Raw genomic sequence first — 115343 nt, 5'->3', positions numbered from 1 at the left:
AACATCACCCCAGCAGCCAGTAGAAATCGCCAGAACACCGCCACGGTGACAGCACTGCCGCCCGCAGCCTGTTGTGCGTAAATGGCAATCCAGGTGGTGCCCCAAATAATGACGACGGAAAGGTATAAAAACAGGTTCATTGCGATTCTCCACACCAGAATGGGCGCAGTGTATGCCGCCTCTGGCAGGCTGGCTTGCACCGGGCTGCGCTGAACTTGCAAATTCTTGCGCATTTTTCGCAGTCGTCCCGATGAGACCTGTTTTCTGTCCGCCTTCCGCCGTAAACTCACCGCATGTGTTTAAGGGACCGATGCGACGATGAGCACCTACCAGACGTTTGATATTCTGCAACGCGCCAATGCGCAGTTACGCGATACGGTGCATTTAAATAGCGGTGTTCAGCTGGCGGCGTGGTTTAACCGTGGCGTGCGGGTGACCAATCTCAGCGATCATCACACGCTCAGTCTCTACGTTGCCGACGGTTATGACACATGGCATAAAACGCCGCACGGCTGGCATAACGGCGGCGGCCCCGATCGCTTTTGTTTAATGCCCGCAGGAACCGAATCCACCTGGGATGTGCGAGCAAACTTGTCGTTTGTACACCTTTACTGTACCGAAACGCAGATGCGCCAGCTGGCGGAACAGACGTGGGATCGCAGTCCTGCGCGGCTCACGCTCGACCAAAAAGTGTTCGCCGATGACGATCGTATCACCCAACTCTATCGCCATTTTTTGCTGAGCTGCGACTGGCAACAGCCCGCTAACCAGCTCATGCTGAGCAGTGCCTCAACGCTGCTTCTGACACATCTGTTGCAGCAGTACAGTGACGTTCAATGGCAATTACCGCAGGTGCGTGGCGGGTTGGCGCCAGCGGTACAGCGTCGGGTGATGGAGTTTATTGACGCGAATCTCGAGCAACCTTTAACGCTCGCGGAGCTGGCGCAGGAAGCAGCCTTAAGTGAGTTTCACTTTGCCCGCATGTTCCGTCACGCCGTTGGCGAGGCACCTCATCAATTTATTATGCGTCGCCGCATGCAGCGCGCACAGCAATTGTTGGCACAGCCGCAGCTTTCACTTACTGATATTGCATTACGCTGTGGGTTCTACTCTTCCAGTCACTTCAGTAATCGCTTCCGCCAGGTTCACGGTGTTTCACCCTCTGTTTATCGCCAAGGGATGGGCTGAAGCTGATAAGAAATATCGGTGCACTTCAGGCGTTCTGCGCCGTGTCTATCGGACTCATATCTCTCACTGCGGGAAGAGATATGAGCGAGCCACATCGTCAACCTTTCTGATTTCCCCGGCGACTATCAATAAGCCTAACTTAAGAAAAAATAAAAACTATTGCTTCTTAGGTCACACGCTATCTTCCGTTTACCCGGTAACGGACGAGATCTCATTTTTAATAAAAAACTAAAAAATCAGCTCCCTCATGAGATTTGAGTTTTTTGTGCAATTTTTAGCCCTAAGTCAAATTGATCATTTGCTGCACACCCTTATTCCATGGGCCTTGCAGAGGTGTCGTAAGAAATTTCTTATAAATCAGAAAGATGATCTTTTTTTGCCACATGCATTATTTGAAATATTATGTTACATAATTTTACTTCCAATCACATAACCAACGTTTCTAAACTCCGTCCATAGGGGTTTATCCGAATTTTTCCTTTTCAGATAAATACCCAAAAAACACAGTGTCAGCATGCTGGTGAATGGAATGTGCTTGCTTTTGACGCCTGATTTTTGATTCACGTCGGATGACGTGAACAGGGGGGTTGTGCTGGGATGGTAAGCCGTTCTTATTAATTTCTCACTGGTATTGACCGTTTCTATTACTCCATAGAACAGGATCAGCCATGTCTAATTCCTATCAATCCGAGATCCCAAAGGCTCGCGTTAATATCCAACTGAGTGTGCATACCGGCGGTGCACAGAAGAAAGTCGAATTACCTCTCAAACTGATGGTGATGGGCGATTACAGCAACGGTGCCGAGCAACGTCCGGCGTCTGAGCGTGAAAAAGTCGACGTCAATAAAAACAACTTCGACAGCGTGCTCGCCGAATTCTCCCCCTCCGTCAATCTTTCTGTAGAAAACACCCTGGCCGGTGACGGCAGTGAGGAAAACGTCAGCCTCTCCTTCGCTCAGATGAAAGACTTCGAGCCGGAGCAGGTAGCCCGTCAAATCCCGCAGCTCAAGGCGATGCTTGCCATGCGTAATCTGCTGCGCGACCTGAAGGCTAACTTGCTGGACAACGCGACCTTCCGCAAAGAGCTGGAAAAAATCCTGCTTGACCCAACGCTTAGCGCAGAACTGCGCAGTGAGTTGTCTGCCCTGGCACCAAAACAAGCCTGACGGTCGTGATGTTTAACGGATTAACGAAGAGAAAATGCTGATGTTTGTGAAAAATGAAAATGCTGCCGGCGGGGAAAGTATCGTGCCGGATCGCCCGGAAGCAGGTGGTGTGTATGCCACCCTGTTTGAAAAAATCAACCTGAACCCGGTATCAACGCTGAGTGCGCTTGATATCTGGCAGGACAACCAGGCAATGTCGGATGCGACGGCCGATGAGCGTCTGACCGCCGGCATGCAGGTGTTTCTGGAGTGCCTGAACAAAGCGGGTTCAAAAGTTGAAAAGCTGGACAAAACCCTGATTGACCACCATATCGCCGAGCTGGATTTTCAGATTAGCCGCCAGTTGGATGCAGTCATGCATCATCAGGAATTTCAAAAGGTTGAGTCTTTGTGGCGCGGGGTGAAGTCCCTGGTCGACAAAACTGACTTCCGTCAGAACGTCAAAATCGAACTGCTGGACGTGTCGAAAGATGACCTCCGTCAGGATTTTGAAGACGCGCCGGAGATTATTCAGAGCGGATTATACCAGCACACATATACCGCAGAATACGATTCTCCGGGCGGAGAGCCGATTGCCGCGCTGATTTCTGCCTACGAGTTTGATGCCTCTGCGCAGGACATGGCGCTGCTGCGTAATATCTCCAAAGTGTCCGCTGCCGCCCATATGCCGTTCATCGGTTCTGCGGGTCCGAAATTTTTTCTTAAGGACAAAATGGAAGAGGTCGCGGCTATCAAGGACATTGGTAACTACTTCGACCGCGCCGAATACATCAAGTGGAAATCCTTCCGCGAGACGGACGATTCCCGCTACATCGGTCTGGTGATGCCGCGCGTGCTGGGCCGCCTGCCGTACGGCCCGGACACTGTGCCGGTGCGCAGCTTCAACTACGTTGAAGAGGTGAAAGGCCCTGACCACGACAAATACCTGTGGACCAACGCCTCCTTTGCCTTTGCAGCCAATATGGTGAAAAGCTTCATCAGCAACGGCTGGTGCGTGCAGATTCGCGGCCCGCAGGCCGGCGGTGCGGTGCAGGACCTGCCGATCCACCTGTATGACCTGGGCACCGGTAATCAGGTGAAGATCCCGTCTGAAGTTATGATCCCGGAAACCCGCGAATTTGAATTCGCCAACCTCGGCTTTATCCCGCTGTCGTACTACAAAAACCGCGACTACGCCTGCTTCTTCTCGGCTAACTCCGCGCAAAAGCCGACGCTGTATGACACGGCGGATGCGACGGCTAACAGCCGTATTAATTCCCGTTTGCCGTACATCTTCCTGCTGTCGCGTATTGCGCACTACCTGAAGCTTATTCAGCGTGAAAATATCGGCACGACGAAAGACCGTCGTCTGCTGGAGCTGGAACTAAACACCTGGGTACGCACGCTGGTGACTGAAATGACCGATCCGGGCGATTCACTTCAGGCGTCACACCCGCTGCGCGATGCGAAAGTGACCGTGGAGGATATTGACGATAATCCGGGCTTCTTCCGCGTGAAACTGTATGCGATCCCGCACTTCCAGGTTGAAGGCATGGACGTCAACCTGTCGCTGGTTTCCCAGATGCCGAAGGCTAAGGCATAGACAGAAAACGATGAAAATTTATCGTCCACTGTGGGAAGACGGGGCCTTTTTGGCCCCACAACAGTTTCAGCAGCAGGCGCTGTGGGATGCGCATGTGACCGACACGGTCGCACGTATGGGGCTGGCTCACCCCTGGGGCGTGGTGGCCGCTTCGTTTGATGATGCCGGACTGGCCTTGTCCCGCCTCAATGCCACCCATCTGGTGGTGCGATTTGCGGATGGCACGCTGGTGGATACCGACCTGTCGGACAATCTGCCGCCGGTCTGTGATCTGTCCGCCGCACAGGCGCAGGATACCGTAGAAGTGCTACTGGCGCTGCCGTTGCTGAGTGCCAACGGCGGCAATCTTGATGACGGGAGAGACAGTGAACGCCCCCGCAGGTGGAAAGCCGAGCGGGTGCCGGTGCAGGAACTGGCCGGAAACGAACGCGGCGAACTGGCCATCCTTCGCCATGCGATGACACTAAGGTTGTCTACACAGGAAAATGCCGCCTGGCTGACCTGTCCGGTAACACGCCTCGTGCGCAATGCTCAGGGGCAATGGAGTCGGGATCTGACCTTCATTCCTCCGTTGCTTTCTCTTTCCGCGAGCCCGCTGTTGATAGCGGAACTGGGTGACATTTATAAACGCCTTCAGGCACGACGCCAGCGCCTGATGGCTATGCGGCGTGAAAGCAACGAACGGATGGCCGACTTTGCCGTTGCGGATGTTTCTCTGTTCTGGTTGCTGAATGCCCTGAACAGCGCTGAGCCGGTACTGGCAGAACTGCTACAAAATCCCACCCGTCACCCCGAACTGCTGTATCGCGAACTGGCCCGTCTGGTGGGCAGTCTGCTGACGTTCTCACTGGAGCATGACGCCGCCGATATTCCGGTTTACCGGCATGAAGCGCCGGAGCAGGTATTCCCGCCGTTGCTGACGCTGCTCGATAACCTGCTCGAGGCGAGCCTGCCATCGCGGGTAGCGGGGATGTTTATGTCCCCTGACACCATGAATAACACCTGGCGGATGGTGCTCTCCCGCAATGAGCTTGACCCGGATAAGCCGCGCATCATCGAAGCGGGTGATAACCGCCTGACGCTCATACCCGTGAGGGATGACTGACATGCCGCGCCCGTCTTTGTACGAGATATTGTACGGTAACTTCATCGGTGAGCTCGATTTACATCAGGTCAGCGAAGAAAACCAAGTCATTTTGTCCGTTCTCGATAACATGCAGCGCATCCTCAACTGCCGTGCCGGTACGCTGGCCCATCTCCCCGATTATGGCCTGCCGGATATGACGAAAATCCTGCAGGGCATGCCGGGTACGGCCCACCAGTTGATGGGTACGCTTTCAGGCGTACTGTTGAAGTACGAGCCGCGCTTGAAAAACGTTGAGGTGGTGATACTGGAGCAGACTCAGCCCGGCGAATTACGTTACGCCATCGACGCAGAGCTGAAAGGCTTCGGGTTGGTGCGTTATGGCACGGAGTTTATGCCTGAGGGGAAAATACTGCTGCGGCACCTGAAACAACAGCAGCTTATTGACCAGCAGGCCTTTTAATCATAGTGCGCAATAGCGGCTAAACAGACACAAAAAATGCAAATGAAAATTAAGGGAATAACGCGTGGCACGAAGAAAAAAAGATGATAATGCGCTGGGCGTAATTCTGGTTATTCTTGGCTTTATCGCCTGGGGGATTTACGTCGCGGTAAGAGCACTGATTAACGTTAATGAGCGCTTTATTGATTCGGTATCAACGCCAGCCGGAATTATTGCTACCTTCTTTGGCGCCAGCTCTGGAGAAAACGCTGCACGACCATCTGGAACGTTACCGCATCAACAGGATTAACTTACGTAAAGAGTTTTTCCGCGTAGAGCTCAGCAAAATCATTAACGAGGTGGAACGTCACCACGGGCGGGTTGAATACATTGCTGACCCAATGGCACTGCAGTATCTGCAGAGTCTCGACTATGCAGAAAGCGAAGCCGCATAAACGATAACCTTCAATAGCTCCTGGTACGTCAAATGGACAACTGGTCATGAATGACATCCCCCCACGTAAAATAAAAACCGGTGGCGACCCACGCACGCTTCCGGATTATACCGCCCTGCGCGAAGAACTGAGCAAACTGACGCATCCGGCGCGCCCGGATGTGAACTGGCGTTATGCCGAAAAACTTTGTCTTTCGCTGTTTGAACAAAATGGTGTGGAGTTACAGACAGCGGCCTGGTACACGCTGGCCCGTACGCAACAAGCCGGTCTGCTCGGTCTGAGCGAGGGTCTGGCGATACTGGAGGCGCTGTTAAGCCATCAGTGGGGGACGCTGTGGCCGCAGCCAGTACATGCCCGCATGGAAATCCTCAGCAGTCTGAGTCAGCGTCTACAGCAACTGATGCGCTCGCTCCCGCTAAATTACAGCGACCTCAGCCAGTTGTATCGGGTGGAGCAACTGCTTACCAGTCTGGGGGAGGTACTGCAGCGCCTGGAGCTTAAGCACCTGAGCCAGCTCGACACGCTGCGTACTCTGATGCATAACAGTGCTGTCCGGCTGGAAAACAACAGTGTCGGTGCATCTGGTACTGGTGCACCCGGTGTTGTACTCCCCACAACGGGTATAAATAGCCCAGGAACATCCGTTGATACACTGCCAGGCATTCCAGATGCAGAGAAAAACGTGCCGAACAATGCGGTGAAGTGGGTGTATGTGGCGGAGCCGGAACAACAGCTAAATGTGGAAGTACTCTCGGCAATACCTGCACCGGTAAAAAAGTGGAAATCTTTCACTGCCGGGATGTGTTCCATGCTGGTGATAAGCATAGTCGCAGTGTGGAGCTGGCAGTATCTTCACCGGTCAGACCCGCTACAGACTCAGTTTGCTGCTTCACTGGCTCCGTTACCCGCAACACTCACGCCTGCACAGTTGGATGTGATACGTCATCAATCGCCGCTTCCACAAACAGTAATTGCACAAACACAGCAGAAGCTTGCCCTGCTGGACCAGCTTCCTCCTGACTGGAATATTGACTACAGTCGACAACTTGTAGAACAGGCTCAGACTCTGTGGCCGGAACAGGCTAAGCCCCTGATACAGCATTGGCAACAACAGCTTAGTGCTGTCGCATTGCCAACAGAGCAGCTGAATGGCTGGTATCAGGGAATGACAATGCTACAGAAACTGAGTGACAGGCTAAACGGGCTTGATGAGCAGAAGGGTAAATACATGACGGTCAGTGAACTGAAGTCAGTAGTATTTTCAACTATGCAGTCGTTTAATCAGGCCATACCGGCTGAGGAGCAACTGCGGGTATTGTCAGAAAACCCTGCTGGAGTACCTTTACCTGCTGCTGCCAAGGCTCAACTGGAGATGCATCTGAAACAATTGACTGCCCGTTATGCTGAGATAAAACAGAACTTATCGGAATAAAAACGGTGCTAAGAATTATCAGTGATTCAGTTCGTTATTTTTTTGCCTGATGCAGACACATAAAGGTACAGGCCATTACCGTCTGAAACCCTGTAGGGCTTATCTTTCGGCTTAGCCGCGTCTGTTTGTTTAATGGTGAGCATTGGGTAAAATTTCTTACCCAGAATTTGCCCAGGCAAAAGACAGGCTGTCAACGAACTATGGCGAACTGCTATTTATGAGGGAGTGCTTTGTGAGTAGGGTTTGGCAAACGACTTCGGAAGGTGGCGAACCGTGGTATGGCGTCCCCTGCAGGGATCGAACCTGCAACTAGCCCTTAGGAGGGGCTTGTTATATCCATTTAACTAAGGAGACGTCGGCGGGCAGTATAGCGCAGTTATGCGCCAAATTAACCACGCCGAGGTGCGTTTGCTCATTCCATCGACAATTAGCCTTCAGACTGCTGTTTCTGGCGACGCTTCTCCTCTTTTTTCTTTTCTGCTCGCATCTTAGCTTTGGCTGTTTCGCTCATATCATTACGAATCTGAGCATGACTGATCAGGGCGAAAATCAATGTGCCGCCGGTAATATTGCCCAGCAGGGTAGGTAAAGCAAAAGGCCAAAAGAACGCTTGCCACTCAATAGCGCCGCTAAACACTAAATAAAGCACTTCAACCGAACCTACCACAATGTGTGCCAGGTCGCCGAGCGCCACTAGCCACGTCATCATGACAATCACAAACAATTTAGCTCCACCTGCATAGGGAAACATCCATACCATGGTGGCGATGATCCAGCCGGAAATAACGGCATTAGCAAACATTTCACCCGGCGTATTTTCCATCACTTTTTGACTAATGACGGTAAATGCCTGACGCGTTGCATCATCAAAAATGGGCATTTCGGTAAAGGCTAACGCACCTAATGCTGTGCCAATCAGATTACCGAGCAACACGATGCCCCACAAACGCAGCAGCAGACCAACATTGCTCATCGTGGGTTTGTGCATCACAGGCAAAACAGCGGTAACGGTGTTTTCAGTAAAAAGCTGCTGCCGCGCCATAATGACAATCACAAAACCGAAGGTATAACCCAGATTCTCGAGCAGAAATGCACCCGGTACGCCGTCGAGATGGACCTGAAAAATCCCTTTGGCCATCAGTGATGCACCCATTGATAAACCGGCGGCAATCGCTGACCACAACAAGGCCATACCGTCGCGTTCTAGCTCTTTCTCGCCATCCTGACGTATCTCTTCGTGAATGGCGGCGGCGCGGGAAGGGAGTGCTTCTTCATCTACTTCAATATCGGTGCCTTCTTCTTTTTCATCGCTATCAACATCGTTATGGCCGTGATCTATACCTGATGAACCCTTCATATTTTCTCCTGGTGACAATGCCAACGCGTAATAAGCGTAGACGTTTTTTGCTAATCAAAAATGTAACTGCATTCGCGAATAAGGGTAACAAGGTTTTAACGTTGCTGGATTTTTGGGCAGTTATTGATCTGATGCGCACGAATACGCCCTTTGAGGTAGGACGCGGTGGCCGCTCAGACTTCGGCCCACAGCATCATTGTGGTATTATTCGCGCCTCATTTATCTGGTGCGATTCCCCCTTCATGTTGGAAGTCATTAATCTTTCTTGCGTCCGCGACGAGCGTGCTCTTTTTCATGGGCTGACGTTTTCCGTGGCGGCAGGCGATATCGTGCAAATTGAAGGGCCGAATGGCGCGGGTAAAACTTCTTTGTTGCGTCTGCTGGCGGGATTAAGCCGCGCTGAGCAGGGCGACGTAATGTGGCAATCTCAGCCTATTCGCCAACAGCGCGAAATATGGCATCAGGCGATGCTTTATCTCGGCCATCATCCTGGCGTAAAAGCGGTATTGTCGCCGCTGGAAAATCTGCGTTTTTACCATCGCGATTGCGATGACGAGCTAATTTTTGATGCACTGGAAAGCGTTGAATTGCTGGGTTACGAAGAGGTGCCGGTGGCGCAACTTTCCGCAGGACAACAGCGTCGTGTGGCCCTGGCCAGATTATGGTTAAGTCACGCTTCGCTGTGGATTTTAGATGAACCGTTAACCGCCATCGACAAAGCGGGTGTAGAAAAATTAATGGCGAAATTTGCTCAACATGCCGATAACGGAGGCGCGGTCATTCTGACCACGCATCAGGATCTGCCAGACAGCCTTGCACGCGTGCGTAAGATTCGCCTGAGCGGTGCGGAGTGACGTGATGCTAATCCGTGTTATCCAGCGCGAGCTGCGTATTGCCTTTCGCAGCGGCGCAGAAGTGATTAACCCGCTGTGGTTTTTCCTGATTGTGATTACGCTGTTCCCGCTGGGCATTGGGCCCGATCCGCAACAGTTAGCGCGCATCGCGCCGGGTGTCGCCTGGGTGGCTGCCTTGCTGGCCTCGCTGCTGGCGCTGGAGCGCTTGTTCCGCGATGACTTTATGGATGGTTCGCTGGAACAGTTATTGCTGTTGCCCACGCCGTTGCCGCTGACCGTGGTTGGCAAAGTCATTGCCCACTGGCTGGTCACTGGCTTGCCGCTGATTGTGTTATCACCGCTGGCGGCGCTGCTGTTATCGCTGGATTTTCGCGGCTGGAGCGCAATGGCGCTGACCCTGCTGCTGGGAACGCCAACCCTGAGTTTTTTGGGTGCGATTGGCGTCGGATTAACGGTAGGACTGCGTCGCGGCGGCGTGTTGCTTAGCCTGCTGGTATTACCGCTGGCGATTCCCGTTTTAATTTTTGCCAGCGCAGCGATTGATGCGGCAGGGCAGGGATTACCTATCAGCGGTTATCTGGCAATTCTTGGCGCAATGCTGGTGGCGAGCGCCACCCTGGCCCCTTTTGCTACCGCCGCAGCGCTGCGCATTACGCTGCATTAAATCGCGCACGCCTTAGACGTGTCGATAACGAATTTATCTTTACTGTGAGCAATTCATCATGTGGAAATGGTTACATCAACTGGCGAAGCCTGAGCGGCTTTATCAGTTCTGCGGTCGCTTAGTGCCGTGGTTCGCAGTGGCGGCAATCGCCACGCTGCTATTCGGTTGGGTGTGGGGATTCGGTTATGCGCCTGCGGATTATCAGCAGGGTGACAGTTTCCGCATCATGTACATTCACGTTCCCGCAGCCATGTGGTCGATGGGTGTTTATGCTTCCATGGCGATTGCCGCTTTTATCGGTTTGGTCTGGCAGATGAAAATGGCCGATTTAGTGTCGGCGGCAATGGCACCGGTGGGTGCGGTATTCACCTTTATTGCGCTGGTCACCGGTTCCGCCTGGGGCAAGCCAATGTGGGGAACCTGGTGGATTTGGGATGCACGCCTCACTTCCGAACTGGTTTTGCTTTTCCTTTATATGGGTGTGATTGCGCTCTATCACGCCTTTGACGATCGTCGTACTGCCGGACGTGCAGCTGGGATCCTGATTTTGGTAGGCGTGGTCAATCTTCCTGTTATTCATTTCTCTGTCCAGTGGTGGAATACCCTGCACCAAGGCTCATCGGGCATGATGCAGCAGGCAATCGCGCCTGAAATGCGCACACCGCTGCGCTGGTCAATCATTGGGTATCTGCTGGTGTTCGCCTCTTTAACGTTAATGCGTTTGCGTAACCTGATTCTGTTAACGGAACGTCATCGTCCTTGGGTCGCTGATATCGCTAAGGGAGGACGCAAAGCATGATGCCCGCATTCAATTCCTGGCAAGCGTTCTTTGCCATGGGCGGCTACGCCTTTTATGTCTGGCTGGCTGTGGTCTTCACCGTTATTCCTTTAACGGGCCTGGTGTTACACACGCTATTGCTTCGCCGCCGTTTGCTGACGGAAATTCGCCAGCGTGAATCCAGGGAGCGCCGTATCCGTGCGGCGAAAACGAAAAAAGCCGTCACTGAAGCGGCAGGAGAAAAAATGTGAATATCCGTCGTCGTAATCGCCTCTATGTTGTGGTGGCGATTTTGGTCGGACTTGGCCTCGCCACCACGCTGGTAATGTACGCGCTGCGTTCCAATATCGACCTGTTTTATACCCCAAGCGAAATCCTGTATGGCAAAGGCGAAGCTCGCCAAAAGCCAGAAACGGGCCAGCGTTTGCGCGTGGGTGGCATGGTTATGCCGGGCAGCGTGAAGCGTGATCCAAAATCACTTGCCGTTTCGTTTAAGCTTTACGATGCCAATGGCGTGGTCAGCGTCAGCTTTGAGGGTATTCTGCCTGACCTGTTCCGCGAAGGGCAGGGCGTGGTGGCCCAGGGTGTGCTGGAGGAGGGCAACCTCGTGAATGCCAAAGAGGTGTTGGCTAAGCATGATGAGAAATACACGCCGCCAGAAATCGAAGACGCAATGAAAAAGAATCACAACGGCCCGCAGTCAATGTATCAACAGCCGGGTAAACAGTCATGATGCCAGAGATTGGAAGTTTCCTGCTCTGTCTGGCTTTAGGCCTTTCTCTGCTGCTGAGCGTTTATCCTTTATGGGGTGCATTGCGTCAGGATGCCCGGCTGATGGCCATGGCGCGTCCGCTCTCTTACGGACTTTTTGCCGCTATCGCGGCGGCGTTTATGGTGCTGGTTTACGCCTTTATTGTTAACGACTTCACCGTCGGCTACGTGGCAACCAACTCCAATACGCTGCTGCCGGTCTACTACCGCATCGCCGCTACCTGGGGCGCACATGAAGGTTCGCTGCTGTTGTGGGTTTTACTGCTCAGCACCTGGACATTAGCAGTTGCGCTGTTCAGTCGAGGCATGCCACAGGACGCGCTGGCACGTGTACTGGCGGTGATGGGCATGATTAATCTTGGCTTCCTGCTGTTTATCATCCTGACTTCAAATCCGTTTACCCGCACGCTGCCAGACTTTCCGATTGATGGGCGCGATCTTAATCCAATGCTGCAGGATATCGGGCTGATCTTCCATCCGCCGCTGCTCTATATGGGGTATGTCGGTTTCTCGGTGGCCTTTGCTTTCGCCATTGCTTCACTGATGGCAGGCAGACTCGATACCGCATGGGCGCGCTGGTCACGTCCATGGACCACTGCTGCGTGGGTGTTTCTGACTATTGGTATCGTACTCGGTTCTGCGTGGGCCTATTACGAACTTGGCTGGGGCGGTTGGTGGTTCTGGGATCCGGTTGAAAATGCCTCGTTTATGCCATGGCTGGCGGGCACGGCATTGATGCACTCGCTGGCGGTGACGGAGAAGCGTGGCACCTTTAAAGCCTGGACGGTATTGCTGGCAATCACGGCTTTTTCTCTTAGCCTACTGGGCACGTTTTTGGTGCGTTCGGGCGTACTGGTATCGGTTCACTCGTTTGCGTCCGATCCCGCGCGTGGCATGTTTATTCTCGCATTTTTGGTGATCGTGATCGGCAGTTCACTGCTGCTCTACGCAATCAAAGGTGGCCAGGTGCGCAGCCGGGTACAAAACGAAGCCTGGTCCCGCGAATCCTTCTTGTTGGGGAACAACGTATTATTGATTGCAGCGATGCTGGTGGTATTGCTGGGCACGCTGTTACCGCTGGTTCACAAGCAGCTTGGCCTTGGCAGCATCTCAATCGGTGAACCCTTCTTCAACACAATGTTCACTTGGTTGATGGCACCTTTAGCGCTGATGCTGGGCATCGGGCCGCTGGTGCGCTGGCGTCGTGATGAGCCACAGAAACTGGCGAAGCGACTGGCACTGGCGCTGATCGTGACGCTGGCTTTTTCAATCTTCATGCCGTGGTTATTGCAAAATCGTATTGAAGCGATGACTGTTGTGGGTCTGCTGATGTCAGTATGGATTATTGTTCTGACGCTGATGGAACTGCATGAACGTGCTACGCATCGTCACCGCTTCTTTGCTGGGTTGCGCCATCTAACGCGCAGTCATTGGGGCATGGTGCTGGGCCATTTAGGCGTAGGCGTCACGGTCATCGGCATTGCCTTTAGCACCCAATACAGCGTCGAGCGCGACGTGCGTATGAATGCTGGCGACAGCGTGGACATCCACAGTTATCACTTTATCTTCCGTGGCGTACAGAATCTTGAAGGGCCAAACTACAGCGGCGGCGTCGGAACCATCGAGGTTACGCGCAATGGCAAGCCGGAAGCGATGCTGCAGGCAGAAAAACGTTTTTACACCGCTTCACGTAACATGATGACTGAAGCCGGCATTGACGGCGGCATGAGTCGCGATCTTTATGCCGCGTTAGGCGAACAGTTAGATGACGGTTCCTGGGCGCTGCGCATCTATTACAAACCCTTCGTGCGTTGGATTTGGTACGGCGGCGTGTTTATGGCGGTGGGCGGCCTGTTCTGCTTGTTTGATCCGCGCTATCGCTCGCGTAAAAAAGCCAAACGCGAGGAGCTGGCATGAACAAGAAAATCCTGTTTATTCCCTTAGTATTATTTCTGCTGCTGGCGGCTGCGCTGTTGTGGCAATTGTCGAAAAACGCAGAGGGCGACGATCCTACTCGGCTGGAATCAGCTTTGATTGGCAAGCCGGTGCCGCTGTTCAAACTCGAAGCGCTCGACCAGCCAGGCAAGATGTATGACCAGCGCGTGCTAACGGATGGCAAGCCGATTCTGCTCAACGTCTGGGCAACATGGTGCCCAACCTGTCGCGCTGAGCATCAATATTTGAATACGCTGGCGGAGCAGGGCATCCGCGTTGTTGGCCTGAACTACAAAGATGATCGCAACAAAGCGGTAACCTGGCTCAACACGTTGGGCAATCCCTACGCGCTGAGTTTGTATGATGGCAACGGTATGCTCGGTCTCGATCTTGGGGTGTATGGCGCGCCTGAAACCTTTCTTATTGACGGCAAAGGGATCATTCGCTATCGCCACGCGGGTGATATGAACGATCGCGTCTGGCTGCAAGAAGTGAAGCCGCTGTGGATCAAATACAGCAAGGAGGCGGGAGTATGAAACGTCTCGTATTACTGATCTGCGGAATGTTATTTAGCATCAGCTTGTGGGCGGCTATTGATACCTACAAATTTGATTCTGTGGCGCAGGAAGAGCAATACCGTGATTTAACCGCCTCGCTACGCTGCCCAAAATGTCAGAACAACAGCATTGGCGATTCAAACGCGATGATTGCTGCAGACATGCGTTTGAAGGTGTATGAGCTGATGAAGCAGGGACAAAGCCGTCAGCAGATTATTGATTACATGGTGGCGCGTTACGGTAACTTTGTGACCTATGAGCCGCCGGTCACGCCTTCAACCCTTATTCTGTGGGTGGGGCCCGCACTGTTTGTGGTGCTGGGTGGATTAATGATTATTCTGCGCAGTCGCCAGCGCAATTCGCGCAGCGAAAGCGAACTGGACGAAAGCGAACAGCAGCGTCTTGACGCGATTTTGAAGTCAGACAGGAAGCCGCAATGAATGCATTTTGGATCACCCTTTTACTGTTATTGCTGGCAGCGTGCGCGCTGTTTATCGGTGCCGGTTGGCGACAACGTCTGGCCAGTGATGGCGAACGCAATCAGCTGAACAAAGATTTTTACCAGCAGCGACTGGATGAGTTGGCGCAGGATGAAGCCCAAGGTGTGGTGGCCGAGCGGCCAGTAATGGAGCGCGAGCTGCAACAAACGCTGTTGACCGATATTCCAGATAACGATGCCGCACAGGCTCACAGCAGCAGCCGCTGGGTACTTTTACCGGGCGTGATAGTGCTGATTGCCGTGTCGCTGGGCACTTATCTGAAAACGGGTGGGCTGGCGCAGACAAGTGGATGGATGCAAGTAAAGCAAGCGTATCCCGCACTGCGCGCACGCGTCATGGATCCGCAAGCTCAGCCGCTTAGCATGGAGGAGCTGGCGCAACTGCAACTAGGGCTGCGCAGTGCGTTGCAATCTGAACCTAATAATATGAATGATTGGGCCATGCTGGGCCGTCTCGGCATGGTGCTGAATAATGCCACTACCGCCAGCCAGGCTTTTGAGCATGCTTTACAGCTCGCGCCTAATAATATCGATTTGAAACAAGACTATGCTGAGGTATTAACCCGCTCCAGCGATCCACAGGATAACCGTCAGGCGGGTTTAATTCTGCGCGATCTGCTTAAAGACGATCACAGTAATGTGCGTACGTTAAGCCTGCTGGCGTTTAATGCGTTTGAGCAACAGCAATATGTTCAGGCGATTGGTGCCTGGCAAACTATGCTGAAATTGATACCGGCTGACGATCATCGTCGTACCATGATCGAACGCAGCATTGAACAAGCAAAAACGGACGCAGGACAGCAAAATATCCAACTGGCACTGACAGTTACTCTCTCTCCGCAGGCAGAAAAAATGTTACCGCAGGGCGGAGTCATGTATATTTCTGTTTCTGACGGTGTTTCACCGGTGCCTGTGGCCGTTAAGCGTATGCCGCTAAGCCACTTCCCGTTATCGCTGACGCTGGATGACAGCAACGCTATGATGCCAGATCGCCTGCTTTCGGCGCAGCATCAGGTGCAAGTTCGAGTGCGTATTTCCCGCGATGGTAGTGCCAATCCGCAGTCAGGTGATTGGTTTGGTCTGAGCGAGAAAACACCTTGGGACGGTCATCAGAACATGGCTGTGGAGATTAATCAGCAGCAGCCCTGAAGCGATACATTTTTCATCCGCACAGGGAGATAAAAATGGTTTACCGCCTGACCAGTTTGGTTTTGGCCAGTGTACTTCTGGTGGGTTGTGCCAGTTCAAAGCCGGATAACAACGATGAGCCTGCGCAGCGCAGCGATCCGTTTGAAGGCTTTAACCGCACGATGTTTAACTTTAATTACAACGTGCTGGATCCTTACGTCTTACGCCCTGTTGCGGTTGCCTGGCGTGATTATGTGCCAGTGCCTGCGCGTACTGGACTAAGTAATTTCCTCGGTAACCTGGAAGAACCGGCTAGCATGGTCAACGCCATTTTGGTCGGCGAACCGCGCGATGCAGGCATTCACTTTACCCGCTTCTTTCTGAACAGCGTGTTAGGTTTGGGTGGATTCATTGACGTAGCGGGCAAGGCGAACCCGGCGTTGGCGCGTGAAGAGCCGCACCGTTTCGGGACGACATTGGGTCGTTACGGCGTAGGTTATGGCCCGTATGTTGAGTTACCCGCTTACGGCAGCTTCACTATCCGTCAGGATGGTGGTGACTATGTTGATACGCTTTATCCGCTGCTGGGTTGGCTAACCTGGCCAATGTCGATCGGTAAGTGGACGCTGGAAGGTATTGAGACGCGCGCGCAGTTACTGGATTCCGATGCGATTCTCAAGCAGCAAAACGATCCTTATGCCTTTATTCGTAACGCTTATTTCCAGCGCCACGATTTCCTGGCAAACGGTGGCAAGCTGAAACCGCAAGAGAACCCAAATGCAGCAGCGATTCAAGACGATTTAGGTGACATTGATTCGCAATAGGTTTATTCGCACGCGATGAATTGACCGAAAACGGTATTAAATAAAAAGGCGACTTCATTGAGTCGCCTTTTTTGATCGCTTCTTTTGGATGAAGAAAGGTATCAGAACTTATAGTTAAAGTTCGCACCATACAGCCAGGCTTTACCTGAAGAATTAAAGGTATACGGCCCTTCTTTAACCGTGACGTGTTGGCCGTGCATGTAGGAAATACCGACGTCAACCGAGGCATCTTCATTAAACGCGTAAGAAGTACCCGCGCTCAGCCACAGGCGATCTTGATCGGGAATGGAGATAGAACGCTTATCAGCCGGAACCGGGCTGTCATCAAAGGCGATACCGGTACGGAACGTCCAGTTCTCATCGTAGGTATAGGTTGTACCTAAAGCCAGGCGGTAGGCATCGCGGAAGCTCTCATCTTTATAAAAGAGGGTTTGACCGTTAGAGCCAGTGGCTTTCAACTCCTGGAATTGACTCCAGCTGGTATACGCCAGGCTGTAATGCACCGCCCACTGTGGCGCCACTTTATGCCAGCCCGAAAGCTCCCACATTTCAGGCAAATTCAAGGTTAACGCACCCGGAATCGTAGAGCCGCCTGTTGCGTAAGGCAGACCTAAATTACGCGCCTGATTCACAGCGTTGACGTAGGTTGGCAAGTCACTTTTGTAATCGCCATCAAAGTCGATTTTAACTTCTGAACGGTAGGTAAAGCCAAAGCGGTTATTTTGATCCACTTCATACAAAATACCGGCATTCCAGCCGTAACCCCATTCATCACCTTTCAGATGAGCAATTTGCGTATTTGCCGGCACGCCCAGCGCCGGGCCAGATTCACCGGCATAGCGTTCAATTTTCGCTTTGGCATAAACCGCATCAAAACCCACACCGAAGCTGAAGTGTTCATTTAAACGATACGCTGTACTGAGATTGAAATTGCCGGTCAACAAGTCCGTTTTACCGCCGTAAGCGCCTGCGGTGTAACCGTCATTGAATTCGGTCGCCAATCCATAATTGGAGGTTGCGGATGCGCCAATCCACCATTGATCGTTAATGGGTTGTACGTAATGAATATTCGGCACCCATTGATTAGGGGCGATATTATTCGCATCCAGGCTGCGTCCGCTTTGACTGGTACCGCTGATGTTTACATCAGGTGCTATATAGACTGCGCCAATTGAAAAAGCGGGGCGATCCATAAGTGCCATAGTGGCCGGATTACGGCTGGCTGATGCGGCGGTATCACCCATTGCGCCTTCGCCAGAATATGCGCGTCCTAAACCAATAGAAGAAAACTCATTTAATTGAAATCCAGCTGCGTAAACGTGTGAAGAGACGAGTGCTACTGCAGCCGCCACGGCTGACTTTGCAAACAGGTTTTTATGGTTCATGACCACAACCTCATGTGAATTATTATTTAACGCTGTAAATTCGCGTAACAAGGGTCGGCGGATTCCAGGGTCTGACATAAAACGCACTTATCAGACCAGTGCGGCAAGTATAGGTCTGACCTGTGTGTATGTTGCAATATTGTTTTTGAAATATTTCCAAATTGATCGATGGAATTTCGATCTACTTAACAAAACCAGAAATAACAGACGCAGCATAATCTCTCAAATTTGTTTTGGATCAAATTTTATTGTGATATTCGTCACTTAGCGAGAGTGTCATGGCGCAAAGTATACCGAAGGCGTAAAATTTTGGGCGTAAAATTACGCAACTCGACGAATTAATCGTCAGGAGAAAACGATGACTGATGCCATTAAAAAATGTAGCGCAACCGAAACCGCAGCCTGCTGTTGTGTCGATGTCGGCACCGTCATGGATAACAGTGATTGCACCGCAACCTGGTCAGAATGGTTTTCGCAACGGGCTGATGCTGACAAAAAATTACAATATCTCAGCGATAAAGCACGTCAAATTGAATCAGAACCTTGTGACATTAATGCCCGTTTCACAGAAGAAGCAGGCGGCATAAAACTTGATATTGATTTTACTTTCTCCTGCCAGGCCGAAACCATGATTTTTCAACTCGGTTTGCGCTAATCCTCTCCAACGCCGCAACCTGTGCGGCGTTTTTCATTTTCGTGTTTCCCTTCGCAAATTTATCCTTTCCGTATTGGCGGCAGAACCGCTTGTGGTTAACACTGATGAGCAGGTCAGACCTCTTTTGGCAATGATGCCTCGGTCCCGATTCACAGGTGAAAACAATGAGTAAAGCGCAGTCATTGCTGACGCGTGATGGTGAGCGCATCGCCATAACCCACGGATTACGCACGCCTTTCTTACGCCAGGCCAGCGGCTTTCATGGCATTCCCGCTGTAGAATTAGGCCGCATGCTGATAAGCGAACTGATGGCGCGTAGCGAATTGCCGGTTGAAGTGATTGAGCAACTGGTGTTTGGCCAAGTGGTACAGATGCCGGAAGCGCCTAACATCGCCCGTGAAATCGTTCTCAGCAGCGGCTTAAGTGTTCATACCGATGCTTACAGTGTCAGCCGTGCTTGCGCGACCAGTTTTCAGGCAGTCGCTAACGTTACGGAAAGTTTACTGGCGGGCACGATTTCGGCGGGCATTGCTGGCGGCGCAGATTCCTCGTCAGTGTTGCCAATTGGCGTGAGTAAAACCCTGGCGCGGGCGCTGGTGGATATGAACAAAGCGCGCAGCTTCTCGCAAAAATTGCAGATTCTGCGTCGCTTGCGTCCGCGTGATTTACTGCCAGTACCGCCTGCGGTAGCGGAATTTTCAACTGGGCTACGCATGGGTGACACAGCAGAGCAAATGGCAAAAAGCCATGGCATTACGCGTGAAGCACAAGATGCGCTAGCACTGAGATCGCATCAGCGCGCTGCAAAAGCCTGGCAATCAGGCGTGCTGAATCAAGAAGTGATGGCCGCTTTTGTGCCGCCGTGGAAAGCGCCGATTGATCAAGACAACACGGTGCGGATGGATGCCAAAGCAGAAGATTATGCACGTTTGCGTCCCGTCTTTGATCGTCAGCATGGCACAGTGACTGCGGCCAACAGTACGCCGCTTACCGATGGCGCTGCTGCGGTGGTTTTGATGCGAGAAGGGCGTGCGCGTGAGCTCTCGCTTAAACCGCTGGGCTATCTGCGCAGCTACGCGTTTACTGCCATTGATGTCTGGCAAGATATGTTACTCGGCCCAGCTTACGCTTCACCGCTGGCGCTGGATCGCGCCGGTATTACTCTGAATGATTTGACCCTGATAGATATGCACGAAGCCTTTGCCGCACAAACCTTAAGTAATTTGCAGATGTTCCGCGATGAGCGTTTCGCCCGTGACGTACTTAATCGTCCTCACGCCTTAGGCGAGGTCAATGAAGAACGTTTCAACGTGCTCGGGGGTTCTATCGCGTATGGGCATCCTTTCGCTGCCACCGGCGCACGCATGATCACTCAAACCTTGCAGGAATTGCGGCGACGCGGTGGCGGCTTAGGCTTAGTGACCGCCTGTGCTGCGGGCGGATTAGGTGCGGCTATGGTTTTGGAGGTCGAATAATGGAACAGAACGCTTTTCATTTGCAGATGCGCCTCGACCACGTTGGCATTATCACTATCGATGTGCCTGGCGAAAAGATGAATACCCTAAAGGCAGAATTCGCTGCGCAGATAGCGGCCATTATTGGTGAGGCACGCCGCAATAAACAATTGGCAGGCTTGGTGCTGATCTCGGGTAAGTCAGACAACTTTATTGCAGGTGCAGACATTAGCATGATTGATCGCTGCCAGACGGCGCAGGAAGCCGAAGCGCTGGCGCGACAAGGCCAGGAAGTGATGGCATCCATCGCGGCGCTGCCTTTTCCTGTGGTGGCGGCGATTCATGGCGCGTGCCTGGGCGGCGGTCTTGAACTGGCGCTGGCCTGTGATGCGCGCATCTGTTCACTGGATGATAAAACCCGGCTGGGGCTGCCAGAAGTGCAGCTGGGTTTACTTCCCGGCTCAGGCGGAACACAGCGTCTGCCGCGTTTGATCGGCGTGCAACAGGCGCTGCCGCTGATGCTGACCGGTAAAACGTTGCGCGCTAAGCAAGCGCGTAAGCTTGGCGTGGTTGATGATGTTGTGCCGCAGGCGATCCTGCTCGAAACCGCGATTGCACGTGTGAAGCAAGGCAAGAGCAATCACCGCATTTTGCCGATGCGCGATCGTTTGTTACAAGGGCCGCTTGCCCGCCAGGCGCTGTTTGCGCTAGCAAAACGCCAAACCGAAAGCAAAACGCACGGCAATTATCCTGCAGCAAAACGGATTATCGATGTCGTGCGAATCGGGCTGGAGCAGGGCAGCCGCGCCGGTCATGACGCTGAAGCGCAGGCTTTTGGCGAACTGGCAATGAGTCCCCAATCTGCGGCTCTGCGTAGCCTGTTTTTCGCGTCGACAGCGTTGAAAAAAGAGCGTGGCGGAGAGGCTGAAGCACGGGTCATTCAGCGTGTTGGCGTATTAGGTGGCGGCTTGATGGGCGGCGGCATTGCCAGCGTCAGCGCTATCAACGCGGGTTTGCCGGTGCGTATCAAAGATATCAATCTTGCTGGCGTTAATCATGCCCTGCAAACCAGTTGGGAGCTGTTGAGCAACAAGGTAAAACGCCGCCATCTCAGCGCAGCGCAGCGCGATCAGCATATGGCGCGTATTACCGGCGGCACCGATTATCAGGGCTTTTCTCAGCGTGATTTGGTGATCGAAGCGGTTTTCGAAGATCTGGCTTTAAAACAGCAAATGGTCAGCGAAGTTGAAGAGCATTGTCTGCCGCACACTATTTTTGCGTCAAACACCTCATCATTACCGATTGCTCATATTGCGGCAAACGCGCAGCGTCCCGAGAACGTTATCGGCCTGCACTATTTTAGCCCGGTGGACAAAATGCCGTTGGTTGAAGTGATTCCGCACGCAGCAACGTCTGAACACACGCTGGCCAGCACCGTGGCGCTGGCGCGCAAGCAAGGCAAAACTGCCATTGTGGTGGCCGATAAACCGGGTTTTTACGTTAACCGTATTTTAGCGCCCTATATAAATGAAGCGATGCGTTGCCTGCTTGAAGGTGAGCCGATTGATCATATTGATCGTGCGTTGGTGAAATTCGGTTTCCCCGTTGGGCCGATCCAGCTACTGGATGAAGTAGGCATCGATGTTGGCAGTAAAATCATCCCGATTTTGCAGCAGGCTTATGGCGAGCGTTTTGCGGCACCCGACGCTTTTGACGTTGTGTTAAAAGAGGGACGAAAAGGGCGCAAAAACGGCAAAGGTTTCTATTTATATGGCACGGATCGCAGACAGAAAAAGCCCGACACGTCGATCTATACCTTGTTGAAGGTAAAAGCGGCGGCAAAACTCGATGAAGCACAGATCGCTGAACGCTGCGTAATGATGATGCTGAACGAAGCGGTGCGTTGTCTGGATGAACAGGTGATTCGCCTGCCACGCGATGGCGATATTGGTGCGGTATTTGGGATTGGATTTCCGCCGTTTTTGGGAGGGCCGTTTCGCTATCTCGACCAGCTTGGCGCAGCACACGTCCTGAACACATTAAACCGCCTTAAGCAACAATATGGCGAGCGATTTACCCCGTGTGAGGCGCTGGAAAAGGCAGCGCAACAGCAGCAGAAATTTTACATTTCTCTATAAAATGGAATAACCGCACCGATTCAGCGGGTTAGACCGGTGCCGCAAAAGTCTGCGGCACCGCACGGTTCTGAGATGTGCTTATTTAATAAACAACCGGTTGACTATACTGAAGCCATTAAGGTACAACACAGCGTTCATTCGCAGAATGAAGAGTCAGACGCTCAGCGTCGGGCGATGTCGACAAACTACAGCGGTGCTTTATGCAAGTTTTTATCATGCGTCACGGCGATGCAGCTCTGGAAGCAGCAAGCGATTCAGTCAGGCCTTTAACGCTTTGTGGATGTAATGAATCACGCCAAATGGCGAGCTGGCTCAACAGTCAAGCGCCAGACATTGAACGTGTTTTAGTAAGCCCTTATTTGCGCGCGGGGCAAACGCTCTCAACAGTTCGTGAAGCGTTGTCTCTGCCTGTCGAAGAGGACGTGTTACCTGAGTTGACGCCTGGCGGCGATCCGGGTTTGGTGGCGTGCTACTTACAGACGCTGGCAAATGAAGGCGTGAAATCAGCATTGGTGATTTCGCACTTGCCGTTGGTGGGTTATCTGGTTTCTGAACTCTGCCCGCAGGAAGCGCCGCCGATGTTCGCCACTTCTGCTATTGCCTGTGTGGATTTTGATGCCAGCCAGAGCGAAGGCAAATTAAAGTGGCAGGTCAGTCCGTCAAAACTGGCGAAAGCTATTTAATGCCCATGGGCCGAATGATCGGCCCAATCCCTTCTCAAGGTAGCTCGGGCGGTTGCCACTCTTCAATTTCAATCAATACCAGCAGCGCAGCATCGCCGCCGAACATCTTGGGTGCCTGATGAAAAGCCATGACAAACGGATGCTGAGCCAGCCATAACGGCGTTTGCTGTTTCAAAATATGCTTACCGTGGCCGGTCATCACACTGGCGCAAAACAGATGTTCTCGTCGACAGGCTGCAATCAATGCGCCTAATTCCTGCTTAGCCTGCTGCTGCGTTAAACCATGCAGATCGAGAAATATCTCTGGCGTATAGTCGCCACGCCGCAATTTTTTCAGTTCAAAATGGCTGACATCGGCACGTACATAGCGCGTTGCGCCTTCTGTCGACAGCAGCGGCTGGAATTCATCAGAGAAATAATGACTATTATCAGCCTGCTCGGAAAGCAGGCGTTTCGTGGGCACTTGGCGGGTTTTCACCACCGGTTTGTGCACGATCGTGTCTTGTTTCAGCTTACGCGTGCCGGTCATCAATTGGCGAAACAGCGATTTATCGTCCTGGCTAAGGGGCGTTTTTTTACTCATGGCGGGTAAATTATGTCAGAAAAGGCTGTTTTCAGCGGATGGCGTTACCTTACCGTTAAGTGTCATTAAATGTCAGCTTTTTCACCTCACCGCGCTGAATTCTCTCCGGCTTCATGGCACACTATCGGCCGATTTAGCAAAAGGCCTGCGGAGGGCTACGTGGACAAAATTTTCGTCGATGAGGCAGTGAACGAACTGCACACCATTCAGGACATGCTGCGCTGGGCGGTTAGCCGCTTTTCCGCTGCCGGAATTTGGTACGGACATGGCACAGACAATCCTTGGGACGAAGCCGTTCAGTTAGTCCTGCCGTCCCTCTGGCTACCGCTCGACATCCCTGAAGATATGCGTAACGCGCGTCTGACCGCCAGCGAGCGTCACCGCATCGTTGAGCGTGTAATTCGTCGCGTTAACGAACGTATTCCGGTTGCTTATTTGACCAACAAAGCCTGGTTCTGTGGTCACGAATTTTACGTTGATGAGCGCGTCTTAGTGCCGCGTTCACCGATTGGTGAACTGATTGATAACCGTTTTGCCGGTTTAATCAGTGAAACGCCACATCACATTCTGGATATGTGTACTGGCAGCGGCTGTATCGCCATTGCCTGCGCTTATGCCTTCCCAGAAGCCGAAGTGGATGCGGTAGATATCTCTACCGATGCGCTGGCTGTCGCCGAACAAAACATTGAAGAGCATGGCTTAATTCATCACGTCACGCCGATCCGCGCTGACCTGTTTCGTGGCCTGCCTGAATTAAAATATGACCTGATCGTTACCAATCCGCCGTATGTGGATGCGGAAGATATGGACGATCTGCCAAACGAATATCGCCACGAACCGGAACTTGGTTTGGCTGCGGGCAGCGACGGTTTGAAACTGGTACGCCGCATTCTTGCCTGCGCGCCAAATTACCTGAGCGAGCAGGGCGTGTTGATTTGCGAAGTGGGCAACAGCATGGTGCACATGATCGAACAATATCCTGATGTGCCGTTCACCTGGCTGGAATTTGATAATGGCGGCGACGGCGTGTTCATGCTGACGCGCCAGCAGATTGTCGACGCACAACATCATTTTTCTTTTTTCAAAGACTGAAAGCGGGGCGAGTGCTCGCTCTGAGAACCGTAACAAGGAATCAAAATGGCCGGAAACAGCATCGGACAATTTTTTCGAGTAACCACCTTTGGTGAGTCCCACGGTATTGCGCTGGGCTGTATTGTTGATGGTGTGCCGCCGGGCATTCCGCTCACCGAAGCCGATATTCAGCACGATCTCGATCGTCGTCGTCCGGGTACGTCACGCTACACCACGCAGCGCCGTGAGCCCGATCAGGTGAAAATTTTGTCTGGTGTGTTCGAAGGCATCACCACCGGCGCTTCGATTGGCTTGTTAATTGAAAACACCGATCAGCGCTCGCAGGATTACAGTGCGATCAAAGACCTGTTCCGTCCCGGCCATGCTGATTACACCTATGAACAGAAATATGGCCAGCGCGATTACCGCGGCGGCGGACGATCTTCCGCTCGCGAAACCGCAATGCGCGTAGCGGCAGGCGCCATTGCCAAAAAATATCTGCACATGAAGCACGGCGTAGTGGTGCGCGGCTATCTGGCGCAGATTGGCGATGTTGCATGCGAGCTAAAAGATTGGAGCATCGTGGAAGAAAATCCGTTTTTCTGCCCGGATGCTGACAAGCTGGAAGCGCTGGACGAATTGATGCGCGGTCTGAAAAAAGAGGGCGACTCAATCGGTGCCAAAGTCACGGTGATGGCTGAAAACGTTCCACCAGGTCTTGGCGAGCCGGTGTTTGATCGTCTTGATGCTGATTTAGCCCATGCACTTATGAGCATTAATGCCGTAAAAGGTGTTGAAATTGGTGATGGTTTTGCCGTCGTTAATCAGCGTGGCAGTGAACATCGTGATGAGATTCGTGCCAACGGTTTCCAGAGCAATCATGCGGGCGGCATTCTTGGCGGCATCAGTAGCGGTCAGGTGATCAGCGCTAACCTGGCGATGAAACCGACGTCCAGCATTACCGTGCCCGGTAAAACCATTACCCGCGAGGGCGAAGAAGTGGAGATGATCACCAAAGGTCGCCACGATCCCTGCGTAGGGATTCGCGCGGTGCCGATCGCTGAAGCGATGATGGCGATCGTGTTGATGGATCATCTGCTGCGTCAGCGTGCGCAGTGCGCTGATGTCAATTCCACTGTTCCGCGCTGGTAATTCAATGAAACGTCTTCTGCTCACGCTTTCCGCGCTGGTGATTAGCGCATCCAGCCTGGCGGCAACGCCTTGGCAGCGCATTCAGCAGCCGATTGCGGGTGCGCCGCAGTCAGTCGGCGGCTTTGCTAATGGCTGTATTGTGGGTGCGCAGGCTTTGCCGCTTAATGCGCCAAATTATCAGGTGATGCGTCAGGATCAGCGTCGCTATTTTGGACATCCTGATTTGATTCAGTTCATTCAGCGCTTAAGTACTCAGACGCATAATTTGCAATTGGGCAATGTGCTGATCGGCGATATGGGCATGGCAGCGGGCGGACGTTTCAGCAGCGGACACGCCAGTCATCAATCAGGATTGGATGTGGATATTTGGTTGCAGCTCCCCAAAACGCGCTGGACATCGCAGCAGTTGTTGAAGCCGCAACCGCTGGATTTGGTTGCGCCCGGCGATAAAAACGTTGTCGCGCGCCATTGGCGTCCAGAAATTGACAGCTTGATCAAACTGGCGGCGAAAGATGAAGAAGTATCACGTATCTTCGTCAATCCAGCGATTAAAAAGCAGCTTTGTGCCGATGCAGGGAACGATCGTGAATGGCTGCATAAAGTTCGTCCCTGGTTTGCGCATCGCGCTCACATGCATGTGCGTCTGCGTTGTCCGCAAGGCAGCAGTGAATGTCTCGATCAAGCTCCGCCACCGCCGGGCGATGGTTGTGGCGCAGAGCTACAGAGCTGGTTCTTACCCAAACAACCCGGTTCAGCGCCTGTAAAACGCGAACCGCCGCCGCTGCCAGCGGCTTGTCAGGCATTACTGGATAAACATTTACTGTAAGGGATGTCATGGATTGGTTCGTCGTCAGCCCGCTGCTGGTTGGGCTGCTGTTCTTTGTTGCCATGCTGGCGGGCTTTATTGATTCTATTGCGGGTGGCGGTGGCTTGTTAACGGTGCCTTCATTGCTGGCGGCTGGCCTTTCTCCCGCGCAGGCGTTGGCGACCAACAAGCTGCAATCAGTGGGCGGTTCATTCTCTGCCAGTCTCTATTTTATTCGTCGCGGCGCGGTCAAATTAAACGAACAATGGCTCAACATCGCCATGACCTTTGTCGGGTCGGTGATCGGTGCCGTACTGATACAGCGGCTTCAGGCTGATATGTTACGTCAGGTTTTACCGATCTTGCTGATTGCGATTGGGTTGTGGTTCCTGTTAATGCCTCGCATTGGTGAAGAGGATCGCGCGCGTCGCCTGTACGGTTTGCCGTATGCGTTGATAGGTGGCGGAACTATCGGTTTTTACGACGGCTTCTTCGGCCCCGGTGCCGGTTCTTTTTACGCGCTGGCTTTCGTAACGCTGTGCGGCTACAACCTCGCTAAAGCCACCGCCCACGCCAAAATTCTTAACTTCACCTCCAACTTTGGCAGCCTGCTGTTTTTTATGTTTGGCGGCAAAGTGGTGTGGGGAACCGGCGTGATTATGATGCTCGGCGCATTCTGCGGCGCGCGTCTCGGCGCAAGATTGGTGCTGACGCGTGGTCAGAAGCTGATTCGTCCGATGGTGGTGATTGTCTCAGCGGTAATGAGTATCAAACTATTGTGGGACAGCCACGGTAGCAGCATTATGGCGTGGTTCGCCACGCTGCACTTGTAATGGATGATGCCAAATGGCGCCTATTTCCTCTCAAAATGACAGCATGAACACAACACATCACTATGAGCAGCTGGTTACGCTGTTTGATCGCTGCTTCAGCGACGACTTTCAGACCCGTCTAATTAAAGGCGATGACGAACCGATCTATCTTCCGGCAGATGCCGAATCGCCGTGGAACCGCGTGGTTTTTGCTCACGGTTTCTACGCCAGCGCGCTGCATGAAATTTCACATTGGTGTATTGCCGGTGAAGCACGCCGCAAACTGGTTGATTTTGGTTATTGGTATTGCCCGGATGGCCGCGACGCGTTGACGCAAAGTCAGTTTGAAGCGGTAGAAGTGAAGCCGCAGGCGCTGGAATGGATGTTTTGTGTTGCGGCAGGCTTTCCCTTCAACGTGAGTTGTGACAATCTCGAGGGAGATTGTGAGCCGGATCGCATTGCTTTCCAACGTAAGGTTCATGCTCAGGTCATGTCTTATTTGGAGCAGGGTATACCCGCACGACCCGCGCGTTTTATTGCAGCATTAGCTAAATTTTATGGCAGGCCTTCGTTGACGGCCTCACAGTTTCCCTGGCCGGAAGATCTGTGACCTGTGAAGGCACATCAAAAAGAGGAATTGAGATGATCGCAGAATTTGAAGCGCGTATTCTGGCCCTCATTGACGACATGGTTGAACACGCCAGCGACGATGAGCTGTTTGCCAGCGGTTATTTAAGCGGCCACCTCACGCTGGCTGTCGCCGAAATCGAACGACTGGATGAGCACACGCCTGAAGCATTACAGATTCACGTTACACGCAGTCTGCAGAATGCGATTGCCGCAGGCGAGTTATCACCGCGCGATCAAGCGCTGGTGGTAGGCATGTGGGACAATCTGTTTTTGCAGGCGCGCAAATCGGCCTGAATATGCAGGGCGGCATGCCGCCCTCAACCCACTTTTTTACCTTTCAGCAGTTTTCTCACCCAATAACGATTCGGATTAAGCGCTGCTAACGTAGCGGCATCTAACGGCTGCGGTTCACCTGCCAGTTGCGCCGCCAGCACTTCTGCGGCCAAAGGCGCGCTGCACAAACCGCGCGAACCCAGCGCACCAAACAGGTAAAGTTGTGGATAATGTGGCGCATCAGCGATATCGCCATTTTGCGCACGCTGTGCCGGTAAATCCTGATATTGCGCCAGCGTAGCGGCATAGTCTGGCGCGCTACCGACCATCGGTAAGTGATCGCGGGTTGCGCAACGCACGCCGATACGCGCTTCCCCTGCGCTGACATCAACCTGCTTAGCCCAAGGGCTTTCAGGCAGGCAATGAAGTAAACGCGTACGGTTTTCCTGCTGATCGGCTTCGCGATAATCAGATTCGGTTTCACCACGACGGTAGCTGGCACCGATGCAGTGCGTGCCAAATTGCGGGCTGATCGGCGTTAAATAGCCGTCGTAACAGAGTACTGTTTGCAGCGCATCCAGTCCCGGCGTAGAAGGCACATGACTCACCTGGCCCGCCACCGCGTAAACCGGAAGCTGCTCGGTTAACGAAAAGTCCGTTAAGGCGTGTCCACTCGCCAGCACCACAGCGTGATGCTGCACTGCAGCAGAATCAGCAAACTGTAACGTCCAGCTTTCTTCCTGATAAGTCATATTAGTCACACGATGCAGCCAGTGAATCCGCAAGCCTTGTTCTTCACCGCGAGCCAGCATCGCGGCAGTCAACTCTGCAGGGGAAAGCCAGCCGCCTTGCGGATAAAAAATCCCGCCGCAGCCCAACGGTAGATTGGCCAACGCTTCAGCCTGCTGTTGATCCACGCCATGCGCTAACGCATCGGGCAAGGCCATCTTCAGCATCTGGTCAATTTTCGCCGCGCTTTTTTCATCCCATCCCAGTTGCAACACGCCGCTCCAGCTGTGCTCATATTGAACCGGTAATTGATCGTATAAACGACGCGCGAAACTGAAAGCAGCAGGGAAAAAGGTCGCAAGTGCGGGGTCGTGTTGATTGAGCAACGGATAAAGCGCGCCCTGACGGTTGCCTGACGCGCCCAGCGCGGGCGCGTCATCGGCGCAGTAAAGCGTTACGCGCCAGCCTCGTCGCAGCAAAGCCAGCGCCAGCGTCGCGCTGGCTACGCCGCCACCGATTAAGGCGATCTCCCGCTGTCGCGCGGCGGGTCGAGAATACCAGGGTTGGCGCACAGGTAGCGCGGGTGCGGCCGCGAGTTGACCGCATAGCATTTCGCGTTTAGGTCCAAAACCTTTGCGTCGCGTGACGGCGAAACCGGCGTCTTGTAATCCACGACGGACAAAACCAGCGGCGGTAAACGTGGCAAACGTGCCGCCATGCCGTAGCAATGTTGCCATGGCGTTAAACAGTTCTGGCGTCCACATATCTGGGTTTTTCGAGGGGGCAAAGCCATCCAGAAACCACGCATCAACCTGACGATAAAGGCTGTCATCGAGGCTATGAATTAATGCATTAATATCGCCTAACCACAGGTCAAGGGTAATGCGTCCGCCATCAAAAAGCAGGCGCTGACAGCCGGGCAGAGCGATCGGCCATTGCTGTTGCAATTGTTCTGCCCACGGGGCGAGTTCAGGCCAATGCCGCAGTGCCGCGATTAAATCATTCTGCGTTAAAGGAAATTTCTCAAAGCTAATGAAATGCAGACGCTGCAATCTGGCATTGGGTTGCTCAATGCGAAATGCCTCAAAGGCTTGCCAAAGCGTAAGAAAATTGAGCCCGGTACCGAATCCACTCTCAGCAACGATCAATAAATCTCGCTCATGATGGGCGAAACGCTGTGGAAATTGGTTGCCGCCAAGGAAGACATAACGCGTCTCTTCAAGGCCGTTATCGTTAGAGAAATAGACATCTTCAAAGGCTCGGGAAACAGGTGTACCCTGTTCATTCCAGCTTAGTTCGGCGTGTTCGACCGGCGTTGATTTCACGGCAAAGGCTCATTTTTCAGGCAGTGGCGCGATTTTAGCGACCAGCGTGACATGACGCAAATTTACAAAAGGAAATGGCTGATCGGACTTGTTCGGCGTACAAGTGTAAGCTAGAGTGCACGTCAATCCAAAAGATGTGGAAGAGGACTATTGAATGAAACGTGCGGTGATTACTGGCTTGGGGATCGTTTCCAGTATTGGTAATAATCAGCAAGAGGTGCTGGCATCTCTGCGTGAAGGCCGTTCTGGCATCACATTTTCTCAAGAGATGAAAGATTCCGGCATGCGTAGTCACGTCTGGGGTAACGTTAAGTTAGATACCACCGGCCTCATCGATCGCAAAATCGTGCGTTTTATGAGTGATGCGTCCATCTATGCTTATCTTTCCATGGAAGAAGCGATTAAAGATTCTGGCCTGACCAACGAAGCCTATCAGAACAACCCACGTGTGGGTCTGATTGCCGGTTCAGGTGGCGGTTCTCCGCGTTATCAGGTGTTCGGCGCAGACGCAATGCGTAGCCCGCGTGGCCTGAAAGCAGTAGGTCCGTATGTCGTGACTAAAGCGATGGCGTCAGGCGTTTCAGCCTGTCTGGCTACACCTTTCAAAATTCACGGTGTGAACTACTCAATCAGCTCTGCCTGTGCGACCTCTTCACACTGTATCGGTAATGCGGTTGAGCAAATTCAGCTGGGCAAACAAGACATCGTGTTTGCTGGCGGCGGTGAAGAGTTGTGCTGGGAAATGTCCTGCGAATTCGACGCCATGGGCGCGCTTTCTACCAAATATAATGAAACGCCTGAAAAAGCTTCTCGTACCTATGACAACGACCGCGATGGCTTTGTTATCGCAGGCGGTGGCGGTATGGTTGTGGTCGAAGAGCTGGAGCACGCGCTGGCACGTGGCGCGCACATCTACGCTGAAATCGTAGGCTACGGCGCAACATCCGACGGCGCAGACATGGTTGCACCATCAGGCGAAGGCGCAGTGCGCTGCATGAAGATGGCGATGCAGGGCGTTGATACCCCTATCGATTATCTGAACAGCCACGGTACTTCAACGCCAGTGGGCGATGTGAAAGAGCTGGGTGCAATCCGTGAAGTGTTCGGTGATAACACGCCTTACATTTCTGCAACCAAAGCCATGACCGGTCACTCATTGGGTGCAGCTGGCGTGCAGGAAGCGATTTATACCCTGCTGATGCTGGAGCACGGCTTTATTGCGCCAAGCATTAACATCGACTCGCTGGATGCAGCGGCAGAAGGCATGAACATCGTGACTAAGCCGACTGAAAAAGCGCTGAAAACCGTTATGTCTAACAGCTTCGGTTTCGGTGGCACCAACGCGACTCTGACGATGCGTAAGTATCAGGCTTAAGGTTTCACCTCATCTTTACCTCAAGGGTCGGCTTGCCGGCCCTTTTCTTTGACATAATTCTAACCCCTTGCCAGAATTCCCTTTCGCTCGACTGTGGTGTAGTCCTGCCTTAACGACCATTCTCGTTACGTAAGCGTTCACGTTAACCAACGCGTAAATCTTCTGTTACGACAGAGGGTGCGCGCGTCGTTGGTTTTTGCCGTCATGGTACGTCTCAGAACAAGGAGTTACGTTAATGTCCTCTTCAGCCGCTGAATCGCAAGTTCAGTCGACCTTTCCTTTGGCTTGCACCTCGCTGGCCGTATTCCTGACTTATCTCACTGCGGGCCTGGCTTTGCCGGTTATCCCGCTCTATGTGCATCAAGAGTTAGGAATGAACAACGTGATGGTGGGCATCGCGGTTGGCATTCAGTTCTTTGCCACTTTACTCACGCGCGGTTTTGCCGGACGTCGAGCCGATCAGCATGGCGCAAAACTCACCACGCAACACGGCATGTTAGCGATAGCCTTAGTGGGGCTGGCTTACCTCGCTGCTGCGCTGCTGCCGGTGCCAATAGAGGCGAAGTTCGGCTTGCTGTCGATAGGTCGTTTGCTGCTCGGCTTTGGCGAAAGCTTGCTGCTGACCGGGAATCTGACATGGGGCATGGGTTTAGTTGGGCCAAAACGTTCTGGTTTGGTGATGTCATGGAACGGCATGGCGATTTATGGATCGCTGGCAGCGGGCGCGCCGCTCGGCTTGCTGCTGCATCAGCAGGGGGGTTTTGCGCTGTTGGGCGCGGTTGCCGTCGTGCTGCCGCTGATTGCGCTGGGGTTGAATAATTGGATCAAAGCCGTGCCGGTTGTCGGCGGCGAGCGGCCTTCGCTGTTCAGCGTGGTACGCAGCATTTTTCAGCCGGGGCTCGCGCTCGCGCTGCAAGGTGCCGGTTTTGCGGTGATCGGTACTTTTACCTCGCTCTATTTTGCTGCACAACACTGGGGCAATGCGGGCTTTACCCTTACCGCATTTGGCCTGGCGTTTGTGCTGGTGCGTCTCCTTTTTGGTGGCTTGCCGGATCGGTTGGGTGGCGTAAAAGTGGCGATGATTTCGCTGCTGGTGGAAGCCTGCGGATTGCTATTGCTGGGACTGGCAACGCAAAGTTGGATGGCATTAATGGGGGCTGCTTTGACCGGCTGCGGTTGCTCACTGATCTTCCCGGCGCTGGGCGTAGAAGTGATTAAACGCGTTTCTCCGCAGGTGCGCGGCACCGCGCTTGGGGGCTTTTCTGCATTCCAGGATGTCGCTTACGGAGCCAGCGGGCCGCTCACCGGATTGCTGGCGACCGCGCTGGGTTACGGTTCTGTCTATTTGGCAGGTGCGTGCTGCGCGGTACTCGGGATTTTAGTTACCTGGCGCTTTGCGCGTCAGCCGCAAACAGCTTAGCCAGCTTGTCACATCCGGCAACGATTTCGCCGGGTGTGAGAGCAGAAAAGCCCAGTAGCCAACCTGGCTGTCGAATATCACTGGTATATAACGGGCTTAGCCTCGGCAGTTGCAATCCTGCTTGCGCGGCGAGGTTGGTCAGCCTCGCTTCATCTCCCTGCTTCAGTGATACCGCCATTTGCAAGCCGCCTGTGCGGGCCATTGGCGTGATCCACGGCGCAAGGCGCTGCTCAATTTGCTCTATTAGCAGGTCGCGGCGACTGCGATAAAGCTGCCGCATTAAACGCAAATGGCTGGTGAAGTGACCTTGCTGCATAAACTCGGCGGTAATCGCTTGCGGCAACAGGGCGCTGTGTCCATCCATGACGCTGCGCGCCTGACCGAGAGGTATCACCAGTTCAGGGGGTACCACCATCCAGGCCAGCCTCAGTGAAGGAAACAGTGATTTTGAAAACGTCCCTAGCGTGATGACGCGACTATGCGAATCCAGTCCTTGCAGCGCTGGCGTCGGGCGTTCGTCATAGTGAAATTCACTGTCGTAATCATCCTCAATTAGCCAGCTGCGATGACGCCGCGCCCAATCAAGCCAGGCTAAACGGCGCGCTAAACTCATGGTGACACCCGTTGGATAATGATGCGCAGGCGTCAGATACATCAACTTTGCTGCCCCAGAGTGGGGTTTCGCGCCTTCCTGATCCAGCGCAATACCGCGACAGTTTGCACCTGCCGCGAGAAAAGCATTACGCGCGCCGGGATAGCCCGGTTCCTCCAGCCAGACTTCATCACCCGGATCGAGAAACATCAGCGCCAGAAGCTGTAGCGCCTGCTGTGAACTGGTGAGCATGATCACCTGTTCGGGTTGGCAATGTATGCCACGCGACAAGGCCAGATAATCTGCCACCGCATGGCGTAAAGGCTGATAACCCAGCGGATCGCCGTAACCCATCACCGCGCTGCCAAGCGAACGCTGCACAGTGGCGCTGATTCGCCGCCAGATTTGCTGAGGAAAGGCGCGAAGTTCTGGCGAACCGGCGGCAAAAGCCTGTGGAAAGAGCGGATCCTGGCAACCCCCGGTTGCTAATACACGGTTACCGCGCAGGGAGAAGTGAGGCAGTTGCGTTAACGCCGTGCTGCGCGCTTTATTGGGCATGGTGATAGCCACAAAACTGCCGCGCCCGATTTCACGTCGTAAATATCCTTCGCTTTCCAACTGCGCGTAAGCCGCTTCCACCGTCACACGCGACAGGTTTAAATCCGATGCCATTTGTCGCGTCGAGGGCAGCTTTTGATCCACGGACAAGTGGTGATTCGCTATCGCCAGACGCAGCGTGGCGCACAAACGTTCACGCAGTCCGCCCGACGCTTGATGATGGAAGAGTTGCAGCAGCGGTGTGCTCATATTGGTCTTATTGTGAGAGATAAATGGGTATCAATGAGCAGTCCACTTTGCCGTAAACTGGCTGCACTTCACAACAGGAGAATCACCATGTCATCTGTATTACGTTTTCCGCCCGTTTCTTCGCAGCAAAGTCTGGCGTACCTGGAAACCAAATTGGCTTATTACACGGATGCGTGGGATCTCGCCGAAGATTTGGCGCAGCAGGTGAGTGAAATTGTGGTGATCGATGCACGATCAGCGGAGATCTATCGCGCTGGGCACATTTGCGGCGCCATCAGCTTTCCGCATCGCATTATGGATGAAGCATCAACAGCACAGTTAGATCGCAGTAAACTCTATGTCACTTACTGCGATGGCATTGGCTGCAATGGCTCAACGAAAGCGGCGTATAAGCTCGCCACCTTGGGTTTTCAGGTGAAAGAGTTGATTGGCGGCCTGGATTTTTGGAAGCGCGATGGCCATCCGATGGCGTGGGGTAATGCGCCAGGCGAATGGCCAGGCGCAATTTCAACTACAGGCGATGCCGCATCATGCGGCTGCTAATGCAGCGTCTTTAAAGGACGATCCACAATAAAAATGCAATCACCAGCAAGGCGATGAAGATGACCAGCAACGGCCGCTGCGCCAGCGGTTGGAGTGACGGCGGCAAGGAGGCCGCAACGGGTGCCCAGATTGGCTGAGGTTTGATTTCACTGGCGGCCAAAGGCTGCTCAGACATTTTTTCAGCCCGACGTGAGAACAAAAAGTTCAGCAGATCCTGCGTTTGGGTAGGCGTAAGCACCGTTTGCGGTGTCGCCTGGAATCGCTGCTGGCTGTAATCCTCCATCATGCGCTGTTCGGTCTGCGCCAGCGGCTGCTTCAGCGAGGCTTCCAGCAGTTGCAGCGTTGGCGCGCTGTGCTGACTCAGGGTTTGACGCACCTGTAAATATTGCGTCAGCAGCGGGAAATGGCGTGATGGGATCGGATCGCCGCTGGTAAGGTTCACCAGTTTCAACGCTGAGGCCCACAATTTGCCGCTGGATTCGCCCGTTGCGGCGGCCAAACGAATGATCTGTTGGTTCAGGGTGTGATGCTCAGCCGGTAACAGGCTGCGATCGCTGGAGCGCGTTTGCTGCGGCTGCGGAATCGCCATTTGGCCATTTTGCAGCATGGTCAGCACCTGACGTAGCTGATCCTGACTCAAGGCACTTAAAACGGTTTGACCAAACTGCTGCCGAATAAAGTCGCTCACCGCCTGACGATTGTTGCCCTGCGGCAGTAAATCGGTTAGCTGGGTCATCAACTGGCGCGTCGCGTGGCCGGTTTGTGCTTGCGTCAGGCGCACCGTGAGGTATTGCTCGGCAGCAGGAAAATGACGTGACTGCAACTCGGCGTCACTCTTCACATTCACTTCACGGCGTATACCAGACCAAAGCTCAGGCGCTTTAAGATTGCTCAGCGACAAAATGCGCACAATCAGGCGTTCCAACGTTGTGCGTTGCGCAGGAGAGAGTGGCTGTTCTCCAGGCGCAGAACCGGGACGAGGTGCGCCCGTTTGCGGATTTACAGATGAACGATCGCCGACCGGCACACCGGGGCCGCTAACAGGTTGCATGGCGGATTCCTTGGGGAAAACAGAACAGCGTGGGGTGCGCCGGAATGAGAATGCGCCATGATAACAAAAGCCCCCGGGAAATCCCACGGGGGCGCTTGCGTTTCGGTGGAATTACTCAGGGATGAGCTTCAGGCGCATACGGCGCCAGCGCTTCCAGGCAAAAGGCACCACCAAGACGGCAACCGCTAAGATCAGCAGCACTTTGCAAATCAGACTTTCCCACAGGATCGGCAAATTACCGTTACTGATTGAGAGCGCGCGCCGCAGATTCTGTTCCAGCATTTCACCTAAGACAAAACCCAGGATCAGCGGAGACATGGGGAAATCCATTTTACGCAGAATATAACCAAAAACACCCAAGCCAACCATTAACAGCAGATCAAACGTGGTGCTGTGAACCGCATAGACGCCCACGGCGGAGATGGCCGCAATGGTGGGGACCAAAAACCACAGCGGAATCGTCAGCATGCGGGCAAACACGTTGATCATGGGAATGTTCATGATCAACAGCATGACGTTGCCAATCAACAGTGCGGCGATCAATCCCCACACGATGTCTGGCTGTTCAATAAACATCGCAGGGCCGGGCGTGATGTTGTAGAGCGTTAACGCACCCACCATGACTGCGGTGGTGCCTGAGCCGGGAATGCCCAGCGTAAGCATTGGAATAAAGGATCCGCAAGCCGATGCGTTGTTTGCCGCTTCTGGCGCCGCCACGCCACGAATATCACCTTTACCAAACTGGTCGCTGCCGCTGATTTTCTTTTCAGTCATGTAAGCAATGGCGCTGGCGATGGTGGCACCTGCGCCGGGTAACACACCGACGAAGAAACCGATAAACGACGATCGCAGCGTGGCACCGGCCGTCATCGCGGCCTCTTTCATGTTGAACATCATGCGACCGCTGGCGCGCACCGCTTTCTGCCCAGAATGGGTGGATTCCAGCATCAACAAGATTTCACTCACCGAGAACAGACCAATTACCACCACCACAAACTGAATGCCATCAGAAAGATGCACACTGTCGAAGGTAAAGCGGTAAACGCCGGTATTCGCATCAACGCCCACGGTCGCCATGCCGAGACCGATTAATGCGGCCAGAAAAGATTTCAACGGATTTTGACTCATCATGCTGCCGAGGCAGGCAATCGCGAAAACCATCAGCGCAAAATATTCAGCCGGACCAAATGCCAGTGACCAGTTTGCCAGGAGCGGGGCGAATAAAATAATGCCGAGAATGGCAATAGTAGAGCCGACAAAGGAACTCACCGCAGAAATCGACAACGCTACGCCCGCTTTGCCTTGCTGCGCCATCGGATAGCCATCCAGCGCCGTCATAATGGCACCGGCATCGCCTGGCACATTCAGCAAAATGGATGAGATGCGACCCCCATATTCACAACCGATATAGACCGTTGCCAGCAAGATCAGCGCCGATTCCGCCGGCAAATGCAGCGCGTAAGCCAGCGGCATTAAAATAGCGACGCCATTAATCGGGCCGAGACCCGGCAACAATCCCACAATGGTGCCAATAAAACAGCCGATCAAGGCGATTATCAGGTTTTCGGGCGTCATGGCGACGGCGAAACCCTGCATCAAAAAAGACCAGGTATCCATGATATTCTCCTTAACTCAGCCAGCTGCCCATGGGCAGCGTCACGTCCAGCAAGCGGTCAAAGGCGTAAAACAGCGTCAACCCCATGATCACGCCGGAAAGCGCTGCCGCCCACCAACGTGCACCAAACAGCATGCCGATGCCAAACGTCAACAACGTGGTGCAGAGCGCGAAACCCAGAGTTTCAAACAGCCAGCCATAAAGCATCAGCATCAGCGCCAGTGCGACTAAACGCTTTAATGTGCCCTGAGTAGGCCATTGAATAGTGTCTGGTTTACGAAACAGCATCAGCAGGGCGCAGATCGCCATCAAACCCAAAATCGTCAGGGGAAAAGGGCGCGGGCCAACCGGTTCGTAGCTGTATTCGCTCTGAATTTGCCAGGCTATCACCATGCCGCCGAGGCAAAGTGCAAGCCAAATAGCCGCAAAAATACGATCGCTCATCATGTGCTCCGGTTATTTAGCCAGGCCGAAAGATTTCGCCTGATCGCGATAAGAGGCGACCTGATTTTTGACATAGCTGTCGAGTTCTGCACCAAACAGGTTGAATTCAAACAGACCGCGCAGATCGCGCTGTTTTTGAAATTCCGGCGTATTCACCATCTTTTTAAAGGCGTCTTGCCACCATTGATACTCGGCATCGCTGACTTTTGGACCCAAATAGAAGCCGCGAATAATCGGCCATTCGATGTTAAAGCCCTGTTCTTTAGCGGTCGGCACATTCGCCAGCGGGCCAGGCAAACGTTTATCCGCCATCACAGCCAGCACGCGCATTTTTCCACCTTGCAGATGCGGCACCATTTCGCTCATGTCGCCAGAAACCACCTGAATATGATTACCCAACAGCGCAGTAACCGGCTCGCCGCCACCTTCAAACGCGACGTAACGCATCTTGCGCGGATCAATGCCTGCTTCACGCGCCAGCAGCGCGGTTTTCATCCAGTCCTGGCTGCCAATAGATGCGCCCGCGCCAACCACCACTTTGGTGGGATCTTTCTTCATCGCCTCCATCAGCTCACCAAGCGTTTTCCATGGGGCATCTTCACGCACTGCAATCATGCCGTAATCGGTGCCGACTGCTGCCAGCCACTTCACGTCGTCTACTGAATAGCGACCAAATTTGCCTTGAGAAAGGTTAAGCAGCGAGCCGCCGGAGAAGGCGACCACCGTGCCCGCTTCGGCGGGGCGCTGCGCAATAATGGCGTTGTAGGCAACCGCACCCACGCCGCCAGGCATATAAGTGACGCGCATCGGTGAATCGATCTGTTTTGTCTCCTGCAATGACACTTGCAGGAGTTTGCAGGTCAGGTCAAAGCCGCCGCCAGGCTTAGCAGGCGCAATACATTCAGTACGTTTGGGTGCATCGGCGGCAAAAGTAGCGGGAACCAGTAAGGCCAGTAGGGTTGAGGCTAAGGTGGTGCGGATTATTTTTTTCATCTTTCGCTCCCTTGTTCTTCCAGAGTGTGATTGCTGCCGAATATTCGGCGTTGCTGAATTGTTAAAACAGTTACCTTTCATTTACCTTTCACTGCCCAGAAATAATGACAGGATGTGATATGCGTCTCTTACTGGTTGAAGATACGGTTGAGCTGGCGCGCTGGTTGCAGAAAGCGCTAACGCAAAAAGGATTTGCCGTGGATTGGGTTGCGGATGGTGTAGCGGCGGATCACATGCTGCACAGCGAGGAATATGTTCTGGTGGTACTGGATGTTTCGCTGCCGCGTATGGATGGTATTGAGGTGCTAACGCGGCTGCGTCGGCGCGGAAAAAATGTGCCGGTTTTATTACTGACTGCGCGCAGCGCGCTCGACGATCGGGTGCGCGGGCTGAATCAGGGAGCCGATGATTACCTCACTAAACCCTTTGAGCTTGATGAACTGGAAGCGCGGTTACGGGCACTGTTGCGGCGTAGCCAAACGCTTTCTGCGCAAAACCAGGCGCTAGGGCAGTTGACACGCGATCCTGAAGGCTATTTTTTGCTGGCGGACAAGCCGCTGGCGTTGACCCCGCGCGAAGCCAGCATACTTACAACCTTGATGCAGCGAGGAGGGCGCCCGGTTTCACGCCAGCATCTTTATGAACAAACGTTTACCCTGGCTGATGATGTCAGCCTGGAAAGCATTGAGCTTTACGTACACCGGGTACGTAAAAAACTGGCCGGTAGCGATGTCGCGATTGTGACGCTACGCGGTCTGGGATACAGCCTGGAAACGGTGCCATGCGGCTAATCCGTTCACTGCGCGGCGAATTACTGGCGTGGTTGGGCTTGCCGCTCACGTTGTTGTGGGGTTTGTCGGTTTATACCCATTATCAAAGCGGGCTGGCTGCAGCCAATCAGGCTTATGATCGCTCATTGCTGGCCTCGGCGCGCACCGTTGCTGAACGCTTGGTGGTGCGTAATCGTCATCTTGAAGTGGATGTGCCTTGGGTCGTGCTCGACAGCTTTGAGCGCAACATGAACGATCAGCTGTTTTACCAAGTGATTTCGCCGCAAGGTAAAACGCTGTCAGGTTATGACGACCTGCCGCCGATTCCACCCCATCACGCACTTTCAAACGACTGGCCCGCGCTGGTGCATTTTTATGATGGCCGCTATCGACAGCAACCGATTCGCATTGCTGCACTTTGGCAACCCATCAGCGAGGCGGGGGCAGAAGGTATGGCGCTAATTATCGTGGCTGAAACACTGAATTCGCGTCAGGAGTTTGCCCAAGGATTAATGCGTACGGCGCTGCTGAGTCAAAGCGTGCTGGTGCTGATGACGCTGTTACTGGCGGGATTGATGCTGCGACGCGTACTGCGTCCATTACGACGTCTATCGCGCATTGTTTTACGCCGCGATGTTAGCGAGTTAACGCCGCTTCCATCGTTGCCTTGGTCAGAATTACAGCCGTTGATTATTGCTTTTAATCGCTATCTTGAGCGGTTGCGTGGAATGATGGCGCGTCAGGATCGTTTTAGCGCTGACGCAGCACATCAACTGCGTACGCCGCTAGCAATCCTCAAAACGCAGGTAGGTGTCGCGATGAGCAGCAATTGCCCCGAGCAGTGGCGAGAGAGTTTACAAGGAATGCGACACACGCTGGATGACACTATTTTGCTCACCGATCGATTACTGCAACTGGCGCAAATAAAAGCGCGTCACGGCGAAGAGAAACAGCTGCCGCGCGTCGATTTAGCGGAGATCCTGCGGGATGCCTGTTTCAGCGGTTACACGGCGGCCCGGAACAAGCAGATCGATTTAGGTTACGAAGGTGATGAGAACAGCGAAGTCAAAGGGGATCGCCTGCTGCTGGGCGAGTTATGCGCCAATCTGCTGGACAATGCCATCAAATACACGCCGCTGAACGGGGTAATTACGGCAAGGCTACAGGGGAAAACATTAGAAATAGAAGACAGCGGGCCGGGCATCGACAGTGCGGAACAGGAAAAAGCCTTACAGCCCTTTTCCCGACTTGATCATGGCAGCTTGCAGCCTGGCGCAGGAATAGGATTGGCGTTGGTGCAGGATATTTGTGCATGGCATGGAGCGTTGATTGTCATGGATCGCAGTCCGCTACTGGGCGGACTGCGCGTCACTATCGCGTTTAAATCCGAGTGATACGGCTCGGTTTACGACCTGACAGCGGTGTTTTCAAACGCTGTGCCAAAATCACGCCAAACAGTGTCAAACCTCCGCCAATCCAGTGATAACTGTGCAACTGCTCATGCAGGAACAGCACGGCAATCAGCGCAGTAAATATCGGAATCAGATTCATAAATATAGTGGTGGTGCTGGCACCTAAACGCTGTACGCCATGAATCCACAAGAAAGGCGCAATGATTGAAGCAAACAGGCCCGCGAACGCCACCAACGGAATGTTATGCAGATTCAGTGTTACGTCGGGTGCAAATAAAAAACCGGGTAACAGCAGCAGTACGCCAAACACGATCTGCATGTATAAGCTTTGCCAGATCGGCAGCGGTATTGCCCAGCGCTTGGTCAGCACACCATAAAGCGCATAAGAGGCGGAAGCCGACAGCATCATTAACTCACCTTTGCCTAATCCATGACTCAGCAACAGCGGTAAATTTCCCTCGCTGACCAGCCAAACTAAACCGGCAAATGAGATGATGCTGCCAAAAAGAATCCCCACCGTCGGGGCAATGCGCAGGATCGCTACGCTTAACAGCACGGTAAGCAGCGGAATTAATGCGCCGATGATCCCCATAAACAGTGCACTTACGCTGTGCGCGGCGTAATAAGCCAGGCTTTGATACAACACCATGCCCAGCAGCCCAAGCAGCAGCAATTGCCCCAAATGCGGTTTAATCTGTCGCCGCTGACGCCATACGCCAGGCAAAATAAACGGCGTTAACACCAGCAGCGCTAACAGCCAGCGATAAAAAGAAATGGCTGCTGGATCAATAGCATCCGCCGACAACTTACTTACGATCGAATTGATCGACCAGATCATCACCGCAATCAGCGGAAACAAGAAACTCATAACGCTCTCCCGATACAGAATGAGCGCAGTGTACGCTTGTCCGGTTTTATTCAGATAGTTAATATCGGACAAAAATCTTTAATGACCGGACATAATGACTTCACAAATCACTTACCAGGCGCCAGTTGATGCCAATGCGCTGCGCTACTTCTTTCGTTTTGAGCAAGCCAATGCGCAAACCGAATATTTGCCGCACGCGCACAGCTGGGGACAGGTGATCTTTGTGAAAAGTTATGTGCTGGAGATGCGGGTAGAAGGTGAACGGCTGCTCACGCCTGCCGACATCCCTATCTGGATCCCGCCGGGGCTGGTACACAGCAGCTATAATCATCGGCAGGCCCAATTTCGCACCTTTAACCTGGCCGCCGATCTGTGTGAAGGGTTGCCGATCAAAGCGTGTTTGCTGATTGTCGATCCGATCGTGCATGCCATTATGGATGAATTCGCCCGAGAGGAAATTGTGCTGCCTGTCAGCGACGAGCAGTTGCGGCTGTGTAATGTACTGCGCGACCGCTTGCGTCTCGCAGCCGTTCAGGAAAGCTATTTGCCTACGTCGGAAGATAAATTTTTGGCGCCAGTGCTGCACGCGCTGGAGGCCAACCCCGGTGATAACACGACGCTAGCAGCGTGGGCGGCCCGCGTTTTTACCACAGAACGCACGCTGGCGCGCCGCTGTCATCAGCAGCTCAATATGTCATTCAGCGAATGGCGTCAGCGGCTGCGTTTTTTGCGGGCAATTGCGCTGCTGGAGCAGGGCAACAGCGTGCAATCTATTGCTCACGATCTCGGATATAGCTCCGCTTCTGCGCTGATTGTCATGTTTCAACATCAAGCGGGCACCACGCCCGATCGCTACCGCACACGGTTAGGCTAACGCGTGGCTTTGTGCCAGAATAACGCCCTTAAAGACAACAGACAGGAAAGCCGTGGTGAAGATTCTCGTCGATGAAAATATGCCTTATGCCCGTGAACTGTTCAGCCGCACCGGAAACGTGCTGGCGGTGCCGGGTCGTCCTTTACCGGAAGCCGAACTGGCAGATGCCGATGGCTTGATGGTGCGTTCAGTTACCAAGGTGAATGAAGCCTTGCTGGCGGGTAAACCGGTGAAATTTGTTGGTACCGCTACGGCGGGCACCGATCACATCGACGAAGTGTGGCTGCAACAGGCGGGGATCGCTTTCTCTGCCGCGCCGGGTTGTAACGCCATTGCCGTGGTGGAATATGTCTTTTCGTCGCTGCTGTTACTGGCGGAACGCGATGGTTTTCAACTGCGCGATCGCACAGTCGGCATCGTCGGCGTTGGCAATGTCGGCGGACGTTTACAGAAACGTCTTGAAGCCTGGGGCGTGAAAACCGTGCTGTGCGATCCGCCGCGCGCCGATCGTGGCGACGACGGCGATTTTTTGTCGCTGGATGAGGTGGTTAAACAGGCTGATATCCTGACTTTCCACACGCCACTCTTTAAAGACGGACCGTATAAAAGCTGGCATCTGGCTGATTTAGCACTGTTGATGGCTCTTAAACCCAATACCATTCTCATTAATGCCTGCCGCGGCCCGGTGGTCGATAACGTCGCGCTGCTGGAAGTATTGAACATGCGATCGGATCTCAGCGTGATACTGGATGTATGGGAACCGGAACCGGATCTTTCACTGGCGCTGCTCGATAAAGTTGATATCGCCACCGCCCATATCGCGGGCTACACGCTGGAAGGTAAAGCGCGAGGTACCACGCAAGTGTTTGAAGCCTGGAGCGCGTTTATCGGGCAACCGCAGCAGGTGCCACTGAGCGAGTTATTACCGACACCGGAGTTCAGCAGCATTACGCTGCAGGGCGCGCTTGATCAGCCAACGCTGAAACGGCTGGTGCATCTGGTGTATGATGTGCGCCGCGACGACGCGCCCTTACGTAAAGTGGCGGCGCAACCCGGTGAATTTGATCGCCTGCGCAAGCAGTATGAAGAGCGCCGCGAATGGTCTTCGTTGCAGGTGATCTGCAACGATCGCGACGCTGCCGAGATGCTGGCGAAGCTGGGTTTTGATGCGCATTTGCAGGAGAGCTAATCTCATTTCCTTGTAATTTCCGTTGCAGAAAGGCGGCAAATGAGTGAACGCCAGGCACTTACCACAGTAAGTGGACAGGGTAAGCGCGAGTAGCCAACGTATCTGCAATACGAAATATGACCGGGAAAAATCCGAATCCTTGGGCGGTGAATATCACCGCCTTCTGTTTTTATGTCATTGTCTGGAGTAAACCAACATGTCTGACGGCTGGAATATTGCGCTATTAGGCGCAACAGGCGCAGTAGGGAACGCTTTACTGGAGCTGCTGGCTGAACGCCAGTTCCCGGTTGGAGAATTGTATTTGCTGGCGAGTGAAAACGGCGCAGGTGAAACTAAACGTTATGAAGGCCGTTCTGTTCTGGTTCAGGACGCGGCAGGTTTTGACTGGTCACAAGCGCAGTTGGCGTTTTTTGTAGCCGGTCGTGAAGCCTCTTCGCGCTATGCAGATGAAGCCGCTAACGCGGGTTGTTTGGTTATCGACAGCAGCGAACTGTTTGCGCTGTCACCAGACATTCCGCTGGTAGTGCCAGATGTGAATGCGCACGTTTTGGCGGATTATCGCAATCGCAACATTATCTGCGTGGCCGATAGCCTGGTCAGCCAGTTGCTTACCGCACTCAAACCGCTGACTGACGCCGCCGGTTTAGGCCGCTTGCAGGTAACAAATTTGATTTCGGTTTCCAACCACGGCAAAGCGGCAGTGGATGCATTAGCGGGTGAAAGCGCGCGTTTGCTGAATGGCGTCCCGGCAGATAACCATTTTTATGGCCGCCAGCTGGCCTTTAACTTGCTGCCACAACAGGCCGATGCCGAAGGCAGCGTGGAGAGCGAACGTCGTCTGATCGATCAGGTACGTAAAGTGCTGCAAGACGAAGGCTTACCGATTGCGGTCACCAGCATTCAGGCGCCGGTGTTTTATGGCAACGCGCAAATCGTTCATGTTGAGAATCTGCGTCCGCTCTCTGCGGAAGAAGCGCGTGCTGAACTGGCGCTCACCGCTGATATCATCCTGAGCGAAGAAGATCAGGTGCCAACGCCTGTCACCGATGCATCAGGCAACAATGAATTAAGCATTGGCGGCGTGCGTAACGATTACGGTATTCCTGAACTGCTGCAGTTTTGGTCAGTCGCCGATAACGTCCGTTTTGGCGGTGCGTTAATGGCAGTGAAAACGGCGGAAAAGCTGGTGCAGGAGTATATGTACTAATGTCCGACAGTCAGACGCAAAAACTGGCGCTCGGCATTGAGTATGACGGCAGCCGCTATTACGGCTGGCAGCGTCAGCAAGAAGTGCGCAGCGTGCAGGAAAAGTTAGAACGTGCGCTGTCAAAAGTGGCCGATCATCCGGTCACTGTTTTCTGCGCCGGACGCACCGATGCTGGCGTGCACGGAACGGGTCAGGTCGTGCATTTTGAAACCACATCGCAACGTGCTGACAGCGCATGGACGTTGGGCGTTAACGCCAATTTACCTGCAGACATCGCGGTGCGTTGGGTAAAATCGGTGCCGGATGAGTTTCATGCGCGGTTTAGTGCAACCGCCCGTCGCTATCGCTATCTGATATACAACCAGCGCTTGCGTCCGGCCGTGCTGAGCCGCGGCGTGACACATTTTTATCATCCGCTGGATGCTGAAAAAATGCAGCGTGCGGGGCAATGTTTGCTAGGGGAGAATGACTTCACCTCATTCCGCGCGGTGCAGTGTCAGTCTCGTACGCCATGGCGCAACATGTTGCACCTTAACGTGACGCGTCAAGGGCCGTACGTCATCGTGGATATCAAGGCCAACGCCTTTGTGCATCATATGGTGCGTAACATTGTTGGCAGCCTGATGGAAATTGGCTGCGGCAATCAGCCAGAATCGTGGATGGCTACGCTGCTGGCAGCCAAAGATCGCACGCTGGCGGCGGCGACAGCCAAAGCTGAAGGGCTTTATCTGGTGGCGGTGGATTATCCATCCCACTTTGCGTTACCACAGCCGTCGATGGGACCGTTGTTCCTCACGGATTAACCAAAAATTTAGGACAGGAAGAGAGCGTTATGGAGTTTATCCATTTTGTGGTCGATTTTATTTTGCACATTGATGTGCATTTGGCTGAATTGGTAGCGCAGTACGGCATTTGGATTTACGCCATTCTGTTTCTGATTTTGTTCTGCGAAACCGGTTTAGTGGTGACGCCTTTTTTACCAGGCGACTCACTGCTGTTTGTGGCCGGTGCGCTGGCGGCATTGCCGGGTAACGATCTCAATGTGCATCTGATGGTGACACTGCTGGTGATTGCGGCAATTCTCGGCGATGCGGTTAACTACACCATAGGTCGACTGTTTGGCGAGCGGTTGTTTAGCAACCCGAATTCCAAAATTTTCCGTCGCAGCTATCTGGATAAAACCCACGCGTTCTATGCACGTCACGGCGGTAAAACCATTATTCTGGCGCGCTTTGTGCCTATCGTGCGTACTTTTGCGCCATTTGTCGCCGGGATGGGGCATATGTCATATCGCCACTTCGCGTTGTTTAACATCAGCGGCGCGTTGTTATGGGTATTACTCTTTTCCTATGCGGGTTACCTGTTTGGCGATCTGCCGGTGGTACAGGAAAACCTCAAACTCTTGATCGTCGGGATTATCGTGGTCTCAATTTTGCCGGGCGTGATTGAAGTCTGGCGTCATCGTCGCCAGGCGAAGCAGCAAAAACAGCCGTAAGCGGCAAGGTTGCTCAGGGGTAAGACCAGATTTTTATCCACAGTCTGAACGGGTTGTGGTTTAATGAGCGAAATTTCCCGTCTGCTGAAGCCGTTTTCAGCAGCATCAAGACGACTGGACCAGGTCAGTTTCAACAGAAAGGTCATCAATGAGCTGGATTGAACGCATTCTTAACAAAAGCAATATTACGCCTGCTAGCCGCGCCAGTATCCCGGAAGGGGTTTGGACCAAATGCGATAGCTGTGGACAGGTACTTTATCGTGCCGAACTGGAGCGTAATCTTGAGGTCTGCCCGAAGTGTGACCACCATATGCGCATGCGCGCACGCGAACGTCTCACCACTTTTCTCGATCAGGGAACGCTGGTGGAGTTGGGCAGCGAGCTGGAACCGAAGGATCTCCTGAAGTTCCGTGACTCGAAAAAGTATAAAGATCGTTTGGTAGCCGCACAAAAAGCCACCGACGAGAAAGACGCACTTATCGTAATGAAAGGCCAGTTACACAGCATGCCAGTGGTTGCGGCAGCATTTGAATTCACCTTCATGGGTGGCTCAATGGGGTCTGTGGTTGGCGCACGCTTTGTGCGTGCAGTTGAGCAGGCGCTGGAAGATAACTGTCCGCTGATCTGCTTCTCTGCCAGTGGCGGTGCGCGTATGCAAGAAGCGCTGATGTCGCTGATGCAAATGGCGAAAACCAGTGCAGCGCTGGCAAAAATGCAGGAGCGTGGTCTTCCGTACATCTCTGTGCTGACCGACCCAACCATGGGTGGGGTTTCTGCCAGCTTCGCGATGTTGGGCGATCTCAACATCGCGGAACCGAAAGCGCTGATCGGCTTTGCCGGCCCTCGCGTTATCGAGCAAACCGTACGTGAAAAACTGCCGCCGGGTTTCCAGCGCAGTGAGTTCCTGATTGAAAAGGGTGCGATTGATATGATCATTCGCCGCCCGGAAATGCGTTACAAACTGGCAAGCCTGCTGGCCAAAATGATGAATCTGCCGGCACCGCTGCTCGATGGCGACCAGTCTGCATCAACGACTGAGCCAGAAAGCAACGACGCCTGACAGGAGATAGAAAGGCGCGCCTGTCGCGCCTTTCACCAATGCACCGCATACCTCAGCGCTGATTCAGCCAGGTATAATTGAGCAAAACGGGACATATGGACAATCTTCACCTTCCTCAAGCCACGTCGCCTTTGGCCACGTGGCTTTATTATCTTGAGCACCTTCATTCTCAAGCTATCGACATGGGGCTGGATCGTATTCGCCAAGTGGCGCAACGTCTGGACCTGTTGAAACCTGCCTCTTTTATTTTCACTGTCGCCGGCACCAACGGCAAAGGCACTACGTGTCGCACTCTTGAAACACTGCTGATGGCGGCGGGTTATCGGGTGGGCGTCTATAGCTCGCCGCATCTGGTGCGTTATACCGAGCGCGTACGCGTGCAAGGACAAGAGCTGACTGAGGCGCTGCACACCGCCAGCTTTGCTGAAATTGAAGCCGGGCGTGGCGATATTTCGCTGACGTATTTCGAATACGGCACGTTATCGGCGCTGAAGCTGTTCCAACAAGCGCAGCTCGATGTGGTGATCCTCGAAGTGGGCCTTGGCGGTCGTCTGGATGCTACCAATATTGTTGATGCTGATGTTTCGGTCATCACCAGCATTGCCCTCGATCACCTTGACTGGCTGGGGCCGGATCGTGAAAGCATTGGCCGTGAAAAAGCAGGTGTGTTTCGCGCAGGCAAGCCCGCTATTGTTGGTGAGCCGGATATGCCGCTTAGCATCGCTGCGGTCGCCAATGAGAAGGGCGCACAGCTGATTCAGCGCGATCGTGACTGGTCTTATCGTCAACAGGCAGAAAGCTGGTCGCTGCGAGATGCGTGGGGCGAGCTGAATGATTTACCGCTGCCGCAAGTGCCGTTGCCGAATGCCGCCAGCGCTATCGTGGCGCTGCGTGCTTCCGGTTTAAACGTCAGCGAAGACCAAATTCGCGCTAATTTACCGCTGGCTATTTTGCCTGGTCGCTTTCAAACAGTAAGCGAATCGCCGCGCGTTATCCTGGATGTGGCGCACAATCCTCATGCGGCAGCTTACCTTGCATCTCGCCTTGCGACGTTAGCGAATAAAGGTGCGGTGCATGCGGTGGTTGGCATGCTGCATGATAAAGATATTGCCGGCACGCTGGCCGCTTTAGCGCCTCAGGTTAATCACTGGTATTGCGCGCCACTGGATGGCCCACGTGGTGCAACGGCCCAACAGCTGATGTCACATTTACCGCAGCAGGCGCAGGCCTTTGCTGACGTAGAGCACGCCTGGCAGCACGCACGCGAGCAGGCGAAGCCACAGGACATCGTACTGGTGTGTGGATCGTTCCACACCGTGGCACAGGTCATGGAATCGATGGAAACGGAGAAAGGGCGTGGCGAGTAAGTTTCAAAACCGTCTGGTCGGTACCATTATTCTGGTCGCGGTTGGCGTGATTGTGCTGCCGGGGCTGCTGGATGGACAGAAGAAGCATTATAAAGAAGAGTTTGCCGCGATCCCGTTGGTGCCTAAGGCAGACGATCAGCAGGACAGCGAAATGGTACCGCCGGTAACGCAGTCACTGCCTGCACAACCGCCAGAAGGCGCGGGTGCCGCCGTTGATAACAACGGTGGTAAATCCAATAGCGTGGCTGAGCATGGCAGTATCAAACCTGGCGATGACAGCCAGCCGAGTGTGGTGACACCACCACCGGTGCATCAGACTGCGCCGTCCCAGCCGGTCAGCCAACCTAAACCGAAGCCGATTGAGCCGCCAAAACCTAAACCTGTGGAACAGCCGAAGCCAAAACCTGTGGAGCAGCCAAAACCGAAACCGGTTGAGCAACCCAAGGCGGCAGAGCAGCCTAAAACCACGGAAAGCAGTGCGCCAACGGGTCAGGCTTATGTGGTGCAGCTCGGTGCGTTGAAAAATGCCAGCAAGGTAAACGAAATTGTCGCACAGCTGCGTTTGTCGGGTTATCGCGCCTTTACCGTTCCGTCTTCGCCGGTGCAGGGACAAATTACCCGTATCTATGTCGGCCCGGATGCGTCAAAAGCCAAGATGCAAGAGGCGGTTTCTGAGCTCAAAAGTATCTCCGGTTTAGGCGGTGTGGTTAAGCCATACAGTGCACACTAAAAAGGGTTATTGATGCTGCTTATAACAACAATAGGCAGCATCTTTTTAGTGATAGCATTTACGGTTAAAGAGTGGAAATCAGGTGAAATGATTTGATTTTCAACGGGTTAATAAATTGTAAGTCCATTGGGCGAGTGAAGATTTTTTCATCGCCTTTTTTATGGAAACAGAACTGGAAAACCGCTACGCAAACGTTTTCTTTTTCTGTTAGAATGCGCCCCGAACTGGATGCAGGGGCGCAATTGCGCTGGAAGTATTCATGATCTGGATTGATTACGTCATTATTGCGGTAGTTGGTTTTTCGGCTCTGGTCAGCCTGGTTCGCGGGTTTGTCCGGGAGGCCTTATCTCTCGTTACCTGGGGATGTGCGTTTTTTGTCGCCAGTCATTATTACGCCTTTCTTGCAGTCTGGTTTACAGGTTTTGACGACGAACTGGTTCGTAACGGTATCGCCATCGGTGTGCTGTTCGTTGCTACCCTAATAGTGGGCGCGATCGTGAACTACGTTATCGGCACGCTGGTAGAAAAAACCGGCTTGTCGGGAACCGACCGAGTATTGGGCGTCTGTTTCGGGGCGTTGCGTGGTGTGCTGATCGTAGCCGCTATGCTTTTCTTTCTCGATACATTCACGGGGTTTTCAAAAAGCCCCGACTGGCAACAGTCTCAACTCGTTCCCCAGTTCAGTTATATAATCAGGTGGTTTTTTGATTACCTGAAAAGCACGTCGAGTTTTTTACCCCGGTGACGCCATCGGGAGTGCGGCTTAATGAGGAAATGACAACATGTGCGGTATTGTCGGTATCACCGGTTTCATGCCGGTAAACCAGTCGATCTATGACGCGTTAACGGTGCTCCAGCACCGCGGGCAGGATGCCGCAGGCATTTGTACTATCGATGCGCTGAATTGCTTCCGCCTGCGTAAGGCAAACGGTCTGGTCAGCGACGTTTTCGAAGCACGCCACATGCAGCGTTTGCAGGGCAATATGGGCATCGGTCACGCACGTTACCCAACGGCGGGCAGCTCCAGTGCCTCTGAAGCACAGCCATTCTACGTAAACTCGCCGTACGGCATTACTCTGGCACATAACGGTAACTTGACCAACGCGCATGAACTGCGCGCACGCCTGTTTGAAAAGGGCCGTCGTCACGTTAACACCACCTCAGATTCTGAAATTCTGCTGAACATTTTTGCGGCAGAACTGGATCGCTTCCCGCATGATCCGCTGGAAGCTGACAATATTTTTGCCGCTGTGGCTGCGGTGCACCAGCAGGTGCGCGGCGCCTATGCTGTGGTTTCGATGATTATCGGTCACGGCATGGTTGCCTTCCGCGATCCAAACGGCATTCGCCCGCTGGTATTGGGCAAACGCGTTATCGCAGATGGCCGCACCGAATACATGGTCGCTTCTGAAAGCGTCGCGCTTGATACGCTAGGCTTTGAATTTATCCGTGACGTTGCGCCGGGTGAAGCCGTCTACGTTACTGAGCAAGGGCAGCTTTCAACGCGTCAATGCGCTGAAAACCCAAAGAGCAATCCATGCTTGTTTGAGTATGTTTACTTCGCTCGCCCAGACTCTTTCCTCGACAAAATTTCTGTCTACAGCGCACGTGTTCGCATGGGCACCAAGCTGGGCGAAAAGATTGCACGTGAATGGGAAGATCTGGATATCGATGTGGTGATTCCGATCCCGGAAACGTCAACCGATATCGCGCTGGAAATTGCGCGTATTCTGGATAAACCGTATCGCCAGGGTTTTGTGAAAAACCGCTACGTTGGCCGTACCTTTATTATGCCAGGCCAGCAGTTACGTCGCAGCGCGGTTCGCCGCAAGCTGAACGCTAACCGCGCCGAGTTCCGTGATAAGAACGTCTTGTTGGTGGATGATTCCATTGTGCGTGGCACCACCTCAGAACAGATCATTGAGATGGCGCGTGAAGCGGGTGCAAAACGTGTTTATCTGGCTTCCGCCGCCCCGGAAATCCGTTTCCCGAACGTGTACGGCATTGATATGCCGAGCGCAACTGAGTTGATTGCTCACGGCCGTGAAGTGGATGAAATCTGCCAGTTGATCAAAGCGGATGCGCTGATTTTCCAGGATCTTGATGATTTGATCGAAGCGGTACGTGAAGAGAACCCAGACATCACGCAGTTTGAATGCTCGGTGTTCAACGGCATCTACGTGACGAAAGATGTTGATCAACAGTATCTGGAATATCTCCAGTCGCTGCGTAATGACGATGCAAAAGCAATTGCACGTCAAAACGAAGTGGAGAATCTGGAACTGCATAACGAAGGGTAATCTCTGGCGTTGATGCAAAAAGAGAAGGCGAGAGAAATCTCGCCTTTTTTATTTATTCCTTAAGCCGCGTTATGATGGCGCACTCAAAAATAGCAAGGCTGAACTATGAAACGACTCATCATTGGCATCTCGGGTGCAAGCGGCGTGATTTATGGCGTGCGCATGTTGCAGGTTTTGCAGCAGGTCGCTGAGGTGGAAACGCATTTAGTGATGAGCAATGCGGCGCGCCAAACGCTGGGTTTGGAAACCGATTACAACGTACGCGAAGTACAAGCGCTGGCTAATGTGGTGCATGACGTGCGCGATATTGCGGCAAACATCTCTTCAGGATCGTTTAAAACGCTTGGCATGGTCATTCTGCCATGCTCAATGAAAACCTTATCTGGCATTGTTCACAGCTACAGCGACTCCTTGCTAACGCGCGCTGCCGATGTCGTACTCAAAGAGCAGCGCAAGCTGGTGTTATGCGTACGCGAAACGCCGCTGCATGTCGGTCATTTACGCATGATGACCACCGCTGCTGAGCTCGGTGCGATCATCATGCCGCCGGTTCCCGCTTTTTATCATCGCCCCGTTACGATTGATCAGCTCGTAGATCAAACAGTTAACCGTGTTATTGACCAGTTTGACATCGAATTACCGCAAGATCTCTTCACGCGCTGGCAAGGTGCATAGCATTAATTAATTGCACCTTTATGGTGCGTAAGCGCGCCGAAGATCACTGTTCGTGCATTTGATGCACCAAAAGTTAACACCGTCTCTTTTTCTGGATGACATCACTGATATATTCCTCCTACACGCCTAGCGATTTCGCCTATGTAGCGTAACGTTTAGTGCGCGGATAACTTGCAGAACTGGCATGAAACATGCAGATTAATTTGCGCAAACACATCACGTAGCACATAACAAAAAGCACTTCACTTGAGGGTAATCTATGAAAAAGCGTGTTCTGGCTCTTTCTCTGATGCTGGGCTTGACCAGCGCCGCCAGCGTGTTCGCCGCGGTGCCGGGTTCAATCCGTATTGGAACTGATCCAACTTACCCGCCGTTTGAGTCGAAAAACGCGCAAGGACAGTTAGTCGGCTTTGATATCGATCTCGCCAACGAAATCTGTAAACGTATCAACACCAAGTGCACCTACGTTGAAAGCGATTTTGATGCGCTGATCCCATCGCTGAAAGCGAAAAAAATTGATGCCATTATCTCTTCACTTTCCATCACAGCTAAACGTCAGGAAGAAATCGCCTTTTCTGAAAAGTTGTATGCCGCTAACGCGCGTTTAGTCGCGCCGAAAGGGTCAACTATTCAGCCGACCATTGATTCGCTGAAAGGCAAAAACATTGGTCTGCTGCAAGGCACCACGCAGGAAACCTACGCCAATGAAAACTGGCGTGCGAAAGGCGTTACCGTAACGCCTTATGCTAATCAGGATCTGGTTTATCAGGATCTGAATGCAGGCCGCATCGATGCCGCTTTCCAGGACGAAGTGCAGGCGAGCGAAGGTTTCCTGAAACAACCGGTTGGTAAGAATTACACCTTTGCGGGTCCAGCAGTGAAAGATGACAAAATCTTTGGTGTAGGCACCGGTATGGGCTTGCGCAAAGATGATGCCGAGCTGAAAACCGCCATCGACAAAGCTGTCGATGAGATGCGCAAAGATGGGACTTACGACAAAATTGCTAAAAAGTACTTTGATTTCAATGTATACGGTGACTGAGTAAAACCTGTCTACTTTATCCCTGGTTCTTTGTGACACCGACGAGCTGGCTGTGCTCCATCCTCTCATGATCCACGAGGCTAAGCGCACCAACCGTCTGTGATACTGATTACCGGGATAAAGCTGCCCGCTGTGAATGGCGGGCAGCTATCCGTTTTCACCCCATGACAGGATCATTTTCATGCTGTATGGCTATTCTGACGTAATTCTTAGAGGCACCTTAGTCACGCTGGAGCTGGCGCTTAGTTCAGTGGTGCTCGCGGTTGTCCTTGGACTGCTAGGCGCAGGCGCTAAAGTCTCTCGCAATCGTCCATTAGCGATGATCGCTAATGGCTACACGACCTTGATTCGTGGTGTTCCAGACCTCGTTTTAATGCTGCTGATCTTCTACGGTTTGCAGATCGCTCTTAACCAACTCACCGATGCACTCGGACTAAGCCAGTTTGATATCGATCCGATGGTGGCCGGTATTATTACGCTCGGCTTTATCTACGGCGCTTACTTTACCGAAACCTTCCGTGGCGCATTTTTAGCGGTGCCAAAAGGGCAAATAGAAGCGGCAACGGCATTCGGTTTTACCGGTTCGCAGGTTTTCCGCCGTATTTTATTCCCGGCGATGATGCGTTATGCGCTGCCTGGCATTGGCAATAACTGGCAGGTGATTTTGAAAGCGACGGCGCTGGTGTCGCTGCTCGGACTGGAAGACGTGGTTAAGGCTACGCAGCTGGCGGGCAAAAGCACATGGCAACCGTTCTATTTTGCGATTGTCGCTGGGGTGATTTATTTAGTGTTTACCACACTGTCGAATGGTGTGTTGTGGTGGCTGAATCGCCGCTACACGGTGGGTGTTAAAAGGGCAGAGTTATGATTGATATTATTCAGGAATACTGGAAAGCGCTGCTCTGGACTGATGGTTATCGTTTCACCGGCGTGGCGATCACGCTGTGGCTGTTGATCCTTTCGGTCGTGATTGGCGGTTGCCTGGCCGTGTTGTTAGCCATTGCGCGCGTCTCGCCAAACCGTTGGGTAAGTACGCCGGTATGGCTGTTCACGTATATCTTCCGCGGCACACCGCTTTATGTGCAGCTGCTAGTATTTTATTCCGGCATGTATACGCTGGAGATTGTGAAAGGAACTGAGCTGCTAAACGCTTTTTTTCGTAGCGGTCTGAACTGTACGTTACTGGCTTTCACGCTGAATACCTGCGCTTACACCACTGAAATTTTTGCCGGGGCTATTCGTTCCGTGCCGCATGGTGAAATTGAGGCCGCGCGTGCTTACGGCTTTTCAAATTTCAAATTGTATCGCTGCATCATTCTGCCTTCTGCGCTGCGCACCGCTTTACCGGCCTACAGCAATGAAGTGATTTTGATGCTGCACTCCACGGCGCTGGCGTTTACCGCCACGGTTCCCGATTTGTTGAAAGTGGCGCGTGATATCAACTCCGCCACCTATCAACCCTTTACCGCATTTGGTATTGCCGCCGTGCTTTATCTGATTATCTCTTACGTGTTGATCAGCTTGTTCCGCCTCGCGGAGCGTCGCTGGCTGGCGCACGTGAAACCCTCTTCATCGCATTGAGTAAGACATATGGCTGAAAATAAATTAAGCGTCACCGAATTGCACAAACGTTACGGTGAACATGAAGTGCTGAAAGGGGTCTCATTGCAGGCCGATGCTGGCGACGTGATCAGCATCATTGGGTCATCCGGTTCAGGGAAAAGTACCTTTTTACGCTGCATCAACTTCCTCGAAAAGCCGAGTGAAGGCACCATTGTGGTTAACAATGAGCAGATCGCGCTGGTGCGCGACACCGATGGACAGCTAAAAGTCTCTAACAAAGAGCAGCTGCGTTCCCTGCGTACTCGCCTGACCATGGTGTTCCAGCACTTCAATCTCTGGAGCCACATGACAGTGCTGGAAAACGTGATGGAAGCGCCGATCCAGGTGTTGGGCCTGAGCAAAGCAGAGGCGCGCGAACGCGCCATTAAATATCTCGATAAAGTCGGCATTGATGCGCGAGCCTGCGCTAAATATCCGGTACACCTTTCTGGTGGACAGCAGCAACGTGTTTCGATTGCGCGCGCGTTGGCGATGGAGCCGGAAGTACTGCTGTTTGATGAACCTACCTCGGCACTCGATCCCGAATTAGTCGGTGAAGTGCTACGTATCATGCAAAAGCTGGCTGAAGAGGGCAAAACCATGGTGGTGGTGACGCATGAAATGGAATTTGCCCGTCACGTTTCCAGCCACGTTATCTTTCTGCATCAGGGCAAGATCGAAGAGCAAGGGCCGCCAGCCGAACTGTTTGGCAACCCAAAAAGCACACGCTTGCAGCAATTCCTCAAAGGTTCACTGAAATAAACGTTTTCCCGCGTCTTCGGGCGCGGAATCGTTACCTGGCAATGTATGCCGGACACAACTTTTGGATGGCGCTAATTTCAGCGGTTATGTTACCGTTTTTCGACATCGTTGGTGCGGTGTAGGCTTACACCAGGCTATGAGTGTTTGCTGGCTTATTGACGTTTATTCACCACGTACCGCAGCCGAATCACGGTAAATTGCGCGAGTCAGTAAATTCACCGCTGGCATTGCAGTAAAAATAACGGGAGCGTCAGGCTCCCGATGAGTTACGTTTTTACGACATCCTGCAGGGCTTCTTGCAGATCATACCAGCGGAAGCCGAAGCCCGACGACTCCAGCCTTTTCGGCAAAACATGTTGTCCACCTAATACCAATACCGATGATTCACCCATCATCAACTTGATGGCGCTGGCTGGCGTACGCATAAAAGCGGGGCGATGCATAACATGGCCAAGCGTGGCAGCAAACTGTTCATTCCGAACCGCGTAAGGAGCAACCATGTTAAACGGGCCGCTCAACGCCTCATTATCTAACAGCCAGAGAATGCCATTCACCATGTCGTCGATATGGATCCACGGCATATATTGTTTTCCGCTGCCGATAGGGCCGCCAATACCCAGTTTGAACGGCAACTTCATTTTACTTAATGCGCCACCTTCCTTGGCTAAAACGACGCCGGTTCGTAGCAGGCAAACACGGGTGCGATCGCTTTGTGCGCTAAGCGCCAACTGTTCCCAGCGGGCGCATAAAGTGTGCTGGAACTCTTCGTGGCCCGGATCCTCTTCCGTTAATACCAACTCACCGGTGTTACCGTAAAAACCGGTGGCTGAACCTGAAATCAATACCTTTGGTGGCGTGGTGCTGGCATTAATCAGTGAGGTAATTCGCTCGGTGATTTGCCAACGGCTTTCACACAATTGCTGTTTATGAATTTCTGTCCAGCGCTTATCGGCAATCGGTTCGCCAGCGAGATTGATCACGGCATCGACGCCATCAAGGTTTTGCTGTTGCGCCAATCCAGACCAAAACGCGACGTTATCCCCCAACTTTTCGCGTGCGCTGACGACGTCACGCGTGACAACGCTGATGTGATGACCCAGCAGTTGTAAACGAGGAATGAGGTGGCGACCAATCAATCCAGTACCACCCGTAATGAGAATATGCATGTTGCGACTCCTTATACTTTTTGTTTTCCGCTGTAATCAGCATAGAAGAGTGCGAGAGGAGTAGCGTGAGCCGCTTCGAGGTTTCATGCGGAACAGGCAAACATCGGACCAGCCGGGCGTTGCCTTTGTAAATAAAAATCGGTAAACATGATGCAACCCTGATAGCTATTTGAGGTAGCAGATGAATTACCCGTCCATCACCCTGTGGTCTGATTCATCGTTTTTTAGTCCTTACGCCATGTCGGTTTACGTTGCATTAACGGAAAAAGGCGTTCCCTTCAGCCTTAAGCGTGTCGATTTGTCTCAAGACCAACAATACTCAGCCGATTACCGTGCGCTGTCATTAACCTGTCGCGTGCCTGCATTACAAATCGATGATCTGGTGCTGAGCGAATCCTCCGCTATCAGCGAGTACCTTGAAGAGCGATTTCCTGCGCCCGAATTTGAACGTCTTTACCCAAAAAATCGTGAAAATCGTGCGCGAGCACGCGAAGTTCAGGCGTGGCTGCGCAGTGATTTTATGCCGATCCGTCAGGAGCGTCCCACTGAAGTGTTATTTGCTGGCGAACGCTTTGCGCCGTTGACGCCCGCAGCGCAACAGGCGGCTGAAAAACTGATTGCTGCTGGCGAACGCTTGTTACCGGAAGGGCAACAGAACATGTTTGGCGAATGGTCTATTGCAGATACCGATTTAGCGGTGATGTTGAACAGACTGGCGCTGCATGGCGATAACCTGCCGATAAAACTACAGCATTACGCTGAATTTCAGTGGCAACGCGCCTCTGTACAGTTGTGGTTGGCTGAAAGCGGCAAAAAACGGTAAAGATCGAGGCTTGCTCAAGCTAACGGAAGTGATTACCTTACGCCACACTATTATAAAGACGTGGCAATAACAGTGCGTGCAACAGGGCATGCCAAACAGGAAAGGGTTACGGATGGTGGATCAAAAGGGTGGCGACATTGAGTGGGTCGATATCGTTAGCGAAGAGAATGAGGTCGTAGCACAGGCAACGCGTGCGCAAATGCGTGCACAGTGCCTGCGCCACCGCGCCACCTACATCGTGGTACACGATGGCATGGGTAAGATTCTGGTACAGCGCCGTACCGAGACAAAAGATTTTATGCCTGGCATGCTGGATGCTACGGCAGGCGGCGTGGTGCAGAGCGGTGAAGACCTGTTGGAATCCGCACGCCGTGAAGCGGAAGAGGAGTTAGGTATTGCTGATGTCCCATTCGCGGAGCATGGCAAATTCTACTTCGAAGATCAGCACTGTCGCGTGTGGGGCGGGTTGTTCAGTTGCGTTTCTCACGGCCCTTTTGCCATGCAAGAAGCCGAAGTTGATGAGATTTACTGGATGACGCCTGATGAAATCACTGCGCGTTGTGACGAATTTACCGATGATTCGTTGAAGGCGCTTTCATTGTGGATGAGCCGCAACGGCGAAAAATAATTCGCTTACTCTTCTCGCAGTGAAAGGCATTTTCGCCAGTACGATATAAACCCAACTGCGTCCGCCGCTGTTCTGCGGTGGACGCTTCTTTCTCCTTAATCTCTCTCATCAAATGCGTGGCTCAGTATTAGTATTCATGCAGAATATTTTTAAGCAGCGTGAGGGCGGCGCGGAACTGAGTATCGGGAATGGTAAGCGGATAAAGAAAGCGGATCACGTTGCCGTGAACGCCGCACGTCAGCAACAATAAACCCTGCGACAATGCCTGTTGCTGGATTGCTCTTGCCGTCTCAGCACAGGGTTTCCCGTTGTCATTGTGGAATTCAGCTGCAATCATTGAGCCGCGTCCTCGTACCTCAACCAGCGCTTTACAGCCTGCACTATGCAACGTTTCAATCAGTTCACTGCCGAGTTGATTGGCCCGCTCGCACAAATTCTCTTCAGCAATGACATCCAGCACTGCCAGCGCAGCCGCGATTGCGGGTGGGCTACCGGCATAAGTCCCGCCCAAACCGCCCGGTGAGGGTGCGTCCATGACTTCAGCACGACCCGATACTGCAGAGAGCGGCATACCGCCGGCCAGACTCTTCGCCATCGTGATCAAATCGGGTTTTACGTCAGGGTAATATTCACTGGCGAACAGTTTACCGGTACGGGCGAAGCCACATTGGATTTCATCGGCAATTAACAGGATGTTGTGCTCATCGCATAGCTGACGCAACGCCGTAACAAAATCAGCGGGGGCAACATTGAAGCCGCCTTCGCCCTGAATCGGTTCATAAATAATGGCGGCGACGTGTTGCGGGCTGATATCGCAACGGAAAATAGCGTGCAAGCTTTCCAGTGCGTCTTCAACGCTGCAATCGTAAAGCGCGTTCGGATAGCGGGCATGAAATACAGAACCCGCGAAGGGACCAAAACCGGTTTTATAAGGTGTCACTTTGCCTGTCAGCGACATTGTCATGTAAGTGCGACCATGAAATGCGCCGGTGAAAGCGATAATGCCCGGCCGGCCGGTTGCTGCACGAGCAATCTTCACGGCGTTTTCAACCGCTTCAGCGCCGGTAGAAAAGAAGGTGGTTTTCGCCGGACCGGCAATCGGCACGCGCTGATTCAGTTGCTCTGCCAGCTTAATGTAGTTTTCGTAAGGCACGATCTGAAAAGCGGTATGGGTGAAGCAATCGAGCTGCTCTTTTACTGCGGCGATCACTTTTGGATGGCGATGCCCGGTGTTTAGAACTGCGATACCGGCACTGAAATCGGTATATTCTCGGCCTTGATGATCCCACAGCGTGGCATTTTCGGCCTTCACTGCATAGAAATCACACATGACGCCGACGCCGCGCGGTGTGGCTTTGAGACGACGTGCGTGCACTTCACTGTTGCTCATAAGTTGACCTCGTTGTGGTTGCAAAGCTTACTGGGCGATCTGCTGGCGCCAGGGTAAAAGAAGCCCTTGCCAACGGCACGCTGAACAAATTCTATATCGCCTACGGCAGATATACAGCCGCCTGCCTTGCTGATGCAAATCGTCAGCGACTCACGCGGTTCTGAATGAATAGCACATCACAGAAATGGGCTGCATTTGTTTTCTGGTATGCCGAAAAGGGGTGAGTAATGTTGCTTAAAGCGCGGAGCGGGAACGGTGTGAAATTCTGAAGTGCAAAGTGGGATGGGGATGATGTCTGCGTAAATTAATTATGCAGGGTGGAAGCGTTGGCGATCGTGGTTGAATGGCGTATCACTTACTTGCGTCATCTAAATAAAAAGAGCATGCATTGCTGCATGCTCTCATCACATTTTTAGCCTTCAGCTTGCTGAGACTGAATTGCGGTTAACGCGATGGTGTAGACAATATCATCCACCAGTGCGCCACGAGAAAGGTCGTTGACCGGCTTGCGCATACCTTGCAGCATTGGCCCGATGGAAATCAGGTCGGCTGAACGCTGTACCGCTTTGTAAGTGGTATTACCCGTGTTGAGATCCGGGAAGATAAACACGGTGGCGCGACCCGCAACCGCTGAGTTTGGTGCTTTAGATTTCGCCACATCTTCCATAATAGCCGCGTCATATTGCAGCGGGCCATCAATCACCAGATCAGGACGTTTTTCCTGCGCAATGCGCGTGGCTTCGCGTACTTTTTCTACATCGCTACCGGCACCAGAATTGCCGGTTGAGTAAGAGATCATCGCTACACGCGGATCGATACCAAAGGCTTTTGCTGAATCAGCTGATTGAATTGCAATCTCTGCCAGCTGTTCAGACGTTGGGTCTGGGTTGATGGCGCAGTCGCCATAAACCAGAACCTGCTCTGGCAGCAGCATGAAGAACACCGATGAAACCAGGGAGCTGTTTGGCGCAGTTTTAATCAGCTGCAGCGGTGGACGAATGGTGTTGGCAGTGGTGTGAACCGCGCCAGAAACTAAGCCGTCGACTTCGCCGCTTTCCAACATCATGGTGCCCAGCACCACGTTATCTTCTAACTGCTCCTGTGCAACAACTTCGGTCATGCCTTTGCTCTTACGCAGTTCCACCAAGCGCGGTACGTAGTTTTCACGTACCACTTCTGGATCGACAATGACAATGCCACTGCCTAATTCAACGCCTTGTGCAGCAGCAACACGCTGGATCTCGTCTGGATTTCCCAATAATACACAGGTTGCGATACCGCGTTCGGCACAAATCGAAGCAGCTTTAACGGTGCGCGGCTCATCGCCTTCTGGCAATACGATGCGTTTACCGGCTTTACGCGCCAGTTCGGTCAGTTGATAACGGAAGGCTGGCGGTGACAGGCGGCGGCTGCGCTCAGAAGTCGCCGTCAGTGACTCAATCCAGTCGGCATTAATGAAGTTGGCAACGTATTCCTGCACTTTTTCGATGCGTTGAGTATCGTCAGCGGGCACTTCCAGATTGAAGCTTTGCAAGCTAAGTGAGGTTTGCCAGGTGTTAGTTTTCACCATGAACATTGGCAATCCCGTCTGGAAAGCACGTTCGCACAATTTAGCGATACGCGGGTCAATTTCATAGTTACCTGTCAGCAGAATGGCACCAATTTCGACGCCATTCATAGCGGCCAGACAGGCAGCAACCAGCACGTCTGGGCGATCGGCTGAGGTCACCAGCAGTGAACCTGGGCGGAAATGTTCCAGCATGTGCGGCAGGCTTCGTGCACAGAACGTCACCGACTTAACGCGGCGAGTCTGGATGTCACCTTCGTTGATAACGCGCGCATTCAGATGGCGGCACATATCGATAGCGCGTGTCGCAATGAGCTCGAAGCTCCATGGTACGCAACCCAGCACCGGCAGCGGGCTGTCGGAAAACAGCTGCTTAGGATCAATATTCGCGATGCTGGCTTTAGAGGAGTCATCAAAAATTTCGGACAGATCAGGACGAGTGCGGCCTTGCTCATCAACCGGTGCGTTGAGTTTATTAATAATAACGCCGGTGATGTTTTTGTTCTTTTTGCCGCCAAAGCTGCTTTGGGTTAACTCAATACGCTCTTTTAACTGTTCGGTTGAGTCGTTACCCAAAGCCATAACAAAGACGATTTCTGCATTTAGCGTTTTAGCGATTTCATAGTTGAGCGCGGTAGCAAACTGATGTTTACGCGTCGGCACTAAACCTTCAACCAGCACCACCTCCGCATCCTGCGAATTAGCATGGTAGCGGGCGATGATCTCTTCCATCAACACATCTTGCTGGTTAGAACCGAGCAGCGATTCCACGCGCGACATCTGTAAAGGTTCAGCCGCTGGGATAGAGGAATTTTTGCGAATGATAGTGGTGGTTTGATCGGGTGTATCACCGCCGGTACGCGGCTGAGCAATAGGTTTGAAGACGCTGAGGCGAACGCCTTTGCGCTCCATCGCACGAATAACGCCAAGGCTGACGCTGGTCAGGCCGACACTGGTGCCGGTCGGAATGAGCATAATTGTACGTGACACGATTGAACCTCTCAGGTATTGCAGGGTGTCAAAAACAACTCCGCCAGCATGAGCTGACGGAGAAAAGCGTTAAGCGGTCAGACGCGCAGCGTCTTGGGCAATGACCAACTCTTCGTTGGTCGGAATCACCAGCGCGGGACGCGTACCTTCTTTATTAATGTAACCTGACTTACCAAACCGTGCCGCCAGGTTGCGTTCGTGATCAACCTCAAAACCGAGCAGACCCAGTTTTTTCAATGCCAGTTCACGCACCATGGCGGCGTTTTCACCAATTCCACCGGTGAATACCACTGCGTCCAAACGGCCTTCCATCAAGGCGGTGTAGCTGCCGATATATTTGGCAAGACGATGACAGAAAACGTCCATCGCACGCTTAGCATCTTCTTTGGTTTCGTAATTATCTTCAACATAACGGCAATCGCTGGTGACTTCGGTCAGGCCCAGCAGGCCAGATTCTTTGGTCAGCAATTTATTGATGGCATCTACGCTCATGCCCAGCGTGTCATGCAGGAAGAAGATGATAGCGGGATCGATGTCGCCGCTACGTGTTCCCATGACCAGACCTTCAAGCGGGGTCAAACCCATTGAGGTATCAACGCACACGCCATTGCGGATAGCTGACACAGAACCGCCGTTACCCAAATGGCAGGTGATAACGTTGAGTTCTTCCAGCGGTTTATTAAGCATTTTTGCTGCTTCATGGCTGACATAGAAGTGGCTAGTGCCGTGCGCACCATAGCGACGGACGCCATGTTCTTTATAAAGTTTGTAGGGAAGAGCATAAAGATATGACTCTTCCGGCATTGTCTGATGGAAAGCTGTATCAAATACCGCGACATTCTTATCGGACAGGTGCGGGAAGTTTTTCATCGCTTCATCAATACCGATAAGGTGCGCAGGGTTATGCAATGGAGCGAAAGAAGAAGCATCTTTGATGCCCTGAACCACATCTTCAGTAATAATGACGGATTGGGTCAGTTTCTCGCCGCCGTGAACTATGCGATGACCAATTGCAGCGATTTGTGCCGAAAGCTCTGGTTTTTGTGCCAGAATGGTTTTAACAATGTAATTGAGTGCTTCACTATGCGCCGCGCCAGCACCTAATGGTGCTTCCTGTTTTTGACCATCCAGTTTCCATTTAATACGTGCCTCAGGTAAATGGAAGCATTCTGCAAGGCCAGAAAGGAACTCGTCACCGCTGGCAGGATTTAGGATGGCAAACTTCAGAGAAGAACTGCCGCAGTTCAGGACCAGTACTAGCTTACTCGACATGGAAGTACCTATTTGTTAAAAGTGGCTAAAAAAAACGCAGTCAGACTATCAGCGTAGCCCATGAAAGCTGGTAGATTAATGATAAACATCATGCGCTAGTCAAACGATGACTTTACGCAAAAAATTTTCGGTAATTTTACGCAAAAATTTGAAGTCTATTTATCGAAACAGGACTCAGGCCATTTCCCGGTGGTGCTAGCCGCTTCCAAAACCGTATCGAAACGGCGTCAGAATAGCTGGAGTCCTGTTTAAAGACAAAAACATTTGAAGGATGTTACGTAAAGTTGTGTGGTTATAACTATCTTTTAAAGTTTGCAGTAATAGTTGAGGTCCGCTATGGCGAATGAATCTGGCAGTACCAGCTGGTTCCGTATTTTTCAACGCGGCCAGCACTATATGAAGACCTGGCCAAGTGACAAACGCCTTGCGCCAATATTTCCTGAAAATCGCGTGTCGACGGCAACCCGCTTCGCCATTCGTTTTATGCCGCCCCTTGCGGTGTTCACCTTGACCTGGCAAATTGCGTTAGGCGGCCAGCTTGGGCCCGCTGTTGCAACCGCGCTGTTTGCCTGCACGCTACCCATGCAAGGCTTGTGGTGGCTTGGTAAGCGCTCTGTTACACCTTTGCCGCCCACGCTACTGAACTGGTTTCATGAAGTTCGCGCCAGGCTGGAGGAGGCGGGGCAGGCAATTGCGCCGGTCGAGGGCAAGCCAACGTATCAGGCATTAGCTGATGTTTTAAAACGCGCCTTTAAACAGCTGGATCGCACCTTTCTCGACGATCTTTGATTGGACATGGGTTCTTCGCAGGTAAGAATTCGCCTGGAACCCGCGTCTAAATCAAAGAAAAGTGATGCGGTCATACCTGTATTGCTAACCCTGTGTAATCATTTCTCTATCGTATAAAACTTAAGCGCCTTTTAGGCCTCGGAGTAAATGATGGAAATGACCCATGCACAGCGATTAATCCTGACCAATCAATATAAAATTATGGCGATGCTGGAACCTGAAAACGCCGAACGCTTCCGTCGCTATCAAACTATCATCGAACGAGGTTACGGCTTACAGATGCGTGAGCTGGATAAAGAATTCGGTGAGCTCACTGAAGAAACCTGCCGCACCCTCATTGATATCATGGAGTTGCACCACGCGCTGCATGTTTCCTGGTCAAACCTCAAGGAAAAAGAGCAGCTTGAAGAGCGTCGCCTGGCCTTTCTCGGCTTTGATGCAGCCACCGAAGCACGTTATCTCGGTTATGTCCGTTTTATGGTCAATACCGAAGGGCGATACACCCAGTTTGATTCAGGCACGCACGGCTTCAATGCACAAACGCCAATGTGGGAAAAGTATCAACGCATGCTAGCTTTGTGGCAGACTTGTCCTCGTCAATACCATTTGAGCGCGAATGAAATTGCGCAAGTAATCAATGCCTGATGAGGAGTGACGTGTGACGTACAGCGGTTTTTTGTTTGATTTAGATGGCACTTTAGTGGACTCGTTGCCTGCAGTAGAGCGCGCGTGGAGCAACTGGGCAGCGCGGCAGGGTATCGCGGCAGACGACGTTCTGGCGTTCATTCATGGCAAACAGGCAATTACGTCGTTACGTCATTTTATGGCTGGTCAGTCTGAGGAGGCTATTCAGGCTGAGTTTTTGGCGTTAGAACAAACCGAAGCGAAAGACACGGATGGCGTACAGGCATTACCTGGCGCTAAGGCGCTACTGTCTACGCTGAATGAATTGCAAATTCCTTGGGCAATTGTGACGTCAGGTTCCGTTCCGGTCGCCCACGCACGCCATAAAGCGGCTGGTTTACCGCAGCCTGCCGTTTTCATCACCGCTGAACAAGTCGTGAAAGGCAAGCCAGAGCCCGATCCTTACCTTTTAGGTGCAAAGAAATTAGGCTTATCGCCTGATGTATGCGTCGTCGTTGAAGATGCACCAGCCGGCGTTTTATCAGGACTTAATGCGGGATGCGCCGTGATTGCAGCTAATGCACCAGCGGATACGCCACGTCTTAATGAAGTGATAATTCAGCTGACATCACTGGAATCATTAGTCGTGACGAAATTGGCTGACGGTCAATTTACATTGAGTACACAGAACTAAGGGGCGGCTAAGGGCGCCTTTATTACAGCGGCGTGTCCTGTGAAATTTCATCCAGCGACAGGCTGAAGCTAGGAATGAACACCTCTACAAAATAATCCATTTCTGGCGAACGGCGCTGCGCTAACGTTTTTTCCAGCCGTGCTTTCGCCAGTAAAAACTCATTGTTACCTGCAGATAACTCCTCCAGGCATTTTACATAGGCGCAAAGTGCGTCCGCCTGCTTTACTACCGCTTGTTCTTCAACGCCATGCAGATGTTCATCAATCAGCGGGCGGTAAATGTCCTGGAACTCTGCCGGCAGCATTTCAATCAGTTTTTGCTGTGCAATTTTCTCAATTTTTTTATATTCATGGGCAATCTGCGCATTGTAATACTTTACTGGCGTGGGCAAGTCGCCAGTTAATACTTCACTCGCATCGTGATAAAGCGCCAGCATTGCAATGCGATCTGCGTTGAGATTGCCATTAAATTTTTTATTTTTAATGACAGCCAAAGCATGCGCCACCATGGCTACCTGCAAGCTATGCTCGGAGACATTTTCCGTGCGCACATTGCGCATTAACGGCCAGCGATTGATGAGTTTGAGTCGGGAAAGATGAGCGAAAAAATGGCTTTGAGTCATGGATGATCCTGTTTGCAGGCAGGGGAAAGACCAGCTTTCCCCGAAATACAAACAGTATACGCGGGCGTGATTACTGACGGTAGCCTTGCAGGAATCGGCCAAATTTATTGATCGCCATCTCTAGATCGTCAACGCGTGGCAGCGTCACGATACGAAGATGATCCGGCCAAGGCCAGTTAAAGGCGGAGCCTTGTACTAACAACACCTTTTCTTGCAGTAAAAAATCCAAAACCATTTTTTGGTCGTCAAAAATATTGAATTTTTTTGCATCAATACGCGGGAACATGTAAAGCGCACCTTGCGGCTTCACACAGCTGACGCCGGGAATATCATTAATGAGTTCCCAGGCACGCTGGCGCTGCTCATATAAACGTCCGCCCGGCACAATAAACTCGCTGATGCTTTGATAACCGCCTAATGCAGTCTGAATGGCATGTTGTGCCGGAACGTTGGCACACAGGCGCATAGACGCAAGCATCTCCAGCCCTTCGATATAGCCTTTAGCATGCTTTTTCGGACCGTTTAATACCATCCAGCCTTGGCGGAAACCGGCAACGCGATAGGTTTTAGAGAGTCCGTTAAAAGTTACGGTCAGGAGATCGGGTGCCAGCGCAGCGATTGAGTGGTGTTGCGCGTCGTCGTAGAGAATCTTGTCGTAGATCTCATCAGCGAAAATAATCAGGTTATGCTGACGCGCGATTTCAACCACTTCCAGCAGCAACTCTTTGCTGTATACCGCACCGGTAGGGTTATTCGGGTTAATAATCACAATACCGCGAGTACGCGGCGTGATTTTGCTGCGAATATCGTCCAGATCAGGAAACCAGCCAGCTGACTCATCACAAAGATAATGCACTGCTTTTCCGCTGGATAGCGACACAGCCGCTGTCCATAACGGATAATCGGGTGCAGGCACCAGCATTTCATCGCCACTGTTTAGCAGCGCTTGCATGGCCTGAACAATCAGTTCAGAAACGCCATTGCCGATGTAAATATCCTCAACCGTAACGTCTCGCATATCACGCGCTTGATAATGCTGCATGATAGCTTTACGCGCTGAATAGAGACCTTTGGAATCACAATAGCCTTGTGAGCTAGGCAAGTTGCGGATGACATCGACCAGAATTTCGTCAGGTGCCTCAAAGCCGAACGGTGCTGGGTTACCAATGTTCAGCTTAAGGACTTTGTTACCTTCTTCTTCGAGACGCTTAGCTTCTTTTAAGACCGGACCGCGAATGTCATAGCAAACATTTTCCAGCTTTCCGGATTTATCAATTTGAAAAGTCATTATTACCGCCTTTATGGGCAGAATCCTTTTACCTGCCACTGAAATCAAACCAGCACAATGTACTCTCCTGCTGAACACAAAAGAAGGGTGCTAACCGGTTTTGGCGCGTTAAGCATCTTTTCATGCGAGCCGTGGCGCAAAAAATATTCTCAGTCGTTTAATTTAGTCAAATGAACTAATAATATTGTTTTATTTGGCATTTTTAACCAATCCATAAAAAAGGGCTGTAAAGTCATTAATCCAGATTTTTAATAGTGAAGTTGCCATTTTCAATTGTTAAAAAAGGCTTGGGTAAGATAGATGCTAATTGAAATAGTTAAGCGATATTGCATTGATGGTTGTTTTATGAGCAGTGGTGAATTGATGCACTTATGTAATGTGATTTACAGCTGATAATTATTGTCATTCATGCAGTGAATAACCAGAATTGTACGCTGTCGTAAGGTCCAGCGCGGGCGTAGCAAGGAAGACTTCAGGCATGTCTTCTCACTTTGTGTATTTTTTCAGAAATGAAAAGGTTAAAAAATAGCCAGTAGTGTGGCAGGATAGGTGAGAAAGGGGGTTACGACAAAATTTACAGCGCTTTTCACAAAAACATTTCCATTTTGACGTCAAAAATGATTAAGTATAATTTATTATTTGATGCCACTATTTACCGAGCATCATAAAAGTACGCCGTTCTTTTTTTGTCCCGCAATCGCTGTTTCGGCGGGATTTAGACAACTACGCAGCTTACTGCATTTGCGCACCCAGCGCCTTCGGCTCAGAAGTTGTATCTGTCTAAACGATACGGCTTTGCCCAATTATGCGGGTTTGAGCTTTCGTTAATATTCGTTCGACCACTTTTTGTGGCAGTCTTCACACAGGACTGCCATTAAGCACCATTACCGCTTATCACTTTGATGAGATGTGTAATAACACCAGGGTAGTAGTTCGTAAAAATCTAATAAGTGAAGAAAAAACATGACTAATGCAAATCGTCCGATACTCAATCTCGACCTCGATCTGCTGAGAACTTTTGTGGCTGTTGCAGATTTGAATACGTTTGCGGCTGCAGCTGCAGCGGTCTGCCGAACCCAGTCAGCGGTCAGTCAGCAGATGCAACGTCTGGAGCAATTGGTAGGTAAAGAGCTGTTTGCCAGACATGGACGTAACAAACTGTTAACAGAACACGGAATTCAGCTCTTAGGTTACGCCAGAAAGATTCTCCGCTTCAATGATGAAGCCTGTACTTCTTTGATGTATAGCAATATTCAAGGTGTCCTGACCATTGGCGCATCTGATGATACATCCGACACCATTCTGCCGTTTTTGTTGAACCGCGTGACATCGGTTTATCCAAAACTCGCTATTGATGTCCGCGTTAAACGCAATCCATTCATGATGGAAATGCTGAATCAGGGTGAAGTGGATTTGGTGGTGACCACCTCCAGTCCAGGTAACTTTACCTATCAGGTTCTGCGTACATCGCCAACGTTGTGGTATTGCGCAGCGGATTACATTTTCCAGCGAGGTGAAGCTATCCCATTGGTTCTGCTTGACGAGCCAAGTCCGTACCGTGATATGGCTATTGATCATCTCAACGAGGCGGGCATCCCATGGCGTATATCGTATGTGGCTTCCACATTGGCAGCAGTACGTGCGGCTGTTAAAGCGGGATTGGGTGTAACAGCGCGTCCGGTAGAAATGATGAGTCCAGAACTGCGTGTTATGGGTGCTGCCGAAGGCTTACCAGTGTTGCCAGATACACAATATCTGCTGTGTCGTAATCCTAATAGTGATAATGAACTCGCATTGGCTATCTTCAACGCAATGCAGTCAACCAATGATCCCTACAATCTCAGCGCTAATCCAGACGGTACTTTATTACTGGATGACGAAGAGTAAATTCGCTGCTAATACTGACTCTGGTTCCGTTTTGAGCAATTGTTAAAAGCGATCAAAATAAGCCTCTTGTTCTTTAATCAGAATGAGAGGCTTTTTTTATATTCCTTTCTCCTCATCGTATCCGTTATTTGTCCCCCTTTAACGTCCCGTAATAATCCTCAGATGAAATTATTTTCATTTTTACTGCTTGTTGAAACCTTCAATCCGAAAAAACGGAAAAAACATTCCAAAACGCAGTGCTGATTGTTGGTTTTTAGTGCGTAAAGGCCAGAAGTGTGTCCTGGATCAAGAAAATACCCCTGCTAAGGGGAAGGAAAACGACGCGAATCCTGTCAAAATATGTTTGTTAAATGCACGATCCATGCATGTGAATACCCGCTACACTAAAATTAACCCTACAGACTGAAGCGATTTAGCTGGCATGAGGGGCATCATTTGTTAATAATATGATGCAGCTGTAAAATAATGTTTGGATACTTTTGTCAAAGTTGACAAAAGGTTATAGAAAGGAGTAAAAAACCCCATAAAATTGCTGCTTATTTGATAATGACGGCAAAGTTTATAAGGTTTTTCATCCTTCCCTTGAATCGATGTGGTGAGTTTGCTGCCAGAACCCGTGCAGGATGCCAGCGCCACTTTTGATGAGTAAGCAAAGAGTATGTCAACAACCACCGAAATCATCGCTCAGCATTGGGCGTTTATCGTATTTATCGTCATTGCATTTGGCCTTTGCGCTTTTATGTTGACCGGAGGATGGCTGTTAGGTGGCAGAGCACGCGCCCGCTACAAAGACACGCCTTTTGAATCTGGTATCGAATCCGTTGGTGATACCCATCTCCGCCTTTCGGCGAAATTCTATCTGGTTGCGATGTTCTTCGTAATTTTCGACGTCGAAGCCCTCTTTTTATACGCATGGGCGACTTCAATCCGTGAAAGCGGCTGGGTCGGCTTTGTGGAAGCCGCAATTTTCATTTTGGTGCTCCTGGCGGGCTTGGTCTATCTGGTGCGCATTGGTGCGTTGGATTGGGCTCCTGCACGTCGCCGCATCGTGGTTAAGACCAACACGATCAGTCACACCAATCCTCACAAGCAGTAAAAGAGAGGCAATAAGATGGACTATACGCTCACCCGCATAGACCCGAACGGTGGTGACAACGACCGTTATCCTCTGCAAAAGCAGGAAATCGTCAGCGATCCGCTGGAGCAGCATGTTCATCGCAGCGTCTACATGGGCAAACTCGAAAATGCCCTGCACGATATGGTGAACTGGGGACGCAAAAACTCCCTTTGGCCGTACAACTTTGGTCTTTCCTGTTGCTACGTTGAAATGACCACCTCCTTTACCGCAGTGCATGACGTTGCGCGTTTTGGAGCAGAAGTTATGCGTGCATCTCCGCGCCAGGCTGACTTCATGGTGATCGCCGGTACGCCATTTACCAAAATGGCCCCGGTAATTCAGCGTTTGTATGACCAAATGCTGGAGCCGAAATGGGTGATCTCGATGGGGGCCTGTGCCAACTCTGGTGGCATGTACGATATCTATTCAGTGGTTCAGGGTGTGGATAAATTCCTGCCGGTAGATGTGTACATTCCAGGTTGTCCACCGCGTCCAGAAGCTTATATGCAGGCGTTGCTGCTGCTGCAAGAGTCGATTGGTAAAGAACGCCGTCCACTTTCATGGGTGGTAGGTGATCAGGGCGTGTATCGCGCCAATATGCAGCCAGAGCGCGAAAGAAAGCGTGGCGAGCGTATCGCGGTTACCAACCTGCGTACTCCAGACGAAGTTTAAGCTAACCGTACACGGATGGATTTAGCGCCCGCAGCATAATATTAAAATTTAATGCACGGCCCCATCCTGACGCCTTCATTTGAGCGCCTGATTACAGGCCGGAATGGTGAGTAACGTATGACAGATTTGACCACGCAAGATCTCGCTCAGCCAGCATGGCAAACCCGGGATCACCTGGATGATCCGGTGATCGGCGAGTTGCGTAACCGTTTTGGGCCGGATGCCTTTACCGTTCAGGCCACCCGCACCGGCATTCCGGTTGTTTGGGTGAAGCGTGAACAGTTACTGGAAATGTCTGAATTTCTTCGTAAATTAGCTAAGCCTTACGTCATGCTGTATGACCTGCATGGCATGGATGAGCGTTTACGTACCCACCGCGCAGGCTTACCTGCTGCGGATTTTTCCGTTTTCTATCATCTGCTGTCGATTGAGCGTAACCGCGACATCATGCTCAAAGTCGCTTTATCAGAAAACGACATGCACGTGCCAACCCTCACCAAACTTTTCCCGAACGCCAACTGGTATGAGCGCGAAACGTGGGAAATGTTTGGCATTACCTTTGATGGTCATCCGCACCTGACGCGCATCATGATGCCGCCAACGTGGGAAGGTCATCCGCTGCGCAAGGATTATCCTGCGCGTGCAACCGAATTCGATCCTTTCGAGCTGACTAAGCAGAAAGAAGATTTGGAAATGGAAGCACTGACCTTCAAGCCAGAAGAGTGGGGCATGAAGCGCAGTACCGCCAACGAAGACTTTATGTTCCTTAACCTCGGTCCAAACCATCCTTCAGCGCACGGTGCTTTCCGCATCATATTGCAGCTGGATGGTGAAGAGATCGTCGACTGCGTTCCCGATGTGGGTTATCACCATCGTGGCGCAGAGAAAATGGGTGAACGTCAGTCATGGCATAGCTACATTCCTTACACCGATCGCATTGAATATCTCGGTGGTTGCGTTAACGAAATGCCTTACGTGCTCGCAGTTGAGAAACTGGCTGGCATCGTCGTGCCGGATCGCGTGAATGTGATTCGCGTTATGCTTTCCGAGCTGTTCCGCATTAACAGTCATCTGCTTTACATCTCCACCTTCATTCAGGACGTCGGCGCAATGACGCCCGTGTTCTTCGCCTTTACCGATCGTCAAAAAATTTACGATGTGGTGGAAGCAATCACCGGTTTCCGTATGCATCCGGCGTGGTTCCGCATTGGTGGTGTTGCGCACGATCTGCCGAAAGGCTGGGAACGTTTGCTGCGTGATTTCCTCGACTGGATGCCGAAGCGTCTGAAAGAGTATGACAAAGCAGCGTTACGTAACTCCGTGTTGATGGGCCGCTCACAAGGTGTTGCCGCTTACAATATGGAAGAAGCGCTGGCATGGGGCACAACCGGTGCAGGTTTACGTGCCACCGGACTGGATTTTGACGTGCGTAAATGGCGCCCTTATTCAGGTTATGAAAATTTCGACTTCGAAATTCCTGTGGGCGCAGGCATCAGCGATGCTTACACGCGCGTGATGTTGAAAATGGAAGAGATGTGGCAGTCGCTGCGTATTCTGGAGCAATGCCTGAAAAACATGCCGGCAGGCCCGTTCAAAGCGGATCATCCGCTGACTACGCCGCCACCGAAAGAGCGCACGCTGCAGCACATTGAAACCCTGATCACCCACTTCCTGCAGGTTTCCTGGGGCCCGGTTATGCCAGCCAATGAATCCTTCCAGATGATTGAGGCGACCAAAGGAATCAACAGTTACTACCTGACCAGCGATGGCAGCACCATGAGCTACCGCACCCGCGTGCGTACGCCGAGCTTCCCGCATCTGCAGCAGATCCCTTCCGTGATCCGAGGCAGCCTGGTATCCGACTTGATCGTGTACCTCGGTAGTATCGATTTTGTTATGTCAGACGTGGACCGCTAATTATGCACGATCAACACATTGCCGTTAAAACGATCGACCCAAACGAGGTCTTCGTGCTGAGCGCGGAAGAGCATCACGCCATCGAGCACGAGAAACATCATTATGAAGATGCGCGCGCCGCGTCCATCGAAGCGCTGAAAATCGTGCAAAAGCAGCGCGGTTGGGTGCCGGATGGTGCGATTCACGCCATTGCTAAGGTGCTGGGAATTCCGGCCAGTGACGTGGAAGGCGTGGCGACTTTTTACAGCCAAATCTTTCGCCAGCCGGTGGGTCGCCATGTGATTCGTTATTGCGACAGCGTGGTCTGCCATATCACCGGTTATCAAAGTATTCAGGCTGCGCTGGAACAGAACCTGAGTATCAAACCGGGACAAACTACCGCAGATGGCCGCTTCACATTGCTGCCAACCTGTTGTCTCGGCAATTGCGATAAAGGGCCGACCATGATGGTGGATGAAGATACCCACGTTCACTTAACGCCGGAAGCTATCGCCTCATTACTGGAGCAGTATCAATGACAATCAAACAGATCATTCGTACTGCCGAAACGCATCCGCTGACCTGGCGCATGCGCGAGGATAAGCAGCCGGTATGGCTTGAAGAATATCGCAGCAAAAATGGCTACGCTGGCGCAGAGAAAGCGCTAAATAGCATGGCGCCTGACGAAATTGTGGCGCAAGTCAAAGATTCTGGTCTGAAAGGACGCGGCGGTGCAGGCTTCTCTACCGGCTTGAAATGGAGCTTGATGCCGAAAGATGAGTCCATGAACATCCGTTACCTGCTGTGCAACGCCGATGAAATGGAACCCGGCACGTACAAAGATCGCCTGTTGATGGAACAGATGCCACATCAGTTGGTGGAAGGCATGCTGATCAGTGCTTTCGCGCTTAAAGCCTACCGTGGCTACATCTTCCTGCGCGGTGAGTATATTGAAGCCGCAGTGAATCTGCGCCGTGCCATTGCGGAGGCCACCGAAGCTGGTTTCCTTGGTAAAAATATTCTCGGCACCGGTTTTGATTTTGAGTTGATTGTTCACACCGGCGCAGGACGTTACATCTGCGGCGAAGAAACGGCGCTGATCAACTCGCTGGAAGGTCGTCGTGCTAACCCGCGTTCTAAGCCACCTTTCCCTGCCAGCGCGGGTGCATGGGGCAAACCGACGTGTGTTAACAACGTTGAAACGCTGTCGAACGTGCCAGCCATCCTTGCCAACGGCGTAGAGTGGTACAAAGGCATTTCGAAAAGTGACGATGCTGGCACCAAGATGATGGGTTTCTCCGGTCGCGTGAAAAATCCAGGCGTTTGGGAACTGCCGTTTGGCATTACCGCTCGTGAAATTCTCGAAGATTATGCTGGCGGCATGCGCGATGGTTTGCGTTTCAAAGCCTGGCAGCCAGGCGGTGCGGGCACTGACTTCCTGACCGATGAGCATCTCGATCTGCCGATGGAGTTTGCCAGTATCGGTAAAGCGGGCAGTCGTTTAGGAACGGCGCTGGCGATGGCGGTCGATCACGAAATCAACATGGTTTCGCTGGTACGCAACCTGGAAGAGTTCTTTTCGCGTGAATCGTGCGGTTGGTGTACGCCTTGCCGCGACGGTCTGCCGTGGAGCGTGAAAATCCTGCGTGCGCTGGAGGAAAAGCAAGGCCAGCCGGGGGATATCGAAACCTTACTGCAGCTTTGCCGTCAGTTGGGCCCAGGCAAAACCTTCTGCGCACACGCGCCGGGTGCCGTTGAGCCGCTGCAAAGCGCGATTAAATATTTCCGTGAAGAGTTTGAAGCTGGCATTGCGCCGCAGGTGTTTGGCAATACCCGTTCAATCGGTGGTATCCAGCCAAACCTGCTGAAAGCACGCTGGTAATTCGCCGCAGCACACGGAACCAGGCCTTGCGCCGCTGTTCCTGACGCGTTCAGGAACAAGAATATGATTAACGCTCGTTTCTGACGAGCCTTACGGAAGCATGTTCACTATGGCTACAATCCATGTAGACGGTAAAGAGTATGATGTGAACGGAGCGGACAACCTGTTGCAGGCTTGTCTCTCTCTGGGCCTTGATATTCCTTATTTTTGCTGGCACCCGGCGCTGGGAAGCGTGGGCGCCTGCCGCCAATGTGCGGTGAAGCAATTCCAGAATGCCGAAGATACCCGCGGCCGCCTTGTCATGTCCTGCATGACACCGGCTTCTGACGGCACCTTTATTTCTATCGACGATGGCGAAGCCAAAGAATTCCGTGAAAGCGTGGTTGAGTGGTTGATGACCAACCACCCGCACGATTGTCCGGTATGTGAAGAGGGCGGTAACTGCCACCTTCAGGACATGACCGTGATGACCGGCCATAGCTTCCGTCGCTACCGCTTCACCAAACGTACCCATCGCAATCAGGATCTCGGCCCCTTCATTTCTCATGAGATGAACCGCTGTATTGCCTGTTATCGCTGCGTGCGTTACTACAAAGATTATGCGGATGGCACCGACCTCGGTGTTTACGGCGCACATGACAATGTCTATTTCGGTCGCCCGGAAGATGGCACGCTGGAAAGCGAATTCTCCGGTAACCTGGTCGAGATCTGTCCAACCGGCGTGTTCACTGATAAAACGCATTCAGAACGCTATAACCGTAAATGGGACATGCAGTTCGCGCCTAGCATCTGCCAGCAATGCAGCGTCGGCTGTAACACCAGCCCTGGCGAGCGTTACGGTGAATTACGTCGTATTGAAAACCGCTATAACGGTACGGTAAACCACTACTTCCTGTGTGACCGTGGCCGTTTTGGTTATGGCTACGTCAATCTCAAAGATCGCCCACGTCATCCTGTTCTGTTACGTGGCAATGATTGGGTCACGCTCAATGCGGAGCAAGCGGTCAACGCGGGTGCTGACGTATTACGCCAGGCGAAGAAAGTGATCGGTATCGGTTCACCACGCGCCAGCATTGAAAGCAACTTTGCGCTGCGCGAACTGGTGGGTGCTGAAAACTTCTCTACCGGCATGCCAGCAGGTGAGCAAGAGCGTCTTGAACTGATGCTGAAAGTATTGCGTGAAGGCGGAATCTACACGCCAGCGCTGCGCGAAATAGAAAGCTATGATGCCGTGCTGGTGTTGGGCGAAGATCTGACTCAAGTCGGTGCTCGCGTTGCGCTTTCTGTGCGTCAGGCGGTAAAAGGCAAAGCGCGTGATATGGCCGCGGCACAGAAAGTTGCTGATTGGCAAATCGCCGCCATTTTGAATATCGGTCAACACGCTAAGCATCCGCTGTTCGTGACTAACGTCGACGAAACTCGCCTTGATGATATTGCGGCGTGGAGTTATCGCGCGCCGGTTGAAGATCAGGCGCGTTTAGGCTTCGCAATTGCCAATGCGCTGGATGAAACCGCGCCAGTGGTCAGCGATTTTGACAAGAGCCTGAACGGTAAACTGGATGTTGTCGTGCAGGCATTGGCTGGCGCGAAAAAACCGCTGATTATTTCGGGCACCCATTCAGGCAGCACCGCAATGATTGAAGCCGCTGCCAACGTCGCTAAAGCGTTGAAAGCGCGCGGCGCCGATGTTGGCATTACCTTGCTGGCTGGACATGCGAACAGCATGGGATTGGGCTTGATGGGCGGTCAGACGCTGGACAGTGCGCTGGAACAGCTGCGTAATGGTGAAGCTGATACGCTGGTCGTGCTGGAAAACGATCTCTATCGCCATGCGCCTAAAGCGCTGGTGGATAATGCTTTGTCCAACGCAACCAACGTCATCGTGGTCGATCATCAACGTACAGCAACGCTGGAAAAAGCGGGTTTAGTTTTCTCTACCGCGAGCTTTGCTGAAAGTGATGGCACCTCAATCAACCATGAAGGTCGCGCTCAACGCTTCTTCCAGGTTTACGATCCGGCCTACTACGACAATAGCATCGTGATGCTGGAAAGCTGGCGCTGGCTGCACTCGCTGCATAGCACACTGGAAAGCCGCCGCGTTGACTGGACCCAATTAGATCACGTCATTGATGCAGTAGTGGCCAAGCTGCCACAGCTGAAAGGCATTAAAGATGCGGCACCTGATGCGAGCTTCCGTATTCGTGGTCAGAAACTGGCTCGTTCTCCGCACCGCTCAAGTGGACGTACTGCTGCACGCGCCAATATTAACGTGCATGAACCACGTCAGCCGCAAGACAAAGACTCTATGTTTGCCTTCTCTATGGAAGGGAATAACCAGCCATCAGCCGCACGCTCGCAGATTCCCTTTGCCTGGGCGCCGGGTTGGAACTCACCGCAGGCGTGGAACAAGTTCCAGGCTGAAGTGGGGGGCAAATTGCGTAATGGCGATCCAGGTGTACGTCTGTTTGAAGCCAGCGAAGCGCAATTGCCGTGGTTCAGTACGGTGCCTGCTTCCTTCGCAAGTAATGATGGATGGCGTGTTGCGCCTTACTATCAACTGTTCGGTAGCGAAGAGATGTCACAGCGTTCGCCAACCTTCCAGAAGCGGATGTCACAGCCGATGCTGGTGATTAACCCGGACGATGCAGCGAAACTGGGTGTGAACAATGGCGCAGCCGTTGAGTTCACCTGTTTCGGCGAAACACTGCGTCTGCCGGTACGTTTTTCAACCGCGCTGCAAGCAGGGCAGGTGGGTCTGCCGCTGGGTATGCCTGGCGTTCCGCCATTCCTGGCAAACGGCCAAATTGACAAACTGCAGGAGGCGGCGCAATGAGCTGGTTAACACCGGACGTTATCGACATTCTGCTGGCCATCGTGAAAGCCGTAGTGATTTTGCTGGTGGTGGTGGCCTGTGGCGCGTTTATGAGTTTTGCCGAGCGTCGTTTGCTCGGCTTGTTCCAGAACCGTTACGGACCTAACCGTGTCGGCTGGGGCGGCTCGCTCCAGCTGGTGGCGGACATGATCAAAATGTTCTTTAAAGAGGACTGGGTCCCGCCGTTTACCGATCGCTTCATCTTTACTCTGGCACCGGTTATCGCCTTCGTTTCGCTATTGTTAGCGTTTGCGATTGTGCCGGTTTCGCCGACCTGGATGGTGACAGACCTGAATATTGGTCTGCTGTTTTTCCTGATGATGGCGGGACTTGCGGTTTACGCCGTGCTGTTCGCAGGTTGGTCGAGTAACAACAAATACTCATTGCTTGGTGCCATGCGTGCCTCTGCGCAAACGCTGAGTTACGAAGTGTTCCTTGGCCTGTCGCTGATGGGCGTGGTTGCGCAAGCGGGTTCATTCAACATGAATGACATCGTTAATAGCCAAACCCATCTCTGGAACATCATTCCACAGTTCTTCGGCTTCCTGACCTTTTGTATTGCGGGCGTTGCGGTATGTCACCGTCATCCATTTGACCAACCCGAAGCAGAGCAAGAGCTGGCCGATGGTTATCACATTGAATACGCCGGGATGAAGTTTGGTCTGTTCTTCGTCGGCGAATACGTTGCGATTACCACGGTATCGGCGCTGATCGTTACGCTGTTCTTTGGTGGATGGCATGGACCTTTCCTGCCGCCGTTCATCTGGTTCGCCTTGAAAACGGCGTTCTTCATGATGATGTTCATCCTGATACGTGCTGCGCTTCCGCGTCCACGCTATGACCAGGTGCTGTCGTTCGGCTGGAAAGTGTGTCTGCCGTTGACGCTGTTGAACCTGCTGGCGACCGCCGCAGTGATTCTCTACACAGCGCAGTAAGGGGTTAACAAATGACTTTAAAAGATATTGTCGTTGGCTTCGGCACGACAGTTCGCAGTATCTGGATGATAGGCATGCATGCCTTCGCCAAACGCGAAACGCAAATGTACCCGGAAGAGCCGGTTTATCTGCCACCCCGTTATCGCGGTCGTATCGTGTTAACGCGCGATCCAGACGGTGAAGAGCGTTGCGTTGCCTGTAACCTGTGTGCAGTAGCCTGTCCGGTAGGCTGTATTTCATTACAGAAAGCGGAAACCAAAGACGGTCGTTGGTATCCAGAGTTTTTCCGCATCAACTTCTCACGCTGCATTTTTTGTGGCCTGTGTGAAGAAGCTTGTCCGACAACAGCGATTCAGCTGACGCCGGATTTCGAACTCGGCGAGTTTAAACGTCAGGATCTGGTGTACGAGAAAAACGATCTGCTGATCTCTGGTCCGGGTAAATATCCGGAGTACAACTTCTACCGCATGGCGGGTATGGCGATTGACGGTAAAGATAAAGGTGAAGCTGAAAATGAAGCTAAGCCTATCGACGTCAAAGGCTTATTACCTTAAGGAGCGAGGCATGGAATTTGCGTTTTATCTTTGCGGACTGGTGGCGGTGCTAACGACATTGCGCGTTATTACTCACACTAATCCGGTACATGCGTTGCTGTACCTGATCATTTCACTGTTGGCGATTGCGGGTGTGTTCTTCTCGATGGGCGCCTACTTTGCGGGTGCGCTGGAAATCATTGTCTACGCGGGTGCCATCATGGTGCTGTTCGTGTTCGTGGTGATGATGCTGAACTTGGGCAAAGCCACCGAGAGCCAGGAACGTGAATGGCTGAAGCCTTCGTTGTGGATTGGTCCCGGTATCGTGTCGCTACTGCTGTTAGCGGTAATGGTCTATGCCATTCTGACGGCAAACGATCAAGGCATTGACGGCAAAATTATCGATGCGAAAGCGGTCGGCATTAGCCTGTTCGGTCCTTACGTTTTAGCCGTTGAGTTGGCATCAATGCTGCTGTTGGCTGGTCTGGTCGTCGCGTTCCATATTGGTCGCGAAGAGCGTCAGGGCGAAGTGCTGAGTAATCGCTCAGTAGATGCACAGCAAGCGAATAAGGAGCAAGCATGATCCCTCTACAACACGGATTGATTCTCGCCGCCGTGCTGTTTGTCCTCGGACTGACTTCACTGGTACTACGTCGCAACCTGCTGTTCATGCTGATTGGTCTTGAGATCATGATCAATGCTGCAGCGCTGGCGTTAGTGGTGGCGGGCAGTTACTGGGGACAAGCCGACGGTCAGGTAATGTATATCCTGGCAATCAGCCTTGCTGCAGCCGAAGCCAGTATTGGCCTGGCGCTGCTGCTCCAGCTTTATCGTCGTCGTCAGACGCTGAACATTGATACTGTGAGCGAGATGCGCGGATGAATCTTCTCTATTTAACTGTACTGTTTCCGTTAATTGGCTTTTTGCTGTTAGCGTTTTCTCGCGGTCGCTGGTCAGAGAACTTGTCGGCAGCGGTTGGCATGGGATCGGTTGGACTGGCAGCGCTGGTAACGGTGTATGCGGGCTTTGATTTCTTTGCCAACGGCCAGCAGATTTTCACCCAGCCACTGTGGACATGGATGCAGGTCGGCAACTTTGATATCAAAGTGAATTTAACGCTGGATGGCCTGTCGCTGACCATGCTGTCGGTAGTAACCGGCGTGGGTTTCTTCATCCATATGTTTGCATCCTGGTATATGCGCGGAGAAGAGGGTTATTCTCGCTTCTTCGCTTATACCAACCTGTTTATCGCCAGCATGGTTGTTTTGGTACTGGCCGATAACCTGATGCTGATGTATCTCGGTTGGGAAGGCGTAGGTCTCTGCTCTTACTTGCTGATTGGTTTCTATTACAGCAATCCAGAAAACGGCAAAGCGGCGATGAAAGCTTTTATCATCACGCGCGTCGGTGACGTCTTTCTCGCGTTTGCGCTGTTCATTCTCTACAACGAGTTGGGCACGCTGAACTTCCGCGAGATGGTGGAGTTAGCGCCGGCACACTTCGCCGCCGATAATCATATGCTGCAATGGGCAACCTTGATGCTGTTAGGTGGCGCGGTGGGTAAATCTGCTCAGCTGCCATTGCAGACATGGTTAGCCGATGCGATGGCAGGTCCAACACCGGTTTCGGCACTGATCCACGCCGCTACCATGGTCACGGCCGGTGTTTACCTGATTGCCCGTAGCCACGGCTTGTTCCTGTTAACGCCGGAAGTTCTGCATCTGGTTGGCATTATTGGTGCTATCACGCTGGTGCTGGCAGGTTTTGCTGCTCTGGTGCAAACCGACATCAAACGCGTTCTCGCCTACTCCACCATGAGCCAGATTGGTTACATGTTCCTGGCGTTGGGCGTGCAGGCGTGGGATGCAGCTATTTTCCATCTGATGACGCATGCTTTCTTTAAAGCGTTGCTGTTCCTCTCTTCAGGCTCCGTTATTTTGGCCTGTCACCATGAACAGAACATCTTCAAAATGGGCGGTCTGCGTAAAAGTATTCCGCTGGTATATACCTGCTTCCTCGTTGGCGGTGCCGCTTTGGCTGCGCTGCCGCTGATTACCGCAGGCTTCTACAGTAAAGATGAGATCTTGTTTGGTGCATTAGCCAACGGCCATATCAACCTCATGGTTGCCGGTTTGGTCGGCGCGTTCCTGACCTCTATTTATACCTTCCGCATGATCTTCATCGTTTTCCACGGCGAAGAGAAAATCCATGCGCATGCCGGCAAAGGCATTACCCATCATCTGCCATTGATTGTGTTGCTGGTGCTGTCGACCTTTATTGGCGCGTTAATTACGCCGCCATTAGCGGGTGTGTTACCCGCCAATGAGTTTGGTGAAGAGGGCAAGGTAGGTCTGGAAATCGCCTCAGGCGTGGTTGCGGTTGTTGGTATTCTGATCGCCGCTGCGCTGTGGCTGGGCAAACGCCAGCTGGTGACCAGCATCGCCAACAGTGCGCCGGGTCGTTTCTTCGGCACATGGTGGTTTGCTGCCTGGGGCTTTGACTGGCTCTACGACAAAGTATTCGTTAAACCTTATCTGGGCATTGCGTGGCTGCTGAAGCGTGATCCGCTCAATGGTTTGATGAACTTGCCTGCGCTGCTTTCACGTATCGCCAATAAAGGATTGGTGGTGAGTGAAAATGGTTACCTGCGCTGGTATGTCGCATCAATGAGCGTGGGTGCCGTGGTGGTGCTGGCGCTGATGTTGGTGATTTAAAGGTTAATGCGTGGGATGAGGTCTCGATCTCATCCCAGAACGAGATTGTAAAATTACCTGAGATATTAGGGCGTCATCGGCGAAGCCAGTTTACTTAACGCCAGCGCACAGCAACCGGAGCGTACTAACGTACGTGAGGAATGTGGGCACTGCCGGGAACTAAAGTGGCGAGCAAGATAGCCCGCTTAGGATCATAAAAGGGAACAAAACGCCGTGTTACTACCTTGGCTAATCATAATCCCCTTCGTCGGTGGCTTGCTCTGCTGGCTAACCGAGCGCCTCGGCGCGAAGGTGCCACGCTGGATCGCCCTGATCACCATGGGGCTGACATTGGCGCTTTCGCTGCAATTGTGGTTGCAGGGAGGCTATTCACTCACGCAGGCAGCGGGTATTCCGCAGTGGCAATCGAGTTTCTCAGTGCCGTGGATCCCTCGCTTCGGCATTAGCTTCCATCTGGCTATTGATGGCCTGTCACTGCTCATGGTGGTGCTGACAGGTTTGCTCGGCCTGATGGCGGTGCTCTGTTCCTGGAACGAAATCAATAAGTATCAGGGCTTTTTCCACCTTAACCTGATGTGGATTTTGGGTGGGGTCATCGGTGTGTTCCTCTCCATCGATATGTTCCTGTTCTTCTTCTTCTGGGAAATGATGCTGGTGCCGATGTACTTCCTCATCGCACTCTGGGGTCATAAAGCCTCCGACGGCAAAACCCGCATTACCGCAGCAACCAAATTCTTCATCTATACCCAGGCTTCCGGTCTGGTGATGTTGATAGCGATTCTCGGCTTGGTATTTGTACATTACAGCGCGACTGGCGTCTGGACGTTTAATTACGAACTGCTGCTGAACACGCCGATGTCAAAAACCGTTGAATATCTGCTGATGCTGGGCTTCTTTATTGCCTTTGCGGTAAAAATGCCGGTGGTGCCGTTACACGGCTGGTTACCGGATGCACACAGCCAGGCACCTACTGCAGGTTCGGTTGACCTCGCCGGCATTTTGCTGAAAACCGCCGCTTACGGTTTGTTGCGCTTCAGTCTACCGCTGTTTCCTAATGCGTCGGCAGAGTTTGCACCTATCGCTATGTGGCTGGGTATTCTCGGCATTTTCTACGGTGCATGGATGGCCTTTGCACAAACCGATATCAAACGCCTGATTGCTTACACCTCAATTTCGCATATGGGCTTTGTACTGATTGCGATCTATACCGGAAGCCAGTTGGCGTTCCAGGGTGCAGTGATTCAGATGATTGCACACGGCCTGTCCGCCGCTGCGCTGTTCATCTTGTGTGGTCAGTTGTATGAGCGCTTACACACGCGAGACATGCGTGAGATGGGCGGTTTATGGTCGCGCATTAAATGGATTCCTGGTCTGTCACTGTTCTTTGCGGTCGCTAATTTGGGTATGCCGGGCACCGGTAACTTTGTCGGTGAATTCATGATCCTCACCGGCAGTTTCCAGGTTGTGCCGGTCATTATCGTGATTGCGACCTTCGGTCTGGTATTTGCTTCTGTTTATTCATTGATCATGATGCAGCGCGCCTATTACGGCGAAGCGAAGTCAAAAGAGCCGCTGCCGGGCATGTCCCCACGCGAGTTCGGGACGATTGGTGTGTTAGTGGTGCTGTTGGTGTTGTTGGGTATCTATCCACAACCGATTCTGGACACCTCGCACGCTGCAATGAGCAATATTCAGCAGTGGTTTACCGCTTCAATTTCAACTACAAGGCCGTAATTCGCCATGACAATAACTCCTCAACAATTGATCGCGTTGCTGCCGCTGTTGATCGTCGGATTGACGGTGGTGGTTGTGATGCTGTCCATTGCCTGGCGACGCAACCATTTTGTTAACGCCACGCTAACGGTGATTGGCCTCAATCTCGCGCTGTTCTCGCTTTACTTTGTTGGCCAGGTTGGCCCAATGGACGTCACGCCGCTGATGCGCGTGGATGGCTATGCCATGTTCTATACCGCGCTGGTGATGCTGGCGAGTCTGGCAACCTGTACCTTCGCCTATCCTTGGTTGGTCGGGTTCCCAGACAACAAGGATGAGTTCTACCTGCTGGTGCTGATTGCTGCACTGGGCGGTGTCGTGCTGGCGAGTGCCAACCATCTTGCTTCGTTGTTCATCGGTATTGAACTGCTGTCGCTGCCGCTGTTTGGCTTAATTGGTTACGCTTTCCGACAGAAACGCTCGCTGGAAGCGGCACTGAAATACACCATTCTGTCGGCAGCAGCATCATCGTTCCTGCTGTTTGGTATTGCACTGGTCTACGCTGATTCAGGCAGCCTGAGTTTCGTTGAGCTGGGCAAGAGCCTGAATGACACCATGATTCAGGAGCCGCTGCTGTTGGTGGGCCTGGGCATGATGATCATCGGTCTTGGCTTTAAACTGTCGCTGGTGCCGTTCCATCTTTGGACGCCAGACGTTTATCAGGGTGCGCCAGCGCCGGTTTCTACTTTCCTGGCCACCGCCAGTAAAATTGCCATTTTTGGCGTGATCATGCGTCTGTTTATGTACGCACCCGTCACTGATAGTGAAGCAGTTCGCACGGTGCTGGGCATCATCGCCTTTGTGTCGATTCTGTTCGGTAACTTGATGGCGATCTCGCAGAGCAACATCAAGCGCCTGCTGGGCTACTCCTCCATTGCGCACCTCGGTTATCTGCTGGTCGCGTTGATCGCGGTGAAATCACATCAGCTGTCGCTGGAAACCGCCGGTGTTTATCTGGCCGGTTATCTGTTCAGCAGTCTTGGCGCGTTTGGTGTGGTTAGCTTGATGTCCAGCCCTTATCGTGGCCCGGACGCAGATTCGCTTTACTCTTATCGAGGTCTGTTCTGGCATCGTCCTATTTTGTCAGCGGTGATGACAGTGATGATGTTGTCACTGGCAGGTATACCAATGACCTTAGGCTTTATCGGTAAGTTCTACGTTATCGCCTCTGGCGTCAGCGCGAATCTGTGGTGGTTGACCGGCGCGGTCGTCGCCGGTAGTGCCATTGGCCTCTATTACTACCTGCGCGTTACGGTGAGCTTGTATCTTAGCCCGCCGGAACTGCACACCCGTGATACACCGGCTAACTGGGCGTTTACCGCTGGCGGTGTTGTGGTACTGATCTCCGCGATATTGGTACTGCTGTTAGGTATTTATCCGCAGCCGCTGATTAATCTGGTGCAGATGGCTCAGCCGTTGATGTAAGCAAAGCCGTGAAATAGCCGAATCAGGCCCTTTGGGCCTGATTTTTTTTTGCCTGTAATCTGACAATCCTGCCTGTCGTTGCTAATTTTTAATCAGTGTTGAATTCGCCGCGCAGAGGTTTTGTGATCAAGCTGATCTTTCTATTAACCGGTGCACAGGTGCTGCGCAGGCGTTGGTATTGGCTGGCGATTGGCGGCGTCATTCTGTTAGCCTTTGCCTTGTTGATCCTTTACGACATTGGCAGCGATGGCTTGTTATCGGTGCCGTTAGACACGCTGGCGATTTTGTTCATCATCGAAGGCGTGGTGCAGATGGTCTTGGCAATGACCAAGGAGATGCTCATCGACTGGCTAACCCTGCTCAAAGGCGTGGGGTTTTTATTTATCGCCTTTCTGATCTTCGATATCCCGGAAGATAACAATGATGTTTCAGCGTTGCTGTTTGGCATCGCTTTCTTTCTCGACGGCTGTTTTCGCATCGCGGCTGCGCTGGTACTGCGCGGCGTACGTTGGCAAAAGCACTGTTTTACGGGCGCCATAGAATTGCTGCTCAGCGTAGTGATCATCAGCGACTGGCCATTCCATCATCATATTGCGGTACCACTTTGCTTTGCGCTGCTGCTGTTAAGCATTGCGACCAGTTTATTGTTAATGGCGCGTCAGGCGCGTTTGCTTACCGAGGAAAGTTCAGTCACCGTACTGCCGCTGTTTCAGGCTGCAGGATTACGGCGCTGGCACGGTAGCCGCTACGATCATCCCAGCTTTCCCGATTTGCCGCCGTCGCAAACGTTAACGGTCTATGTCTGGACACCGGTGGGTTCCAGTGTGGTACGCGAGCGTTATCGTATTATTGACCGTTATATCGCTGCGGTGGATCACAATGGGGTGATTTCCACTGGCCACGCGGCGCTAGAAGCGGGCGATAATCTCTATGTCAGCCACTATCCGCGTGACGAAATCGATCGCGACAGCGGTAATTTTCGCGCCGTGCTGCGTGCCGGAGAACACAATGATGTTGCTGGACGTTTTCTGCCTTCGCTGGCAGAGGAAGTCGCTGGCTGGTGTCGGCCTGACAAACAGGTTATTTTTCCGCACTACAACTTAATTGCATTGCAGCATTACTGGCAGCGCTATAGCGCCGACAGTACCTATAACCTTACGGCGCGTAATTGCTCATCCACCGTAGTTCAGGCGCTGGACGTGGCTCTGGAAGGCATTTTAGCCAGGCAGCCCTATGCTGGATTTCGTCTGTTAAGCGATCCCAACTTTTGGTTATTGGGCGTGGTACGTGGCCGTGCTGAAGAGATGACGTGGACGCCGGGTTTGGTATTGGATTATGTCAGTTTGCTGAAAAGGGTCATTGAACCTCAGTCAAGCCAGTTGTGGCCGATTCGCTTGTGGCAAAGTTTACGGTTGCGATATGTGCTGTGGCAGCAGAAAAGAGTGCCGTCGCGCAGTATTATCAAATGACGTTCAAAGCGAATACCGTCAATAAGGAAAACAGATGGAAATTACCTGGCTGGATCTTCATCATCGCGATTTAACCGTACAGCAGCTTTATGCGTTGTTGGCGTTACGCTGTGAAGTGTTTGTGGTTGAGCAAATGTGTCCCTATCTCGACGTTGATGGTCAGGATTTAATGGCTGAAAATCGGCATTTGTTAGGAATGCGTGGCGATGAGCTGGTGGCTTATGCACGAATTCTTTCACCGTTAGATGAGATCAGCCCAGTGAAAATTGGTCGGGTGATTGTTTCGGATCAGGCTCGTCGCATCAATCTGGGGAATCGTCTGATGGAGCAGGTGCTGGTGAGCTGTAAAAAACAGTGGCCGGACTCCCCGCTGTTTCTCTCTGCCCAGGCACATCTGCAAAAATTTTACGGACGACACGGTTTCCTCCCGGTCAGTGAGGAGTACCTCGAAGATGATATTCCGCACATTGATATGCAGAAATAATCGGTAGACAAAAATAAGAGATAAAAAACGGCGAGGAATGTTCCTCGCCGTTCTGTTTAGCCCGGCGTCATCTGCCGATCATCAACGTGTTTACGTTGATCTGGCGGCGGCGGGAAATATTGATAAAGCCAGGTTTCACTCAACGTCTCATCCTTGGTACGCAGGAACAGACGCATTTCGACCGGCTTGGTTGAGTCGCTGTTGGGATACCAGTCAAACAGAATGCGATAACCATTGATCGGCTCGACATAAAGAATCTCAACCTGCTTAAACGTACCAGAAGAAACGGTAATTACCGGTTCAATCCCTTTCGGCGCAGCAGCTTTCAAATCGCCACCGACGAAGTCGATAGCAAAACGGCGGCACCAGGTATCAGGGAAATGTTCGCCCGGAGCCCAGCCTTCTGGGAAGCCGCCAATACCGGTACGCGTAGCATCAACGCGCGCCAGCCCACTGCGAACCGGTGGTAAGCCACTCCAGTACAACTTGTAAGAGAAGCTGAATTCGCTACCAGCTTTTACCGGTTCGGTGGGTTGCCAGAAGCAGACAATGTTATCCAGCGTTTCTCCGGTAGTAGGGATTTCCATCAAATTGATGGCACCTTTACCCCATTTTCCCACCGGTTCAACCCACAGGCTTGGACGTTTGTCATACCAGCCAATCACATCCTGATAATCCTTAAAGTCATGGTTCAGCTGCAGCAAACCAAAACCGCGTGGGTTTTCATCTTCATAAGCGTTGAACTGCAGGCGCTGCGGATTATTCAATGGGCGGGCAATCCATTCGCCTTTTCCGGTCCACATCGCCAGGCGATCGGAGTCATGGATCTGCGGATGATAGGTATTGCACATGCGGCGTTCATTGGTGCCGCAGCTAAACATGCTGGTCATTGGCGAAATGCCAAGCTGACGAATCTCTTTACGCGCGAACAGGTGGTTTTCAACCTCCATCACCACGCGCTTCTCTTCGCAATGGATTATGAACTTGTATGCGCCAGTCAGGCTGGCACCATCCAACAGGGCGTAGCAGGTGAAGGTGGTGTCATCTGCATCCGGCGTTTCAAACCAAAACGCGGTGAAGTCAGGGAATTCTTCCTGGCCGTTGCTGAAGGTATTTACCGCTACACCACGCGCCGACAAACCATACTGGAAAGTGTCATCAACGGCGCGGAAGTAACTGGCACCTAAAAATGAAACGATGTCACGGCGTGCCAGTTCAGGCTTTTTAAACGCACGGAATCCGGCGAAGCCGAGGTCATTTTTTCCTTCAAGCTGTTTGGTATCGACTTTGGCATTGTTGTAGTTGAACAACTCCGGGCGAAAGTGAATTTCGCGGGCTTGGCGGCTATCGCCATCCACCGAGAACATACGGATGCGGCGCTTAAAGCCCATGCCAACGTGAAAGAATTGCACATCCAGTTCGCGGTCAGGAATGGTGTTCCACAAGGAGTGATTCGCATCGTACTGAATTTCGTTGTAGGCCTGCGGCGTTAACGTAGCCAGTGTTTCAGGCAACGCACCCGGCGCGCCACCCCAAGGTTGCTTCGCCAAACTGGCCGCTTGCTTCTTCAATACGTCGAAATCGAAGCGTACTGCGGTTCCGTCAGCAATGCCATCTTCTGCCCAGGCGGATTGCGCAAACAGCGTCGACAGGCCAGTCATACCGCTAACAGCGGAGAAGGCCATTGACGCTTTCATAAACATTCTTCGATTCATGCCAGAGATCTTTCCTTAGCTGTTCGAGTTTGTCGTGACTGTCGTGCGAAATGCACTTTCATGGCCTGATAATCGCAGGCAACAGGAGGGTACGACAGCCGGGTAGTTGAAAAATTCAGTCCGAACAAAATTTATCAGATTAATCAAAGAAGCGAAGGGAAATTGTCGGCTGACGCGCCTGGCTTACACTTCTTTGCATCGATAAAAGCGTAGCGTGAAAAGAAAAATCACGTTAACAAATGAAAACTCGGGTGATTCCTGGTAAGTGAAAGCGGCAGAGCGCAAATTAGTGGCTATAGTTAAGGAACTGCTTTGCAATGTACACGGAGGAAACAATGGTAAAAGAGACTGAACCGTTTGAGACTGGCCTGGATGATGATTTAGCGCTGCTGACAGAAACGCTGGAAGAAGTGTTGAAGTCATCGGGCGATCCGGCCGACCAGAAATACATTGAGCTCAAAACTAAAGCGGAGCAGGCGCTGCATGATGTTAAATCACGCGTCAGCCAGGCGTCAGATAGCTATTATTATCGCGCCAAACAAGCCGCTTACCGCGCTGATGATTATGTACATGAACAGCCCTGGAAAGGCATCGGTATCGGCGCCACCGCCGGGCTGGTGCTTGGGCTGCTGCTGGCGCGTCGCTAAGCTGCGTCAGACGTTATAAAACGGCGGGTTTTCCCGCCGTTGCTCTATGTTGCCTGTCACTTTGACCCACGCACAGCGTCGGTATCATGATGTTTACCCCGAAAGATTCCCCTCACGATTTGACTGCTGTTTTGTCCGCCAATGTGGCACAACTCTGCCGCTATACACTAAAACCGCCTATTCGCATGCGATCGATTGTGTTTCGTCGGCAGGCTTTCTAAAGTGGAACCCTCGGCAAAAGGAGAACGATACGTGATTAGAGTAGAGATGCTGTCAACCGGTGATGAGGTACTGCATGGCCAAATCGTCGATACCAATGCGGCCTGGCTGGCCGATGTGCTGTTCCAGCAAGGTTTACCCATGACCAGTCGAAGCACGGTAGGCGACGCCATGGATTCACTGGTTGAGACTTTGCTGGCACGCAGTCACGAAGCCGACGTATTGATTGTTAATGGCGGGCTTGGCCCCACCAGCGACGATCTCAGCGCGCAAGCTGCAGCAAAAGCCTGCGGTGTAGAACTCAAAATGCAGCAAGAATGGCTGGAAAACATGGAAGCCTGGTTTGCCAGTCGAGGCCGCATCATGGCACCGAGCAATCGCAAGCAGGCGGAAATACCGGCCAATGCTGAGATGCTGGATAATCCCGTCGGCACTGCCTGCGGTTTTGCGCTACAGCTCAATCGCTGCTGGATGTTCTTTACGCCTGGCGTACCCTCTGAATTCAAAACTATGGTTGAGCAGCAAATCATTCCGCGTTTGAAAAGTAAGTTTGAACTGCCTGAACCGCCGCTTTGCCTGCGCCTGACCACCTTTGGTCGCGGCGAAAGCGATCTGGCAGCGGAGCTGGAACCGCTGGCCCTGCCAGAAGGTGTGGTGATGGGTTATCGCTCTTCCATGCCGATCATAGAAATCAAACTTACCGGGCCGGCCAGTCAGCGCATCGCGATGGAGCAGGTTTGGCAACAGGTTCGGCTGCAACTGGCTGAATGCACCATTTTTGAAGGCACCGAAGGATTTCCCGCCTTGTTAGCGCGTGAATTAAAAGATCGCGATCTGCAGTTGGCGATCAGTGAACAATTCACGGCGGGTCTGCTGAACTGGCAGCTAGCCTCAGCTGAGGTGCCGCTCAGTGCCGCAGAAGTTCTGCCGCAGCAGGCTGAAACCCTGGAAGATCAGGTAACACGCACAGCAAGCGTGGCAGCACGGCAGCAGACGCCGCTGGCGTTGTCTGTGGGCGCATTAGATGAAGGGGAAGTCGCTATCGCACTGCATACGCCTGAAGCGACGTGGGGACAGCGAGTGAAGTTTACACACGGACGGCATAATCAGGAGACGCGGCAGAAAGTGGTGGCGATGATGGCAATGAACATGCTGCGCCGCTGGCTGCACGGCAGCGAAGTCAGCACCGGCCACGGCTGGATTGATATTCTTGAAACGGTGAAGCGTTAAATAACCCGGTAAACTAAAGCACAACGGGCGCCTACGTAAGGCGCCCGTTGTGTTTATAGCGCGATCTCAATCTCACCTTTGGCTCGGCAACAACAGGGAAGAATCTCGCCCTGTTCCACAAACGCCAGCGGCGTTTCGGCGTAATACACTTCGCCTTTAAGCAAGCGCGTACGGCACGATCCGCAATAACCTTCCCGACACTGAAATTCCACACAAATATTTTGTGCTTCAAGCATTGCCAGCAGATTGGGATGATCGTCTGCGCACTCCAGCCGGGTGCCGGAAGTGCGCAGAATAACGATGGAGCGACTCATGCTTACAGCTGGAAGTCGTCGAAGTCGTTTTCACCCACTTCAGAGTCGATTTGGCCGACCAGATAGGAGCTCACTTCTACTTCCTGCGGTGCAACCTGAACGTTATCAGACACCAGCCATGAGTTAATCCATGGAATAGGGTTAGAGCGCGTCTGGAACGGTAAATCAAGGCCGACCGCCTGCATACGAATATTGGTGATGTACTCAATGTACTGGCACAAAATGTCTTTATTCAGGCCGATCATTGAGCCGCCACTGAACAGATATTCCGCCCACTCTTTTTCTTGCAGCGCCGCTTTCTTGAATAGCTCAAAACACTCTTCACGACATTCAGCCGCAATCTCTTTCATTTCTGGATCGTCTTCACCGGTGCGCAGCAGGTTCAGCATGTGCTGAGTGCCGGTCAGGTGCAGCGCTTCATCACGGGCGATCAAACGAATGATTTTGGCGTTGCCTTCCATCAGTTCGCGCTCGGCAAAAGCAAAGGAGCAGGCGAAACTAACGTAAAAGCGAATGGCTTCCAGCGCATTGACGCTCATCAGGCAGATGTAGAGCTGTTTCTTCAACGCACGCAGGCTAACGACAACCGTTTTGCCGTTGATCTCATGCGTACCTTCACCGAACAAGTGCCAATGGCTGGTCATCTCGATCAGGTCATCGTAGTAGCCGGAAATATCTTCCGCACGGGCCAGGATCTGCTCGTTGGTCACGATGTCATCAAACACCACCGCGGGATCGTTAACGATGTTACGGATGATATGGGTGTAAGAGCGCGAGTGAATCGTCTCGGAGAACGCCCAGGTTTCAATCCAGGTTTCCAGCTCTGGGATCGAAATCAGCGGCAACAACGCGACGTTCGGGCTACGACCCTGAATCGAATCCAGCAGCGTTTGATATTTCAGGTTGCTGATAAAAATGTGTTTTTCATGCTCGGGCAACGCCTGATAATCGATACGATCGCGTGAAACATCGATTTCTTCTGGACGCCAGAAAAAGGAAAGTTGCTTCTCGATCAGTTTTTCAAAAATGTCATATTTTTGCTGGTCAAAGCGCGCCACGTTAACCGACTGACCGAAAAACATCGGCTCTTTCAGCTGGTCATTTTTGTTTTGTGAAAAGGTGGAGTAGGCCATAAAAACTGTCCAAAAGTAGACGGGACGCGCAAGAGTCCCGTGAAATGACTAAGGCGGGATAAGCTCCCGCCTGACCGTTAGATTTTACACGCGCCGCTTTCGCAGCCGTCATCCTGGATTGAAGGTGCCATGTCATCCTGCGCATCTTCAGCCCCGTCACGGGTGTTTTGGTAGTAAAGCGTTTTCACGCCGAACTTATACGCCGTCAGCAGATCTTTCAGCAACTGCTTCATTGGCACTTTGCCGTTGGCAAAACGCGAGGGATCGTAGTTAGTGTTCGACGAAATTGCCTGGTCGATGAACTTCTGCATCACGCCAACCAGTTGCAGATAACCGTCGTTGTTTGGCATTTCCCACAGCAGTTCATACTGATCTTTCAGACGCTCATACTCGGGTACCACCTGACGCAAAATCCCGTCTTTAGAAGCTTTGATACTGATATGACCGCGTGGCGGTTCAATGCCGTTGGTGGCATTGGAGATCTGCGAAGAGGTCTCAGACGGCATCAGCGCAGAGAGCGTTGAGTTGCGCAGACCATGGGTTTTGATCTGCTCACGCAGGCCATCCCAGTCCAGATGCAGCGGCTCGTTGCAGATGGTATCGAGATCTTTCTTATAGGTGTCGATCGGCATAATGCCTTGCGCATAGGTGGTTTCATTGAACCACGGGCAAGCACCTTGCTCTTTCGCCAACTCATTCGAGGCTTTCAGCAGGTAGAACTGAATCGCTTCGAAAGTTTTATGCGTCAGGCCATTGGCACTGCCATCAGAGTAGCGCACGCCATTTTTCGCCAGATAATAAGCGTAGTTGATTACACCTATACCCAGGGTACGGCGGCCCATTGCGCCACGCTGTGCGGCTGGGATCGGGTAATCTTGATAGTCGAGCAGGGCATCCAGCGCACGAACTGCCAGCGTTGCCAGCTCTTCCAGATCGTCCAGGCTTTCAATCGCACCCAAGTTAAACGCTGACAGCGTACACAGCGCGATTTCACCGTTCTCGTCGTTAACATCGTTCAGCGGCTTGGTCGGCAGCGCGATTTCCAGACACAGGTTGGACTGGCGAACCGGCGCGATGCTGGCATCGAACGGGCTGTGTGTGTTGCAGTGATCGACGTTCTGAATGTAGATACGGCCGGTTGAAGCACGTTCCTGCATCATTAAGGAGAACAGATCCACCGCTTTAACGCGCTGTTTACGGATGCTGTCGTCTTTTTCATATTTGGTGTAAAGACGTTCGAATTCATCTTGATCGGCGAAGAACGCGTCATAGAGGCCCGGCGTGTCTGACGGGCTGAACAGGGTAATATCTTCACCTTTCAATAGGCGCTGATACATCAGCTTGTTCAGCTGCACGCCGTAGTCCATGTGACGTACGCGGTTGCCTTCAACGCCACGGTTGTTTTTCAACACCAGCAGGCTTTCAACTTCCAGATGCCACATTGGATAGAACAAAGTCGCTGCGCCGCCGCGAACACCGCCCTGAGAGCAGGATTTAACTGCCGTCTGGAAGTGCTTATAGAACGGGATACAACCGGTGTGGAACGCTTCGCCACCACGAATTGGGCTGCCCAGTGCACGAATACGGCCTGCATTGATACCGATACCGGCACGCTGCGAAACGTATTTCACAATGGCGCTGGAGGTGGCGTTGATAGAGTCGAGGCTGTCGCCACACTCGATCAATACGCAAGAGCTGAACTGACGCGTTGGCGTACGCACACCAGACATAATTGGCGTCGGCAGTGAGATCTTGAAAGTTGAAATCGCATCGTAGAAACGCTTGATGTAATCCATGCGGGTATCACGCGGATAACCGGAGAACAGACACGCTGCAACCAGGATATACAGGAACTGCGCACTTTCGTAGATTTCGCCCGAAACGCGGTTCTGCACCAGATATTTACCTTCCAGCTGCTTAACCGCCGCGTAGGAAAAGTTCATATCACGCCAATGGTCGATAAACGCGTCCATCTGCTCGAACTCTTCAACGCTGTAGTCTTCCAGCAGATGGCTATCGTATTTGCCCTTATCAACCATGCTGACCACCTGGTCATACAGTTTTGGTGGTTCAAACTGGCCGTACGCTTTTTTACGCAGGTGGAAAATCGCTAAACGAGCAGCGAGGTACTGATAGTCCGGGGCATCGCGAGAGATCAGGTCTGCAGCGGCCTTGATAATGGTTTCATGAATGTCAGAGGTTCTGATGCCATCATAAAACTGAATGTGGGAACGCAGTTCAACCTGTGAAACGGAGACGTTGTTCAGCCCTTCAGCTGCCCAGTCCAGCACACGGTGAATCTTGTCGAGGTCAATGCGCTCCTGGCGGCCATCGCGTTTAGTAACGAGCAGACTTTGGTTCATGTCGCGTTTTTACCTTTGCGTGAGTATCCAAAAATTAAAAGAAATCCCGGTTTATACACAGCATATTCATTGTGAATAATGTTGTGGATAAACACTACATCTAGGGGTTCAGGGGGAAATTCATAACAATATGGGGGCATATTCTAGTAATTTGCTGCAGCTTAACAAGAGGAAAAAATGATGATTCTGGGCTTGTTTTTTTTGCGAAATTTCCTAGGCCGCGTGTTGTAAGGCCCGCCATCGTGTCAACCGGTTTGATAAAAAATTCCCTTTCTTGAGCGACCGCTGATTTTTCATTCATTACTGACGCTTTTCCAATCTATGGACTAGCGGCTCACTCAATGGCTCGAAAAACGTATCGTTAATCAGCGCGGGTTATGCATTTAAACGGTGGGTAAAGGATTCGCTAAGCAAAGGGGAGGAGAATAAATGACAGCGGGCGCGCAAACGGGTTGCGCGCCACACAGATTAGTTTTTGCTGTGACGCGTGTGGATCATGTAGTTCACATCCACGCCGCGGCCCAGACGAAACTTATTGGTTATCGGGTTGTAGTGCAAGCCGATGATGTTCTGCTCGCGCAGCGGGGTTTCATCTACCCAACCCAGTAACTCTGAGGGACGGATAAACTTTTTCACATCGTGCGTGCCGCGCGGCACCATACGCAGCACATATTCCGCACCAAATACCGCCATCAGCCAGGCTTTGGGGTTGCGGTTGATGGTGGAGAAGAAGACTTCGCCGCCAGGTTTCACCAGACGCGCGCAGGCATGAACCACCGAGCGCGGATCGGGAACGTGCTCCAGCATCTCCATGCAGGTCACCACATCATATTTTCCGGCGTGGGTTTCCGCGTGATCCTCCACGGTTTGCTGAATGTAATCGAGCTTCACGCCCGTTTCCAACGCGTGCATACGTGCCACTTCCAGCGGTTCTGCGCCCATATCCAGCCCGGTAACCACGGCACCCTCGCGCGCCATGCTCTCGGCTAAAATGCCGCCACCGCAACCGACATCCAGCACGGTTTTACCAAATAAGCCGTTGCTGTGTTGCGCAATATAACCAAGGCGCAGCGGATTAATGCGGTGCAAAGGTTTAAATTCACCTTCGAGATCCCACCAGCGTGAGGCAACGGCCTCAAACTTGGCAATTTCCTGCGCATCGACGTTCTGCTGATGATTCTGCGGCTGTGCATTCATTGAATCGTAACTCCTGACAAAATGTTGACTGAGTATAAACGCTTAAGCCGTTGCGGCGCACCTCTCAGACATAAGGAAAAGCGGGTGAAATAGGTGGTTAACGTTCACCAGATGAATGCAGTGTGATATACTTTCGCACCTTTAAAATCCGGGATTAAGTAGAGGGATAGCGGCTCCATGAGCGACCTTGCGAGAGAAATTACACCGGTCAATATCGAAGAAGAGTTAAAAAATTCTTACCTCGATTACGCCATGTCGGTCATCGTTGGCCGAGCTTTACCCGATGTGCGTGACGGCCTGAAGCCGGTGCATCGCCGCGTACTCTTCGCGATGAGCGAACTGGGTAACGACTGGAATAAACCCTATAAAAAATCTGCCCGCGTTGTCGGTGACGTTATCGGTAAATATCACCCACACGGTGATTCCGCCGTTTACGACACCATCGTACGTATGGCCCAGCCTTTCTCCCTGCGTTACATGCTGGTGGACGGTCAAGGCAACTTCGGCTCCATCGACGGCGACTCCGCTGCTGCGATGCGTTATACCGAAGTACGCATGTCCAAAATCGCCCACGATCTGTTAGCTGACCTGGAAAAAGAGACCGTCGATTTCGTACCGAACTACGACGGGACTGAACAAATTCCTGAAGTTCTGCCGACAAAAATTCCTAACCTGCTGGTGAACGGTTCGTCCGGTATCGCGGTAGGTATGGCGACCAACATTCCGCCGCATAACTTGCGCGAAGTGATCAATGGTTGCCTGGCGTATATCGAAGATGAAGACATCAGCATTGAAGGGCTGATGGAGCACATTCCGGGGCCTGATTTCCCGACTGCCGCCATCATCAACGGACGTCGTGGCATTGAAGAAGCTTACCGCACCGGTCGCGGCAAAATTTATATCCGTGCTCGCGGTGAAGTTGAAGCAGATGCAAAAACGGGCCGTGAAACCATCATCATTCATGAACTTCCTTATCAGGTGAACAAAGCGCGCCTGATTGAGAAGATTGCGGAGCTGGTGAAAGAGAAGCGCGTTGAAGGCATCAGTGCACTGCGTGACGAGTCTGATAAAGACGGCATGCGCATCGTCATCGAAATCAAACGCGATGCGGTGGGTGAAGTGGTGCTGAATAACCTTTATTCACTGACGCAGCTGCAAACCTCGTTCGGCATTAATATGGTGGCGCTGCATCAGGGCCAGCCTAAGATTATGGCGCTGAAGGAGATTCTGGAAGCCTTTGTTCGCCATCGTCGTGAAGTGGTTACGCGTCGTACCATTTTTGAACTGCGTAAAGCGCGCGACCGTGCGCATATCCTTGAAGGCCTGGCGATTGCGCTGGCTAACATCGATCCTATCATCGAGCTGATTCGCCGTGCGCCAAACCCGGCGGAAGCGAAAAGCGGCCTGATCTCGCAGTCATGGGCGCTGGGCAACGTTTCAGCCATGCTGGAGCGTGCAGGTGATGATGCAGCACGTCCAGAATGGCTTGACGAGCAGTATGGTATTCGTGAAGGTCAATATTACCTGACCGAACAGCAAGCGCAGGCGATCCTTGATTTACGTCTGCAGAAACTGACCGGACTTGAGCATGAAAAATTGCTCGACGAATACAAAGCGCTGCTTGACCAGATTGCTGAGTTACTGCATATCCTGCAAAACGCAGAACGCTTGATGGAAGTGATCCGCGAAGAGCTGGAGCTGATGCGCGATCAGTTCGGTGACGAGCGTCGTACTGAAATCACTGCAAACAGCGCGGATATCAACATCGAAGACCTGATCAATCAGGAAGACGTTGTGGTCACGCTGTCGCATCAGGGTTATGTGAAGTATCAGCCATTAACGGATTACGAAGCGCAGCGTCGTGGCGGTAAAGGTAAATCTGCGGCGCGAATCAAAGAAGAAGACTTCATTGATCGTCTGCTAGTGGCTAACACCCACGACACCATTCTGTGCTTCTCAAGCCGTGGTCGCCTCTACTGGATGAAGGTTTATCAACTGCCTGAAGCCAGCCGTGGCGCACGTGGTCGTCCAATCGTCAACCTGCTGCCGCTGGAAGCCAACGAGCGCATCACCGCAATTCTGCCGGTGCGTGAGTACACTGAAGGCTTCAACATCTTTATGGCTACCGCCAGCGGGACCGTGAAGAAAACCGCGTTGAAAGAGTTCAGCCGTCCACGTAGCGCCGGTATTATTGCCGTCAATCTGCGTGAAGATGATGAACTGATTGGCGTAGCGTTGACCAACGGCAGCGATGAAACCATGCTGTTCTCCGCCGCAGGTAAAGTGGTGCGCTTCGCAGAAACCGCTGTGCGTGCAATGGGTCGTACTGCATCGGGTGTTCGCGGCATCAAGCTGGCAGAAGGCGATCGCGTTGTATCGCTGATTGTGCCACGTGAAGATGGCGCGATTCTGACCGTAACGCAGAATGGTTACGGTAAACGTACCGCTAACTCGGAATACCCAACCAAGTCGCGTGCGACGCAGGGCGTTATTTCGATCAAAGTTACCGAACGTAATGGTCCGGTCATTGGTGCGTTACAGGTCGTCGATAGCGATCAAATCATGATGATCACCGATGCAGGTACGCTGGTACGTACGCGCGTTTCAGAAGTCAGCGTCGTGGGCCGTAACACCCAAGGTGTGATACTGATTCGTACTGCAGAAGATGAAAACGTGGTTGGATTGCAGCGCGTTGCCGAGCCGGTTGAAGAAGAAGAGCTGGATTCAATCGACGGTAGCGTCGCGGAAGGTGATGAAGACATCGCACCGGAAGCGGATATCGATAATGCCGATATCGACGAAGCCGATCTTGAAGACGAAGATGACGCACCGGCTGCTGACGAAGAAGAGTAATCTTTCCGCAGCAAGTTAGGTTCGTCATAACAACGGCAGGTCAGGGGAAACCCGGCCTGCCGTTTTTTTTGGTTTATTTTTCAGCGTAATGAGGGTCACTTTATATCCGAATAAATCCAGCGGAGAAGCGTATCCCATTGCTAAGGAACTCCGCATCCAAACGGATCGGCTGCCCCTCATTTTTTCCCGACGGGCAAATTGTCTAAAAGCACATTCAAAGATTCCCAAATAGCCCGGCAAACCCGCACCCGGCTGGCTTTTTTCGCGTGATAAAGCTAGTGTATGGGCATTCCAAATTCATCATGCGATTAATCTTGCCAACTGCGAGTTTCCTTTGAAATATCCTGTCTCATTTCGCACTACACTTCGCATTTCGCGCTACCTGTTCAGAGCGCTGGCGCTTCTGATCTGGTTGTTAGGCGCGGTACTGACCTCGTTTTACATCATCAGTGTACTGCACGATAAAGAGAGTCAGGTGCGTCAGGAATTCGCCAGTAATTACGGCCTGACAGAGTGGTATATTCGCCACTCAGCAGACATGATGCGTGAGCTGAAATTCATCACCGAAAACCGCTTAACCAATGCCAGCAACGGGCTGGATGTCTTAACCGGTATGATGCCCGGCAAATCAACGCAGCCTCAATTCACACCGCTGTTTTCCGATGGCGATTGCACCTCAATGAGTAATACCTGGCGCAATTCTTTGGATTCTTTGAGTTATTACATTAATTACTGGAAGAGTAATTTCGCCTCTTCTTATGAACTCAATCGGGTGTTCTTTATCGGTGGTGAAAATCAGTGTCTTGCTGATTTCACCATTGGCAGCAGCAATATTGATCGTGAGCGCAGCCTAAAGTCATTGCGTGAACACGTACTGCGCTATCGCAACAGCAATGAAGAAGAGCGACGTAATCCGATGTACTGGATTAATAACAGTACCCAACCGGGCGTGGGCAACTTCTATATGGTGGTGCCGGTTTATGTGGCGAATAAACTGCAGGCATTGTTGGGTGTTGAACAAAATATTCGCCTGGATGAATTCATTCAGCCGGGCAATTTACCTGTTGTAGCCACTATTCTCGATGAGAATAATCGACCGTTAATCTCTTCACGGCGTGGTGGCGTGGGTTTCTCAATGGATGACCTGCCGGATGATAAAACCTGGTTTGGTTATCTCGACGGTTATCGCCAGTTAGTCCTGAAAAAGCCGCTGCCGCCATCAGACTTAAATGTGGTGTGGTCGGTCTCCACCCATGTGCTGGTTGACCAATTAAAGCTGATGATGATCAACGCACTGCTGCTCAATATTTTTAGCGCGGTGCTGTTATTTACCTTAGCCTGGCTGTTTGAGCGCCGCATGTTCCTGCCTGCTGAAGAGAACGCGCATCGGCTGGAAGAACATGAACAGTTCAACCGTAAAATTGTCGCGTCGGCGCCTGTGGGCATCTGTATTTTGCGTACCAGCGATGGCACCAACATCCTCAGCAATGAACTGGCTCATAACTATCTGACCTTACTGACGCAAGAAGATCGCCAGCGACTCAACGAAATCATTGGCGGCCAACAGGTCAATTTTGTCGATGTGCTTACCGGCAGCAATACCAACTTGCAAATCAGCTTTGTTCACTCTCGCTATCGCAATGAGAACGTCGCGATTTGCGTGTTGGTGGATGTCTCCGCGCGTGTTCGCATGGAGCAGTCATTGCAGGAAATGGCGCACGCGGCAGAGCAGGCCAGCCAGTCCAAATCGATGTTTCTCGCCACGGTCAGCCATGAATTGCGTACGCCGCTGTATGGCATTATCGGCAACCTCGATCTGCTACAAACTAAGAAATTGCCAAGCAGTGTCGATGCGCTGGTCACGGCAATGAATAACTCTTCCAGCCTGCTGCTTAAGATCATCAGCGACATTCTCGACTTCTCGAAAATTGAATCGGAACAGTTGAAGATTGAACCGCGCCCATTTGCGCCACGTGAAGTGATCACCCATATTGTCGGCAACTACTTATCGCTGGTGGTGAAAAAACGCCTGACGCTTTATTGCTTCATCGAACACGACGTGCCGCAGGCGCTGGATGGCGATCCGTTGCGCCTGCAACAAGTCATCTCTAACCTTCTTAACAACGCCATCAAATTTACCCATACCGGCTGCATTATTCTGCATGCCTATGTATTGGACGGTTATCTGGCGTTCCGCGTGCGCGATACCGGCGTGGGCATTCCCGCAAAAGAGATGCCACGGCTGTTCGATCCTTTCTTCCAGGTGGGTAATGGCGTGCAGCGTAATTTCCAGGGGACCGGATTAGGCCTGGCAATTTGTGAAAAACTGATCAACATGATGGATGGTGATATCGAGGTCGATTCTGAACCCGGCATGGGCAGCCAGTTCATTGTGCGTATTCCGATCTACCAAGGTCAGCAACCCTCGCCGCCACTGCTGGAGGGTATGCAAGACAAAACCATTTGGCTGGCGATGCGCAATGAGTACTTAGCCGAATTTATCACGCGGCAGTTGCAGCAGCAGGGCCTTCGCGTGGCTGAATATCTGGGCAAAGTGGGCAATGACGACGTGCTGCTGGCCGATTATGAGTTGGAAATGGATGCGCCATTGCGTGCGGTTATCACCTTTGACGGCGGGCATGCTGATATGCCGCGCGAACGTCAGTCGGGACGTTGGGTTCACAGCACCGCCACGCTGCATGAGTTGCCGACGCTGCTGGCGCGTATCTACCGCATTCCAGTAGAAAACGAAGCCGCAGATGCGTTGTTGTTAGCCGGTGCCGTGGAGGAGAAGGTAAACAACGACGACATTATGGTCCTGATCGTCGACGATCATCCCATAAACCGCATGTTGCTCTCTGAACAACTTGGCACATTAGGTTATCAGGTCAAAACGGCTCAGGATGGTGTGGATGCGCTTAATGTATTGAGCCGCAATGAGATCGATATCGTTCTAACCGACGTTAACATGCCTAATATGGATGGCTATCGCCTGACACAGCGCTTACGCCAGTTGGGCCATGTGTTCCCGGTAGTGGGCGTCACGGCCAACGCCTTAGCGGAGGAGAAGCAGCGCTGTATGGATGCGGGCATGGACAATTGTCTGTCGAAACCGGTGACGTTAGATGTACTGAAGGTTACGTTAGCGATTTATGCGGATCGGGTACGGAAAACGCGGGAAGGGTAGAGCGGTAGAACGATAGGGCAGAATGAAAAGGCGGTGCTGAGTGCACCGCCTTCAGGAACAGCTTAATCTCTTTCGACTTGCGTCGCGCTAACAGAAGATAAGTAGTTCAGCAGGGCAATATCATTTTCCACGCCCAGCTTCATCATCGCCGACTTTTTCTGGCTACTGATGGTTTTAATACTGCGATTCAGTTTCTTAGCAATTTCAGTCACCAGGAAACCTTCCGCAAACAGACGCAGTACTTCACTCTCTTTTGGTGACAAACGCTTGTCGCCATAACCACCGGCACTGATTTTCTCCAGCAGTTTTGCCACGCTTTCTGGCGTATATTTCTTGCCTTTCTGCAGTGCAGCCAGTGCTTTCGGCAGGTCAGTTGGTGCACCTTGCTTCAGCACAATTCCTTCAATATCAAGATCCAATACTGAACTCAGAATTGCCGGGTTATTGTTCATGGTCAGAACGATAATCGACAGGTCTGGATAGTGACGTTTAATGTATTTAATCAGTGTAATGCCATCACCATACTTTTCACCGGGCATTGAAAGATCGGTGATCAGAACGTTAGCATCCAGTTTGGACAAGTTGTTAATCAGCGCTGTTGAGTCTTCGAACTCACCTACAACGTTAACCCATTCAATTTGTTCCAGAGATTTTCGGATACCGAAAAGAACAATTGGATGGTCATCGGCAATAATTACATTTAAGTTATTCATCTTATTGGTTACCTTGCTGCAGCAGTTGTTTGACATAAGCGTCAATATCACTGGTGGTATTTGTAATGTTTGAATCGTCACACGCTTTAATGTGTTGTTCTAACTCTTCACAAAGCTGTTTACCTGGCGTCAAATTGAGCATGGCAAACACGCCTTTTAGGCGATGCGCTGTCTGAGCAAGCGAGGCGTAGTCCTTTTCCGCCGACTCAGTATACAGTCTCTTTACATCATCCGGTACTGTCTCAGTAAACAGCTGGAAATAGCCCCCGCTCATAAGCGGTGTAGCAGCCTCTTCTTCGGCGTCATCCTCCATAACATCATGGGACAATTGCTTCTCAATCAGCGCCAGCAACGCATCCAGTAACGCGCTGCTGAGATTGAAATTAACCCGATATTGCTGTTCGTTCAGTGCGTGATAACCTAACTCATCCTCAGCCAGCAACAAAGCCCAGCCGCTGAGTTTCGCCGGATCGTCAGTCACTAATACGTCATGATCTTGTCCTGAAATACGCTCATCCGGCGTGAGACAACGTGCGCCCCAGCTCTCTAAATGGCGACATACGATTTTGTGCACATCCTCCACGGCAATTTCTACCAGTGCGGTCACGCCGTCGAGAATTTTCTCTTCTTCCTCAACGCTTTTTTGCTCCAGCGCCAGCGGCAACTGCATATTGTAGCGTGTGCCGATGTCAGCTTTTGCCACAATTTCCAGACTGCCACCCATCTGCTTGCACAGCTGTTTGCACAGGAAAAATGCCATGCCGGAAGCTTGTCCATAACGATCCTGGCTGGTGTCGCCAAGGAACGGGAAATCAACGTTTGCCAGTTCATCAACCGTTAATCCAGCGCCGGTATCAACCAGTTCGATAGTTAGACGATCGGCACGCTGCTCCAGCGCTTTGACATCCAGTGAAATCTTGCCCCAGCGCGTGGTCGTTAAGGCGTAATGCATCAGCGTGGTCAAAACCTTACGCAATGCGCGACGATCGCCGAAACGCATCTCATCGTTGGGCTGATGATTATTCATCACCAGCGAAAGCCCTTTACGGCGCATCAGTGGCAAGCTTTCCAGCGCGATCTCATCCAGCAGATCTTGCAGATTAAATACCGTGGCATCTGGCGACCAGTCATGCGCTTCAAGGCGATTCAGCAGCACAATATCATCGACAAGGCGCGATAATCCCTGGCTCTCATCCAGCACGTCAAGCACGGTTTCGTCTTCATCGCGCTGGCTCAGCTGTACCAGTTGCGTCACCATTTTTTCCAGCGGCAGGTTGAGCGCGTGACCCAGATTCTGCAGCAATTGCTGACGCATCTGATGGTTACGATCTAGAACTTGCTGCGCTTTTTGCAGCTTCTTATTAACCAATAATTCCCGATCCTGATCGCGCATCATAAACAGTTGGGTATGCGGCGACAGCATGCTGCGCGCGTGGCGAATCTCATACACTTCGTTGTTAATGGTTGCCTGCAAAACGCCCTGATGCTGATCGGACATATTAATGATTTTTTGCAGATTAAGATGCGGCAAAAGATGTTCTGCGATCTTATTACTCAAAATGGTGCGGTTGCTGGCGAAGTCATAAACCAGTAAACCGACCGGCAAACTGGCGACGATCTCTTCATTTAACACCCGCAGAGAATCAAGCTCTGCAGTCTGATTCTCACTGGGGCGCAGTGATTGCTGACGCAGCAGCGCCATCCCGGCAAGGGAGAGCAGGAACAGCAGCAGATTAATCAGCAACGGCCACAATAGGTTGTGCAATGTATCAACAAATAACCGGGTAACAGGGACATGATAAATCAGCTGCAGCGAGGTGCTGGGCAACGTGGCAGCAATTTCAAGATTGGGATTCGCTAACGTGATTTGCGTGCTTTCTGCTGTTTCTTCATCGCTGCTATTGGTCAGCGCTGTATCCTGACGCAGCTGGAAATTTTCCAGCGGCATATTTTGCGGAATCAGATCGTTAATCGGCAGATCAAACGCCACCACCGTTGCCAGATGTCCCGGCTGATTAAAGGTGGTGCGCACCGTAAAGTAGTGATCGTTTTGAAACGCCAGATGGCGCAACGGCGAGAAGCTTTCGCGCTCATCCAGCGCATTCGCCTGCTGAAGCATCTCGGCACGGCGGCCATCCACCAGCGAGCTAATCGCGCTCTCTTTATAGCGCGTCGCCATATCTTTCAGCGGCAGCGTAGAGATCATGATCAAGCTGTTATCCTGACCATTCAGGAAATACATCGACCAGGTCGGATTTTCTGCGCCCCATAACGTATCAAGGTAGTTTGACATGCGCATGGTCATATCAAGCGTGCTGCTGTCATGAGAGCCAAAGATCAGCGCTTCCGTTTTACGACGGGTTTTTTCGAGATAATAGACATCCGGGCGCAGACGCGTCTCTTGCAAGCTGCTGCTTGGCGCCGTTCCTGCCGCGCTGGTGGCGAGGTTCTCGTATATCTGCCAGGTGGCAAAACGATACGCATCAATACGCTTTTGCATTGCGCGCGCCACATCAGTCATGGCATAGCGTTTCTCAGTAAGCCAGGCATTAACCGAGTTGTGGATAACAAAGCCCAGCGCTAATAGCAGCACCAGATTAAACACTAAAAAGAAGCGGGTGACATTGCCGGATGTCAGGGGAAACTTGTAGAACATAGCGTCTCAGATACCTGAATTATCGCGCAACCAGTCGCGCACTGGCGGCCACAGCTAACAGTAACAGCGCAATCAGCAAAAACGCGCCGCTGAGGCTGATCCATTGGGAAATGAATCCGATTAAGGCCGGACCTGAGAGAATACCCGCATATCCCAGTGTTGTCATGGCGGATATCGCCAGATTTGCTGGCATATCTTGTTGTTTCCCTACCGCATTGAAGAGCATAGGCACCGTGTTTGCTAAGCCAAAACCCACCAGCAGAAAGGCGAACAGCGCCATTTCAGGCCAGGGTAACAATACCGCTAATGTCATGCCTGCCGCCGCCGCCAAAGCGCCCGTCAGCATCACGGGATAGCGACCAAAGCGGTTAATGATTTTGTCACCGCTGAAACGTCCCAGCGTCATCGCAACCGAAAACAGCGCATAGCCGAGACCTGCGTGAGCGGGTGCCATCTCCGGGCTTTGCAGCAGCAGCAGCGCACCCCAGTCGAGCACCGCGCCTTCTGCCAGAAACAGAATAAAGCAAAGCGCACCGAGAAAGGCGACCCAGCCACGCGGGATCACTAACCAAGGTTGTTCGGGCTGGTGCAACCGTTCATTCATAAAATTTGGCAGGCGCCAAACCAGTAACAGCAGCATGACCACCATGACAATCAGTACGGAGGTCAGCGGCGTAAGCGCGGCGCTTAACAGTAAACTCACCGTTCCCGCGCCCAAAATGCCGCCCAGGCTAAAAAATCCATGAAAACCAGACATCATTGCCCGACCTGACGCTTTCTCTACCTCAACGGCTTGGTAGTTCATTGCCACATCCAGCGTACCCAAACCCGCACCAAACACCATCAGCGACGCTGCCATTAAGGCCAATGAATCTGCCGTGGCTAATAAAGGCATAACTGACAACACAACAAGTGTTGAAAGCAGCATGACGCGACGACAGCCGAAACGACCGACCAGCGTACCGGTAACCGGCATCGCTGCCAGCGAACCAATGCCTAAACAGAGCAATAATGCGCCCAATGAGGCACCGCTTAACTGCAAGCGATCGCGTGCAAAAGGCACCAGCGGCGCCCATGCAGACATGCCTAATCCGTTGATCAGAAAGATGATGCGCGTGCCCCAATAAAGGCGGCTGTTCTGTTTATTTTGCTGTGCGGCGTCCAGTGCGGTCATAGGTAAAATTCATTAGTAGCAAAGCGGCCAAGTGTAACATCGAAGCCGCTTTTATCTGCTCGCCATTCGCTTTTATTAGGCGATTTTCAATAGCGAACTGTCGGCAAAAAAGGGAGTTTACCGACTTTTTTCGCGTCGCGATTCTTTTCCAGAACTTTCCTGGCATCACCGTCATCCACAAGGTGGACTTAACCCAAATTTCTTCGCGCAATTTCAGTACGTTACTTTATTAAAAAAAAGTAAACCGAGATCAAAAATGTGCGCCGCATCACCCGGTGAAACTAATTTTATTAGCCGCTTGCCACCTTTTTAATCACTCTTTTTCAACCTCTTTAAGCAGTTATAGGAAACAGCTGGCAACAAATTGATATGAGAAAACAAAGATAAAGCGCACCCATTCATCTTTCTAACGCGAATTTTGTTAATGATAACCAAATTAAAACATAACAAAATCTGTACATTGAAGTTGATTTTTCTGTTCGTTACGTCAAAGATTGATCAGGTAGAAATCTGAAAATTTATGTATAAAAAAATAAATTAAATTAAAAATTCACCCAACCAGCAAGGCTCATAGCCGGTCGCTGAAAATAATTGGCCATAAGGCCTTTACATTCACCAGGCAAGACGCTTTCTGCATCGCAGAAAGTGAGGTAATGCGTGGATCTTAAAAGCATAAATCTAATTTATGATTTTGAATTCAGTATATTAGCTAATCTGGTGGAGTAGGGGTTACAACATGGCAGAACTCACTCAAGGCCGAGTCGATATCATTTCTCGTGAAAACGGCACACTGATCTCTCAGTCCAACGGCGGTTTAACTCAAACAATTAACCTCGCAGAACCCAGCATAGTGCGCATCAACGGCACGCGCGCCATGGTGGTTCAATACGAACGTCAGGGTGACGATCTTATTCTGCATATGCGCGACGGCAGCACCGTACGCTATCAGAAATTTTTCTTTGACGATGTCGAAGGCGAACACAGCGAACTGGTTTTTGATGATGGCGTAAATCCCCCGGAACACGCGCTGTTTCCCACCACAGCGGAAGGCACAGACCTGGCCGCTGCGTCAGTTACACCTACCTATGAATCTCTCAACAGCGTAGATCCGCTGCTGCTGGCTGAAAATGCCAATATCTCAGCGGGTGTCTTAACCGCCGGCGGTTTAGGTGTGCTGGGTCTGGCAGGTATCGCCATCGGCGCAGCGGGCGGTGGTGGTGGTGGCGGTGGCGGTGGTGGCAATGACGGCGGCACAGACAACCCTGCGCCAGGCACACCGACTATCAGCATCAATCCCTTTGCCGGTGACAATGTGCTGGATAACGCGGAAAAAACCGCGACGCAAACCCTCAGCGGTAACACCACTAACGTGGAGGCGGGCCAGCTGGTCACCATCACGCTGGGCGGTCAGAACTACAGCACCACTGTCGGTGCGGATGGCAGCTGGAGCATCAACGTACCTGCCGATGCGTTAGCTGCATTAGCCGCAGGTAACACCAGCATCAGCGTTTCCGTTAACAACGCGGCGGGCACCGTAGCAACCAGCGATCTGGCGATCACAGTGGAAGCGCCGCCTGTGACCGAACCCGGCACGCCAGTCATCAGCATCAATCCATTTGCGGGTGACAACGTGCTGGATAACGCTGAAAAGACGGCAACACAAACCATTAGTGGCACCACCTCTAACGTGGAGGCGGGCCAGCTGGTGACTATCACGTTGGGCGGACAAAGTTACAGCGCGACGGTGGGCGCAAATGGCAGCTGGAGCGTAGGCGTTCCCGCTACGGCGCTGGCAGCGCTGGCAAACGGCGCGAATGTGATTAGCGTTACGGTTAATAATGCAGCCGGTACACCAGCTGAGAGCAGTCTCAATATCAGAGTGGACAGTGAGCCTGATTCACCGGTGATTAACATTGCTCTGTTTGCGGGCGACGATATCCTGGACAACAGCGAGAAGGGCACAGCGCAAACACTTTCTGGCACAACCAGCGATGTTGAAGCGGGTCGAGTGGTGACGATCACCCTTGGCGAGCAAACCTTCTCCGCCACGGTTAACGCCAATGGTAGTTGGAGTGTCACTATCCCGCCTGAGGTTTTGTCAGCACTGGCTGCAGGTTCAGTCACGATCACCGCGACGGTAAGCAACGCCGCAGGGATTGTAGTGACAGAAACGCGCGAAGTTTCTGTGGAAGCGCCAGGAATCCCTAATGAGCCTGGCGTTACACTCACCACACCTTTTGGCGATGGCGTACTCGATCCGGGTGAAAAAGAGATTGCACAAACACTGAGCGGTTCTACCACCAATATCGAAGCGGGTCAGACAGTTACCGTTACGCTCAATGGCACGAATTATACCGCCTTGGTGGCTGAGGACGGCAGCTGGATCGTGGTGCTTCCTGCTGACGCATTGGCTGCGCTGGCTGCGGGTAATGCCACGCTGACTATCAGCGTGACCACCGCGAACGGAACCGTGGTTAGCGAAGATTACAACTTCCTGGTCGGCACGCCAGCCGTAACGGAACCGACCATCACACTGGATAACTTCGCCGGTGACAACGTTCTCGATGAAACGGAAAAAGGTCTTGGGCAAGTTCTCAGCGGTACGACCACCAATGTTGAGGAAGGTCAGTTTGTCACCTTAACGTTGAACGGCCAGGTTTATAGCGCTGCCGTTGGCGCGGAGGGTAACTGGAGTATTACGTTACCGCCTGCGCTGTTGCAGTCGCTGGCAGCGGGAGAGTTGACGCTGGCCGTGAGTGTCTCGAATGCGTCTGGCGGCACCGCCACCGGAACGGTGGACGTCACAGTAGAAGCGGGACCGCCGACGATTGCGGCGGCAGTGTTTGCTGGCGATGGTGTGCTTGATGCCACTGAAGCGGCTGGCCCGCTGACGTTGAGTGGGACAACCACGGGCGTAGAAGCGGGAAATACCGTGTCAGTGACGTTCAATGGCAATAATTACACGGGCATCGTTGGGCCGGATGGCAGTTGGAGCATTGCGCTGCCTAATGGTGTCTTGGCCGATGTAGCGCCGGGCGCTGCATCGCTGGTGGTCATCGTCACCAATAATTCAGGCACCGAAGCCACGCAACAAATTAACTACACGGTTGCCGCGCCTGAGCCACAGCCAGGCGATCCGGTTATTAGCGTTGATGCTTTCACCGGCGATGATGTGCTGGATAACAGCGAAAAGGGCAGCGATCAAACCGTAAGCGGTACTACCACTGACGTCGAAGCCGGGCAAGTGGTCACGCTGACGCTCAACGGGCAAAGCTACAGCGGCACGGTGGAAAGTGACGGCGCATGGAGCATTAACGTTCCTTCTTCTGCGCTGACTGCATTGGCAACCGGCACTGCGAGTTTCGCTGTCAGCGTGAGCAACGCGGCGGGGGATGTTGCCACAGTTACCCATGACGTCACTGTAAATGCCCCGTTGCCGACCCTTAGCGTGAATGCTTTTACTGACGACGGCGTGCTGGACGGCATCGAGCAGGGCAGCGATCAAACTCTGAGCGGCAACACCACCAACATTGAAGCGGGTCAAATCGTTACGGTCACGCTGGGCGGTGAATCGTTCACCAGCACCGTTGCCGCAGATGGCAGTTGGCGTGTGACTCTGCCAGCCGCTACCCTTGGCACGTTAGCGGAAGGCACTAACACCGCTTCGGTCAGTGTCACCAATGTGGCAGGTGAGACGGCCTCCAGTGATTACAACTTCACCGTTACGCTGCCAGTCACAGCCGAACCAACCATTACAGTGAACGCCTTCGCCGGTGATGATGTGCTGGATGTGGGCGAAAAAAGCAGCAGCCAGACGTTGTCCGGTACCACTGAAAACGTTGAACAAGGTGCAGTTGTCACCGTTAGCCTGGACGGTCAAAGCTGGAGCGCCACGGTCTCTGGCAATGGCAGTTGGAGCGTGAGCATTCCGGCTGAGGCGCTCGCCTCGCTGGCAGCAGGCAGTGCCACACTTGGCGTTTCTGTAGCCAGTGCTCAGGGCACTGCAACCGCGTCACGGACTTTCACTGTCGAAGCGCCGGATGGCGTATTAACGGTGAATCCGATCAGTGATGACGGCTATTTGAATGCGGAAGAAACCGCCAGCCCGCTGCAAATTACCGGGCAGGCAGAGAATGTGGCAGAAGGCGCCGTTATCACGGTTAATTTCAACGGTACGGATTACAGCGGTACGGTTGACGCGCAAGGTAACTGGAGTGTCACCGTCCCTGCTGACGCGCTGACCGGCTTGCAAGATGGCATCCAAACCCTGCAAATCAGCGCAACGGACAGCAACGGTAATCCAGCCAGCAGCAGTGCAACGCTCAATGTTGTCGTAGAGAACATTCCAGATGTCAGCGTAGGCACATCAGTCCTGACCGATGGCACGCTGGACGCCACGGATGCTGCCAGCGACCTCAATCTCAGCGGCAGTACTGGCGCAACCGGCGCAGGCCAGACGGTAACGGTGAATGTAGGCGGTACCGATTACTCCGCTACCGTGAGTGAAGATGGAAGCTGGACGCTAACGCTGCCAGCAGCAGATTTGCAGGCGCTGCCACAGGGCGCGAGCACCGTCACCATTACTGCCCGCGACGCAGCCAATAACACCAATGTTGAAACCCTGAACTTTACCGTCGATACCGGTCCGGGCACGCCAGCTGAACCGACTATCAGCGTTAACATCTTTGCTAACGATGATCTGCTGGATAACAGCGAAAAAGCCACCGACCAAACGCTCTCTGGATCGACCACCAATGTCGAAGAAGGACAGGTAGTTACGCTTACGCTCAACGGACAAACTTACAGCGCACAGGTTGATGCTGAAGGTAACTGGAGCACCAGCGTCCCAACGGCTGACTTAATTGCACTGGCCGCGGGCACGGCAACGGTTGATGTGAGCGTCACCAACGTTGCTGGCGCAACCGCCACCAGCAGCCACGACTTTAGTGTTGCCCCAGCTGAAGGTCTGCCGGGCATCATCACCATCAGCGAACCCTTAAGCAGCGATGGCTATCTGAACGCTGACGACGCCACGCAAGATCTGATCATCACCGGAACGGCTGTTGGCGTGGCGGAAGGCCAGCTGGTAACGGTGAGCTTCAATAATGTGAACTACAGCGGCAGCGTAGCGGCTAACGGAAGTTGGTCCATTACCCTGCCGTCTACCGCCTTTGCAAATATTGCTGATGGGCTGCAGCAGGTTACCGCCAGCGTGACGGATGCTAACGGTGCAGTGGTCAGCGATCAGGCTGGATTAACGGTTGCCGTTACTGCTCAACCGCAAGTTAATCTGGATGAAACCGCCTTCAGTGACGGTGTGCTAAGCGATGCCGAAGTCGGTAGCGATCAAATTCTTAGCGGCACGACGGGTTTGCCCGGTGTAGGACAGCGGGTTGAAGTCGAACTCAATGGGAAAATTTACAGCAGCGTAGTGAATGCGGACGGTTCCTGGAGCCTTTCGCTGCCTGCAACCGATCTCGCTTTGCTGGCTCAGGGGCCGAATAGCCTGACGGTTACTGTTACGGATGCCGCGAACAACAGCAACAGCGAAATCATCAATTTCACTGTGGACAGCCTGTTACCGGTGCTAAATCTTGGCCCTGTCGCGGGTGATGATGGGGTATTAAACAGTGAGGAAATAGCCAGCGGCCTGCCGCTTACCGGTTCAGGCTCTGCGCCGGGTGACGTGGTGACGGTGTCGCTTAACGGCGCAAACTATAGCGCGGTGGTAGGCAACGATGGCAACTGGACGGTAAACGTGCCGGCTGAAGCGTTGCAAGCACTGGCAGACGGCAGCAGTTATACCCTGACCGTTACCGTAAGCGATGCCATTGGTAACGTAATCAGCCAGTCACAAACGCTGACCGTGGATACGCTCGCCCCAGCAGGCAGCATCAATGCGCCTGGCGGGGACGGCATTCTGGGTGCCAACGATTTGTCAGAGCCGCTGATTCTCAGCGGCACCGGTTCACCGGGCGACAGCGTGACCGTTACGCTCAATGGCCAAAGTTATACCGCGATTGTCGCGGATAATGGTCAGTGGAACACCTCTGTACCCACAGCCGATCTTGCCGCGCTCACCGATCCTTCTTATCCGGTTAGCGTGACAATTACGAATGCCGTGGGGAATAGCACCACGCAAGACACCACATTGAACGTGGCGACGACGCCACCACCGCTGACGGTGGGTGATTTGGGCGGTGATGGTGTCATCAATGCGGGAGAGGCTCAGCAGCCGTTAATTGTGACCGGCGTCGGTAGCAGCGGCGACACCATTACCGTGAGTCTGAACGGTCAAACCTATAGCACGGTTGTGGGCGATAACGGCAGCTGGAGCGTCAGTGTGCCTGCGGCGGATGTGGCGCAAGTGCCTAACGGGCCACAATCGGTTGCCGTCACGGCAACCGATGCCAACGGCAACACCACAACGGTTACTGATACGCTGGAGTTTGCGACGACGCCACCGCCAGCCACAGTGACGCAGCCTGCCAGCGATGGCTACATCAATATTGGTGAACACACCCAAGATTTAGAACTGAATGGCGCAGGCGGCACGCCAGGCAATAATGTCTCGGTGGTGTTTAACGGTGACACCTACACCACCACCGTTGGCAATGATGGCAACTGGTCAGTGACCGTACCGGCAGAAGCTGTCAGCCAGTTGGGTGATGGTATCTATCCCGTGACCGTCACCATCGATGATCAATATGGCAACAGCACCACCGTGGTCTCGGATGTCACCGTAGTAGCAGAAACCGCACGTACCTTAACCATTGCGCCGGTAACGGGTGATGATGTTATCGATCGCGCCGAGCAACTCAGCGATGTATTGATTACGGGTACAACAAACGTACCCGCAGGACAGCCGGTACTGCTCTCAATTAACGGGCAAACTTATGATGGCGTCGTTCAGCCTGGCGGAAGCTGGAGCGTCACGCTGCCAGCCGGTTCGCTGGGCGGCGTTGGCACCAAAGCTTATACCGTTACCATTACTGATGCAGCAGGCAATCAGGCCACTGGCAATGGCGAACTTTCAGTCGTTACCACCGCCGATCCGGTGCTGGCGATTGCGCCCATCAGTGAAGACAACGCCTATAATGCCGCCGAATCGGCCAGCGATCTGATCATCAGCGGCAGTTCGGCGAATCTGCCCGCAGAGACTATCGTCACCGTTAATGTCGGCGGCGTGAGCTATTCCAGTGCGCTGGATGAAAGCGGCGGCTGGTCGATCACCGTACCGGCGGCGATTGCCAGTGAGTTGGAGCAGGGCAATCAAACTATTACCGTTACCGCGGGCGGCGTAGAGGTGACGCAAACCGTGCTGATTGCGACCACGCCATTAGCCGCACCCGTTGTTGAAACGCCGTTTGATGACGGCGTGTTAAACAGCAACGAAGTGAATGTCCCTCAAACCCTGAGCGGCACCGCAGCGGCAGGGCAAACCGTCACCGTCACGGTGGGGGATAATAGCTATCCCACCACGGTGGACCCGCAGGGGAACTGGAGCGTTAACATCCCACCGAGCACGTTACAGGGGCTGGGACAAGGTGCTAACACGGTTATCGTTACGGTCAGTGATGCGGCTGGCAATGCCACCAGCAGCACCGTGCCGATCACGGTTGACACCGGTACGCCAACAGCCACCATCAACCCTGTTGCTGGAGACGGCATCATTAATGCGGCTGAAGCAGAAAATGATGTGCTGGTGCGCGGCAGTGCCGCACCTGGCAGCAGCGTCAGTGTGGAACTGAACGGCGAAACTTACGCCGCCACGGTGGCGCAGGATGGCAGTTGGGTGGCCACCTTGCCAGCCGCCGATCTGCAAG

The 115343-nt window shown here is 52.4% G+C and carries 97 protein-coding genes, 1 tRNA gene and 3 pseudogenes (2 of these 101 cut by a window edge); 74 read left to right on the top strand and 27 right to left on the bottom strand.

All coding sequences use genetic code 11. The annotated features are described in order from the left end of the window. Positions 1-140, bottom strand: partial view of a DMT family transporter gene (locus SC127_RS17910; RefSeq protein ID WP_332627299.1) — the 5' portion only. The gene continues 760 nt to the left of window position 1, outside the view; 140 of the gene's 900 nt are visible here — the first part of the coding sequence; its start codon is at positions 138-140; its stop codon lies off the left edge, out of view. A 178-nt stretch (positions 141-318) separates the two neighbouring features. On the opposite strand from SC127_RS17910, the gene SC127_RS17905 reads away from it, so the two are divergent. The 8 genes and pseudogenes from SC127_RS17905 to SC127_RS17870 all read left to right on the top strand — a co-directional run bounded on the left by SC127_RS17905 (position 319) and on the right by SC127_RS17870 (position 7349). Beyond that, entirely contained in the window at positions 319-1188 is an 870-nt protein-coding gene (locus tag SC127_RS17905; protein ID WP_332627297.1) for an AraC family transcriptional regulator, read from the top strand. A gap of 668 nt (positions 1189-1856) precedes the next feature. Further along, the gene (tssB, locus tag SC127_RS17900) at positions 1857-2354 is read left to right on the top strand and encodes a type VI secretion system contractile sheath small subunit (RefSeq protein WP_332627294.1); all 498 of its coding nucleotides are present in this window, start codon (positions 1857-1859) and stop codon (positions 2352-2354) included. A 34-nt stretch (positions 2355-2388) separates the two neighbouring features. Then, positions 2389-3936, top strand: coding sequence for a type VI secretion system contractile sheath large subunit (gene tssC, locus SC127_RS17895; RefSeq protein ID WP_332627292.1), 1548 nt, complete (start codon positions 2389-2391; stop codon positions 3934-3936). A 10-nt stretch (positions 3937-3946) separates the two neighbouring features. Continuing rightward, positions 3947-4945, top strand: a pseudogene (gene tssK, locus SC127_RS17890) (type VI secretion system baseplate subunit TssK); the annotation flags it as partial. Between the two features lie 88 nt (positions 4946-5033). Continuing rightward, positions 5034-5483, top strand: a complete 450-nt coding sequence (gene tssE, locus SC127_RS17885) for a type VI secretion system baseplate subunit TssE (protein ID WP_332627288.1) — start codon at positions 5034-5036, stop codon at positions 5481-5483. Positions 5484-5547: 64 nt separating this feature from the next. After that, positions 5548-5772: a hypothetical protein gene (locus SC127_RS17880; RefSeq protein ID WP_332627352.1), complete on the top strand. Its 225-nt coding sequence runs from the start codon at positions 5548-5550 to the stop codon at positions 5770-5772. Next, positions 5711-5917 (top strand): annotated as a pseudogene (locus tag SC127_RS17875) (GIY-YIG nuclease family protein); the annotation flags it as partial. The gene SC127_RS17880 and the pseudogene SC127_RS17875, both read left to right, overlap by 62 nt. 46 nt (positions 5918-5963) lie before the next feature. Continuing rightward, the gene (locus SC127_RS17870) at positions 5964-7349 is read left to right on the top strand and encodes a VasL domain-containing protein (RefSeq protein ID WP_332627285.1); all 1386 of its coding nucleotides are present in this window, start codon (positions 5964-5966) and stop codon (positions 7347-7349) included. A gap of 35 nt (positions 7350-7384) precedes the next feature. Here the strand turns inward: SC127_RS17870 and SC127_RS17865 are convergent. From SC127_RS17865 to SC127_RS17855, 3 genes and pseudogenes are all read right to left on the bottom strand, one after another. Next, positions 7385-7492, bottom strand: a pseudogene (locus SC127_RS17865) (Arm DNA-binding domain-containing protein); the annotation flags it as partial. A 136-nt stretch (positions 7493-7628) separates the two neighbouring features. Beyond that, positions 7629-7703 (bottom strand) — tRNA-Arg (locus SC127_RS17860). Positions 7704-7776: 73 nt separating this feature from the next. Next, the gene (locus SC127_RS17855; protein WP_243077489.1) at positions 7777-8706 is read right to left on the bottom strand and encodes a formate/nitrite transporter family protein; all 930 of its coding nucleotides are present in this window, start codon (positions 8704-8706) and stop codon (positions 7777-7779) included. 242 nt (positions 8707-8948) lie between these two features. Here SC127_RS17855 and ccmA point away from each other — a divergent pair, with 242 nt between their 5' ends. From ccmA to mlaA, 10 genes are read left to right on the top strand one after another with little or no spacing between them, the layout of a single operon-like run. Continuing rightward, positions 8949-9560, top strand: coding sequence for a cytochrome c biogenesis heme-transporting ATPase CcmA (ccmA, locus tag SC127_RS17850; protein WP_215848235.1), 612 nt, complete (start codon positions 8949-8951; stop codon positions 9558-9560). 4 nt (positions 9561-9564) lie between these two features. Next, positions 9565-10224, top strand: a complete 660-nt coding sequence (gene ccmB, locus SC127_RS17845; protein ID WP_243077490.1) for a heme exporter protein CcmB — start codon at positions 9565-9567, stop codon at positions 10222-10224. Between the two features lie 58 nt (positions 10225-10282). Continuing rightward, entirely contained in the window at positions 10283-11023 is a 741-nt protein-coding gene (locus SC127_RS17840; protein ID WP_215846031.1) for a heme ABC transporter permease, read from the top strand. Next, the gene (gene ccmD / locus SC127_RS17835) at positions 11020-11253 is read left to right on the top strand and encodes a heme exporter protein CcmD (RefSeq protein WP_243077491.1); all 234 of its coding nucleotides are present in this window, start codon (positions 11020-11022) and stop codon (positions 11251-11253) included. The genes SC127_RS17840 and ccmD overlap by 4 nt, the downstream gene beginning before the upstream one ends. Next, positions 11250-11735: a cytochrome c maturation protein CcmE gene (gene ccmE / locus SC127_RS17830; RefSeq protein WP_215846035.1), complete on the top strand. Its 486-nt coding sequence runs from the start codon at positions 11250-11252 to the stop codon at positions 11733-11735. The genes ccmD and ccmE overlap by 4 nt, the downstream gene beginning before the upstream one ends. Continuing rightward, a complete protein-coding gene (locus SC127_RS17825) occupies positions 11732-13690 on the top strand; it encodes a heme lyase CcmF/NrfE family subunit (protein ID WP_332627281.1) in 1959 nt (652 codons plus the stop codon). The genes ccmE and SC127_RS17825 overlap by 4 nt, the downstream gene beginning before the upstream one ends. Further along, positions 13687-14244 (top strand): DsbE family thiol:disulfide interchange protein, encoded by a 558-nt coding sequence (locus SC127_RS17820; protein WP_215846038.1) that lies wholly within the window; start codon positions 13687-13689, stop codon positions 14242-14244. Before SC127_RS17825 ends, SC127_RS17820 begins: the two co-directional genes overlap by 4 nt. Beyond that, complete coding sequence (locus tag SC127_RS17815; protein WP_215846039.1) at positions 14241-14705, top strand: cytochrome c-type biogenesis protein; 465 nt, start codon at positions 14241-14243, stop codon at positions 14703-14705. Before SC127_RS17820 ends, SC127_RS17815 begins: the two co-directional genes overlap by 4 nt. Further along, positions 14702-15913, top strand: coding sequence for a c-type cytochrome biogenesis protein CcmI (ccmI, locus tag SC127_RS17810; RefSeq protein ID WP_332627278.1), 1212 nt, complete (start codon positions 14702-14704; stop codon positions 15911-15913). The genes SC127_RS17815 and ccmI overlap by 4 nt, the downstream gene beginning before the upstream one ends. Before the next feature lie 35 nt (positions 15914-15948). Continuing rightward, a complete protein-coding gene (mlaA, locus tag SC127_RS17805; protein WP_215846041.1) occupies positions 15949-16716 on the top strand; it encodes a phospholipid-binding lipoprotein MlaA in 768 nt (255 codons plus the stop codon). A gap of 101 nt (positions 16717-16817) precedes the next feature. Here the strand turns inward: mlaA and fadL are convergent, their stop codons facing one another. Further along, positions 16818-18101: a long-chain fatty acid transporter FadL gene (gene fadL, locus SC127_RS17800; protein WP_243077493.1), complete on the bottom strand. Its 1284-nt coding sequence runs from the start codon at positions 18099-18101 to the stop codon at positions 16818-16820. Positions 18102-18459: 358 nt separating this feature from the next. Here fadL and SC127_RS17795 point away from each other — a divergent pair, with 358 nt between their 5' ends. The 4 genes from SC127_RS17795 to sixA all read left to right on the top strand — a co-directional run bounded on the left by SC127_RS17795 (position 18460) and on the right by sixA (position 23031). Continuing rightward, on the top strand, positions 18460-18756 hold the full coding sequence (locus SC127_RS17795; RefSeq protein ID WP_215846045.1) for a YfcZ/YiiS family protein: 297 nt from the start codon (positions 18460-18462) through the stop codon (positions 18754-18756). A gap of 164 nt (positions 18757-18920) precedes the next feature. Continuing rightward, a complete protein-coding gene (gene fadI, locus SC127_RS17790) occupies positions 18921-20231 on the top strand; it encodes an acetyl-CoA C-acyltransferase FadI (RefSeq protein ID WP_215846047.1) in 1311 nt (436 codons plus the stop codon). Continuing rightward, positions 20231-22348, top strand: coding sequence for a fatty acid oxidation complex subunit alpha FadJ (gene fadJ, locus SC127_RS17785; RefSeq protein WP_332627274.1), 2118 nt, complete (start codon positions 20231-20233; stop codon positions 22346-22348). Before fadI ends, fadJ begins: the two co-directional genes overlap by 1 nt. A 200-nt stretch (positions 22349-22548) precedes the next feature. Beyond that, positions 22549-23031, top strand: coding sequence for a phosphohistidine phosphatase SixA (gene sixA / locus SC127_RS17780; protein WP_215846050.1), 483 nt, complete (start codon positions 22549-22551; stop codon positions 23029-23031). A gap of 34 nt (positions 23032-23065) precedes the next feature. Here the strand turns inward: sixA and smrB are convergent, their stop codons facing one another. Beyond that, positions 23066-23614: an endonuclease SmrB gene (gene smrB / locus SC127_RS17775; protein ID WP_215846051.1), complete on the bottom strand. Its 549-nt coding sequence runs from the start codon at positions 23612-23614 to the stop codon at positions 23066-23068. A gap of 159 nt (positions 23615-23773) precedes the next feature. Here smrB and prmB point away from each other — a divergent pair, with 159 nt between their 5' ends. From prmB to SC127_RS17745, 6 genes are read left to right on the top strand one after another with little or no spacing between them, the layout of a single operon-like run. After that, entirely contained in the window at positions 23774-24706 is a 933-nt protein-coding gene (prmB, locus tag SC127_RS17770) for a 50S ribosomal protein L3 N(5)-glutamine methyltransferase (RefSeq protein ID WP_215846053.1), read from the top strand. A 45-nt stretch (positions 24707-24751) separates the two neighbouring features. Further along, entirely contained in the window at positions 24752-25837 is a 1086-nt protein-coding gene (gene aroC, locus SC127_RS17765) for a chorismate synthase (protein ID WP_215846055.1), read from the top strand. A 4-nt stretch (positions 25838-25841) separates the two neighbouring features. Continuing rightward, positions 25842-26663, top strand: coding sequence for a penicillin-insensitive murein endopeptidase (mepA, locus tag SC127_RS17760; RefSeq protein ID WP_215846056.1), 822 nt, complete (start codon positions 25842-25844; stop codon positions 26661-26663). A gap of 8 nt (positions 26664-26671) precedes the next feature. Beyond that, positions 26672-27475, top strand: coding sequence for a sulfite exporter TauE/SafE family protein (locus tag SC127_RS17755; protein ID WP_243077495.1), 804 nt, complete (start codon positions 26672-26674; stop codon positions 27473-27475). 43 nt (positions 27476-27518) lie between these two features. Then, positions 27519-28064, top strand: coding sequence for an elongation factor P hydroxylase (locus SC127_RS17750; protein WP_243078470.1), 546 nt, complete (start codon positions 27519-27521; stop codon positions 28062-28064). 32 nt (positions 28065-28096) lie between these two features. Then, positions 28097-28378 carry a YfcL family protein gene (locus SC127_RS17745; RefSeq protein WP_215846060.1) on the top strand — a complete coding sequence of 94 codons (282 nt, stop codon included), beginning with the start codon at positions 28097-28099 and terminating at the stop codon, positions 28376-28378. Positions 28379-28401: 23 nt separating this feature from the next. Here the strand turns inward: SC127_RS17745 and mnmC are convergent, their stop codons facing one another. Next, a complete protein-coding gene (mnmC, locus tag SC127_RS17740; protein ID WP_332627270.1) occupies positions 28402-30411 on the bottom strand; it encodes a bifunctional tRNA (5-methylaminomethyl-2-thiouridine)(34)-methyltransferase MnmD/FAD-dependent 5-carboxymethylaminomethyl-2-thiouridine(34) oxidoreductase MnmC in 2010 nt (669 codons plus the stop codon). A gap of 154 nt (positions 30412-30565) precedes the next feature. Here mnmC and fabB point away from each other — a divergent pair, with 154 nt between their 5' ends. Further along, positions 30566-31786, top strand: a complete 1221-nt coding sequence (gene fabB, locus SC127_RS17735; RefSeq protein ID WP_215846062.1) for a beta-ketoacyl-ACP synthase I — start codon at positions 30566-30568, stop codon at positions 31784-31786. Positions 31787-32021: 235 nt separating this feature from the next. Then, entirely contained in the window at positions 32022-33206 is a 1185-nt protein-coding gene (locus tag SC127_RS17730; protein WP_243077497.1) for an MFS transporter, read from the top strand. Here the strand turns inward: SC127_RS17730 and pdxR are convergent. Further along, the gene (gene pdxR, locus SC127_RS17725; protein WP_243077498.1) at positions 33169-34605 is read right to left on the bottom strand and encodes a MocR-like pyridoxine biosynthesis transcription factor PdxR; all 1437 of its coding nucleotides are present in this window, start codon (positions 34603-34605) and stop codon (positions 33169-33171) included. The genes SC127_RS17730 and pdxR overlap by 38 nt on opposite strands. Positions 34606-34692: 87 nt before the next feature. Between pdxR and SC127_RS17720 the strand changes: the two genes are divergently transcribed. Beyond that, positions 34693-35148: a rhodanese-like domain-containing protein gene (locus SC127_RS17720; protein WP_215846063.1), complete on the top strand. Its 456-nt coding sequence runs from the start codon at positions 34693-34695 to the stop codon at positions 35146-35148. 10 nt (positions 35149-35158) lie between these two features. On the opposite strand, the gene flk is transcribed toward SC127_RS17720, so the two are convergent. From flk to SC127_RS17700, 4 genes are all read right to left on the bottom strand, one after another. Next, a complete protein-coding gene (flk, locus tag SC127_RS17715) occupies positions 35159-36199 on the bottom strand; it encodes a flagella biosynthesis regulator Flk (protein WP_332627267.1) in 1041 nt (346 codons plus the stop codon). A 111-nt stretch (positions 36200-36310) separates the two neighbouring features. Next, entirely contained in the window at positions 36311-37816 is a 1506-nt protein-coding gene (locus tag SC127_RS17710) for a tripartite tricarboxylate transporter permease (RefSeq protein ID WP_243077501.1), read from the bottom strand. A gap of 10 nt (positions 37817-37826) precedes the next feature. Continuing rightward, the gene (locus SC127_RS17705; protein WP_243077502.1) at positions 37827-38258 is read right to left on the bottom strand and encodes a tripartite tricarboxylate transporter TctB family protein; all 432 of its coding nucleotides are present in this window, start codon (positions 38256-38258) and stop codon (positions 37827-37829) included. 12 nt (positions 38259-38270) lie between these two features. Continuing rightward, positions 38271-39251, bottom strand: a complete 981-nt coding sequence (locus SC127_RS17700) for a Bug family tripartite tricarboxylate transporter substrate binding protein (protein ID WP_243077503.1) — start codon at positions 39249-39251, stop codon at positions 38271-38273. Positions 39252-39370: 119 nt separating this feature from the next. Between SC127_RS17700 and tctD the strand changes: the two genes are divergently transcribed. Beyond that, positions 39371-40042, top strand: coding sequence for a transcriptional regulator TctD (tctD, locus tag SC127_RS17695; RefSeq protein ID WP_243077504.1), 672 nt, complete (start codon positions 39371-39373; stop codon positions 40040-40042). Continuing rightward, the gene (locus tag SC127_RS17690) at positions 40033-41415 is read left to right on the top strand and encodes a sensor histidine kinase (protein ID WP_215846070.1); all 1383 of its coding nucleotides are present in this window, start codon (positions 40033-40035) and stop codon (positions 41413-41415) included. Before tctD ends, SC127_RS17690 begins: the two co-directional genes overlap by 10 nt. Here the strand turns inward: SC127_RS17690 and SC127_RS17685 are convergent. Beyond that, complete coding sequence (locus SC127_RS17685; RefSeq protein WP_332627264.1) at positions 41402-42301, bottom strand: DMT family transporter; 900 nt, start codon at positions 42299-42301, stop codon at positions 41402-41404. The two genes, SC127_RS17690 and SC127_RS17685, sit on opposite strands and share 14 nt — an antisense overlap. Before the next feature lie 94 nt (positions 42302-42395). Here SC127_RS17685 and SC127_RS17680 point away from each other — a divergent pair, with 94 nt between their 5' ends. The 15 genes from SC127_RS17680 (at position 42396) to hisP (ending at position 56604) form a co-directional block, all read left to right on the top strand. Further along, positions 42396-43175, top strand: coding sequence for an AraC family transcriptional regulator (locus tag SC127_RS17680; protein WP_332627262.1), 780 nt, complete (start codon positions 42396-42398; stop codon positions 43173-43175). A 55-nt stretch (positions 43176-43230) separates the two neighbouring features. After that, entirely contained in the window at positions 43231-44364 is a 1134-nt protein-coding gene (pdxB, locus tag SC127_RS17675) for a 4-phosphoerythronate dehydrogenase PdxB (protein WP_215846072.1), read from the top strand. A gap of 196 nt (positions 44365-44560) precedes the next feature. Continuing rightward, positions 44561-45571: an aspartate-semialdehyde dehydrogenase gene (locus tag SC127_RS17670; RefSeq protein WP_215846073.1), complete on the top strand. Its 1011-nt coding sequence runs from the start codon at positions 44561-44563 to the stop codon at positions 45569-45571. Further along, complete coding sequence (gene truA / locus SC127_RS17665; protein WP_332627260.1) at positions 45571-46374, top strand: tRNA pseudouridine(38-40) synthase TruA; 804 nt, start codon at positions 45571-45573, stop codon at positions 46372-46374. Before SC127_RS17670 ends, truA begins: the two co-directional genes overlap by 1 nt. A gap of 29 nt (positions 46375-46403) precedes the next feature. After that, positions 46404-47066: a DedA family protein gene (locus SC127_RS17660; protein ID WP_215846074.1), complete on the top strand. Its 663-nt coding sequence runs from the start codon at positions 46404-46406 to the stop codon at positions 47064-47066. 148 nt (positions 47067-47214) lie between these two features. After that, positions 47215-48126 (top strand): acetyl-CoA carboxylase, carboxyltransferase subunit beta, encoded by a 912-nt coding sequence (gene accD / locus SC127_RS17655; RefSeq protein WP_215846076.1) that lies wholly within the window; start codon positions 47215-47217, stop codon positions 48124-48126. Between the two features lie 95 nt (positions 48127-48221). Further along, positions 48222-49493: a bifunctional tetrahydrofolate synthase/dihydrofolate synthase gene (gene folC, locus SC127_RS17650; RefSeq protein ID WP_215846077.1), complete on the top strand. Its 1272-nt coding sequence runs from the start codon at positions 48222-48224 to the stop codon at positions 49491-49493. Continuing rightward, positions 49483-50223 (top strand): cell division protein DedD, encoded by a 741-nt coding sequence (gene dedD / locus SC127_RS17645; protein WP_243077507.1) that lies wholly within the window; start codon positions 49483-49485, stop codon positions 50221-50223. Before folC ends, dedD begins: the two co-directional genes overlap by 11 nt. A 259-nt stretch (positions 50224-50482) precedes the next feature. Further along, positions 50483-50968 (top strand): colicin V production protein, encoded by a 486-nt coding sequence (gene cvpA / locus SC127_RS17640; protein WP_243077508.1) that lies wholly within the window; start codon positions 50483-50485, stop codon positions 50966-50968. A 37-nt stretch (positions 50969-51005) separates the two neighbouring features. Then, positions 51006-52523 carry an amidophosphoribosyltransferase gene (purF, locus tag SC127_RS17635; RefSeq protein WP_215846080.1) on the top strand — a complete coding sequence of 506 codons (1518 nt, stop codon included), beginning with the start codon at positions 51006-51008 and terminating at the stop codon, positions 52521-52523. A 105-nt stretch (positions 52524-52628) separates the two neighbouring features. Then, positions 52629-53198: a UbiX family flavin prenyltransferase gene (locus SC127_RS17630; RefSeq protein WP_243077509.1), complete on the top strand. Its 570-nt coding sequence runs from the start codon at positions 52629-52631 to the stop codon at positions 53196-53198. Between the two features lie 259 nt (positions 53199-53457). Further along, positions 53458-54240 carry a lysine/arginine/ornithine ABC transporter substrate-binding protein ArgT gene (gene argT, locus SC127_RS17625; RefSeq protein WP_243077510.1) on the top strand — a complete coding sequence of 261 codons (783 nt, stop codon included), beginning with the start codon at positions 53458-53460 and terminating at the stop codon, positions 54238-54240. 181 nt (positions 54241-54421) lie between these two features. Then, positions 54422-55108, top strand: a complete 687-nt coding sequence (locus tag SC127_RS17620; RefSeq protein ID WP_215846081.1) for a histidine ABC transporter permease HisQ — start codon at positions 54422-54424, stop codon at positions 55106-55108. Beyond that, the gene (locus SC127_RS17615; protein WP_243077511.1) at positions 55105-55821 is read left to right on the top strand and encodes an ABC transporter permease; all 717 of its coding nucleotides are present in this window, start codon (positions 55105-55107) and stop codon (positions 55819-55821) included. The genes SC127_RS17620 and SC127_RS17615 overlap by 4 nt, the downstream gene beginning before the upstream one ends. Positions 55822-55830: 9 nt before the next feature. Further along, complete coding sequence (hisP, locus tag SC127_RS17610; RefSeq protein ID WP_243077512.1) at positions 55831-56604, top strand: histidine ABC transporter ATP-binding protein HisP; 774 nt, start codon at positions 55831-55833, stop codon at positions 56602-56604. A gap of 266 nt (positions 56605-56870) precedes the next feature. On the opposite strand, the gene SC127_RS17605 is transcribed toward hisP, so the two are convergent. Continuing rightward, complete coding sequence (locus tag SC127_RS17605) at positions 56871-57770, bottom strand: TIGR01777 family oxidoreductase (RefSeq protein WP_215846084.1); 900 nt, start codon at positions 57768-57770, stop codon at positions 56871-56873. Positions 57771-57951: 181 nt separating this feature from the next. On the opposite strand from SC127_RS17605, the gene yfcF reads away from it, so the two are divergent. Together yfcF and yfcD are read left to right on the top strand one after the other, a co-directional pair. Beyond that, the gene (gene yfcF, locus SC127_RS17600) at positions 57952-58593 is read left to right on the top strand and encodes a glutathione transferase (RefSeq protein ID WP_215846086.1); all 642 of its coding nucleotides are present in this window, start codon (positions 57952-57954) and stop codon (positions 58591-58593) included. Between the two features lie 112 nt (positions 58594-58705). Then, entirely contained in the window at positions 58706-59221 is a 516-nt protein-coding gene (yfcD, locus tag SC127_RS17595) for an NUDIX hydrolase YfcD (RefSeq protein WP_215846088.1), read from the top strand. Positions 59222-59348: 127 nt separating this feature from the next. Here the strand turns inward: yfcD and SC127_RS17590 are convergent, their stop codons facing one another. The 3 genes from SC127_RS17590 to ackA all read right to left on the bottom strand — a co-directional run bounded on the left by SC127_RS17590 (position 59349) and on the right by ackA (position 64440). After that, positions 59349-60611: a 4-aminobutyrate--2-oxoglutarate transaminase gene (locus SC127_RS17590; RefSeq protein WP_243077513.1), complete on the bottom strand. Its 1263-nt coding sequence runs from the start codon at positions 60609-60611 to the stop codon at positions 59349-59351. A 412-nt stretch (positions 60612-61023) separates the two neighbouring features. Further along, positions 61024-63168 carry a phosphate acetyltransferase gene (pta, locus tag SC127_RS17585; RefSeq protein WP_215846091.1) on the bottom strand — a complete coding sequence of 715 codons (2145 nt, stop codon included), beginning with the start codon at positions 63166-63168 and terminating at the stop codon, positions 61024-61026. 69 nt (positions 63169-63237) lie between these two features. After that, a complete protein-coding gene (gene ackA / locus SC127_RS17580) occupies positions 63238-64440 on the bottom strand; it encodes an acetate kinase (RefSeq protein WP_332627251.1) in 1203 nt (400 codons plus the stop codon). A 336-nt stretch (positions 64441-64776) separates the two neighbouring features. Here ackA and yfbV point away from each other — a divergent pair, with 336 nt between their 5' ends. From yfbV to SC127_RS17565, 3 genes are all read left to right on the top strand, one after another. Further along, positions 64777-65229: a terminus macrodomain insulation protein YfbV gene (gene yfbV, locus SC127_RS17575; RefSeq protein WP_215846095.1), complete on the top strand. Its 453-nt coding sequence runs from the start codon at positions 64777-64779 to the stop codon at positions 65227-65229. A gap of 150 nt (positions 65230-65379) precedes the next feature. After that, positions 65380-65874 (top strand): YfbU family protein, encoded by a 495-nt coding sequence (locus SC127_RS17570; protein ID WP_332627345.1) that lies wholly within the window; start codon positions 65380-65382, stop codon positions 65872-65874. A 13-nt stretch (positions 65875-65887) separates the two neighbouring features. After that, positions 65888-66547, top strand: coding sequence for a sugar phosphatase (locus SC127_RS17565; protein WP_332627249.1), 660 nt, complete (start codon positions 65888-65890; stop codon positions 66545-66547). Positions 66548-66569: 22 nt separating this feature from the next. Here SC127_RS17565 and yfbR read toward each other — a convergent pair whose 3' ends face one another. Continuing rightward, a complete protein-coding gene (yfbR, locus tag SC127_RS17560; RefSeq protein ID WP_243077515.1) occupies positions 66570-67169 on the bottom strand; it encodes a 5'-deoxynucleotidase in 600 nt (199 codons plus the stop codon). 70 nt (positions 67170-67239) lie between these two features. Continuing rightward, positions 67240-68457, bottom strand: a complete 1218-nt coding sequence (locus SC127_RS17555) for a pyridoxal phosphate-dependent aminotransferase (RefSeq protein ID WP_215846100.1) — start codon at positions 68455-68457, stop codon at positions 67240-67242. A 963-nt stretch (positions 68458-69420) separates the two neighbouring features. Here SC127_RS17555 and lrhA point away from each other — a divergent pair. The 16 genes from lrhA to SC127_RS17475 all read left to right on the top strand — a co-directional run bounded on the left by lrhA (position 69421) and on the right by SC127_RS17475 (position 88116). Then, on the top strand, positions 69421-70344 hold the full coding sequence (gene lrhA, locus SC127_RS17550; RefSeq protein ID WP_215846102.1) for a transcriptional regulator LrhA: 924 nt from the start codon (positions 69421-69423) through the stop codon (positions 70342-70344). Positions 70345-71002: 658 nt separating this feature from the next. Next, positions 71003-71440 carry an NADH-quinone oxidoreductase subunit A gene (locus SC127_RS17545; RefSeq protein ID WP_332627244.1) on the top strand — a complete coding sequence of 146 codons (438 nt, stop codon included), beginning with the start codon at positions 71003-71005 and terminating at the stop codon, positions 71438-71440. 15 nt (positions 71441-71455) lie between these two features. Beyond that, positions 71456-72133: a NuoB/complex I 20 kDa subunit family protein gene (locus tag SC127_RS17540; RefSeq protein WP_215846106.1), complete on the top strand. Its 678-nt coding sequence runs from the start codon at positions 71456-71458 to the stop codon at positions 72131-72133. Positions 72134-72250: 117 nt separating this feature from the next. Further along, positions 72251-74050: an NADH-quinone oxidoreductase subunit C/D gene (gene nuoC / locus SC127_RS17535; RefSeq protein ID WP_332627242.1), complete on the top strand. Its 1800-nt coding sequence runs from the start codon at positions 72251-72253 to the stop codon at positions 74048-74050. A gap of 2 nt (positions 74051-74052) precedes the next feature. After that, positions 74053-74568, top strand: a complete 516-nt coding sequence (nuoE, locus tag SC127_RS17530) for an NADH-quinone oxidoreductase subunit NuoE (protein ID WP_332627240.1) — start codon at positions 74053-74055, stop codon at positions 74566-74568. 2 nt (positions 74569-74570) lie between these two features. Further along, positions 74571-75911 (top strand): NADH-quinone oxidoreductase subunit NuoF, encoded by a 1341-nt coding sequence (nuoF, locus tag SC127_RS17525; RefSeq protein WP_215848237.1) that lies wholly within the window; start codon positions 74571-74573, stop codon positions 75909-75911. Positions 75912-76020: 109 nt separating this feature from the next. Next, entirely contained in the window at positions 76021-78744 is a 2724-nt protein-coding gene (gene nuoG, locus SC127_RS17520) for an NADH-quinone oxidoreductase subunit NuoG (protein WP_332627238.1), read from the top strand. Beyond that, complete coding sequence (nuoH, locus tag SC127_RS17515; RefSeq protein WP_215846110.1) at positions 78741-79718, top strand: NADH-quinone oxidoreductase subunit NuoH; 978 nt, start codon at positions 78741-78743, stop codon at positions 79716-79718. The genes nuoG and nuoH overlap by 4 nt, the downstream gene beginning before the upstream one ends. A gap of 11 nt (positions 79719-79729) precedes the next feature. Then, entirely contained in the window at positions 79730-80272 is a 543-nt protein-coding gene (gene nuoI, locus SC127_RS17510; protein ID WP_215846111.1) for an NADH-quinone oxidoreductase subunit NuoI, read from the top strand. A 10-nt stretch (positions 80273-80282) separates the two neighbouring features. Next, on the top strand, positions 80283-80834 hold the full coding sequence (gene nuoJ, locus SC127_RS17505; protein ID WP_215846113.1) for an NADH-quinone oxidoreductase subunit J: 552 nt from the start codon (positions 80283-80285) through the stop codon (positions 80832-80834). After that, on the top strand, positions 80831-81133 hold the full coding sequence (nuoK, locus tag SC127_RS17500) for an NADH-quinone oxidoreductase subunit NuoK (protein WP_013509877.1): 303 nt from the start codon (positions 80831-80833) through the stop codon (positions 81131-81133). The genes nuoJ and nuoK overlap by 4 nt, the downstream gene beginning before the upstream one ends. Next, the gene (gene nuoL / locus SC127_RS17495) at positions 81130-82965 is read left to right on the top strand and encodes an NADH-quinone oxidoreductase subunit L (RefSeq protein ID WP_215846115.1); all 1836 of its coding nucleotides are present in this window, start codon (positions 81130-81132) and stop codon (positions 82963-82965) included. Before nuoK ends, nuoL begins: the two co-directional genes overlap by 4 nt. Before the next feature lie 213 nt (positions 82966-83178). Continuing rightward, positions 83179-84699, top strand: coding sequence for an NADH-quinone oxidoreductase subunit M (gene nuoM, locus SC127_RS17490; protein ID WP_215846117.1), 1521 nt, complete (start codon positions 83179-83181; stop codon positions 84697-84699). A gap of 6 nt (positions 84700-84705) precedes the next feature. Then, positions 84706-86163 carry an NADH-quinone oxidoreductase subunit NuoN gene (gene nuoN, locus SC127_RS17485; RefSeq protein WP_215846119.1) on the top strand — a complete coding sequence of 486 codons (1458 nt, stop codon included), beginning with the start codon at positions 84706-84708 and terminating at the stop codon, positions 86161-86163. Between the two features lie 122 nt (positions 86164-86285). Then, positions 86286-87632, top strand: a complete 1347-nt coding sequence (locus SC127_RS17480; protein ID WP_215846121.1) for an HdeD family acid-resistance protein — start codon at positions 86286-86288, stop codon at positions 87630-87632. Between the two features lie 34 nt (positions 87633-87666). After that, positions 87667-88116, top strand: a complete 450-nt coding sequence (locus SC127_RS17475) for a GNAT family N-acetyltransferase (protein ID WP_215846122.1) — start codon at positions 87667-87669, stop codon at positions 88114-88116. Positions 88117-88172: 56 nt separating this feature from the next. Here the strand turns inward: SC127_RS17475 and SC127_RS17470 are convergent, their stop codons facing one another. Beyond that, on the bottom strand, positions 88173-89831 hold the full coding sequence (locus SC127_RS17470; protein WP_215846124.1) for a glucan biosynthesis protein D: 1659 nt from the start codon (positions 89829-89831) through the stop codon (positions 88173-88175). Positions 89832-90166: 335 nt separating this feature from the next. On the opposite strand from SC127_RS17470, the gene elaB reads away from it, so the two are divergent. Further along, a complete protein-coding gene (gene elaB, locus SC127_RS17465) occupies positions 90167-90478 on the top strand; it encodes a stress response protein ElaB (RefSeq protein ID WP_215846125.1) in 312 nt (103 codons plus the stop codon). Positions 90479-90730: 252 nt separating this feature from the next. Then, positions 90731-91927, top strand: a complete 1197-nt coding sequence (locus SC127_RS17460) for a nicotinamide mononucleotide deamidase-related protein YfaY (RefSeq protein WP_332627231.1) — start codon at positions 90731-90733, stop codon at positions 91925-91927. A 53-nt stretch (positions 91928-91980) separates the two neighbouring features. Here the strand turns inward: SC127_RS17460 and yfaE are convergent, their stop codons facing one another. From yfaE to ubiG, 4 genes are all read right to left on the bottom strand, one after another. Next, a complete protein-coding gene (gene yfaE, locus SC127_RS17455) occupies positions 91981-92241 on the bottom strand; it encodes a class I ribonucleotide reductase maintenance protein YfaE (RefSeq protein WP_215846126.1) in 261 nt (86 codons plus the stop codon). 2 nt (positions 92242-92243) lie between these two features. Then, a complete protein-coding gene (nrdB, locus tag SC127_RS17450; RefSeq protein WP_215846127.1) occupies positions 92244-93374 on the bottom strand; it encodes a class Ia ribonucleoside-diphosphate reductase subunit beta in 1131 nt (376 codons plus the stop codon). 77 nt (positions 93375-93451) lie between these two features. Then, positions 93452-95737 (bottom strand): class 1a ribonucleoside-diphosphate reductase subunit alpha, encoded by a 2286-nt coding sequence (gene nrdA / locus SC127_RS17445; RefSeq protein WP_243077521.1) that lies wholly within the window; start codon positions 95735-95737, stop codon positions 93452-93454. A 468-nt stretch (positions 95738-96205) separates the two neighbouring features. After that, a complete protein-coding gene (ubiG, locus tag SC127_RS17440) occupies positions 96206-96934 on the bottom strand; it encodes a bifunctional 2-polyprenyl-6-hydroxyphenol methylase/3-demethylubiquinol 3-O-methyltransferase UbiG (RefSeq protein ID WP_243077522.1) in 729 nt (242 codons plus the stop codon). Positions 96935-97111: 177 nt separating this feature from the next. On the opposite strand from ubiG, the gene gyrA reads away from it, so the two are divergent. Together gyrA and rcsC are read left to right on the top strand one after the other, a co-directional pair. Then, positions 97112-99787, top strand: coding sequence for a DNA topoisomerase (ATP-hydrolyzing) subunit A (gyrA, locus tag SC127_RS17435; RefSeq protein WP_243077523.1), 2676 nt, complete (start codon positions 97112-97114; stop codon positions 99785-99787). Positions 99788-100121: 334 nt separating this feature from the next. After that, the gene (gene rcsC / locus SC127_RS17430; RefSeq protein ID WP_332627225.1) at positions 100122-102974 is read left to right on the top strand and encodes a two-component system sensor histidine kinase RcsC; all 2853 of its coding nucleotides are present in this window, start codon (positions 100122-100124) and stop codon (positions 102972-102974) included. 62 nt (positions 102975-103036) lie between these two features. On the opposite strand, the gene rcsB is transcribed toward rcsC, so the two are convergent. Genes rcsB through SC127_RS17415 form a run of 3 tightly spaced genes read right to left on the bottom strand, consistent with a single transcriptional unit; the run spans position 103037 to position 107517 of the window. Beyond that, positions 103037-103687, bottom strand: a complete 651-nt coding sequence (gene rcsB / locus SC127_RS17425) for a response regulator transcription factor RcsB (protein ID WP_215846130.1) — start codon at positions 103685-103687, stop codon at positions 103037-103039. A 1-nt stretch (position 103688) separates the two neighbouring features. Continuing rightward, positions 103689-106343, bottom strand: a complete 2655-nt coding sequence (gene rcsD / locus SC127_RS17420) for a phosphotransferase RcsD (RefSeq protein ID WP_243077525.1) — start codon at positions 106341-106343, stop codon at positions 103689-103691. A 19-nt stretch (positions 106344-106362) separates the two neighbouring features. After that, positions 106363-107517, bottom strand: coding sequence for an MFS transporter (locus tag SC127_RS17415; protein WP_215846131.1), 1155 nt, complete (start codon positions 107515-107517; stop codon positions 106363-106365). Between the two features lie 736 nt (positions 107518-108253). Here SC127_RS17415 and SC127_RS17410 point away from each other — a divergent pair. After that, positions 108254-115343 carry the beginning of an Ig-like domain-containing protein gene (locus tag SC127_RS17410; protein ID WP_332627222.1) on the top strand. Its footprint extends 11138 nt past the window's final position, so only the first 7090 of its 18228 coding nucleotides appear in the window; the start codon lies at positions 108254-108256; the stop codon falls past the right edge of the window.

This window comes from Pantoea sp. T14 (genome assembly GCF_036663535.1).
GTDB classification, from domain to species: Bacteria; Pseudomonadota; Gammaproteobacteria; order Enterobacterales; family Enterobacteriaceae; genus Pantoea; species Pantoea phytostimulans.
Note: the sequence above shows the minus strand (reverse complement) of the source record. Positions and strands in the feature narration are given on the sequence as shown.

Bases quoted from the DNA above. Each gene is read 5' to 3' on its own strand.
- SC127_RS17905 (WP_332627297.1), top strand. From the start codon at position 319: ATGAGCACCTACCAGACGTTTGATATTCTGCAACGCGCCAATGCGCAG.
- tssB (WP_332627294.1), top strand. From the start codon at position 1,857: ATGTCTAATTCCTATCAATCCGAGATCCCAAAGGCTCGCGTTAATATC.
- tssC (WP_332627292.1), top strand. From the start codon at position 2,389: ATGCTGATGTTTGTGAAAAATGAAAATGCTGCCGGCGGGGAAAGTATC.
- tssE (WP_332627288.1), top strand. From the start codon at position 5,034: ATGACTGACATGCCGCGCCCGTCTTTGTACGAGATATTGTACGGTAAC.
- SC127_RS17870 (WP_332627285.1), top strand. From the start codon at position 5,964: ATGAATGACATCCCCCCACGTAAAATAAAAACCGGTGGCGACCCACGC.
- SC127_RS17855 (WP_243077489.1), bottom strand. From the start codon at position 8,706: ATGAAGGGTTCATCAGGTATAGATCACGGCCATAACGATGTTGATAGC.
- ccmA (WP_215848235.1), top strand. From the start codon at position 8,949: ATGTTGGAAGTCATTAATCTTTCTTGCGTCCGCGACGAGCGTGCTCTT.
- ccmB (WP_243077490.1), top strand. From the start codon at position 9,565: ATGCTAATCCGTGTTATCCAGCGCGAGCTGCGTATTGCCTTTCGCAGC.
- SC127_RS17840 (WP_215846031.1), top strand. From the start codon at position 10,283: ATGTGGAAATGGTTACATCAACTGGCGAAGCCTGAGCGGCTTTATCAG.
- ccmD (WP_243077491.1), top strand. From the start codon at position 11,020: ATGATGCCCGCATTCAATTCCTGGCAAGCGTTCTTTGCCATGGGCGGC.
- SC127_RS17825 (WP_332627281.1), top strand. From the start codon at position 11,732: ATGATGCCAGAGATTGGAAGTTTCCTGCTCTGTCTGGCTTTAGGCCTT.
- SC127_RS17820 (WP_215846038.1), top strand. From the start codon at position 13,687: ATGAACAAGAAAATCCTGTTTATTCCCTTAGTATTATTTCTGCTGCTG.
- SC127_RS17815 (WP_215846039.1), top strand. From the start codon at position 14,241: ATGAAACGTCTCGTATTACTGATCTGCGGAATGTTATTTAGCATCAGC.
- ccmI (WP_332627278.1), top strand. From the start codon at position 14,702: ATGAATGCATTTTGGATCACCCTTTTACTGTTATTGCTGGCAGCGTGC.
- mlaA (WP_215846041.1), top strand. From the start codon at position 15,949: ATGGTTTACCGCCTGACCAGTTTGGTTTTGGCCAGTGTACTTCTGGTG.
- fadL (WP_243077493.1), bottom strand. From the start codon at position 18,101: ATGAACCATAAAAACCTGTTTGCAAAGTCAGCCGTGGCGGCTGCAGTA.
- SC127_RS17795 (WP_215846045.1), top strand. From the start codon at position 18,460: ATGACTGATGCCATTAAAAAATGTAGCGCAACCGAAACCGCAGCCTGC.
- fadI (WP_215846047.1), top strand. From the start codon at position 18,921: ATGAGTAAAGCGCAGTCATTGCTGACGCGTGATGGTGAGCGCATCGCC.
- fadJ (WP_332627274.1), top strand. From the start codon at position 20,231: ATGGAACAGAACGCTTTTCATTTGCAGATGCGCCTCGACCACGTTGGC.
- sixA (WP_215846050.1), top strand. From the start codon at position 22,549: ATGCAAGTTTTTATCATGCGTCACGGCGATGCAGCTCTGGAAGCAGCA.
- smrB (WP_215846051.1), bottom strand. From the start codon at position 23,614: ATGAGTAAAAAAACGCCCCTTAGCCAGGACGATAAATCGCTGTTTCGC.
- aroC (WP_215846055.1), top strand. From the start codon at position 24,752: ATGGCCGGAAACAGCATCGGACAATTTTTTCGAGTAACCACCTTTGGT.
- mepA (WP_215846056.1), top strand. From the start codon at position 25,842: ATGAAACGTCTTCTGCTCACGCTTTCCGCGCTGGTGATTAGCGCATCC.
- SC127_RS17755 (WP_243077495.1), top strand. From the start codon at position 26,672: ATGGATTGGTTCGTCGTCAGCCCGCTGCTGGTTGGGCTGCTGTTCTTT.
- SC127_RS17750 (WP_243078470.1), top strand. From the start codon at position 27,519: ATGAACACAACACATCACTATGAGCAGCTGGTTACGCTGTTTGATCGC.
- SC127_RS17745 (WP_215846060.1), top strand. From the start codon at position 28,097: ATGATCGCAGAATTTGAAGCGCGTATTCTGGCCCTCATTGACGACATG.
- fabB (WP_215846062.1), top strand. From the start codon at position 30,566: ATGAAACGTGCGGTGATTACTGGCTTGGGGATCGTTTCCAGTATTGGT.
- SC127_RS17730 (WP_243077497.1), top strand. From the start codon at position 32,022: ATGTCCTCTTCAGCCGCTGAATCGCAAGTTCAGTCGACCTTTCCTTTG.
- pdxR (WP_243077498.1), bottom strand. From the start codon at position 34,605: ATGAGCACACCGCTGCTGCAACTCTTCCATCATCAAGCGTCGGGCGGA.
- SC127_RS17720 (WP_215846063.1), top strand. From the start codon at position 34,693: ATGTCATCTGTATTACGTTTTCCGCCCGTTTCTTCGCAGCAAAGTCTG.
- flk (WP_332627267.1), bottom strand. From the start codon at position 36,199: ATGCAACCTGTTAGCGGCCCCGGTGTGCCGGTCGGCGATCGTTCATCT.
- SC127_RS17710 (WP_243077501.1), bottom strand. From the start codon at position 37,816: ATGGATACCTGGTCTTTTTTGATGCAGGGTTTCGCCGTCGCCATGACG.
- SC127_RS17705 (WP_243077502.1), bottom strand. From the start codon at position 38,258: ATGAGCGATCGTATTTTTGCGGCTATTTGGCTTGCACTTTGCCTCGGC.
- SC127_RS17700 (WP_243077503.1), bottom strand. From the start codon at position 39,251: ATGAAAAAAATAATCCGCACCACCTTAGCCTCAACCCTACTGGCCTTA.
- tctD (WP_243077504.1), top strand. From the start codon at position 39,371: ATGCGTCTCTTACTGGTTGAAGATACGGTTGAGCTGGCGCGCTGGTTG.
- SC127_RS17690 (WP_215846070.1), top strand. From the start codon at position 40,033: ATGCGGCTAATCCGTTCACTGCGCGGCGAATTACTGGCGTGGTTGGGC.
- SC127_RS17685 (WP_332627264.1), bottom strand. From the start codon at position 42,301: ATGAGTTTCTTGTTTCCGCTGATTGCGGTGATGATCTGGTCGATCAAT.
- SC127_RS17680 (WP_332627262.1), top strand. From the start codon at position 42,396: ATGACTTCACAAATCACTTACCAGGCGCCAGTTGATGCCAATGCGCTG.
- SC127_RS17670 (WP_215846073.1), top strand. From the start codon at position 44,561: ATGTCTGACGGCTGGAATATTGCGCTATTAGGCGCAACAGGCGCAGTA.
- truA (WP_332627260.1), top strand. From the start codon at position 45,571: ATGTCCGACAGTCAGACGCAAAAACTGGCGCTCGGCATTGAGTATGAC.
- SC127_RS17660 (WP_215846074.1), top strand. From the start codon at position 46,404: ATGGAGTTTATCCATTTTGTGGTCGATTTTATTTTGCACATTGATGTG.
- accD (WP_215846076.1), top strand. From the start codon at position 47,215: ATGAGCTGGATTGAACGCATTCTTAACAAAAGCAATATTACGCCTGCT.
- folC (WP_215846077.1), top strand. From the start codon at position 48,222: ATGGACAATCTTCACCTTCCTCAAGCCACGTCGCCTTTGGCCACGTGG.
- cvpA (WP_243077508.1), top strand. From the start codon at position 50,483: ATGATCTGGATTGATTACGTCATTATTGCGGTAGTTGGTTTTTCGGCT.
- purF (WP_215846080.1), top strand. From the start codon at position 51,006: ATGTGCGGTATTGTCGGTATCACCGGTTTCATGCCGGTAAACCAGTCG.
- SC127_RS17630 (WP_243077509.1), top strand. From the start codon at position 52,629: ATGAAACGACTCATCATTGGCATCTCGGGTGCAAGCGGCGTGATTTAT.
- argT (WP_243077510.1), top strand. From the start codon at position 53,458: ATGAAAAAGCGTGTTCTGGCTCTTTCTCTGATGCTGGGCTTGACCAGC.
- SC127_RS17620 (WP_215846081.1), top strand. From the start codon at position 54,422: ATGCTGTATGGCTATTCTGACGTAATTCTTAGAGGCACCTTAGTCACG.
- SC127_RS17615 (WP_243077511.1), top strand. From the start codon at position 55,105: ATGATTGATATTATTCAGGAATACTGGAAAGCGCTGCTCTGGACTGAT.
- hisP (WP_243077512.1), top strand. From the start codon at position 55,831: ATGGCTGAAAATAAATTAAGCGTCACCGAATTGCACAAACGTTACGGT.
- SC127_RS17605 (WP_215846084.1), bottom strand. From the start codon at position 57,770: ATGCATATTCTCATTACGGGTGGTACTGGATTGATTGGTCGCCACCTC.
- yfcF (WP_215846086.1), top strand. From the start codon at position 57,952: ATGAATTACCCGTCCATCACCCTGTGGTCTGATTCATCGTTTTTTAGT.
- yfcD (WP_215846088.1), top strand. From the start codon at position 58,706: ATGGTGGATCAAAAGGGTGGCGACATTGAGTGGGTCGATATCGTTAGC.
- SC127_RS17590 (WP_243077513.1), bottom strand. From the start codon at position 60,611: ATGAGCAACAGTGAAGTGCACGCACGTCGTCTCAAAGCCACACCGCGC.
- ackA (WP_332627251.1), bottom strand. From the start codon at position 64,440: ATGTCGAGTAAGCTAGTACTGGTCCTGAACTGCGGCAGTTCTTCTCTG.
- yfbV (WP_215846095.1), top strand. From the start codon at position 64,777: ATGGCGAATGAATCTGGCAGTACCAGCTGGTTCCGTATTTTTCAACGC.
- SC127_RS17570 (WP_332627345.1), top strand. From the start codon at position 65,380: ATGGAAATGACCCATGCACAGCGATTAATCCTGACCAATCAATATAAA.
- yfbR (WP_243077515.1), bottom strand. From the start codon at position 67,169: ATGACTCAAAGCCATTTTTTCGCTCATCTTTCCCGACTCAAACTCATC.
- SC127_RS17555 (WP_215846100.1), bottom strand. From the start codon at position 68,457: ATGACTTTTCAAATTGATAAATCCGGAAAGCTGGAAAATGTTTGCTAT.
- lrhA (WP_215846102.1), top strand. From the start codon at position 69,421: ATGACTAATGCAAATCGTCCGATACTCAATCTCGACCTCGATCTGCTG.
- SC127_RS17545 (WP_332627244.1), top strand. From the start codon at position 71,003: ATGTCAACAACCACCGAAATCATCGCTCAGCATTGGGCGTTTATCGTA.
- SC127_RS17540 (WP_215846106.1), top strand. From the start codon at position 71,456: ATGGACTATACGCTCACCCGCATAGACCCGAACGGTGGTGACAACGAC.
- nuoC (WP_332627242.1), top strand. From the start codon at position 72,251: ATGACAGATTTGACCACGCAAGATCTCGCTCAGCCAGCATGGCAAACC.
- nuoE (WP_332627240.1), top strand. From the start codon at position 74,053: ATGCACGATCAACACATTGCCGTTAAAACGATCGACCCAAACGAGGTC.
- nuoG (WP_332627238.1), top strand. From the start codon at position 76,021: ATGGCTACAATCCATGTAGACGGTAAAGAGTATGATGTGAACGGAGCG.
- nuoH (WP_215846110.1), top strand. From the start codon at position 78,741: ATGAGCTGGTTAACACCGGACGTTATCGACATTCTGCTGGCCATCGTG.
- nuoI (WP_215846111.1), top strand. From the start codon at position 79,730: ATGACTTTAAAAGATATTGTCGTTGGCTTCGGCACGACAGTTCGCAGT.
- nuoJ (WP_215846113.1), top strand. From the start codon at position 80,283: ATGGAATTTGCGTTTTATCTTTGCGGACTGGTGGCGGTGCTAACGACA.
- nuoK (WP_013509877.1), top strand. From the start codon at position 80,831: ATGATCCCTCTACAACACGGATTGATTCTCGCCGCCGTGCTGTTTGTC.
- nuoL (WP_215846115.1), top strand. From the start codon at position 81,130: ATGAATCTTCTCTATTTAACTGTACTGTTTCCGTTAATTGGCTTTTTG.
- nuoN (WP_215846119.1), top strand. From the start codon at position 84,706: ATGACAATAACTCCTCAACAATTGATCGCGTTGCTGCCGCTGTTGATC.
- SC127_RS17475 (WP_215846122.1), top strand. From the start codon at position 87,667: ATGGAAATTACCTGGCTGGATCTTCATCATCGCGATTTAACCGTACAG.
- SC127_RS17470 (WP_215846124.1), bottom strand. From the start codon at position 89,831: ATGAATCGAAGAATGTTTATGAAAGCGTCAATGGCCTTCTCCGCTGTT.
- elaB (WP_215846125.1), top strand. From the start codon at position 90,167: ATGGTAAAAGAGACTGAACCGTTTGAGACTGGCCTGGATGATGATTTA.
- yfaE (WP_215846126.1), bottom strand. From the start codon at position 92,241: ATGAGTCGCTCCATCGTTATTCTGCGCACTTCCGGCACCCGGCTGGAG.
- nrdB (WP_215846127.1), bottom strand. From the start codon at position 93,374: ATGGCCTACTCCACCTTTTCACAAAACAAAAATGACCAGCTGAAAGAG.
- nrdA (WP_243077521.1), bottom strand. From the start codon at position 95,737: ATGAACCAAAGTCTGCTCGTTACTAAACGCGATGGCCGCCAGGAGCGC.
- ubiG (WP_243077522.1), bottom strand. From the start codon at position 96,934: ATGAATGCACAGCCGCAGAATCATCAGCAGAACGTCGATGCGCAGGAA.
- gyrA (WP_243077523.1), top strand. From the start codon at position 97,112: ATGAGCGACCTTGCGAGAGAAATTACACCGGTCAATATCGAAGAAGAG.
- rcsB (WP_215846130.1), bottom strand. From the start codon at position 103,687: ATGAATAACTTAAATGTAATTATTGCCGATGACCATCCAATTGTTCTT.
- rcsD (WP_243077525.1), bottom strand. From the start codon at position 106,343: ATGTTCTACAAGTTTCCCCTGACATCCGGCAATGTCACCCGCTTCTTT.
- SC127_RS17415 (WP_215846131.1), bottom strand. From the start codon at position 107,517: ATGACCGCACTGGACGCCGCACAGCAAAATAAACAGAACAGCCGCCTT.